Source organism: Alteromonas naphthalenivorans, from assembly GCF_000213655.1.
GTDB classification, from domain to species: domain Bacteria; phylum Pseudomonadota; class Gammaproteobacteria; order Enterobacterales; family Alteromonadaceae; genus Alteromonas; species Alteromonas naphthalenivorans.
In genome coordinates this window covers 519045-634387 of record NC_015554.1, presented here as the reverse complement: position 1 = coordinate 634387, position 115343 = coordinate 519045, and the positions used below count along the sequence as shown (strand labels likewise).

Genomic DNA, 115343 nt, shown 5'->3' with positions numbered 1-115343 from the left:
GTCGTAACACTAGGCGGATCGCCTTTAATTGGAATACCATTAATACCTAAACCGATACTGCCAACGGTGGGAATATAATACGCTTCAGAGCGAAATTCTGGGGTGACGGGTATTAAATAGGTTACTGTTAAACTTGAATCGAAAGCCATAGACAAACAGTAACTGAAGTCGCCACCGCCACCGGAGCGAATATTCCCATCTTCATCAACAATATCGTAGCCGTCTGCGTCCATTCCTTGCGCCGCATCAACGAGCGACTGAAAGCCAGGATTGGTTTCACCGTCGTAAACTCCTAAACCGGCTTCAATTCTAGGGGTAGAAATGGAATCGGGGCAATAAGGCCCAACGGTCCCCTCGCCTTCGGTATCACCCACGGTATTGGCTGCAAAGGTTAGTTCATAACAGGTGGTTTCGCTGCCGTTTTCAAGAGTACAGCTCACTTCGTTCTCGGTAAGTGGTAATACGGTAAATAAATCAACGTTGTAGTACGTAGTGACCGCGTCATCCACTGGGTCGTCTGCAGAATCATCTTGAGTATCATCGTCAGCACTGACCTCATCCACAACACTTGTATCATCACTTGACCCACCACAACCCACTAAGGTTACAGAGAATATGAACGCCATTAGAAACCATTTAATACTATGCATATTGGCAAACCTTTTTACTCCCAAAATGAGATGTTATGCCTAATTTTTTTGTTTTGGGAGTATGAAAGGAAAACTTCACAGTAATTGCACATTTCGTCAGTGCTGTAATGCACATAAATGAGTGGTGCCTTAGTAAGATATGATGACTGCAACGTCGGATAAATACCTCCACCATAGCGACATTCTGGCGTGAGCACTTATCGGTAGCGAGAGCACTTATAGGTAAGGGTTTTCGCCCATAGCAACGGCAACGCAAAACAATCGCAAATCTAATTCTAACTGATGGTATTGCGGCTCCATATAACAGCAAAGTTGATAGAAACTTTTGTTATGGTCTTTTTCTTTAAAGTGAGCGAGTTCATGTACCACTAGCGCTTTTAATAAAGGCTCGGGGGCGTGCAATAAGTCGCTGTTAATGGCTAAGTCATGCTTACGTGTTTTGCCCTGCATTCGATAGGTATGTGTACCCAACGCATTCGTGACCATATCACCTTGCTTTTTAAACGCCGCCCGCCCAAAAGGTGGCGCGTTTTTTATGTAACGGTTTTTTAGGTCGGTTGCATAATTATAAAGTAACTTGTCGGTCGTTATAGTATGCACATTGGGGTACTTTTTAACGAGGTAATGGCTTAACTTATTTTCGGCTATTAGTTGCAGTGCTTGCTCAACAACGGTCTGTGGGTAGCCATTAAAATATCGTGCGTATTCACTCACTTTACTTTCTCCTTAGTACGCACAATTATAAAGGAATTCAAAAGTAGGGTTTAAGCCTTTTTTGGAATTAGGGTCGGAATGAGGGTCAGAGTACTTTAATTCTGCTAACCGTATGTAAATCTGGAGACTATAACGCAAAGGTTTACACGCCGGAGTCAGGTACGTTGACTCTTAGGTGATAATGTACTCTGCCCCCTTTATGTCCCGCTATTTAAAGTACTGCTCCTCTTGGGTCGGTAAACGAAGAATATGAAGTTCTTCTTTCTGGAAGCTCTGGTTGATGTAGCCCTTATCCGCAAAGTCCTGCAATATTTCTGGGCATGGGTATTCACCCCACTTTTGTTTATAGCGCCCTGCATTAGAAACAAAGTCGATTAGATGATTTACGGGGCATCGATAATTTTCGCGCTCTTTAATAAAGGTGATCAGATCTATACGTTCAATATCAAGATTCGCATTTATACATGTTTGAAAGAAGTCTTCATCATTCAGGCCATATCCTCGATATCCCTCATCGAAACCGCCAATACGCTTTAAATCGTCGGTTCCAATGCAAAAAAGTGTACTATTTTGTCGAATACTAAAAGCGCAGTCAGAGCCATTCTCCTTTGTTTCGGGATTATTGTTAGTGTGCTCAATTAAATCGGAATAATCGGTAAGGCTTATATCTTCTGAAACACATGATATTTTGCTGGTTATAACACGAGATTGAGACCATGAGTTTTGCAAGCACTTAAATAGCTGAGGTGAAAATATGCTCTCAACGTTCATAAACAAACACAGAGAAGATGTAGCTGCTGCTAACCCTCTATTTCGCGCCCCCGCAATATCTAATTCTTCACAGTTATCAAACCGATGAACAATGTTAAATACCTCACTTTTGTAAAGCGAGTGTTCTGAAGGCCTTCCCATCCAGACCACGATTAATTCGCGGGGTGGTAGCTCCGCCTTTTCAAGTCGATTTACGAATGCGGTAAATGCCTCTATGCGGGATTTCACTGTGATGATGACACTAATTGAAGAATGTTGATTCATGAGAAGTCTCTGATAGGCCAGAACAAATATATAAACGAGCAAAGGGCATACCCATATTAATTCACTACTAATCAAGGTGTTGCAAAAAAGACAGCGATAGCATATGAAATTTTTGTAATGTTAGGGGAAAGTTTTACGTACTCACTCTTACTAGCGACGTTTTCGCTTCCTATTTTCCACATATGATATTTTGGCGTCATTAAGATAATTTGAGCGGTTGGTAAATTGAACAATATTTGCGTTCTACCACTATATAATCATAACTCGGTTTCTAGAGCAGGCTCATAGCTCTGCATCGGTCTACATGATTCGCCTTTCTCTGAATTAGTACACTGATACTCTACGCAATACGGGGCTTTAAATAGAAAGGAAAAATGACAAGGAGGGGTAACACTTGAACCAGTTAAATCTTGCCTTAATAACTATTGGCGCGGTTGTCTTAACGTTAGGCATGCTTACGCGAGTGATAAATCGTTCTTACCTTTCCATGCCACTTCTCGCGTTTATTGTAGGTGTTGTCCTCGGCCCAATAGGCACTAGCATACTAACCCCTGATTTATGGGGCGATAGTAATAAACTCCTTGAAGAATGCGCTCGCGTTACAATCGGCATCAGTCTAATGGCAATAGCGCTGCGGATTCCTAGAAACTACTTATTCGACCATAAAAAATCGTTCTTTCTGTTGCTAGGTGCAGGAATGCCTGCAATGTTTTTTCTCAGCAGCTTAATGGCACACTGGATATTAGGGGTACCTCTACTTATTGCGCTTCTAATTGGCGCGGCTATCTGCCCTACCGATCCCGTGGTCGCAAGTTCAATCGTTACCGGCGGATTAGCGCGAAAACACCTGCCAGATCGATTCCGCTATGGCCTGTCTACTGAATCAGCCATAAATGACGGTTTGGCTTACCCCCTAGTGCTATTACCAATTCTGTTGTTGACGCCAGCAGAACATAGCCCTTGGCTAACTTGGGGGCTGCGAGTAGTGTTGTGGGAGATTGGTGGCGCTATTGTACTAGGGGCGTTATTAGGCTGGATTGTCGGCAAGTCGCTGTTATTAGCTGAACACAAAAAAACCCTCGACCATTCAGCTTTTTTGGCTACCACCTTGGCATTGACGCTGCTGACATTAGGCGTCGCTAAATTCCTATCCACCGATAGTGTCTTAGCGGTATTCGTTGCAGGTATGGTTTTCAGTCAGCTGGTAGGCGGTTCAGATAGAGCGAAAGAAGACAAAGTACAAGAAACCGTTAATCTTTTTTTCACCCTTCCTATTTTCATATTTTTAGGCTTAATGTTACCTATAGATAGTTGGTTTGAGCTTGGGTGGGACGGCGTGTGGTTTGCGCTGGCCATTCTACTTGTTAGGCGCATACCGGTTATTATTGCGCTCTCTACTTTTCTTCCTATATGGAACAATTGGAAGTTAGCCCTATTAGCTGGGCATTTCGGCCCTATAGGGATCTCTGCGCTATTCTACGGTATGGTAATCTTAGATAAGAGTGGACATGATATCGCGTGGACGGCGGGTAGTTTGGTTATTACCGCTTCACTAATTGTTCACGGAGTAACAGCGGCACCTTTGGCTAAACTCTGGGCAGTTAAGAAAGAAGATAAGGAATAATGGCTATAAAAAGGAGAGTACTACTCAGTTCTCCTTGAGTAAGCTCTCCTTGAAGTATATCTTTTTTGCTAGATTACACCGGATCGACTAATGATAATGTTTACAGCAATCCACTATAGATTTCGCCGTATCGCTACTCTCACACTTACTGGCGATATCACCTACCGATACTACCCCAACTAATTGCTTATTTTCTTCACTATCTAATACTACAAGACGTTGAACCTCATTTTTGCTCATATTCCCTAATACAGTATCGGTGTCGTCGTCTTTGAAACAATAGAGGACAGGCTCACTTAAAATAGAGGAAATGCTGTCATCTAAGCTGACTCCCTTTGCCACTGCATTTACAACTAAATCTCTGTCAGTCACGATACCAACCAGTTTATCGTTGTTGTAGACAGGCATAAGGCCAGCCTTCATTTCGGCCATTTTTTTTGCTGTTTCCATCACTGTGGTATTAGAAGGTAGTATTTCGGTATTGTTAGTCATAACTTCATGTATATACATTCATCTTGCTCCTTTTGGTTGAAGCTTGGCGAACGCCAAGCTCTCTTTTACTATGCAAGTGTTCTACCAGTATCAAAGCCAGTTTGATAAGGGGTTCGGCGCCTTAAAAAACCAAAGTTATGTAGAAAATACATTTTTTACGTAAAGATTATAGTTATGGACGACAACTCGCTTCAAAAATTTGGTTCCATTACTGACTTCAAAAACCGGCGCCCATAAAAGCAGCTCGCCATAGCCCGTTCATGAACTTGCAAAATCGCTTTTTCCAATAACGTATCGTAAAAACAGTAAGCACTGGCATGAATCCCGCAATTCTCTCCGTGTATCCTTAAGCTTGCTATTGGCGTGCAGAAGTCTCACTTCATATAGCGACAATAAGTTTAGGGAACTGAAATTCTATTTATGAACTTTGAAAATTAGGAGAATATTATGTTACCTGAGGAATACCGCGAATGTGTTGATGCTTGTAATCGCTGTGCAGATGCTTGCGACCACTGCTCTACTGCCTGTTTGGAAGAAGACAATATAGCCGAAATGGCGGAGTGTATACGTTTAGATATGGACTGTGCTGCCCTATGCCGATTCGCTGCCGCTGCAATGGCGCGTGGCAGTAAGTTCGCCCCACAAATATGTAAGCTCTGCGCAGAAATATGCGATGCGTGTGCGAAAGAATGTGGTAAACATGAAGCACCACATTGCCAAGCTTGCGCTAAAGCGTGTAGCGAATGTGCTGAAAGCTGCCGTGCAATGGCTGCCTAAACCCAAAAATGGTGGCAGAGTACCTTTTCACTTACGTCTTCACCTACGTCGAAATCTAGATTCTTCGGCAGACGGAAACTCGGTAGACGGAAACAGCGTACTCCGCCCCTATTTCTCTACAAGCTGCTGGTTACTGAAACGGCTGTTTTGCCTAGTAGGTTATATGCTTGTTCAGTTTTTTCATGGGAAGGACTATTGACTACTACTACCCACTTACCTTCTCGGGTGGCGTTTCTAGCCTGATCCACCACCCCATCCTGATCTGGCCTAAGGGATATAAAGCCGGCAATCATTAACCCACCAAATAAACCCAATATTGAAAGCGCTAGTGTGGTCATCATGGGGCTGTCTTGTGTATAGCTTGGCCCAACAAAAGATAAAATTGCAGCGATGACAACACCGACAACAACGCCGACTATGCCCATCGCGATATGAGCTTTGAGCATAAAAAAGCCGACCTGGCTGTCCTTATTCTCTATCTTCTGGTCAAACTGAGTGTCGTGAGGATTTAAAATGTTGACCTCATCAGGCTTCAACGCAGCTTTTTCTCGTACCGACTCGGCGGCAGTTTTGGCGCTAGTTTCATCGGTATAGATGGCGCAGACTTTTCCTCTGATCTCATTACTCATAATGTTTCCTTTTTGTAACGCTCAGCATTAGGTTAACGAACTCGGACTAACTTCAGTTATAGAAATAAGAATTGCAAAACTCATTCCCTTAAAAAGAATTATCGATAGAAGCAGCTGTGAAGCTGTTAGGAATACTCACCACGCCCCCTTAACTAAGCGAATTTGAGTAAACTCGAAAAGGCACCGTTATACATATAGTGCTGACAAATTTACCGTGAAATTGCAAAAATTACTTATTTCCTACTCCCTACCTTACGAATTCAAAATGGTGTGGATGGCACTTAAACAAGTAGAAAATTTAAACACAGCGGGCAAAGTTCGTGGCTTTCAGACAAGCCCTCGTTTTTATTTATCTATAGATGCTGTGTTGGCGCGTTTTACGCTTAATGATGGGTTCATATTACAACTCTACTGAGAGCTCAAATGCCACAGCATAATCCCCCTCCTATGGGTTTAAGCAAGTTAGATAAAGGCTACAAAGTTTGTGTTTGGGCGCCGCATGCGGCTAGCGTATCCATACATGGAGAATTTGACGACTGGAGTGACGACGGACTTGCGCTATCTAAAGAAGACGGTGGGGTATGGGCTGCAAACGTACCAGAGCTAAAAAACAATCAGCAATACCAATTTCTTATTACTACCGAATCTGGCGACGTATTAAAGCGCAACGATCCTAGGGCTCGATTGCTTACCAACAGTGTCGGAGCCTCAATTGTTTATGATGATGACTATCATTGGCCTGATGCTCCCTTCTCTATGCCCGACAAAAAGTCGCTGGTTATTTATGAACTGCACATAGGCACATTTAACTGCAAAGAAAGAGACGAAAATGGAACGCCGAATAAGCCTGGCACATTTGATAGTGCTATCGAAAAATTAGATTACCTTGCAGAACTCGGTATTAACTGTATTGAATTGATGCCCGTTAATGAATTTGCAGGTGACTTCAGCTGGGGTTACAACCCTGCCTACCCGTTTGCGGTTGAAGAAGCTTACGGTGGACCAAATGGCTTGAAAGACTTTGTTCGCGAAGCTCATGCACGAGGTATCGCCGTAGTATTAGATGTGGTTTACAACCACTTTGGACCAAGTGATCTTCACCTTTGGCAATTCGATGGCTGGTCTGAAAACAATAAAGGCGGTATTTACTTTTACAATGACTGGCGTAGTGACACCCCGTGGGGCGATACAAGACCAGATTATGGCCGACCAGAAGTGCGCCAATACATTTTTGATAATGCAATGATGTGGCTAGATGAATACAGACTAGATGGCTTGCGTATGGACATGATCCCCTATATGCGTTCTGTATCTGGTTCAGAAACCCCAGAAGACTCCATTGAAGAGGCTTATGATTTAATTCGCTGGATAAACAGCGAAATACAGCAACGTCACCCAGAAAAAATTGTCGTTGCCGAAGACCTTCACGGAAATGACTTCGTCACCAATTCCACAGAAGACGGTGGGCTTGGCTACACGGCACAATGGGATGCACACTTTGTCCATCCAATACGTGATGTTTTAACCCAGCCAGACGACGAGAATAGAGATATTGTTACCGTCCAAGAAGCACTTACGCAGCAATACTCCGAAGACCCTTTTCGCCGCGTGATTTACGTGGAATCCCATGATGAAGTGGCAAACGGCAGCGCACGTTTAGCAGAAGAAATAGCACCTGGTAACGTGGACAAAGACTACTTCGCTCGTCAACGTTCTGTAATAGCTGCAGCACTTACCCTCACAGCGCCCGGTATACCCATGTTATTCCAAGGCCAAGAGTTGCTAGAAGATCTCTGGTTTGATGATATGGACCCTCTAGATTGGTCGAGAGAACAGAATTTTCCGCAGTTACACAAAGCTTACAAAGCCTTAATCGCGTTACGCAAGGGTAGCCCAAGCTTACATAGTAATGAAGTAACAGTGACGCACTTCGATAAAGACAATGGGGTACTGGCCTACATCCGAGGCGATAACGGCGATGATGATACAAACCAAGCCGGAAACGACAAGGTAATGATTGTCATAAACTTTAAGAATCAAGCACACGATAGTTACGAAATACCCAACCTAAACAAAGGTCAATGGCGTTGTATTTTTAATTGGTACGGGGGTTATCACGAGCCAAGCGACTTTTCGTTTTTAGATGATACCGCTGGTGAAGAACATAATGATCATGAAAAAGATGATGATCATGAGGAAAATAGTGATCGTGAAGGAAATAGTAACGCCACGCTTTACCTGGAAGCCTATCAGGTCTTAATTTTTCAGCTTAATCATTAACAATAGCTAACGCACTACAAGAAAATTAAAAATGGGGTCAGAGTACTTTTTAGACAAAGCAATAATGTACTCTGTCCCCATTAATTTAGTTTCGCGCTAGCCACAGCATTTCTTATATTTTTTACCGCTACCGCAGATACACGGGTCGTTACGTGCAGGGACTTTTTCTACGGTTACAGTGCCCTTTTTGTTCAGCAGCACTGTTAATTCTTGTATAGATTCTACCGCGCCTTCCTTTGTATCAACGGTAATATCTGCATACAAACCAGCTTCAGCCACTAATGCGTCTACTTCTTGCTTTCGAGCTTCATTGGTTACCACTAGTTTTAGCGGGTATTTTTTACTGCCTGCAATGCGGCTAGCGTTTCTTTCATAACCGTATGTTAGGGTCGTTTGACGGGCGTCTTTACGACCTTTAAAAAAAAATTTATCTGACATTTGGTGTTCCAAATATTAAAAATAGAAGGTAGGTATTATCTTTAAACCGTCACAAAAATTAGCTAATCAACCTGAGTCTTGGATAAGAGATATAAAAACAGGGGGGAAAGCTTTACTTACAGGCGTTGCCTATCAGAGATTTAGGTTGAATCAGAAACCGTAAATAACAAAGATTAGTGTGATGGTCTGCTTATGCCTATTCTACTACAAGTGCAAAGCACACACACAATCTACTTGAGATTAACGTAGCCTTTATAATGAAAAAAAGGTCAGAGTACTTTTCCCAACAAAGCTTACAAGTATGATTACTTCGTTTAAAAGGCCCTGGCTAATGTACTCATCTTACGTATTCGGTTAATGTGCTCAGTTAATATATTTTGCCCCATTAATTCTAGAAATGAGATTACATAATGCAACCACACGACCACTCGCCACTAGATGACTTTATTGAATACCCAGAAAATGAAATGATGTCGCGCAGCGCTGACTTTCTGCAAACTATGCAACGCAGGCACAGTATTCGCCAATTTAGCGACAGGCCTGTAGACAAAAAGGTTATTGAAAACTGCCTTTTAACGGCGGGCACTGCGCCGAGTGGCGCCAACCACCAGCCTTGGCATTTCGCAGCAATTAACTCTAGCACGGTAAAGCAAAAAGTAAGGGAACAAGCCGAAGCCCATGAGCGTGGATTTTATGAAGGACGCGCTGGGGAACAATGGCTACAAGATCTTAAACCGTTAGGCACCGATTCAAGTAAACCTTATTTAGAATTAGCGCCATGGCTTATTGCCGTATTTAGCCAGAAGTCAGGCGAAACAGAAAGCGGAGACAAGCGCCAGAATTACTACGTTCATGAGTCGGTAGGTATTGCTGTTGGAATGCTGATTACCGCCTTGCACAATGCGGGTTTGGCCACGCTAACGCACACACCAAAGCCAATGAACTTTTTAACGCAAGTGTGCAACCGTCCAGAAAACGAACGGGCTTATATGCTTATTATTGCTGGCTATCCCGCAGATGAAGCCACTATTCCAGCTCATGCCAAGCAGAAAAAGCCACTTGAAAGCATCGCCAGCTTTCTTTGATGAAATAAAAAAATGGGGTCAGAGTACTTTTACGATCAATTGACTCCGCCCCCCATTATTTCGCCCTTTTTACTTACTTATTGGGAACGATTAAGTACTTTTCACCGGTTTTCTTAGCATTGTATAAGGCTACATTTTCAGGCTGTAGTGCTTCTTCAAGGCTTAATTCTTTGGTGTAAGAAGACGCAAAAGTAGTGTTAATTTCAGAGGCTACTTTCTGATAAAGTGCGCCTACACGCTTTTTATCTAGTTTGCCTAGGAAGCGCATAAGCAACCAGCCGCCAATTCCCCATGTCATACCGAAAGCTCGATTTAGTATAGTTGGAGAGAAATCTAGGCCGCCGTATATATACACTTGCTTGTTGCTGTCTGAACCATAGGTGTTGAAGCCTTTGGCATCTTTACTGCCAGACGCTTCCATCATGGTAAGAATGTCGCTTACTAACTCGCCGCCGCCAATAGCATCAAACGCTAACGTCGCGCCTGTTTTATCAATAGCTTGGAAAAGCTCTGTTTTGAAATTCTCGCTAGTAGAATCAAGCACAATTTTAGCGCCTAAGTCTTTAAGAATATCTACCTGTTGCTGACTACGCACAATGTTAACCAAATCAACGCCTTCTTCTAAGCAGATTTTGTTTAGCATTTGGCCCAAGTTAGATGCAGCTGCGGTATGTACTAAGGCTTTGTGGCCTTCCATACGCATGGTTTCTACCATACCCAATGCAGTCAACGGGTTTACAAACGAAGACGCGGCTTGCTGCGCCGTTGTGCTTTCCATGTGCGGCAAACACGCTTGAGCTGGAACACATGCATATTCGGTGTAAGCTGCGCCAGTTAGAATAGAAACGGTTTTACCCATTAGTGCCTGAGCTTCAGGGCTGTCGCCTGCCCCAACAACCGTTCCAGCGCCTTCATTCCCAATAGGTAAAGTTTGATCAAGGCGCGACTTAATACGCATCAACATCGATTTATGTACCGGCGCAACTAAAGCACTTTTGCTGGCATCAAAGGTGGCTTTATCAAGGCTGGCTGGGCCGAACATGGGCCACATATCAGAAGGATTAATAGGTGAAGCTTCCATACGAACTATCACTTCATGTGGCTTAGGCTCTGGAACATCTACCTCTTTGATAGATACCTCTAGTTCGCCTTCTGATTTGATAAGCGTAAAAAGCTGTTTGGATTTATTCATTTTGGTTGTCTCGCTATGTTAATCAAGATCTACGTGTGAGCTAAGCTAACATGACGTTAACATCAGTAATATTTATATTGGTAATATATATAGGTGCAGATGAGTTATAGAAAAGGGGTCAAAGTATATTTTACCCGAGTAGTACTCTAACCCTATTAGTTTTGACTAGCTAGACACTTTGCTTACGCTACTTGATGGCCATAGTAACTCGACATTAGCTCCACAAGTGGGTGTGTTTGATAGTTTCAATTTACCGCCATGCTTACTCAGCACCGATTCCACGAAGGTTAGACCAATACCTGCACCATTGGTTTTGGTGGTAAACAGTGGGGTAATGGCATTCTCTATGTTCGAAAAGCCAGTGCCATTATCAGACACAATAAGGTGTTGCTGGGTATCTTTTATATAAAATTGGATCTCTATATTGATACCTTTTCCATCAACGGATTCAACGGCATTTTTAACTAAATTAATAAGTACTTGAGCCAGTAACTGAGGATCGCCGTAGCCGCTTTTTTGCCCCACAAAATTCAGCGTGTCATTGCTGCCTAACAATACTTTGGTTTGCTCAATCAGGAGTGCTAAATCGAAGTATTCATAATTTGGCTCGGGTATTTTTGCTACTTCAGAAAACCGCTCAACAAAGCTAAGCAAACCGTCAGAGCGCGTTTTAACCCTTGATAGTACTTTACGTACCTGCTCGGTGTCCCATTGCTGCATAGAAAGAATGGTCTCAGCCATCGACGACATGGGCGTAAGGGTATTTCGCAACTCGTGGCTAAGCACTCTGACGAGATTTTTCTGAACGGCCTGCTCGCTTTGCTTAAGTTCGGAGTCGATATTCACAGCAGTAAACAAATGTGCCGCTTGCTGCATGTAATTAAGTGCACTAGACTGGGACCGCCAACTTTTTGAAAGTATTGGGTGTTGAATTTGTTCGTTATTAACAACAAAACCTAACTGAGATGCATTCATGCCTTGCAGCAAACTTATCTCATTGATGGTATAGGCTTCTCTGTTTGCATAAATTAACGTGAAGTTATCGTCGAACACAACGATGGCAATGGGAATGTCTTCAAACAACTGCGCTAATAGAACAGTGAGCATCTGTGTAGAGGCAGTGTTTGCTGTGTACGAAGTTTGTAGTATTTTAATTTCACGGATTAAGTCATCAATAAGCACCGACTTACTGCGCTGCGTTAAACTTACACCTGATTCCCCCATGTTGATGCTTTGCACGTAGGCGCTTACCCGCATAATGGATGAGCGCCAAAAATCCCACGCTTGCCACGCCGCCCAACATAGTGGATAAGACAAGAAAAAAAGAAGGGTGACGATAGCCAGCAAGGACCAGTTTAGTGTATGTCCAACAACTGCCGCTAATACCAGAAAAACAATAACGAAGCCCGCCAGTCCGGCTTTAACTTTGAACTCTACCGAATAACTTCCATTATTCAATCTCAAAGTCCTCCTTGTTTAGCTGATATTTTTCCAACCTTCGGTACAAGGCGTTACGAGAGATCCCCAATGCAGAGGCAGCCTTACTTACGTGGCCCTGATATTTTTTTAACGCGTGAGTGATCATATCAAACTCAACATCATCTAATGAACGCAAAACGCCTTCATCCATCTCATCTTCAGGCGCTTTTTTGTCAGACAACATGATATGTGATGGCGCTATGATATTTTCCCGACATAGAATGACAGCACGCTCAATGACGTGACTAAGTTCACGCACATTTCCCGGCCACCTATAATCATTTAAAAGTTCCACCACCTCATCATCCAGTTTTAAATTGTTTTTCTTATACTTAACGGAAAATTTATCAATGAGACTTTTTGCCAATAGAACAATATCTTCTTTTCTTTCCCGTAAAGGCGGTAGCGACAGTACAAAGGTATTTAGGCGGAACATAAGGTCACGTCGAAACGCACCACTTTCCACCATGTCATTTAGGTTTGCGTTTGTTGCACTTATTATTCTGACATCTGCATTGTGGGTTATACTTGAGCCCACTGGCTCAAATTCGTTACTTTCCAGCACTCGAAGTAGCTTTGGCTGAACTGCGCTGGGCAGCGCTCCGATCTCATCAAAAAACAATGTACCATTTTGAGCAAGTTCAAATCGCCCTTTACGCGCCTCTTTTGCATCCGTAAAAGCCCCTTTCACATGGCCAAACAGCTCACTTTCAAACAGGTTTTCAGGTATAGCCCCCATATTTACCGATACTAAAGGAGCGGAATGTCGACTTGATAAATGGTGCAGTCGCTCGGCAAGCAATGACTTGCCTGTGCCATTTTCTCCTAAAATAAGCACACTAGCTTGTGTATCGGCAACTTGCTCAATCATCGATTCCAATACTTGCATGGCGGGTGATTGCGCTACCCATGAACTCATCTTTGTAGCTGCCTTTACAGCCGAATTACGTGCTCGTTGTTTGGTCGCTTGAGGATACGAAAGAACGTGCTTGTCGACCAACTCAATCAGCTTTTGGTTATTCCATGGCTTTTCAACAAAATCAGCCGCTCCTAACTGCATACCTTTCACGGCAAGCTCAATATTGCCCCATGCCGTCATTAGTACAGTAGTTATATTTTGCTGTGTTAGAAGCTCAAGTACTTCAAGCCCTTCTCCACCACTGGTGGTATCTCTGCTGAAGTTCATATCAAGCAGCACGAGATTTGGAGTCTGCTGCGCAACAATGCGAGCCAACTGTTTTGGATCGTTAGCCTCTAAAACTTGATATCCTTCGTTCGATAGCAGCATTGACAGCGCGAAGCGAATATCTTCGTCGTCATCAACAACAACCACTATTCCTTTTGTACTTGGCATTTGACACCTTTGATGAGCGCCCCAGACTTTTTTAGCCGTGGGGCGTTATAGCTTTAATCGCGTTGAAACAGATTTACAACTCTCTGAGCGTACGCATCGGATCTTTTCGAATCACTCTCCAACCAGGAATAGCAACAGATACCAACATGGCTAGTGCCAATGCAAAATTTATTATGGCTGTGGCAGTCCAGTCAAGTGAAGGCGCACTTTCAAACATACCTAAAATATATTGGTACACTACCACACCGGCTATTGCACCAACGCTTAGACCAACAATCAGTATCCACAACGACTCTTTCATGAGTAACTGAAGAAGTTGAATTTGTTTCGCTCCGGTTGCCATTCTCACTGCAAGTTCATAGCTTCTTTGGCCAGCTGTCATTTGACTTAAGCCCGACACACCAATAATCGCCAACACCAGTGTTAACACAGCTAAACCTGCAATCACAATCATATTCAAGCGTGTAGCTTGAGTAATATTTTCCCAGCGTTCATCCATCGATACTACGCTTAATTCACCTAAACGGTCGTCCATCCCCACTAGCAAATTAACCACGTCGTCTCGGGTTAACACCTCCCCTTCGGGCATAATGACTACTGCTGATAGTGTATTGAAGCTCATTCTTGTAGGGCTACTGAAATACACTTCAGGGGCATCTACATTTAGTGTACCTGATGGCATAGGCTCGATATCGATTATAATACCTACAACCTTGTAGATATCTTCAGCGTCTTCTCCCATTTTAATCTCTTGCCCCACCATCGACATCCACTCAGTTTCGCCTGCACGCTCGATAGCAAAAGACTGGGATATTAAAACATTTGGCAGGTCGATATCATCAACAGTTAGATCACGCCCTGCGAGTAATTGAATATCAAACGCTGACAACATTTCTGGTGCCCACATTAACGGACGGATCATGACTGATTCACCTGTATCTGGGTCTGGGTAAGCACTCATAGATACATTAGCCGTTAACGGTAGTGCGTTAATATCGAAAACCTCGCCACCAAGAGCAGATAGGCGTTCTGTCAAATCGCGCCTCAGCAGTTGCCATTCACTGCCTTGATAGGCGTCAAATTCTTCAAGTGACGCTTGCCAAGTGTCATCACTCACTTGCAAGCTAACCTCATAGGCATTCGGCATACTGTAACCTAGGCTTTTATATGCATTATTGTAGCTATCTATAACCGATACACTGGCGGCCGTAAGTAATACACAAGCTAAGGAAAGTTGAATCACCATCAGCGCTTTACTAATGATTTGATTTTGCTGCGCAGGTGTACCTTTACCGCTTGAATTTAGGCTGTCGGTCAATGCCATTTTATCAACGTATAACAACGCAATGGTGGCAAAAATAACGTTTATCAGCACAATAAAAATAAGCGCGAGTAATACACTGCTCATATCGATAGAAATTTGATCTAATAAAGGTAAGTTATCCCCTGCCAATATGGGCAAAACCTTAATTAACCATCCCGCAGATATCAACCCGAGTAGTGTCGCCATAAAGAACATAGGCAAGTTCTCTACAAAAATAAGACGGCGGAGTTTACCAACAGATGCCCCCATACAAATTTGGATAGCAAACTCTTTATTACGACTTTGATAGTGCGCAATAAACAGGTTTAACAAGTTAAGGCACGCCATAATAAGCAAACAGACCATGGCAATGATAAGTACAAAAACTAATTGCTCACTGTCACCAATAAAGGCGTCTCGATAGCTAGATACTTCCCCCACTATCTTCTTGCTGAGTAAAAAATCCCGAGCACGTTCTTCAGTGATGTCGTTATTGACATAATCAACAAACCAACTTTCTAGGTCGCTGGTCTGAGGCAGGGCACTCTTGGGGCCTCTTACCACCGTAATAGGACCTAAATTCAGCGTAATGGTGTCTGGCGATGTCAAACTAGCGTCCAACGCTTCAAAGCGCCACACTTGACCTAGCGCATCATCGCCCACGCTTACTGTGTTAATACTGGTGTAGTTATTAATGACACCAAATACAGGGTAGTCATTCCCTTCAACACGAAGCATCATGTGCGTTATATCCGATGCACTACCATAAACCGACTGCCATAAGCTTTTTGAAATCCATATTCCTTCTTCAGCGTTTTCAATGGTACTACTTTGGCCGCTGAGTAATTCAAGCCCTAGTAATTCGGGTGTGCCTGTTGAAGCATTTAGCATTGTGACGTTTATGTCGTTATTCGCAATGTTAACGTTGGTATTGCTGGGCGAGATATACCCCCAGTCCAACTGTTTACCCCAATATTGTTTTGCCGAAGCAACTCGCCGTATATCGCTGAAAAAAGGAACCACAAGACCTTCATTAAACTCTAGATTCAACTCAACGTGGTGAAGATCGGTTTCATTTATGTCGGGCAAGGGTTTAAACAGCAAAGTGTTCGCCACAGCAACCACCGTAAGTACCGCAGCAAGGGTTAAACCCAGTGTCGATATCAGCGGTAAGCTTAAGCGAGGTAATATAAAGACTCTTGCTATACCTTGCTTGAATGCATTGATGTACAGCTTCATACCACCACCTGCTCACGCTCAATGCGCATTTGTTTCTCACCCACAACTTTACCATCTAACAGTTGAATCTGACGGTTTGCTAAGCCGCTATAACGGCTGTCATGCGTTACCATCACTATGGTGGCACCTTGCTGATTTAGCTCCATTAATAGCTTCATGACCGCGTCACCGTTTTTAGTATCAAGATTTCCAGTTGGCTCATCAACGAGTATTAAATCTGGCTTACCGACTAGAGCTCGGGCGATGGCCACACGCTGTTGCTGACCACCTGAAAGCTGATTAGGCTTAAAGTTAATTTTATGCTGCATACCTACTTTATCTAACGCCTCAAATACGGCAGCTTTTATTGCTTCTGTTTTCTCGCCCCTATGCGCTAAGGGAAGAGCTACGTTTTCAAAAATGCTCATGCTATCGATAAGATTAAAAGACTGAAACACGTAGCCTATGTGCTGATTTCGCACTTGGGTTCTCTGATCTACCGACAGGCCCTTTGTATCAATACCACTAATTTCATATTCCCCTTCACTTGCACTGTCTAGCAGGCCCATAATGGTAAGTAATGTCGATTTCCCACAGCCAGAAGGACCGGTAATAGCAACAAACTCACCACTGTGTATATCAAGTGAAATACCTTGTAACGCAAGGGTCTCTATTTCAGAGCCGGTATATTTCTTATGTATGTTTTGCATGCTTACTACAGTTTCATTTCCCATCTCTTATCCCTCTTCTCTGATTGTTATTGTGTCGTGAGCGGACCATTCGTCCTGCATTTGCGATATAAAGTGTTCATCTGCGTCTACACCAGACTGAATAATTAGCTTGCCTTTGGTCAGCCCTCCTAGCTGTATGCGTCGTTTCTCAGCGTGCATCTCATCTGTTACCATCACGAACCGATCAAGTTGAGACATTGGACGTAATCCAGCGAGCTGGGTGACATACAAGGCATCAATTTGTGTTCTCATAAATATTTGCCCAGTAACAGGCGCAAAAGGACGGGCATCTGAGGGAAGTTCACCGGTTAGTTTAACTTCAGCGATAACCACGCCGTTACTAACAACTGAGCCAATTAGGTTAACCTCACCACTTATCTGTCCTTTTCGAGTGGTAAGTTCAACGGGTGCCCCTACGGTAATTTGATCGGCCTGATGCTGTGGCACACGCAAACGAGCAAGGAGTTTATCTACCGATCCCACTTTTCCAAGCACAGTGCCTTGTGGTAGCGTTTCGCCTATTTCTACATCTAAGCTTTGCAGCGTACCGTAAATGCCAGCCTTAACCTGCATGTCGTCTAATTGACTTAAAAGTAATGCTACTTGCTGATTAAGTTGCTCAAGCTCTATTTGACGTTGTTTCAGTTGGAAAGCCTGTACTTTAAGAAAGTGTTGGTATTTTTGGCGCTCGAACTCGAGTTTTTTAGCTTCTTGTTTAACGGTAAGTTCAGCGCGCTGAATTTCAAGTTTTGCTGACACACCTCGCGCGGAAAGCTGCTTATTGACGCTGAGTTCCAGCTGCCCGCGCTCTAGTGCTGCTTCAATATCGGCCATTCGACTCTGGTAGTCTAAACGTTCATTCTGCTGCTCTAACTCAAAGGATTCCAGCTGAACTTTTTGCGCATTATAGTCACCCACTGCAGATTGGTAAGTACGGTTCAACTCAGGATTGGCCAGCGACAATATAACCGTGCTAGGTTCAACGTGCGCGCCTGGTCGCAGGTAAATCTCTGCCACTTTCCCCGCTGCTTGTGATGTTAATAAACGCTCTTGTTCTGAAAACAGCTCGCCAAATGCCTGACTGAATAAATCAATATTACCTTGCTCCACTTTTAGCACGTCTACGTCGCCGCTAGATACCACTAGCACGTCTTCAGTGTTTAGCATTATAGTAGCGCTTAGCGCTGCCAAAACTAACGCCCCCATTACATACCAATGTTTAAGATTTTTTTTCCGAGATAATTCTATTTTCATGGTGATCTGCCTTTTCCCTTTTCAACTGATAATGAAAAAGTCATGCCAAACATAAAAACAGTTACATTTCAAACGCTTAAGAAAACCCGTTCTATACAGCTTTCCATATCAAGTTCGATATCGAACAATAATGTTCGAATATTTGTAGGTAGTAAAAAAAAGGAAGAGCAGGATAGTTTTAGTCAAAAAGTGCCACGACTTCACTGCTCTTAGTTTTCAACACTGGTATACTGATTGAGCAATTAAAAAAATATACAGAGTACTTTTACTAAAGATGATGAAAATACAACTCAATTTAGCAGGCAATGAGTGAAGATACCTAAACGCCTACAACCCCTCGTCGATGATGGTTTAATTGATGAAGTACTAAGCCGCTTAATGAGCGGCAAAGAAGCCGATGTTTTTGTTGTTCGCTGTGGTGAACATGTTCGTTGTGCAAAAGTTTATAAAGATGCGGTTAAACGCAGCTTCAAAAAAGCAGCACAGTATCAAGAAGGCCGAAAAGTACGAGGCGGACGCCAAGCACGTGCCATGGGTAAACGTTCTAGTTACGGACGTCAAATAGAAGAAGAGATTTGGCAAACCGCTGAGGTTGATGCTTTGTCACGCTTAAATGAAGCTGGCGTACGTGTACCAGACACATATTGCTGTATTGACGGCGTACTGCTTATGGAGCTTGTGTCGGACGAACACGGCGATGTAGCGCCGCAGTTGGGGCATGTTAGCTTTAGCAAAGAAGAAGCAATAGCCCAGCATAAACTCATGATGCACAATATTATGCTTATGCTTTGCGCCGGTATTATTCACGGCGACTTGTCGGAGTTTAACGTTCTTGTTGACGACAAAGGCCCTGTGATTATCGATTTGCCACAGGCAGTTAATGCGTCAGCCAACAACAACGCCGAGGCCATGTTCGCCCGCGACGTTAATAATATTCGCCGTTATTACAGCGAGTTTGCTCCCGACCTTTTGAAAACTAACTACGCCAAGGAAATGTGGGCACTGTTTGAAGAAGCCAACCTAACGCCAAACTCTGTTCTTACTGGTGAATTTGAAGATGACAGTGAAGATGCTGATGTAGACGCAATTCTTGAAGAAATACAAGCAGCCGCAGATGAAGAGCAAGAACGATTAGCCCGTATTAATTTTTCTGATGATGATAATTGATAGATATATAAAGAAATAAAAATGGGGTCGGAGTACTTTTCGCCCGAGATTAGTTCATATCATGTACTCTAATCCCATTAATTCAGTGACCCCACTAATTCATAGATTTCGATGTTCTGCACTACATCAAACCCAAATTGATTAAATTTAATACAATCAGGCACTTACACCGTCAGCTTTACTTACACATTCTCATCATCTATATCGAAATAAAAAAATAATTCATATATATCAGCCAGTTAATCTATGGCATGAATTTCGCTAACTCCCCCCGCTACGCTATAAATAAAAATAAGAAACTATCTATAAGGATATAATTTTTAATGAAATTCAAGAACACACTCCTTGCTGCGTCTCTCTCTTTTGCCGCGTTCTCTTTGCAAACTCATGCTGACGTTATCATCTCAGGTATGGGCGGCCAAGCTGACTATGGCTCAGAACAAACATATACGGAGTTCGCGCCACTGTTCAATCTTCCCTTTAATGTCAATATTGATGGAGTCAACTTTGACACCTTTAGAGCATTTAAAAATGGGAATATCGATTTATTTAGCAGTGAACTTTCAAATTTAGAGCCTGTCTTAGCCACACTAAGCCCTTTTGTGGCAAGAGGAAACTACGACTGCGGAAGCTGTGGTGATACCTATATCGGCTCACCGTCAGAAGATGTTGTTGCCGTTACGTGGGTAGACATGAGTTTAGATGCATTTGCTAACGGCGATGATGAAACCAATCGTCAGAATACCTTTCAAGCACTAATCATCGACCGCTCTGACGATACAGGTCAAATTGGCGATATAGATATCGAGTTTCGCTACGATGAACTTTCTTATCGCGACGAAGGGTTCGAATTAAATCTAGATGGTACTTCTCTTGTTTTCGGTCAATCAGAGGCCGGAGTATATCTACCTAACGAAGAGTTTATTGCGTTACCTGGCAGCGGTACGGTAGACATTCTAGAACTCGTTAACAACTCAAATGTTGGCGAGGACGGTATATGGTCATATTCTGTTCGTAACGGTGAAGTGACCTTAGCGGGCTCTCAATCTGGAAGCGACGGTACGGGTACTGAGCTTGACCCTTTCATGCCTTCAGATGACGTAGATGGCAGTTGGGAATTCGAGTTTAGTATTACAGATGATGAAGTTATATTTATCGACCCTGACGTAGCGATTGGTTACGACTATGTAGTGGAGTCTGGTCCAGAGATTGCGTCAGTTATTTTACCAAGTGGCTTCGATGCTGATTACGAATTATGGTTGATGGGTACTTCTGGTTGGGAGTTCGCTGACAACCTTACAGCCGAAGAAGAGTACTTCTTTGGTCCTGACGGCGTGACTGAGTTTCGTATTTTGGGTATAGACACTACGAACATGATTGACCCAGACGATGCATTGGCATTTATTACTGGTTTGTCGTTCGTCGATACTGGCGGTGTAGTTATGACACAAACTCCCATTACTGAATTTGTTGCTAGCCCAACATCAGTAAGTGAGCCTAGAATGTTTTTCGTACTACTTTCTGCTTTTGGTTTGTTCGCCATCCGCGCTCGCAAAAGAACTAAATAAATCCGCTAGCGGTTAATGTTAATTACGTATTTGGGGCTTCGCAGCCCCTTCTTTGTTTACACTGGAAATTGACCATGAGTTTCATATTATCGCAGACCAGATTTGCGACATTTGCCGCCTTTTATCTCATATTCTCACTCAATCCTGGGGCACAAACATCCTCGAGTTCAACATCTACATCAACTACGCCTTCAATGTCTTCAAAAAGCAGCGTCTCAGAAAGGTGGAGCTATCAATGTAAAAATAAACATTGTTTCATTAGCCAAGTTTTAATTTCTCGCAACAAGGAAAAGGCGGGTATTGTAGGTGCTATAAATATTGCGATTTCTTCGCAAAAACTACCTATTGTTACCCTCAGGTTTAGCAATACTGCGGCGAAAGAATATGGTCTAGGGATAAAAATAGATGAAAGTAAGCCAATTCGCGTTAGTATTCAGCAATGTGACACTAAAGTGTGCGAAACCAATATGGTTGCAGACGATACCATGCTAGCAGAGCTTAAAAATGGCAAACGCTTTATGGTTGCTTTTATGAATACAGAAAAAGAACAAACAACACTCCCCTTTTCTCTTAGTGGCTTCACGCAAGCCTACGAAAAATTGCTAACCCACAGTAATTAATAGCAAGTAAGAAACAGGCTAAAACGGTAGATGTAGAATTTATGGGCCTAAATGCCCGCTACGCATTTTGACCGATTGGTAGGTAAAAAGCCCGATTTACTCGGGCTTTTTTGTGCTCTTTTAATTTAACCTAATACGCTTTTAGCCTGCTAATTATTGGGCCGAAGTTTTATTAAGCGGCCACCTTCTTTGTCTTCAAGTACATATATGTTGCCCTTGTTATCTTGTTCAACTTCACGAATCCGTTTACCCCATTCGTAACGTTCCGCCTCTTCAACATTCCACTTTTGACCATCTTGACTAAACGTAACCCGCACTAGCGCTTCTGAAGACAAGCCGCCAATGAAACCATTCCCTTTCCAACCTTTATGTAAATCACCTTTATAAATAATAAAACCCGCTGGGCTTATAGCAGGTACCCACGCATTTTCGGGTGCTTTATAAATAGGATAATCTTCGTGGTTCGGTATTTTTACACCTGAATAATGGTCGCCCTGCGAAACGATGGGGTAACCATAGTTGCGCGCTTTTTCAATAATATTAAGCTCATCACCATGACGGGGCCCCATTTCATGGGACCATAAATTCCCCTGTTCGTCGAAATCAATACCCAATGGGTTACGGTGCCCTAGCGTCCATATTTGCTCTGTCACGCTACCGTTGCCATAAAATGGATTATCCTGTGGCACGCTTCCATCTGCATTTAAGCGCAAAATTTTTCCCAAGTTCATCGCCATGTTTTGCGCTGGCGTAAATTTCTGCCTGTCTCCTGACGTAATAAACAAGTAGCCGTCCGGCGAAAACGCCATACGATGTGAATAGTGCCCATTTCCGGTTACTTTCGGTGATTGATGCCAAATAACTTCTCTGTCAGACAAATTTGCACCGCTATCAGAAATATTTAGTGTTGCGCGCTCAATCACTGCCCCGCTGTAGGCATCGTCTTTAGGATCGCGCTCTATGTAGGAAATGTAGATGGTGCTATTCGTTTTAAATTCAGGGTGAACAATTACATCGCCCAAGCCACCTTGCCCTCGCGGTGTAACGTTTGGAGTACCCGTTACTGCAAAGCGCTTCTGCTGGTTTTTATCAAGCAACCATAGTGTGCCAGCCTTTTCTGTTACTAAACTATGCCCATCAGGTAAAAATGCCATTGCCCAAGGGTTTTCGAATGATGTTATGGCTTCTCCGACAAGCGTAGTGCCCTTGCTGCCTTTCAACTCGACCTTTGCAGGAGAGCCAGACTGAGCCGACGCAACGAAGGAGGTTGCTAGCATAGTAAAAAGCAAAGCTACTTTTTGTCGCGTGATACGTTTTCGCATAGTGATAGTTAACCTTATAAAGGTTCGCGTAGTACTTGTCACACCTAAATGTGGCACGCAAATGATGAATGAGTAACGATGTTTACGGGTGTTTAATCGGTACGGCTCACTTGCGCTAACATCGACTAATTTTGATTAGTTTCGCTGCCCCGTTATTCTGATCGATAGGATGAAGGCGGGCTGCTGTGGTACCTGGCCCAAAGACGCCTAAACTGCCTTGGGTCTTCAAACCCACACCGCTGGGCGATTTCTTCTACTTGCAACGGCGAGTGCTGCAAAAGCTGCTGGGCCAAACTTAATCGTAACTTGTAAATATACTCTTTACTGGTAATGCCGGTGCTGTCTTTAAATATGCGTGCAAAGTGGCGTTTACTGCAATGCCCTAAGTCAGCCAGTTCGTCTACACTCCAACTTTTAGCCGGATCTTGCTGAATCTTATCTTGAATTCTATGAATTCTTTGCTGCAAATGGTTTCTGTGCTCCAGATACGGTGACAAACTAGGATCTTGCATACCTCGGCGAATAAAAAGCACCATTTGTCTGGCTATCTTTGCCGATACTTGGGGGCCAATTTGCTGTTGTACTAAGTGAAGCGCTAAATCAATTCCAGCTGATACGCCAGCACTGGTATATACATTGTCATCTTGCACAAACAAGCGGTTTTCAAGTACTTGCTTAGAGGTAAGTAAAGCAGATAACTCGTTGCAGTGCATAAAGTGTGTGGTGCATTTTTTATTCTTCAGTAACCCCGATTTTGCCAATACCAACGCACCCGCACAAACACTGATCACTTTGGCAAATTGCTGTTCTGCTAACCACACACACACCTTTTGCAGCGACGGCGTATCAAGCTTAATTTCGTTACCCACCATGCCCGTAACTAGTAGCCAAGCGTTTGGTTCAACCGTTTTTGGTAGAGGGTCAACCGACAACTTCATACCTAGGGAGTTTTTAAGCGTGGTCTGCGGCCCAACAAAATGCAGTTTAAAATGGGGTTTTCCGTAGCGATTTGCATAAGCAAAAACCTCTGCAGGGCCTACCACGTCTAACATTAAAAGCTCTGGAAGCAATACTATGTAGATAGGAATAATGTCGGTATCGGCATTTGTATTCACGCCAGCATCGAAAGCGTCTGCTTCAAAAGTGCTATCAAATTCAGCCATCACACACTCACTGCCACTTTACGGCGAAAGCGACCACCAAAGGTATTAAGTAGCAGGCCAAACAAAACCAAAATAATACCCAGCCACTGCATAGGCGTAATACTCTCACCAAGCATGAGCGCAGCAGAGCTTAACCCTACAACGGGGACGCCTAACGACAACGGCGCAATTTGGCCAGCTGGGTAGCGAGTTAATAAATAGCTCCAAAGCCCATATCCCGTAATAGTGGCGCCAACCGCCAGATACAGTAACGCGCCAAACGACACCCAACTAAACCCACTTAAACTAGTAATAATTTGCTCGGGCCCTTCAATTAAATAACTGCCGATGAAAAATGGAATAGGCGGTACCCATGCGCTCCAAACCACTAAATTAACGTTCGAATTAAAGCCTCGATTGCTAATGCTTCTCGCGCTAATATTACCCAAAGCCCAGCTAGCCGCACCTGCCATGGTTAAACCGAACCCTAGGGCTGTGATGCTATGGTCGTCTTTACTTAGTGCAATAAAAGTTAAGCCAAACGCGGCAATAAAAAAGGCCCACACTTGATAATTCTTTATTGATTCTTTTAGAAAAAACATAGCAAAAATCATGGTAAACAACGCCTGTGCTTGCAACGCAAGCGACGCTAACCCAGCGGGCATCCCATAGGCCATAGCTGAAAATAAAAATGCAAATTGCAGAAAGCTAATAGGCACAGCATAGGCCACCCACCATATAAATGGGGTATTGGGTCGTTTAAAAAATAAAGCCCCCACCGAAGCCACTAATAGAAAGCGCAAACCGCCCATAAGTAAAGGAGGCATACCTTCTAACCCCCAAGCAATTGCAACGAAATTCACGCCCCATATCACCACAATAAATATAGCGATCAACAAATCTTTACCTAACATACCCTACCCTTTTCGTTGCCGTTTATTGATTAGCGCTGATGCGCCGGAATATGCTTTATAGTGTCTACAAATGTAGTGATTTCTTGCTCACTGAGTTGCCCGACAACCTTCTTTTTACTTGCACTATGATGCCGTAAACCCAAACCCGGACGATACGCTTTTACAGGGCGTATAGGCCTTTGTTGCAAGTCCCCCCCGCAGTTAGGGCAAACGCCTTGCAATATTCCCTTCAAACAATCTTCGCAAAATGTACATTCGTAAGTGCAAATGTAAGCCTTTGATGAGTTGGCAGGTAAAGATGCATTACAACATTCGCAATTAGGTTTAAGTATCAACATAGAGGTATGCCCAGATGGTTGTTGATAACGATATTATGCCTGTTTGTACATGGATGGTAGGGCAAAAACTTAATCTTAGCGGGTCAAAAAGGACATAAGTAAGAAATAGTGTGTTTTAAGGTAGGCAGTGTACTCTACTCTTATTTTCAAATATCATGACGCCAAATTTAATGCGTTGTGGGTTCCCCTTTTATGTCATTTAGCGCGCTAGGCCTGTGTACTGAACTTTTAAATACCGTTGCTGAAAAGGGCTATACCACCCCATCTCCAATTCAGCAGGAAGCCATTCCAGCAATATTAAGTAAACAAGACCTTATTGCGATTGCACAAACAGGAACGGGGAAAACAGCGAGTTTTTCACTGCCTATTTTGCAGCTATTGGCAGACAAGCCTCGCTCTGAGCCTAACTGTGTACGCGCGCTAATCATAGCTCCTACTAGAGAGCTTGCCGCACAGGTTGCCCAGAACGTGGAACAATATAGCCAGAATCTAAAAGTCCGCTCAACCGCCGTGTTTGGTGGCGTGCGAATTGAACCTCAAAAATATGCGTTAGCCCAAGGTGTAGACATTCTCATCGCAACACCAGGGCGCTTGCTAGATTTGTATGAACAAGGTGATATTAACTTCGAGCACCTTGAAATATTGGTGCTAGATGAAGCCGACCGCATGCTGGACTTAGGGTTTATTGACCATATTCATCACATACAAAAGCTTCTGCCAGAGAAACGTCAAACGCTACTCTTTTCAGCCACGTTTTCAAAAGAAATTAAAACATTAGCAACCACGATGCTGAACACCCCTAAAACTATCGAGTTAGCTAGGGCTAAAGATCACATTGAAAAGATTACGCAAATATTGCATCCGGTAGATAAAGAGCGAAAAAACGAGCTTCTTATTCACCTTATTGAAAATAATGACTGGTCTCAAATATTGGTATTTACGCGTACCAAACGCGGCGCAGATGAGTTAAGGAATGAACTTGAAGCGAAAGGTATTGTTGCAGAGTCTATTCATGCCAATAGAACGCAGCAAGCACGCACATTAGCGTTAAATGGTTTTAGAGATGGCAGCATTAAAGTACTGATTGGAACAGACCTAGCCGCTAGAGGCATTGATATTCAGCAATTGCCATGCGTGATTAATGTCGACCTGCCCTATGTAGCTGAGGACTATATTCATAGAATTGGCCGTACAGGCAGAGCGTCGTCAGAGGGCTTGGCTATTTCGCTATTCAGCGACGACGAAGCAAAGCAGCTAAAAACCATCGAACGTCTTCTTGGCAGGCAATTTAAAAAGACCTTCATTGCCGAATTTGCGCCGAAGCCAAAACCGAAGCCACCCGCTGCTAAGATTGAAGAAGACTTATACGGGAATTTTGAGGCTGACGACAAGCCGAAAGGTAAAGGTAGATCGAAAGGGCGTAGAAAGCGTCGCTAGTTTAGCGCTTCATCGCTCAAAAAACACATCAACTAAATCGGCAAGGGTTTCTTCCAACTCTTCTTCGAAAACATCAATATCAATATCGAAGCTGTTCATATACTTGTCAGCATTTTCACGCGATACCGTAATGTTCTTCATCTGAAACTCTAGCTCAGGAAGTGATTTGTCATATCGAGGTTTAACAACCCAACGCAAACAGTGGCCACGGTTGTCTTTCAGTTTTTGTTTAGCAAAAACACAGAACTCCTCGACATAGTCTGCTCCCTGCGGCCCAAGGCAGCCAGGTTCAATACGACACATCACCAACAACTTTTTGTACAGAGGGAGTCGAGTTTCCATTTTATCTTTCAATAGTTTAAAGATTTGATTATCGGCAAATTTTGTTTATTTTTCCAGTATGGAATAGAGCCCGCGCACTTTTGGTAAGTATTGAGTCAGTGAGATGAGTTTTGGCAAATACTAAGAGAAGGTTGAATGAAGGCACATCACTTTAAATCTCACCTCAGCACCTTAAGACTAAGGTATAAGAAGTTCTATCTCACTCTGTCAACTTTCTTTACAATTGACGTTAAAATTAAAAACAAACTCTTTTAATTCATGAGGTTAAATGATGGCCCAATCCATGCTTAAGTGAAACTTAACGTATTATGGAGCTTAACTTAAATGTTGTCGTTAAAGCAGTTGGTTTGTGTTGTTTTATGTGTGTCGTCAGCAAATGTGCTGGCTACAGTTAGAGTCGTCGATTTTGATTTGGATGCAAATCTAAATAAAATTCAAAATGGACAGGTTATCGATGACGAATACGCTGACTGGGGCATATTAATTTCAAGCTGTAATACGAACGGTGCCGCCGCTGCTGGTACAAATAGAGTTACGGGCGTGTGTAATGACGATTCAAATGCTACTAACCCAGATTATAGCAGTAGACAGGCAGCTTTTAATACGCAGGCTAACAACACTCAAGATCCTGACCTTGAATTTGACAAGGTTAACGGTAGCTGGTTAGGCGCTATCTCGGGCGATGAGTACGATCAGCTCACCGACTACAAAAGCTACTATGCAGACATCAAAGCTCAAGCGGGAACCGGAGGCGGCTTATGGTCTCGCCCTGGGAATGCGTTAATTTTAAATGAGCATGCTTGCGATGCAATAACGTGCACAAACCCAGATGATGAAGCGACGCGTCCCGGTGGTTTCTTTGTATTTGATTTTACCAATGGCCCAGTAGATGTTCTTAATTTAGACTTTTTCGACGTTGAAGGGGTTGAACGTACAGATACAACGTCGCCTCAAAACCTCATCTACTTTTTTTATGCCGACGGCACATCAGGCAGCACCCAAGTGCTAGCGCCAGGCAACAATGAATACGCACGAAAAGACTTTGTTTCTACGGAATTGGCATCGCTGTACACTAACGTAACTAAACTGGTAGTTAACCTTCCAGGCTCAGGCGCCATCAATAACCTTATTGTAAAAGCCACAGAAGTTCCTGAACCCGCAGGCATAGCGTTGTTTTTAAGTGCTGGTTTAATATTGCTAAGACGTAAAAAGTCGAAATAGCTTTGCTACAAATGAGACACTACGGCGCTGTAAAGCGTCGTTTTTGTTTATCCACTTTACATTCTTACGTAAACTGAAATTCCTATCTAGGCCAAATGGTTGCTTCATGTATTACAATCGTCTTGTCATCATCACTTTAATTTTTCTGCTGTTTTCTGTATCGAGCAAAGCTATTGAGGTTGAAGAGCAGTATTTTGAGTCTGCTTTAGAGTCCATGTCACAAAAAGACACGGAAAGCGCATATATTCATTTGAAGAATGCTCTTGCGGCCAATCCAAGCCACGTGCCCTCGAAGATATTAATGGGAAAAATACTCTACACAAAAGGTTTTTTTGATGCTGCTTTACAAGAGCTATATGATGCGGAACAACTAGGGGCTGATAAAAACCTCACCGCAGTGACAATCGCGCGAGCATTACTTGTGTTGAAAAGTTACTCACGTATTTTGGGTATTGATACTTCTAGTTTGAAGCAAGATATAGCTTTCGAATTACTGCTGATTAAAAGCAGCGCGCAGCATCAAACGGCAAAGCCTGAAGAAGCCATACAATATTTAAACCAAGCAAATGAACTACAACCCAATAGCTTACGCGTTTTACAAACTTATGCATCCCACTACCTCTACATAGGCAATTTTGAGAAAGCCAAATCTTATATCCAAATAGCATCAAGAGAGTATGGAGAAAACCCTCAAACACTTCATTTACGCGGTCAGTTAGCCTATCAACAAGGTAATACACAAGAGGCGGTGAGTTTCTTGGAAAACGCCCACTCTTTGTCTGCTGAAAACCCCATTATCATGCGTTCTTTGGCGAGTGCCTATATGGCTATAGACAGTAATGATGCCGCACTAAAAATTGTCCAAACAATAGTAGATCAAACCCCCGGGGACCCTTACGTTAAATTACTTTTAGGGCAGCTTCGCGCTAAGAACAATCAAACCGAGATAGCCAAGCAAGTATTCGACGAACTTTTAGCAGCACTAACTTTATTGCCTGAAGATATTATGCAAAGTAGCCAAGAGCTGCAATTTATCAATGCATTTGCGTCGTACTTAAATGAAGATTATGAAAGCGCCGCGAAGGCATTTTCTACTTACCTTGCGAATAATGATGGCAGTGTAAAAGCACTAGCCTTACTGGCTGATACATTCATCAAACTGGATACGCCGACAGATGCCCTAATGCTATTAGATAGACGGCAAAGCTTGGTTACTCGCAATATACCGCTGACAGTGACCTTGTGTAATTTATATATTCAAAACAATCGTAGCTTTAAATGTGACAGGCTTCTTGAACAAGCAGAATTTATTCATGGGTCACAAGCAACGTTTAGTTATGTGCGTATGAACTCGTTAATAGAGCGCGGCCGTTTTGACGATGCCCTAACTGTATTCAATGAAACCTTTAGCGAAGCACAAGACGAGCAGCTGAAGCTGTTGGGCATTCAATTAAAAATGCAGACGTCCTTGTATCAAGCAGCTTTAGATGACATTAAAGACCTTTATGCCACAACTGAAGATATGAGTAGGCTTAAATTACTCGAGGCAAAAGTTCAGGATAATTGGGGTAATTTAGAAGCGGCTAGCGCCATTACACAAGAGGTTGTAAAGCTCAAACCTAACACTCCGGGGGCTTTAATTTTACATGCGGAAGTTTTGCTCAAATTGAATGAAGTTGATGAGGCGCTAGTCATTGCTGAACAGCTATTCCAACGCGATCCCAGCCTAGCACATACGCTACTTTTAGGGGAGTCGTTGGCGAAGTCTGATGATATCGAGGCCGCATTGTCACTCTTACTAGCCGCTAAAAGGGATATAGCGCAAAGCACTGCCATTTCAGGCTTGCTATTAGAAATCTACACCAATGCTCAACAGCACGAAAATGCACTGATAGAAGTAGGTGAACTGCTGAAGCAAAACAGACTAGATCAAACTGCATTAATTGCTAAAGCGTCGCTTTTAACGGAAGTAGGACAATATGAAAAAGCCAAATTAGCGCTTAATATTTTATATGGCCTTTGGAACGACAACCCTAGACTCCTCGTTAAGCTCAGTAAGTTACAGGTGAGCGCAAATGATTTAACTGGCGCACGTACCTCGCTAAACGATGCTAAAGCGATTGCACCAAACAGCGTAACCATCGCATTAGAAGAAGCTAAACTTAACTTAAGAGCCAATCAGCTTGATGGTTTGGAAAAAGAGATTAAGGCCATTCAGGCCAAAGCGCCTAACAGCCCTGAAGTTTATCTGCTAGCCGGCAATTTTTATAATGTGACCAAAGATAAACAAAAAGCGTTCAGCGCATTTTCACGCGCGTTTAAACTTGACCCTCATACTTCAATACACGCAGCTTCACTATTTCAAAGCGCTAGTAGTGAAAGCATGTTTATCGCTTTTGAAGCACTTATGCATCCTTACGTTGAGAAATATCCAAACGCCTATTTCCATAAAAGACTATTAGCAGATTTCTATCTAACCCAAGATGAACATGATAAGGCAAAGACGCACTATGAATTTTTATCAAAGATAGATGCGCTTTTTGACAAAGCTACTGTCTTAAATAATCTCGCTTACATAGAGATGAAAAACGACTTACCAAAAGCACTAGAGTACGCTGAAGAAGCGTTATCGCTTTCGCCAAATACACCGCAAATTTTAGATACTTATGGATGGATTTTGGCACGTCAGGGCAACTACACTGAAGCGTTGCCTAATTTAAGAAAGGCCTATTCTTTCGACGCCGTCGATCCTAGTATTATGTACCACCTAGGCTTCGTGCTATTAAAGCAAGGAAAACATCAGCAGGCTAAAGTAGAACTTGCCAATGCACTTGCTTCAGATTTACCTTTTACAGAGCAAGACCAAGCCAGAGTTTTATTCAACTCTCTTTAACGCATATATGCTTTACATCCTTTATTGCCAGCATATTGCTTCAATCTGCTGGTTTTTCCCAGTAATAGCCCACACCAGATTCGCCAAAGGTAACGATTAGTGTTTCTTGACGTTGAGGGAGAGGAATTTGATCAGTACATCCTTCAATCATCCAATAGCCCTGTTTGGTTTTTGTTGAAATGTTCGCTAAACAAACAACGAAGGGGCCTTCGGGAGTAGCCGTGTTGAAGACTCCTCGAGAATCGAGAGATGTCATTATCCACCCCTGCTGCGCTAACTGAACGGAAGACTCAAGCTGTTGTATTTTGGCTATATCGAACGACGAGTTCTGGTTTTTTCCATAATCTCCCCAAAATGTAGTCAGTGTTTTTGGTTCGTTTATAACCAATATATCCGCGTTAGAATAAAACTGATTAGCCATGGAAGAGACATCGCTGACATACTCAACTTTGCCTGAAAGTATAGAGGGGGGAGCAGAAAGAGCGGCTTGCTCTGGGTGTATATTTGTCTCTTCACTACATGAGAAGATGACAAAGATACCAATGAGAAAACCGCCCTTCAACTTCATTAACATGTCGGCCAACGCGTTACCACCTTAGCCGCACCTTACTAATTGACTGCACAAGCTGGACGAGTACAAGCGAGAGTACAGAAGCGTAAGTCAAGTGCATTGATAACACCGTCATCGTTCATGTCACATTTCGCACCACAACTACTGCCATCAGTCGGCTTACCGAGATCTTGTCTTAGCAACAGGATGTCATTGCGATCTACATCACCATCGTTATCCGCATCACCTTTAATTTGTTGCTGGATCAGGCTTACGGAAATGGAAATTGTATCTTGTGCAGACAAGCCACCGCCATCAGTACAGTTCATAGTGATGATATGTGTACCTTCGCGAAGACGACGAATACCAGACGCATTTATTCCAGTTCCCAATTCAGTTTGGATGGTTTCTCCGTTACCCAGGTTGCCATCTAAGTTACTGCTCCATTGAATATTACTCACTGTACCCTCTTCAGTATCGTGAGTAAATACGCTTAGGTTGATAGGCTGCACTCCTACAAACGACGCGCCATTTACAGGAGAAGTTATCTGGCAAGATGGCGGTGTATTGGGCGTAGTGAATATGTTATCAGACTCATCACTACCAGACAGAAAACCGTCAGAAGCAATTACGCGTACTAGCCCCTGTGTTGTCTGAGCAAGATCAAAAAGAGATACATTAAGCGTATTTCCTGGAAAGTCTGTTACCAGTGTTTCCCATGTTGTTCCCGAATCTGGACTGAACTGCACGGTGTGTGTTAATACGTCAGAAGAATCATCATCACTGCTAGCCCAAACGATATCTACGTCAGGTGGATTTAATATTTCACCACCATTCGGGAAAGTCACTTCAACTTCAGGCGCATTATCACTTGCCGTTTGCGTTCCAACAATATCATTGTTGGCGGTGCGTCTGACTGTAATCATTGATATATCTGAAGAACTCATTATTGGTACTAACATCAGCGCAGTACCATTGTCGGGCTGGCCTGCTCCCCCGCCAGTCTCACCATCGCCTTCCAGCATGGCAGGTGTAAATAGCACTGAGTCTATAATATTACCCGATGAATTTTTAACTTCGAGAATATAGCTAGTACCATCTTGGTTAGGTGGGATCACCCCCGTAGGTAGCTCAAATGGCAACGCTGGCAAGAACTGAACAGAGTGATTGTTCAAATCGATAATACCGCGGATTAATTTCCACTGAGTGTAACTTGCAGCCTGTGTTGAAAAGCTTTCAACTGCAAGTGGAGATGGCCCAATAAGGCTTGCCGTTGAAAAATTAGTGTTAATGTACGAGCGGATACCTTCGTAGTTAAAATCTGAAGGCCAGCGGAAACCGCTACAATAACTCATCATGGCAAAAGTTGTATTGGGGTCAACAACTGAATTACGTTGGCTATCCCAGCCATAAACTACCTTATTATCGCCTGAGCTCATCGGGCCGAGAGTTGCGCGCAGGGTTCCCGATACGTTAAAGATATTCGGGAAATTCGGTGCGCTTTCTTCCGCAAATGAGCCACAAGCTCCTTTTTCATAGGTTTCTGTACCGAACACTTGCGTACCAACTAATGCCGCATTCGAGGCATGATGGCGCCCCATTGTATGCGCAATCTCGTGTCCGTGACGGTTACGCCCGTAGCTGTTTCCATCTTGAATCACCCCAGCGGAAACTGAGCCAGGAATACCGTTAGCTTTGCCACCAGTGCCACCGCCGCTAGACGTTAGTAGACGACCCGTTTGATCCACTGCTCCGTAATAAAGACGTTCACATCCAAACAAATCCCAGCAAAAGTCTAAGAAACGCATAGACTCAAGGCGACTAAGCACATCATCGACCTTCGGATCGCCACTGGCACCCATATCTAACGTACCAGTAGTACGATCAATTTTAGATGTTGGGAAAGTAGCTAGTAAACGTTGCTCTAACTCGTTTAAATCAGCATTACTTGGTTGGATTGTGGAGCCCGATTTTTCGTATTTAACTTTGACGAATTTTACTTCAAGCTCAGAGCCTTGGTTAAAGGTAACCGTAGACATACAATCGTTTGCAGTTGGGCCTGCACTTTCCATGCAATCAAGAGTGCCACCAACCGCTTCAAGCTCAAGCTCTACACTACCAGAAAGCCAAGAGTCAGGCAGTTGGAAATTTAGGCTGTCGCTTAAGGTGTCACGACGAGATAGCGCATCGGGTTTAGCCACAATTGAGCCACCAGAATTACTGGCAGTTAATGGTGAACCTGGAAGGTCAACCCCGCCACGCGATCCTTTCAAGCGCGCGGTTGCTTTTACAGGATCAGTGCCGTCTTTGGGTTCGATATAAGTTCTGACTAAGGTTTTCTTTTTCTCAACAAGCTGCACTTTGTTATCCAAGTCCTGCACAACCTGTGTAACTTCCATACCCACCAGTTTCAAAGGTTCACCCATACAAAGTGAACCAACGAAACCGGCAAATTCGGTAAAACTTGTAACCACAAACACGGCCCCACCGCCGAATACGTGAGGGTCATAACTGTTCGCAGCATCGGTCGCATCGAAATAAGGTGGATCTTCAATTGCGATCACACTAAAACGATCAAGAATGAAATTAGCACTTTGTGCTGTGCTAATTGCGTTTTGAACAGTATCCCCTGTATTGCGATTACCGTCGGTAGACAGACAGTAACTTTGGAAATCGTCCTCCAGCGCGCCAATAGAGATAAGATGACTTGTTGCGGTGTTTATTCCGTTACCTGGGCCTGTTGAGCCCCTGAATTGGCTCATTGACTGAACAGCCGAAATGGCAGCTTGCGCGTCTGCTTCAGAGTCAATTAAACGATGGGGAAATTCTATCCGCGTTGAGCCAGCAAACTGGATGACAGCAATTGAAATACTTCCGTCACGTGGCACAACGAGAGTGTCTTGAATGGCAGCAACAATACCTTGTCGCTGAATATTCCAGTCACTACTGTTAATACTGCCGGAGCCATCGACAATAAAGACGAGGTCGGTTTTGGCGTTAGCAACTGTTGCCGCGCACAAAGCAAGCGCGATAAGCAGCGATTGGCCATACCGTTTAAATACATTCATGGTGATATCCTTATTTCTCTTTTGTCGGCACAATAGCCCCCAATACACACGAATCCATAATGTGTGTGTGGGTTGCTCACACTTTTAGAACGGCTAAGACAAAGAAGACTGCGAGAATAGTGCCTGGTAAACGTTATTTATTGATGTTCTACGACGGTATTGCCGTTAGCATCGACATAAGTAATCTTCCAACTTAGTGTAGGTGGTTCGTCTGCCGCCCATTGAAGGTTGACATATCTACCTTCCTGGGAACCGGCTGATAGGTCACCGTAATTAAGTTGTGAGATTTCTTCAAAGCTAGGTTCAATAATGACGTTATAGATGGGTTGGGTACCGATATTCTCGGCAAGTAAGTTGAATTCCACTTGGCTACTAGACTTAGCTATCACATCAAAGCTAAGGCCAATAGAGTCGGCAGAGGCTACCAGGGTAACGCCGGACAATATCACTCCAGCAACGGCTTTTGTTACGAGATGTTTCATGATCATATTCCTTCATGAAAAAGAATCGCGTATGCCCCTAAGACACACGACGACGGCGATTGGCGGCTAAAATTCCTGCAACCAAAGTGAGAAACAATACACCAGTAGCTGGCTCAGAAACGGTAGACACCTCGTTAGTAATGCTGACGCTAGTGGTATTTATTGCGGTAATGTCAATCAATCCCGTACTGTCTGAGTTCGAGAAACTAGACATAAATGTGTCGATGGTGAACCCCCCAGTACCTACGTTTAATGCTTGAAATATCATAGAAAACATTGTGAAACTTGCTGGTTGGTTAGTATCTAAAAATGCGGCCGATTCGAATGTAGAATCAAACACACCTACAATACCAGGTAGTATGAGAGGGGGTATGTTCTCTACAGGGCTATTGAGTGAAGCCCCCAAATCTGTACCGTAACTAAAGACACTGACGAAGTTAAACAAAGCATTATTAAACAATACATCAACAACGTAGGCCGAGAGGCTAGGTGCAGCGCCAGCTACTAAATCACTGATAACAAAATCGATGGTTACAATATCACCAACGTTCAAGGCTGAAGAGCTTGGCGTAAGTGTAATAATGGCTGCATTCGCAGTTGTACTGAAACCTAATAGCAATACCATAGAAAGTATTGCTAGGCGTAGCTTAGACGTACTTTTTGAGATAGACATAGTTATTCCTTTTTTAACTAGTTATTCAGAGTTGCGTGGAGCAGCAATTGAAAGAGCAGGCGGAGATTTGACCAAACTACAGTAGCATTCCGTTGCTAAGTCCATTCAATGGCTTGTTTTATATGTGCGCAATCCGCGAATGACTATGCATTACGCAGGCCAAATCGGTGAATATTTGTGCAGACAACATCGTTAATTTGTGGAATTAGGTTTTCAGAAAGGGGTTTATACATTTGAAATTAAATAGAATTTCCAGCCATGTTAATGAAATTTAATTTTTAAGTTAAAAATAATTTCAATGAATGGGCAACATAATTGGCGCTTTGAATTAGCACTTTACCAGGTATATTCGAGGATAATTGTCAGCCTTTTTTACGTACAACGGTTAAAAGCAAGAAAACACGTTAATCTACTGTTTTCTGTAGCAGTTGTAAGTATGCACACTAGTCGGCGCTGTCACTCTAATGTCGTAGTTCTTTACAATGGTGATTCAACCCGCGGGCTTTGATCTTGTCCATACGTGAAGCAAAAAATGAGTCAGCGCTCTTTAAGGTGATAATGTAATCTGCTAGCAAAAAACTATGTTCGGGCCCAGCTAAACTCACTCAAGCTATTGGTTTAACACCTTTACTTAATGGTACATCAGTAATCAATCGAAACGTGGTATAGGTGAAGGTGAAGGTGAAGGCGATTTACACTGAAAAGAAAGGCGCTATTGTAGGCGGACTAGATCGTTTCTTTCACCACCGCATGACGGTTATGTTGGGCAAGAGTATTAAAAGATTAAGTACCCTGCCCCCATAATTTATTCGCCTGTTTGCGAAGCGTAATGGTTCTGCATTAACCATGCATAAGCGGAAGTAAAAGCTGGTTCTTGAAACTGTTTTAAACCCGTTTCGGCAAAAGGCACTGAAATTGGGTTTCTGCGTAAAGATTCTTTAATATCAGTTGGGCTATATACAATTACATTCAACCCTTCAATTAATTCAATAGCCGCTTCTAATTTGAAGCCAATAGCGCTTCCAGCAAATTTACCTTTGCTTTGACGCTGGCGAATTATCACAGCATCAATTTTGTAGTCGGCAACAAGTTTAGCGAAAGTACTTTGAAAGCTTTTGAGCCCTTTAGCACTGGTATCGGCTAATGTTAACCGGCGTGTACGGCAGTCGGGAACATGAAACAAACCATCTATTAGCGACAATAGACACACATTTGCTTCGTTACCTTTTAAATCTACACCACAGACTTTCATATCAATTCCTATTCACATTTATAAGCCATTATAACGTGTTTCGCTGATGATATTTACCAACACGCAGTTTTTCTTTATCTACTCAATTTTATCTGTTCCGAGAAATGGGACCAGAGTACTTTTTAGGCAATAAAGTACACTGACCCCATTATTGCTACCCCCACCATTTATATTTTCAAAAATCGAAAAAGTGTTTTGTTATTAGTGCTGTTTTTCACAAACAAATTTATCGTCACACTGTGTGCACTTAAATAACAGCTCTTTTGAGCCATCTTTGTGAGGATTAACAATGCCTATTGCATTATTTGCGTTAACGTTAAGTGCGTTTGCTATTGGTACTACCGAATTTGTGATTGTGGGGTTAGTGCCCACGATAGCGTCAGATCTTGGCGTAACCCTACCCAGCGCGGGATTACTCGTTAGCCTTTACGCTGTGGGCGTAGCCATTGGCGCGCCCGTATTAACTGCGTTAACCGGTAAATGGAACAGAAAACACGTACTGTTAAGCCTTATGGCTTTGTTTGTTGCCGGTAATATTCTTGCCTGGCAAGCACCTAGTTACGAAAGCCTAATACTGGCGCGTATCTTAACTGGCCTTGCCCATGGTGTGTTCTTTTCAATTGGCTCTACTATCGCCACCAGCTTGGTTGCTAAAGAAAAAGAAGCCAGCGCCATTGCCATTATGTTTACTGGCCTTACCGTTGCCTTGGTAACAGGTGTACCGCTTGGCACATGGATTGGACAAAGCTATGGATGGAGAGCCACATTCTTAGTGGTATCTGCTTTAGGCACTATTGCGCTTATTGGCAGCGCGTTACTTGTGCCAAATAACTTAAAACAAAGTAAGCCTGCTACGTTAAGCGAGCAGATGAAAGTATTGGTTCAGCCCCGTTTAGTTTTGGTATACCTAATGACCATTTTAGGTTACGGCGGCACCTTTACCGCGTTCACTTACCTTGCGCCTATTTTGCAACAAGAATCAGGGTTTGCGCCTTCTGCGATTAGCTTGATCATGCTGGTTTACGGTGCCTCAGTTGCTGTTGGAAATATTTATGGCGGTAAATTAGCTGATAAAAAAGGCCCTATTCGCGCGCTCACTATTATCTTCAGCGCTCTAGCCATTATTTTGTTCGCCCTCACCTTCACCATGGGTCACAAAATTGCTGCAGTAATTACTATTCTAGTGTGGGGGGCGTTTGCATTTGGAAACGTACCAGGCCTGCAAGTATATGTTGTGCAGCTTGCTGAAAAATTCACACCAAATGCAGTAGATGTAGCTTCAGGGCTAAACATTGCAGCGTTCAACATTGGTATTGCGTTAGGTTCAATTGTTGGCGGTGCCATTGTAGACGGCATGGAGCTGTCTGACACCGCATGGATAGGCGCTGCTATTTCTGTGTCTGCGTTAGTGGTAACAAGGTACAGCGGTTACTTAGATAAGCGATCACATTAAACGCGTAGCTTTATGGCGGGAAGTTGCGGGAAATAAACCTTACGTTAGCTTTATTCACCTTAATTTGGTTGAAGACGACGAAGCGCCGATAAAACGCCACCGATTCGGGGTTGAAACTGGCGTAAACGGGCTTATCAAAGAGCTTAAGGCAATGAAAAGCGCGGGCGTTAACCATATTGGCCTTCACTTCAGGCGAAATACGCTGCAGGTTGAAGACGCAATGCAGCGAATTGCTGAGCACGTGCTACCGCATTTTCATCAGTAACGGAAATTAACAAGGAGGCATCATGCCTAACGTAAATCAGTCACAGTCTAAAATTCCTTCACTGGGTGTAGGCACATTTCGTTTAAAAGACGAAGAAGCATATAACAGCGTGACGATGGCCCTAGAAGTAGGTTTCCGCCACATTGATACCGCACAAATTTATGGCAATGAAGAAGCCGTGGGCCGGGCTATTAAAGACAGTGCCGTAGCACGTGAAGATTTATACGTTACCACCAAAGTATGGAACGATAAGCTAAACAAAGCCAGCTTTGTTGACAGTGTAAAAGAAAGCTTGTCAAAACTTCAGCTAGATTACGTAGACCTACTGCTTATTCACTGGCCGTCACCAGAAAACGGTGAAAGCATGGAAGAATACTTAGGTGAGTTACTAAAAGTGAAAGCGTTAGGCCTTACCAAAGAAATCGGCATTTCTAACTTTACGGTGGCTCAAGTTGAACAAGCCGTAGGTATTTTAGGTGAAGGTGTTATTGCCACTAACCAAGTTGAAGTTCATCCTTATCTGACCAACACTAAGGTGCGAGCTGCGTGTGAAAAACATGGCATTGTTGTTACCGGCTACATGCCATTTGCCGTAGGCAAAGTGTTAAAAGACGACACCATTGTTGCCATTGCAGAGAAGCATGGGGTGAGCGCAGCCGAAGTGGTTGTGGCCTGGGAGCTTGCCAACGGCCTTGTGACTATTCCATCATCCACCAAGCGTAAGAACTTGGAAACCAATATCAAAGCACTTGAGCTGACGCTTGATGCAGAAGACATTGCAAAAATTGACGCACTAGACTGCGGCGATCGTCAGGCCACACCAGACTTTGCCCCAGAGTGGGATTAGAGAGGTATTAGATAGGTATTATGCAAGCGAAGGTTTGGCAGAAATACCCCAAGTGTTTGCTTTTGAAAACCTCAACGATGCGCTTCGTTATTCTAAAGAAGCCAAACAAAAAGCAGTGGTGACTGTTAGCTAAAAGAAATGGGGGCAGAGTACTTTTCTGAAAAAAATATACTCTGCCCCTTTGATTTGGCGCTTTATTTAGTGCCTAAATGCTCGGCCAAACCAGGAATGAATTCAGCTCCATGAACAACCTTTATGCTAGAGCCACTGAAATCATCACCTATCGGTTCTATTCGCCCCCCTAAACACGTGCCTAGAAAAGCTTCAGCAACGGCAAAAAATGAAAGGTTATTTTCAGGCTTGCTAAAACCATGTCCTTCATCGGGGTAAAGCACATACGTTACAGGAATATTGCGCTTTTTCATCGCTTCCACGATTTGGTCAGACTCCGCTTGTTTTACTCTAGGATCATTCGCTCCTTGTCCAATGAGTAAAGGCTTTTCTATCTGGTCCACATGAGTGATAGGCGAACGCGCTTTAAGCAGAGCTAACCCTTCTTCAGTATTTGGGTCGCCTATCGCATGATAAAACACCTGACGAAAGCTTTCCCAGTAAGGAGGAATAGAGTCGAGCAAGGTGATTAAGTTTGATGGCCCAACAATATCAACGCCACATTGGAATGCTTCTGGGGTAACAGTGAGCCCGGTTAGCGTAGCATAGCCGCCGTAACTTCCTCCCATAATGGCGACTTGGTCATTCGATGTAATACCTTGCTCTATCGCCCATTCTTTCGCATCAATTAGGTCGTTGTGCATGGCACCCGCCCACTCTTTATCTCCTGCGTTTACAAACGCTTTACCAAAACCTGTTGAAGCGCGAAAGTTAACTTGTAACACGCTGTACCCTCGATTTGTTAGCCATTGCGCTAAAGGGTTAAAGCCAAATTCGTCCCTCCCCCAAGGGCCGCCATGTACCAATAAAACCAATGGGGAAGCGTGCTCTGCTTTGCCGTCTTGGTTAGGATCTGCCTCCAAGGGTATAGACAAATAACTCACTAAATCTAGATTATCTCGTGATGGAATAACCACACCATGCATAACAGAAAGAGATAGGTCATTAATTTCTGGCTGAGTAATAAATAAGTTCGATAGTTCACCGGTTGTAGTATCAAATACTTTATAAATAGGTGATTGATTACTTTGGTCAGTAAATACAGTCCAAAGAGAATTATCAATTGTTTGCGCTAAAACTTGTGAGCCGCCACTTAATTGGCTGTTCAGCTGTTTAATGGGGTCAATGAGAGCATCATCTATGGCGTGCCATACAGGCCTAATATAGTTTAGTGCGTAAGCTAGTGGCTTATGGGTGCGGGGATGAAACAGTACATTTGTTACATCTACTTTATCACTACTAGCAATGGAAGTAGGCGTTGTGTCTCCTAATGGTAGATATACGAGAGCCGCAGTATTTCGCTCCCGCGTATCTATCATGTATATTCCTTCATTCTGTTGATCGAAACCGAGAATATTGAAAGATGATGAATCTGCGAAGGAAACTTCAAACCAAGGATTCCATTCATCAAAGGATTTAATAAAAACATGGCTTGCCCCATCTTCTGCGGTCTTTACCGCGACACGCGCGTTTAACTTATTATCAAGCACGAAATAAGAAAAACCGTCGTTTTGAATAATTAAGCTGCGCTGCCCAGTGGCGACGTCTACCTTATATACGTCGTGCCATTTTGCATCGCGGTCATTCATACCAACAACAACTATGCCTGGAAATGCCGCGTTCTGATCCATCTGGCTAGCTTGCACACCTGCATAAGGAGTTAAGTCCTTTATGTCACCGCTGTCTAAATCTATTCGATACAAATGCCAATTTTCATCCCCATTTTTATCTTGGGTGAAAAATACATATCGACTGTCTAATGACCAAAAGTGAAGAGGAATACCGCGTCCTGAATCTTGCGTAACGGGGGTCGCACTGTCGAAATCACCAATTTTGCCAACCCAAATATTCATGACACCATCTACTGGCGCTCTAAAACTCATGCTGTTGCCATCTGGGCTGACACGCCCTTGATAGCGGCTTGGATTGCCGAATAAAACTTCTCTGGGGATAAGCGTTGACGGCAATGTTTGTGGGTTAGATAAATCGGAAGCTTTTTGGGATGTTTGCTTTGTTTGGGTAACGCAACCGGGTAAGTTAAAAAGCACGCCCAATATGAACGCACAAAAAATGATCTTTTTCATTTTCTTTCCTTGTAGATAGCCTTGTATATGGGCCAATACTACTTGGCTTAACCTTTGTCCCTGTGTAGTAGCTTTTTAATATAGTCACAGATAAACAAATACTACAACATACTTCGCGAATTAACGTATTTCGCTATAAACGCTACATCCCCTTAAGACATCCGTTTGTAATAATTTGAGAGAGTATGCAAACCATTTGATATTAGGTGACAGAAAGCAAGACAGTAGTTACCTAAGGAAATCGGACACTTTATTCGAGAAATATTTACAGTTTTATTCGGTAAATTAGTCATCCTCTCTAGTCGTTACATATATTACGGCGCAAAAAACGCACTTCTTTTTCTCGATAAAATCAGGCTACAAGCCGCATTCTGACGCTATTTTGAACATCAACTTAAAACAGTCTGGCAAAGTAGGCCTGTGGTTTGCAACTCCATTAATAACTCACAAACTGAAGGGATACATTATGTTACGTTGGGCTTTAATATTTCTAGTAGTCGCATTAATTGCAGCAGTTTTAGGATTTGGCGGAATTGCTGGTTCAGCGGCTGGTATTGCCAAAATTATATTTGGTATTTTTGTCATCCTACTGATCATTTCAATTGTTATGAATATGGTCAGAGGCAAAAGATAACCGATTTAATTGTTGGTTTAAGACTTCAAGCAAGTCTGAATTAAACAGCTATTAGTCATTTGATTAATGGCTGTTTTTTTTTAATTTACGCTTCATCAATGGAGATCATTATGAGCAACAAACAACGCATTACGAACGTAGGTATCGGGCTTGCCGCTGCATCTGCAGGAATTCTAGCGAGAAAAACGCTTCAAAAGTCGTGGGAAAAAGTGACTAACGACCCCGCACCGAAAGACAAAGAAAGTGAAAATACAGACCTTAAAGAGGCCGTAACCTGGGCTGTAGTGTCAGGCATTGGAGCAGGCGTTGCCAGAATGGCCGTTCAATATGTACTGGACAAACGCCAGTCGAAATAACACTGCCAAATTGATACCTCTTAAAAGTATAAGTACTTATAAGAGGTATCGAAACGTTGGTTAATTTTTGCGACCTGTTCCCATAGCACACCTGTTAAATAAATCTGCAAGATTGAACACAAGCCAATTCATGATTTAAGCCTGTTTATCTCTCTTCTGGTATAAAAGAAAGCAATGATGGCACTTAAAATAACGACAGTAACAATGGTGTAGAACATAGACACCATAGGGTAGCCCCACACCACAATCAGTACATAGTTTATTGAGGCGGGCACAACAAGTTGACGGGCAATACCTAAATACATGGGAAACATAGGCTTTTGCATTGCCTGCAATATAGCCACACTTTGAAACAAAACCACGTACGCATAAAAAGCTAATGTATCAATTCTAAGGTACGTTATTCCCGTATTTTTAATAGCACTGTCGTTAGTAAAAAGGCTCATTGCCAGCGGCGATAAAAAATACATAACGGGAATAGACACTACCGCCATAAAGAAACCAATTAGTAACCCTTTGCGGTACGTTTCAGCTACCCGGTCGTATTTTTTTACGCCCATATTCTGACCCGCTATGGCCATTACCGCGCTATTTAATCCTAACGCTGGAAGCAACAACACCTGCTCTAGACGCAGCCCAACGGTATACCCTGCCACATGCTCACTACCAAATTGACCGATAAGTGCCACAGTAATAAAACCACCTAAAATAATGGTGAGCATATTGAAGCTAGCGGGCACAATTTGTTTAAGTAGCTTTTGCCAACGCTCTTTATCAAAAGTGGGCATTACCGATATGTTTAAACGCTTCATCAGTACGCGGAACAGGTAAAACGCGGTGGCAAACTTAATCACCACGGTAGCTAGCGCTATACCACTTACCCCTAAATCGAGTACGAAAGTAAAGAAAGGGTTCAGCCCAAAATTAGCAAAAAAGCCAATCATGAGCGCATTTCGGTTAGATTTGGTATCGCCTAGTGCCATTAACGCGCCCGCCGCCCCGAAAGATAAGGTGAAGCCTACCGAACCTGCCAATGTTACCCATAAATATTCCATGGCAAGCGGCTCGATATGAGGTTCAGCGCCAAGTAAAACCACCAACGGACGCGCCGCAAAAAATCCTATTACACACGACACCGCACTAAAGGCAATGGCAAGGCCGCTTACGTTATCTAGCCAACCTTTCACTTCGTGGGTTTCTCCCCTACCCGCCCCCGGCGCAATCATTGCAGAAGCCCCAGTTTGAATGCCAATGCCAATACCAATAGACAGCAGTAGAAAGAAAACGCTAGACGCGATAGATAAACCGGCAAGTGCATTATCTGACAAATAGCCCGCAAACCAAATGTCGGTCAGGTTATACAGTGTATTGAAGATCATGCCTGTTGATGCTGGAATAGCAAGCCGCACCATATGGCCGACAATCGCGCCTTCTGTCAACGATGGTTCAGATTTGGTGGCTTCTTGCATTTAGCTTCCTTAGCTATAACGAATACCCGCAATAACATACCGATTTTTAAGCCCACTGGAAAAGTTTTGTTTTAATAATGAGGCAAGAGAATGAGATCAGGGGTATTAAACAAGACAGTCATCTTTAGAAATAGTAAAAATAGTAGAAATGCAAAAATGACATGCGTAACGATTCTGCACTAGGTTATTGATGCAGATAAATTTACCTGTTTTGGAGATTGTCTTTAAAAGTAGATGTGTGCGTAAGTCTAATTTTTACTTAACAGTATTTATTATTTCACTCGAGTGAAGTGGCATTAAATCTATCTATTCAGGCGTAACGCTATCCCAGTAACCGCCTAGCAACCTGTCTCCCCTGAATCCGTTGTTGATGTTGATTATGGGCATAAATAGCAAACACTTCACTTAGGGTATGAATGCGGTCTTCCACCCATTGGCGACGATGCTCAAAGCTTTTGCCGCCTTGTTCACCACATAAGAATGCGCGGCGTACACAGCGAGAAACGCAGTGATAATATGATGTATCCAATAAACTAATTAAAGAAAGTGTACTGCGGTACAGTTTTGATACCACGTGTTATGCCTGTCTTAGTTAGCTACTAAGCAGATTGGGGTTTGAAAGCAAACGGTCAGCACGTTTAATTCGATGCTTCTCAAATACTCTAGTGTTAATACCTCGGCTGATGCTTGTGACAGTCGCAGCGCTTCCATTGAGTAAAATCTTAACACAAGGAATAACCGCTTTTTACCGGGTTTTATGCGTTTTAAAACTCATAATCGATACGACTTTGTTCGCTATAGATAGGGCATTCATGGTTGCTTGGTCTCAGTGATGTTTGTGATTGATTTGAGCACCAAACGACATTAGTGTTCCCGTCTTTTTCATTTCGTTAATTTCAAGCTACTATTCGTAGGTCTCCCTCAGATTCTGCCCCATTATTTAATGCCTGCTATGCTAACTAATTCTAGAAGGTGGTGAGTAATAGGATCACCACCTCGAATCGCACCATTCAAGTCAATATGCACAAAATTCGTGCGCTTAAAGCGAGTTAAATAAAAAAAATCCAAATCGAGAAAGCCAAATTTAAATAAAATACAAACACTTAATCTGAAAATCTAATTTGGCACATTTCTAGCTGTTTTTCTTCGCCTGCCGTATATCGGAAGTTTAAGGATTTAGGCATCAATCAAAAAAAGACAAGGAAAAAAAATGTTTATAAAAAAACTGTTATTAGTAATTATTCTTACTAATATTTCAATAAAGAATTTTTCATCGTCAGATGAAAATAACTCTTTCTACCTCCTAAGTTTTATCTCTCTAAACTCAGCACAAGCAGATGGCTGCTACTCATCATGTAATTATGGTAGTATTGAAATAGTTAATGTCACCAGGGCAACCGCATGAGTGCTCACTAATTAATCATGCCACTAAAACCCGCAGTTAGCACAGCTTCCAGATAGCTGGCTTTCATCCAAGCCCGTTTTTGCTTGGCGGGTATGCTGCCTTTTGATGACTCTGCCCGCAACATGTTTAGCGCTAAATGGCGTAGCATCGACCAGTTTTCGGCACCGTGATTCTGGTGTATCTGGCAGTCGTCTTCACCCATGCTGACATCCAGTACCCAATGCAAGCTGTTCTCTACAGCCCAGTGAGAACGTACTGCTTCGGCTAGTTGCTTCTCACTTAATGGTGCGGAGCTGATATGGTAGCGATATGTCAGTTCAGGTGCTTTGCCTTGTTGTTGGCGGAAGCTCATGCTCATGCCAAGCGTCTTTAACTCAGGCCATTGCGGGAACGCTTTGCTCACGTCATCAGCACTTAACACATGGTATGTCCGGGCTTCTATGCGACCCCGCTTTTGCTCGAAGGTTAAGCCACCAAGTGGTGCTTCCCGTGTCTCAGTAAACGCATCCTCGACTGCTTTACAGAGCTTGCCCTGATTGCTTTTGAGTGTGAACAGGTAATCACCACCTTGCTCGACTATTTGCTCTGCGATGCTGGTCTGGCAGCCCATAGCATCAATTGATACCAAGGTGTCCTGAACATCAAGTAACTGAATAAGCTCAGGGATCGCTGTAATTTCGTTCGACTTCTCTGAGGTTTTAACCTGACCTAAAACGACTTTATTGGTGCAGGCAAACGCGTTGACCATGTGTATCGTTGATTGGCGGTCACCGCGCTGGTAGGAGCTTCGCAGCGTTTTACCGTCAATCGCAATCAATTGTCCTTCGGTGCTTTCATGTACAGCCTGCATCCAGTTGATAAAGCAAACTCTAAACTGCTCTGGGTCGATACGCGAAATGGTACGGGCAATAGTGTCATCAACGGGGACGCCATCGCGCAAGTAACCATGTTGTTGGAACCAGCCAATATGACCGTCGGCATAGTCCCGGATATCGCTCCACCCTTCGGCTCCAGCGACGACACCACACAAGGTGATAAACAAAATATCCTCAAGTGGATAGGTCACTTTTGCTGATTGACGCGTGTCAGATAATTCCCCAAAGTGGGTGGTGAAGGCTTCGATATACATGGTTTTACTCCCCAAAAAGAGAGTATAAGATCACGACTAAACCGGATCGTCAAACTGATCGTTTAGTTTCCGCCAACTGGTCAATAAATATTCACGATCTCACCCTGTTAATGTCACAGGTCAAAGCTACCAGTCATTTTGGACTGATATTAGCCAAACTAGCAGTGTAAATAATGGTACGACGACTAATTATGCGATTTATGACGTAGCTGAGTCTATAAGGCATGAGTCAGATGAAGAAGCTGAAGATTTGGCAGAAGATGAAATTGATGTAGAAACAGTTGAAGACTTTGTTGCAGGCGCTTTAATTATAAAAGCGGAAATAAATAAAGTTATAAACAATAGTTCGTTATATGGTTTATCTTCAACTGATGTGCAAAAGCTTCAATCATTTGTAAACAAAATTGATACGGCATTAAGTGCTGGGCAAAGATACATATCTTATGCTCAATTGGGGTTGGGAGTCTCTCAACATGTTGCCGGAGGGGAATTATATAAGGCAGTTTCTGAGATGACGGCATTTCTTGCGGGCTTTGCTGCAGAAAAATACGTCAAAATCCCCTTTGTTGCTCAACTCTTGGGTATGGCTACCTCATACGTAGTTGAAACAACACTTGATTTTGTGATTGATGTGTGGATGGATGAGATTGATTACATGGAGTTAGAAAAAGAAAGAGAGCTCCTAGAAGTTTATCCAAGAAGTCGGTATATCTACGAAGAATTTGATAGGCCTCTCTGTCCCAATTGCAGTATTCCTTAGAAACCAGACTTGAGTTTCAACATTTTGTGATGTTTTTAGTGTCTTAATGCGTTTGATGATTTTCAGACGCATTTTTAATAATGCGGAGAGTTTATGAAATTTTTCTTTGTTGCACTTTTATTTTTTACTGTATTGCTGCTTTTTTCTATATCTGCTTTTAATCAAAAAGAGTACGAATTAGATCATAATGATAACACGGTTCAAACTAACTCTAATTTCGAAAGCGTGAATTTAAATGATGAAAATCATCCAAGCCAGAGAAAAGAGATAGATGATATTAGTGAAGAATCAATATCAAATTTAGTTGCAAAACCCTTCCCCTCGTCAGATAGAGAAATTTCATTAGAAGTGCGAAAGTATCTAGATATCGGCGATGTTGAGGGTGTAATTCACTCGATAAAGTCGGGGACAATTAACTATTTTCAAGCATCTAGGAAAACGCAAATTGAACTATCTAAACTTTTAACAAAACAATCTAATGAAGTGCAATTTGAGGAACTAATAGTTTTGGGAATTATAAATTTAGATACGCCGGAAATGTATCAAGATGAGATTATCGATACTTATTCAGAGCCCAGCAAAGATGATGAGCTAACGGCCTTAAATAAGTTTCGTGTCCTAGAAAAGTATGGAGCAGACATTTCTCAACTCCATAGGACAGTTCAAGTGAATGGAGCTGTAGAAAGTTTTGGCCCTCTAGAACGAGCTATCTCAACAGGAATGTTGAGTTTGGTTGATTATTTTTTAGATAGATCTGTAGATTTGCGTTCATCTGAGATGGCTTGGGGAGGTCTAATTGTTACTAAAAAAGGTGATTATGTTGAAACAGCTAAAATAATGATTGATTATGGGCACGGTCCAGACTTAAAATTTGCTGAAAAGGTTTTGAAGGCAGATATTGTAGCTAACGATGAAAGCTTAAAAGCTGTTTTCGAAAATTATATAGAAGCTAATCAGTAGCTTTAGTGAGATAATTGTGGTTTTTTTTGAAAAAAAGCTCAATTGGAAGTATTTTTTCATATTGTCTTTTTCTACATTAGTGTTTTTTGCGAGCATTTCTTTAGGTCATGTTTATGAAAACAAAAATTTTGGTAAAATATTTTATTTTTTGGCGTTTTACCCCTTAATTCTAGTAGTGTGCCTAAGTCACTTTTTTTCTTTTTTTAACTCGCCCAAATCTCTTGGCTTAGATTTTTTAAACTATTTTCTTTACATAGAAAACGATAAGATTACCTTAGGAGAATACACAAATTTATTTATTAGTAAGAATGGTGCTTTTTATAAATTTCGAATTGACTCTGATTATTTCAAGATGAACACCTCTTTCTTTTATTTAAGTGAAAAAAACTTAGACTTGAAAAAATTACTCATAAACTCTCCGCACATTCATCTATTGTAATATTTATGGCTTTTATTAATTTAGTTGTATTCATCCTGGCTTTGACATTATCACTCACAATTTCAGAGAAAAAAATTTACGCTCCAGCTGAAAATATATTATTTTTTGTTTTATTTATGTTTTTTTTCGTACCTTTTCTTACTTCTTATTTAAAAGGCTACTTTCCAGCAATAGATAGAAAGATACAAAAAAAAGAATCTCCTTTTCTTTTCGGGCTTTACCAAGCATCGAGTGGTTTTATCACCTTTTTTCTATTTGGTAGTTTTATTAAATCGATTATGTATTGATAAAGTACAACGCTAGATTATACTTCCATATCGTAAAAGTGCTCTACTCCTTAGAGAGCCCCACAAATTTAATTTCATGTGCCTCTGTCCCTAGCCTACTAAGGAGAAATGCTACTTTAGTATTAAACAAGACAGTCATCTTTAGAAATAGCAAATACTTCACTTAACATATGAATACGGTCTTCCCCCCATTGGCGACGATGCTCAAAGCTTTTGCCGTCTTGTTCACCACATAAGAATGCGCGGCGTACACAGCGAGAAACGCAGTGATAATATGAAGTATCCAATAAACTAACTTGCGACTTTCTGGGTTTAGGCATCAGGGTTTTCTAACGTTGGTTTACTCCTTTAACAGTGTGAATAGCTAACCAAATTAAAGAAAGTGTACTGCTGTCAGTTTCGGTACCACGTGTTATGCCTGTCTTATTAGCTTGATAAATATAAATAAGTATGCGGCGTTACTATGCATGCATAGTAACAACACTAAATTTCCTAGAAATAATCATTAGAAACAGGGTAAGCTATTAAAAAGAATTAACTATGAGGCGTTTGAGAAATGGCAAAAGACCGTTGTTTCAATGAAGTCTTCATAATAAGTTTTTATATTTCAAGGAGTATTCATGCTTGGCCTGATCTACGATATTGTTGGTTATAATGACGCAGGGCAGAAGTGTCACCCTTTCAAGGGTAAACAAGGAACCAAAAAAGGCTTCTACAGTTACACACTCCTTAACGACAACAAAACTTTCAAACCAATTACAGAAACAGAACTCCGTAAAAAATTGAAGACGGTAACTTTACCGGAGTTGGCCGTATCCGCATGATACCTGAAGGTACTACAAAGACTTCAGGGCCGGTGCTTTATCGGTACATTCGTATTTAGGAAAAAGGTTAGTCTGAAATATAACAATCACATTAAGCCGCTCGCAGGCTCGCTGGACAGTAACACGTGGGCGGTCGCTTCGCTCGGATTTTAGCCCACGTGTTACTGCCCCTTATGTGGGTGTTAATGTTCGCTTTAGAGTAAATAGTTCAATCAAAACTAAATATCGGCTACGTCTGGTTATCGCTAATTGCCGTCGTTAGAATCTTAATGCTTCAACAACTGCTTCACGAACGGAGCCGCCCAACTGAGTCAGAGACATCTTGAGACAATGTGCGGACGTTAGAGGAGGGATTTCTTACCTCTGGTCTTGGTCAATAGCGGATTGTTAAACGCCATTGCACTTGGTTTTGAATTGGGACTATGTAATTTCGGAAATGCTTAAATCAACTATCTTTTCGAAAAAGGAACTCGCTTCGGTTTTTCGGTGAATTCCTTTTTTCGCTCTAAAAACTGCTGATACACGTCAAAGTCAAAGCGCGCCACTGACTCAATAAGCTCTTGCCGTAGCGTGACTTTTATCTCAACTTTCGTATCGATGCTTTCATATTGTGTTGTGAAGTTTACTGTGAGGTTATCTTTATCCCTATAACCTGATATGTGGGGGAGTATTGATATTTCTTGATCCATTCCTTCTGACTCATTTGGCTCCCCCAACGAAACGACCTGCCCGACATACACTTTGCGATTTGATAATGAGATGAGGACCGACTGGTCGTTGATGTACGAATACAAAAGTTCGCTATCTAATGGACTATCAGAGAGTACGTCTGACATTAGCTTTATCTTAGGATCGACGCCCTCTTTTTGCTGAAATTGATTCATAGCCCAATTAGTAACCCAGACACGAATAAATGCTACGCCGTGCATTGTAACTGCTATCAAAAATAACCACGTCAATTCACTGGCATTCGAGTGTTTGGGAACAATTCCTTTAACAAGAGTTAATACGAAGAAGTATAAGTCAATCGGAACACAAAACATCGTTGGAGGAACGAAGGCATTTAGTATTGCTACTATTAAAAGTGCGTAAAAAAGACATTGAACACCGAGCCAAGCACTTTTCAAATAGAGTTGCTGACCTTCATATCGGTGAAGTTTATAAAAATGGGGAAGACTGTAGTAACAAATAAAAAAACCGCACGTAAGTACGGGTAATAACAAAAATGCGAGCATTTATTATCCTTTGGATTTGCTCAGCCTTACAATATCGGCTGCCTTCCTTGCATCATCCTTAAATTTAGTTGAGCGTCGAACTTCATCGGTATCGACCACTAACGTTCCGCGTCCCACAACCTTGCGAGACTTGTTGGCTGAGGATTTTAGGCTCTGGACGACATCATTGTCAGCATCGAAACCTACAATCCAATTGATGATAGCACCCATAAAAGGACCCCATTGCTTCGACAGATATGCTGTATATATTAGCACTCTTTTCAGAAATTGCTAGGTATTCAGACGGACTCCCTTGAAGAGGATATATCGTTAAATGACTTACTTAACTACTTTGTAAAATTGGGTGTCACAGACCGCTAATCGCTCATTGCAGCCTATCGAACAGGATGACACCGAGGGGCTGTTTTACGTACACAGCAATCGATTAAACACTAGCACTCAAAGGTATAAACTGGCACAAAAAAGCGAGCCAAATGGCTCGCCTTTCAAATAACTCAGCACTAGCAGCAACGCTGCTAGCTCAAAAACAACCTACTCCCCTACCCCTCAATATAACTCTCAATACTAGGGCAAGAACAAATCAAATTACGGTCCCCAAATACGTCATCAATGCGGTTTACCGACGGCCAGAATTTGTTTCTGTGTACTTCTGGTACTGGGTACGCCGCTAGGTTGCGGTCGTAGCTGCGGTTCCAGTCGCTGTCACAAATATCGGCTAGCGTATGTGGTGCATTGTGTAACGGGTTGTCGGTGGCATCCCACTCGCCACTTTCTACTTTCGCCACTTCTTGGCGAATGCTTATCATGGCGTTCACGAAGCGGTCTAGCTCGTATTTCGCTTCCGACTCAGTCGGCTCAATCATGAGTGTACCCGTTACTGGGAAGCTCATGGTTGGCGCGTGGAAACCGTAGTCGTTTAAGCGTTTTGCTATGTCTACTTCGGTTACACCGCTGGCTTCTTTTAATGGGCGCAAGTCAATAATACATTCATGCGCTACGCGGCCGTTTTGGCCTTTGTACAATACGTTGTAATGCCCTTCTAATGCCTTGGCTACGTAGTTAGCGTTAAGTATGGCTACTTCGGTTGCTTTACGTAGGCCAGCCGAGCCCATCATTTTAATGTACATGTAGCTTATTGGCAGAATAGACGCACTGCCCCACGGGGCTGCTGAAACCGCACCACAGTCTTTACCTGTTGTTTCAATATTCACTACCGTGTGGTTTGGTAAGAAAGGCGCAAGGTGCGACTTAACACCAATTGGCCCCATACCTGGGCCGCCGCCACCGTGAGGAATACAGAAGGTTTTGTGTAGGTTTAAGTGCGATACGTCTGAGCCTATATAACCAGGTGACGTAATGCCCACCTGCGCGTTCATGTTCGCGCCATCCATGTACACTTGGCCGCCGTACTGGTGCACAATTTCACACATTTCACGAATAGTTTCTTCGTACACGCCGTGGGTAGATGGGTAAGTGATCATAGCGCACGATAAGTTATCGCCCACTTCTTCGGCTTTCTTGCGAAGGTCGTCTAAATCTACGTTACCGTTGTTGTCACACTTCACTACCACTACATTTAGGCTAACCATTTGTGCCGAAGCTGGGTTAGTACCGTGTGCTGAACTTGGTATTAAGCATACGTTTCTGTGCCCTTCACCGCGGCTTTCATGGTAACGCTGAATGGCCAACAAGCCTGCGTATTCACCCTGTGCGCCTGAGTTAGGTTGCATAGAAAGGTTGTCGTACCCGGTTACGTTAATTAACCACTCGGCTAGCTCGGCAATCATTTCTTGATAGCCTTCTGCTTGGTTTAGTGGTGCAAACGGGTGAATTTGGCCAAACTCTGCCCACGTTACGGGTATCATTTCCGCGGTAGCGTTTAGCTTCATGGTGCATGAACCCAATGAGATCATTGAGTGGTTCAAAGCTAAATCTTTACTCTCTAAGCTTTTAATATAACGCAGCATTTCAGTTTCTGAATGGTACTGGTTAAACACTTCGTGAGTAAGGATATCGCTGATGCGTAGTAGGTTTTCTGGAATGGCGCTAGCAGGCTGCGTGGTTACATCGGCATCTAATGCTTCTACGCTTAAGCCGTGGTCGCTGCCTAGAATAACGTTAAACAAGGTAGCAATGTCTTCACGGGTAGTGGTTTCATCAATTGAAACCCCTACTGCGCCTTCTAGGTCGGCACGTAGGTTTAGCCCGTGCTCGTAGCCTTTGTTTAGTACGGCGTCTTTGTTATCTACCAATACTGTTAGGGTATCGAAGTAGGTGCTGTGCTTAAGGGCTGCGCCTTTTTTCGTTAGCCCTGTCGCTAAAATACTGGTTAAGCGGTGTATGCGCTGAGCAATGGTTTTTAAGCCTTTAGGGCCGTGGTATACAGCGTAAAAGCTGGCCATGTTGGCTAGCAATACTTGCGCGGTACAAATGTTCGAGTTAGCTTTTTCGCGGCGAATATGTTGCTCGCGAGTTTGCAATGCCATACGCAGTGCTGGGCGGCCGCGGGTGTCTTTACTTACGCCAATAATACGGCCAGGCAATGAACGCTTGTAGCTGTCGCGTGTTGCGAAGAAGGCAGCATGTGGGCCGCCGTACCCCATTGGTACACCGAAGCGTTGTGCGCTGCCTAAGGCAACGTCTGCGCCTAGTTCACCGGGCGATTTTAATAACACCAAGCTCATTAGGTCGGCGGCTACTGCCACTATGCCTTTTTTGGCTTGTACCGCGGCAATAATGTCTGAAATATCGCTAACTTCACCGGTAGTGCTTGGGTATTGCAGTAACGCACCAAATACATCGTGATCGGCAGCTTCGCTAGCCGGGCCGGTAATAATACCAAAACCAAACATTTCAGCGCGTGTGGCTACTACGTCGTGAGTTTGTGGGTGTACGTCGTCAGCAATAAAGTAACTGCTGGCTTTTTTGTTTTTTGATACACGCTTTGCCAATGTCATGGCTTCAGCGGCGGCGGTGCCTTCATCAAGTAATGAAGCAGACGCTAGCTCTAAACCGGTTAAATCAATGGTTAACTGTTGGAAGTTAAGAATAGCTTCTAAACGGCCTTGGGCAATTTCTGGCTGATACGGGGTGTAGGCGGTGTACCAACCTGGGTTTTCCAATACATTGCGCAAAATAACGTTAGGCACGTGGGTGTCGTAATAGCCCATACCAATGAAAGATCGGTTCACTACGTTTTTGCCAGCAACTGTTTTTAATGCGGCTAGTGCATCTACTTCGGTTGCCCCTTCGCCTACTTTTAGCGGCTCTGGTAGCGCTATGCCAGCCGGTACGGTTTGCGCAATTAAATCGTCTAACGATGTTGCGTCAATGGCCGACAGCATTTGTTGAATTTCTTCTTCGCCTGGGCCTACGTGGCGGCGAATGAATGCGTCTTTTTGCTCTAGTTGAGCTAATGTAGGGGAAGTATTCGACATAACGTTGTTAAGCACTCGCAATGTATTGCCCCGAAAGGCAGGATAAAACACAAATAAAAACGTAAAGATAAAAAGGGGCCAATTAGAAGCCCCTTTTTAATTATTACTGGTTACTACGCTCCGGTTTAGAAGCAACTAACGAATTATTCTTCGTCAATGCTGTTTTCATAACCTTCAGCGTCTAACAAGCCTTCAACTTCTTCGGCATCATCTGCTTTAATTTTGAATAACCAGCCATCGCCGTAAGGGTCTGAGTTTACAAGCTCTGGTGAATCTTCTAGGTCTTCATTAACGCCAACGACTTCGCCGCTAATAGGCGCGTAAACGTCTGAAGCCGCTTTTACCGATTCAGCAACAGCGATATCGTCGCCAGTACTTACGGTGTCGCCAACGTCTGGCAGTTCTACAAATACCATATCGCCAAGCAAGCCTTGAGCGTGCTCAGAAATACCTACTGTGAATACCCCGTCACCTTCTGGGCGAACCCATTCGTGGGTAGATGCGTAACGTAAATCTGTTGGAATGTTGCTCATAATCGTTCCTGTTATTCTCTGTTAACTTATAAAACACTTTTTCCGTTGCGAACAAAGGAGGGCTTAACCACTTTTACTGTAACCCACTTTTTGCGCATTTCCACCTCAACAGTTTCGCCAACATCTGAAGGTACTCGTGCTAACGCAACAGAGTGGCCTAATGTAGGTGAAAATGTGCCCGAGGTAATAATGCCTTCGCCGCTTTCGGTTCTAATTTTTTGACCGTGGCGCAACACGCCTTTATCTGTCATCACTAAGCCAACTAACTTGTCGGTACCGGCTTCACGCTGTGCTTCTAGTGCGCTGCGGCCAACAAAGTTACGGTCGCTTGGTTCCCACGTAATAGTCCAGCCCATGTTAGCGGCTAGTGGCGATACGGTTTCATCCATATCTTGGCCGTACAAGTTCATGCCTGCTTCTAAACGAAGGGTGTCACGTGCACCTAAACCGCAAGGCTTAACGCCTGCGTCTAGCAAGTTTTGCCAGAAGCCAGCGGCTTCACTAGTAGGCACCATAATTTCGTAGCCTGCTTCACCGGTGTAACCCGTAGTAGCAATAAATAAATCTTCAGCTTGCACACCGAAAAATGGCTTCATGCCTGCAACCGCTTCTTTTTGCGCGGCGCTGAAAAGCGTTGCGGCTTTTTCTTTGGCGTTAGGGCCTTGCACGGCAATCATGGCGAATTCTGGGCGTTCGGTAATAGATACGTCGAAACCTTCGGCGTTGCTATTAAGCCAGTTCATGTCTTTTTCGCGTGTGGCTGAATTTACTACTAGGCGATAGTTAGTTTCATCGAAGTAATAAACAATTAAATCATCTACCACGCCGCCTTCTTCATTAAGCATGCCGCTGTATAGCGCTTTGCCTTTTATTTGAAGTTTAGCAACGTCGTTGGCAAGAAGGTGTTGAAGGTATGCTTTGGCTTGTGTGCCTTTTACATCAACAATGGTCATGTGCGACACGTCAAACATGCCTGCATCTTGGCGAACAGCGTGATGCTCTTCTATTTGCGAACCATAGTTAATTGGCATATCCCAGCCAAAGAAATCAACCATTTTGGCACCAGATTCTAGGTGCTTTGCATGTAGGGCGGTGGTGTTAGACATTCCACATTCTCTTAGGTAAGGGTAGAAAACACCATCGAGTATAGTGAGTGAAATAAAGCACAACAAATTGAAAATTCTTATCAATACATTTATAAAGGTAATGTTTACGATTTACTACATCAGGAATTCAAATCTTAATGAAGCAGCTATCGCTAGATAATTTGCGCACTTTTGTGAGTGTTATAGAGCTTGGCGGCTATGCCAAAGCGGGGGAATTTGTGGGCCGTTCTCAGCCTGCTATTAGTTTGCAAATAAAAAAACTAGAATCCCAGTTAGAGCGAAAGCTGTTTACTAAAGTAGGCCAACGGCACTTGCCTAGCGCCGATGGCAATTGGCTTTACCCTAAAGCCAAGGAATTACTAGAGCTTAACGACAACATATTTAAAAGCCTAATTCCTGCGCCGTTAAGTGGCCGGTTGCGTTTGGGTATTCCTAACGAATTTGCATCTACCTTACTGCCTGGGCTTATTGGTGAATTTTCGAAGCGCTACCCTGATGTGTCGCTAGAGGTAACATCGTCACTTAGCCGAGATTTACTGCACCCTAGCCAGCGCGATCATTTTGATTTAATTTTAGCGCTGGTAAACCCTAGTGAAGATACCAAAGGGGAAGTGGTACTTGAAGATGAAGTAGTATGGGTAGGTGATGCCACCCGCCCTTTTGTAGGCGACAGCATTCCGTTAGTACTTGCCCCCGATGGCTGCATGTACCGAAGCCGGGTGATAGAAGAACTAAAACAGCAAACCTTTGCGTGGAAAATTACCTATACCAACGCCGATTTAGGCGGTTTGGTGGCGGCTATTCAACAAGGCTTAGGCATTACCGCCCTTGCCCGCTCTAGTTTGCCGCCAAACTTATCGCCCCTTAACCACCCTAAACTCCCTAAACTAGGCAGAGTAAATATTTGCCTATTTAACCAAGACACCCAACACCCGGTTATTAGTAAAACGTTGGCGGAGTTTATAACCAGTAGATTACGTGGGTAGTGCAGCTTACCAACCGGCTACTTAAACTCAGTGTGCTAGCTATGAAAAAGCACGTTACACAATAAAACTAAGCCGCAATCTTTATGCACGATTGCGGCTTATTTGTTGGCATCAAACTCGCGTTTTTTGTGTAAAGAAATTTACACCGACGTTACTAATAGATATTTAAATAAAACAAAGACTGCAGCGTCATCGTTTCGTCCTGAAGGTAACTTGGGTTTCTTTCGCACGTATTTTCGGTGCCATCAATAATACCCGCTAATACTTGCCCGCCATCTTCTCTACATACGGTGCGCTCATGGGGTCGTTCGCTTCTAAGGTTAGGGTTCGTAGAGCCTGGGAAAACGTCGTCGAACCCCACTAAACCAAGGGTTTGCGCTACAGGCGACCACGTTTCGCCTGGCCCACGAGGATCCTTCCAGTAATAGCAATAACCACCCGTTAAAAACGTCCAGCTATCGGCACTAGCCCGTGATCTTTGGTCATGATAGTTACCATGGGAATATTTACCAACATAAACAATAGGATGCTCACCATCTTTTTCTATTGTGTCAGCAGATTTGGTGTAGCGCCCATTGTGCTGCCAATAAGTCACGTGCTCAAGTTCGTGGTTTACTACATGTACCGTAATAGCCTCCCAATCGTCTGCGTGCCCACTATCCCACGTGGTACATCCGTTTTGGTCACCATAGTAGTTCCAGTAGGTAATCAACTTGTGTGTTTTACCGTTTACATTTTCTTCGTAGGTTTCCCAGAAAACGGGAACATTTGTGGCTTGATACTCACTTCGAGTAACGCACTCTCCGCTATTTGCGCCATTAGCCGGGCTGGTTGGCCAACATTCATTATCAGTTCTTAATTTGTACACAGGTTTGAAATCATTCACGTCATCTGCATAGGTGTTTTCAATCTGCCCTGCCAGTCCAGCAACAACGCACATTACGCTTACATAGAAATGTAGTTTCATTTCGTGCCCTTTTCTATTTAGGTTATTTGTTGGTTGTACATGCTTATCTCAAATAGCTCATTGAGATACCAAGAAGAGCGTTTGCTTGCGCATAATGGGGACAACAAACAGCATGAAACTTATGTGACAGCCCAACTACCTTTTACAACAGTGGGAAAGAAGCCTGAAGGGGTGTGAGAAAAGACTAGCACTCGCTACACAAAGAATGGTAGCGAGTTTTTATCGCATTGCGCGAACGGATTAAACGACTAGTGGCACCAATTTACCCAACGGTTTTTCAATACTCTCTGGTGGTTCTGTAAAGTAAACCGGCGCTTTGTCGGTCATGTATAAACAGTCTTCTAGGCGCACGCCGAATTTACCTGGTATGTATAAGCCGGGTTCGTTTGAAAAGCACATGCCTTTGTTAAGTGGCGTGGTTTCGCCGCGCACAAAGTTCACGCTTTCGTGGCCTTCCATACCAATACCATGGCCGGTACGGTGGCTTAAGCCTGGCAACGCGTAGTCTTTATCGTAGCCTTGGGTAACATAATACTTGCGAACCGCATCATCTACTTTGCCAGCAGCCGTACCTATTTTAGCCGCAGCAAACGCCACGTTTTGGCCTTCACGCACGGTATTCCAAACATCTACCACCTGCTGTGATGCTTTACCAAATACCAATGTACGGCTAATGTCCGACTGATACCCATGTACGCTACAGCCGCTGTCTAACAATATTACCGAGCCTTCACTAATGGTTTGTTTGGCATTGGTGCCATGCGGGTACGCACTGGCGTCGTTGAACAACGCTAAGCACCATGCGCCACTGCCGCCCAATTGTTGCTGTGCGCTATTCATCAAGCTTTTCACTTGGGCTTGGCTCATGCCAATTTCAAGTTTGCTGAATACATACTCGTAAGCGCGAAGGGTGACTTCGTTGGCTTTATGCATAAGGGTAAGTTCAGCCGCCGTTTTATACATTCTACAGCCGCGGGTAACCGGCTCGGCTGCTACAATATTCATATTAGGCAGTGCCTTGGTTACGCCTGTTACTACAAAATAGCGAACGCTGCTTTCAAAGCCAATATTGCCTCTTTCGATACTGCGAGATTTTAATATGTTAGCGACCACATCGAACGGGCTTTCGTGTTCTTGCCATACTCGAACGTCGTCGCCCACTTTTAAACTTTCTAACACACTGGGTTGTTCAAAGAAGGGAGTAACCACGGCTACCTCACCTTTTTGCGGAATAACTAATGCGGTTAAGCGCTCGCTGCGCCACCACTGAATACCCGAGAAATAATCCATGGCCGCGCCCGGCTCTATGATCATGGCAGCCATATTATGCTGCGCCATTAACGACTGCGCTTTTTTAATACGCGCTTCACGCTCGGCATTGGTAATGGGCGAAACACCAGAAGTAATAGATTGTAACGATGACGAACTGCTATTTGCACTAGCACTCCCAGCGTCATTGGCATCAGCGAAAGCTGCGGTGGATGCTAAGGTAAGAGGGGCCAATGTTGCTGCGCCAGAAAGCTTTAGAAAATCGCGTTTGTTCATCATCATTCCTTTTTATAGATTTTTATCTGCCGAAAGACTATTTTTGAGGGTTAAGCCCACACTAGGCCCACATAACTAGCACCGCCGCTAGGGCAATGAGTAACAAGCCCACTATTTCTTGCAAGGTGACTTTATTTTTAAGCCAATAGTGCGCTAGCAGCAAGGTTAATAATACTTCTAATTGCCCTAAAGTTTTTACTAACGCCACATGTTGCAGCGCCATGGCAGTAAACCAGCATATAGAGCCGAAGCAACTCACCGCACTAATAGTAATGCAGTGGGGTAAACGCCCAACAATCTGTTTAAACACTTGAGGTTTGGTAACCAAAATATAACTGCTTAAACCAACGGCCTGAATACATAACACCCACAACAACACCCAAGCAGCACTGTGCACAAAAGGCATGGCTAGCATATGGCTGGCTTCGCGAACAAATAACGAGGTAAGTGCAAAGCAGGTTCCACACGCTATGCCTATCAACAAGGTTTTTAAACTTAAGCCCTGCGCTTTGTTGCCACTACTTAAGACAAATACGGCTAGCCCACCTATTCCAATGCCTATCCATCCGAGTAACGTTAAATAGCTGCCAAAAAACAGCATACCTAGCACGCCCGCCACCAGCGCTTCACTTTTGGCAAGCCCTGCTCCAATGGCAAAGTTCTTTTGTTTGAATAACACCACCATAAACGCGGTGGCTGCAATTTGAAGTACCGAGGCTAACAGTACAACGACTATAAATGAGAGGCTAAACGAAGCGCTTGATGCTTCTACTAAAGAGCTTCCAAAAGAAGGAAGAGGCTGAGGTGAAACTGTATGCAGAATAATTAAATAAATTAGGGCTATGGGTGGTGCGAATAAAAACCGAGAAAGGGTAACGCCCACGGTATCGACGTGAGCGCTAAGTTTGCTTTGCAGGGCATTTCGCACGGTTTGCATTACTACCGCACCAAGGGTGAAAAATACCCAGCTCATAGATGTTAATTCGCTTATTGTTTAGATGTTTTAAACCGCCGCTTTAGAACGGCCATTAAATATCAGCCGTACTACTGTTTTGGTGCTTCAGACTCTGCTGTTTCAGCCGCTGTTTCAACTAAGCCGGCGGCCGGTGCCTCTGGTCTGTCTATCAAGCGTTTTTTCTTAAAGTCTGAATCGCGTTTCCACACCGGCCATTGCTGGCCGTTTGCTAAATTAGACATCATGGTGCCAATTAAAGCTAAGTCTTGTTGTACACCGCCCAATGTCCAGCTTGGTAGGTAATCGTCGTCGGCTTTGTGGTAGCGGTTGGCTATAAAATTAGGGTCGGTATCGCCTAAGCTCATAAACAATAATGAAGGCACGCCTTGGCGAGCAAGCGCGAAATGATCAGAGCGAAAGAACAACCCATTTTGTGGGCGCGGATCGAGCTTCACCGAGCGCCCTTGCGCTGCGGCAGTAGCACTTAAATCATCTTCAAGTGAAGAGTACCCTTCGCCATACTGCAAAATATAATCTACCGCGTTATTTACGTTCATGCCGTCTATATTTAAAAACGCCACCATATTAGCGGTTGGAATAGGCGGATTTTTGGCAAAGTGATCGGCGCCCAGTAAGCCGGTTTCTTCGGCAGTAAATGCACTGAACATTAGGGTACGTTCAAACGGTGTTTGCTCGCTTTGTGCTACCAAGTTATTGGCTAGGGTTAGCACTCCGGCCACGCCCGAGGCATTATCTACCGCGCCATTATAAATCACGGTTTTACCGTTTTTCTCACTTTTCCCTAAGTGATCCCAATGGGCATGCAACATTACCCACTCGTCTGCGGCCGATGCGCCCGGCAATACGCCAGCTACGTTCAGCGACTGAGCATGGGTGATGGTATTTGAAAAGGTCAACGAGGCTTTCACTTTCATAGGAATAGGTTTGAACCCTGGCGTTGTTGCTTGTTCTTTAAGTGCGGCGTAATCTAGCCCAGCTTGTTCGAACACCGTACGTGCCGTATTAAGATGTAACCACCCCATTACGCCAACTTGAGATAAGTTTTTATTGTTATCTACTAAGGTGAATTTGGTATTTGAGTTAGAGTTTTCAACCACGCCCCAGCCATAACCAGCAGGCATGGTTTCGTGAACAATAAATACGGCTTCAGCGCCTTGGCGGGCGGCTTCTTCGTACTTGTAAGTCCAGCGGCCATAGTAGGTCATGGCATTGCCTTGGAATAAGTCAGGGTCTTTTGACGCAAAGCCAGGGTCGTTCACCAGCATAACCACTGTTTTGCCTTTCACATCTAACCCGGCGTAGTCATTCCAATTATATTCAGGCGCATTAATGCCGTAGCCCACAAAAATGACATCACTATTTTTTAATGTAATGTCTTTCACAATTCGTTGGGTTCTAGCGGTGAATGCACTGCCACCAGCAAAGGTGTGCTGGCCCAAGGTTAAGGCCATATCACCTGAAGGGGTAATTTTTGCCAAGGGCACAGGCTGGGTGTAGCTATCGCCAAAAGCCGGTTTTAAACCAAGGGCTTTGTAGGCTTCCACCAAGTAATTGACGGTAAGGGTTTCCCCTGCTGACAAGGGCCCGCGGCCTTCAAACTTGTCGCTTGCTAACGTACTAACGTGAGTACGGTATAAGTCTAAGTCGCTGTCGCTGATGGTAACCGTTGATGGCGTATCTGCCTGCGCTAACGCGGGTAGCGCTACACTGGCTGATCCTATACTGGCTAGCGCCAATAAGGCAAAAGCCATTAGCCCAGACTTACTGGTAGTAAGTGAAGAGGTGCGAACAGTAAACGAAGAAGTAAAACAAACTTTCTGGATAAATTGACGAATTATCATTAATTTAGGCGCTTGTATAAAACAGATACCTTAAGAGTATCGTTATACAGCGCCTAGCTCAATCGTTGGTATGCATTTGGGCGTATTTGGCTGCTTTTGTATGCGGCTTGAATGTGGCTGATAACGTGACTGAAAATGTGATCGGTTGTGCCTGAATGTGTTTAAAGCCCCATTGCGTGGTTGACAAAAGCCTGTTTAACCGCGCTAAGTTTATCGGTAGCGGCTAAGCCTACACCTCTAATTAGCTTCTTAAGCGGGTCGTTGCCATCGAATAAAAATTTAAACCCGTCCATCGCGGCAATCATCTTCATTGCCTCGGTTTTACGCGCTCGCTCGTAAGGGCGCAGGTAACGAAGCTGGCCTATGTCTTTTTGTTCCTCTAACAAGGTGCCGAGTAATGCAGCCAAGGCTAATGCGTCTTGCATACCTAAGTTGGCCCCCTGCCCCGCCAATGGATGAATAGTGTGGGCAGCATCGCCCACCAGCACTATGCCGTCTTTTGCCCATTCTCGGGCATAACGCATCGTTAGCGGAAATGCGGTTCTAGAGGTTTCAAGCGATACTGGGCCTAATGCATTGTTGCTTGCCGCTACTAGCGCATTACAAAATTCGCTATCGGAATACCCTTGTAAGGTTTTAGCAGCATCTGGGGTTTGCGACCATACAATAGAGCATACATTGGGGTCGCGCATAGGCAATAACGCTAATGGCCCTGTTGGCGTGAATGCTTGGCGCGCTACGTTTTCATGAGGTTGTTGGGTACGAATGTTTGCAACAATGGCGGTGTGTTCGTAATCGCGAAACGTAATAGGAAAATTAGCTTGTTTGCGCACGAAGGAATTAGCACCGTCGGCGCCCACTAATAATCTGCACGACAGCGCATCGCCGTTTTCTAGCATTAGCATGTTTTGCTGAGAGCTACTTAATACACGCTCTATGGTGGTATCAATTACCACAACGTTATCTTGCTTTAGTACCGAATGGGCTAGGCCATTAACTAAAGCAAGATTTTCGATAATAACGCCCAAGGTATCGCTTTCTAGTTCACCCCCAGTATCGTTACCTGCAAAGTGAATATCACCAAAGCTGTCTTTATCCCACACGTGCATGGCATTGTACGGGTTAGCTCTGCTTGCATCGATATGCTGCCAAACATCGGCTTTTTTCAACGCGCTAATATTAGCCTGATTAATTGCGCTAACCCGTGCCCCTGGCTTGTCGCCTAGTGGCTGGTCTATCAAGCCTTTATTTATAATAGCGATACGGCACGGCGCGTCTTTTAGCGCTGCGGCTAGGGTTAACCCTACTATTCCACCGCCTACAATGGCGATATCGGCATGTTGCATATCGGCTCTCTTTTTTTCTGTTTTTTTGGGTTCTAGATCTTGGTTTTAGCTTCTTGGTTTTAGCTTCTTGGTGCTAGGCTTTTGATACTAACTTTTTCCTGCCAGCCCTATAGCTTAAACACTGCGCCCATATCCTGTGGTTTGCTGCACAAACGCACGCTTCGCACTTGGTATCACATTTAATGCAGTTAGTGCCATATTTCTTGCTGCCACTAAGGGGAAATGACTATTCGAAAACGTACGTACTAACGTGTCGGTTAACGTAATAGTGGCGGTTCTGTCTTTACTGCGCTTGGCGGCGTAATCATTAAGTACGTTAAATTCCCCCGGATCGGTCACGCCTTTAAGCGTGTTCACCAAGGTAATAATATCGCGAAGTCCAAGGTTAAACCCTTGCCCTGCAATTGGGTGCAACGCTTGGGCCGCATTACCTACCACTACCGCACGATGGCTGGTAAGTGCATCGGTGTAACTTAATGCTAGTGGGTAGCTAGCCAATTCACTGATGGCTGTAATTTGCCCCTGCCGGTAACCAAATTCTTGCTGTAACCGCCGAATAAACGCTTCAGGGCTAAGCTGAATAAGTGATTCCGCGTGCTCACGAGCAACCGTCCATACTACGGAAAACCCCTTTCCTTTCGCCACATGCCCATTAATTTCACTGTCGAAAGGTAAAAATGCAACGGGCCCGTTTTTGGTAAAACGCTCGTAAGCTTTGTTGTGATGAGGCTCGCTAGTATGGGCATTGAAAATAATAGCCACTTGCTGGTAATCGTCAGTGTGGCGGGTTAGCCCTACTTGCTGAGCAAGTGAAGAGCGACCACCATCGGCAATCACCAAAAGTTTTGCATTAATGGTGCTGCCGTTATTAAGCGTGACTAGCGTACTGTCGGTTTCACGGGCTAAATGAGTGACCGTGGCGGGTGCAATGTGCTGATACTGCTTGCTTTGCGACATCACATTATGGGTAAGCGCACTTAGCGACACTACTTGCCCAAAGGTATTAATACCAAATTCACTGCTCGATAAATTCGTTAAGCCAATACCACCTTTATCGCTTACTTCAATATGTTCAATTTTGCCTTGATTTTGTTTTGCTAGCTCAGCTAGCCCTACGCCCATGGCATTTAACTCATTGACTGTTCGCCTAGCAAGGGCGATTACCCGCGTATCGGTTAACGGGTTAAAGACGTTGCTTTCATTAGAGGAGCTGCTTGCATTGGAAGAGCTAGCTGCATTTGAGGGGCTGGCGGCATCTACCAAAGTCACCGAAAGGCCCGCTTGTTCAGATAGGCCTTTAGCCAACACGCAGCCTACTATGCCGCCACCTACAATCACTACGTCTTGCTGGCTCACGCTTTAGAACCTTCTTTTGTATTTTCTTTTTTACTTTCTTTATTAGCTGGCTGTATCAGGGCTTCGATGTCTTTCACCGTTTTAGGTACATCGGCGGTTAGGATGTCTACGCCTGTTGCAGTCACCACAACATCATCTTCAATACGCACCCCAATACCTTTGTATTGTTCAGGCACATCGCTGTCGCTAGCAATATAAATACCCGGTTCTACGGTAAGCACCATGCCGGGTTTTAATAAGCGGTCTTGGCCGTTCAATTTGTAGTTACCTACATCATGCACATCTAAGCCTAAAAAGTGCCCTAGCCCGTGCATGTAAAACTGCCGCCATGCTTTTTGGTCAAGGTTTTCACCTACCGAGCCTTTTAACACGCCAAGGGCAACCAAGCCTTCGGTGATGACTTCAGCGCTGTGGGTCATAGCATCGGTTAAGGTAATACCTGGCCCAAGCATGGCCAATACACTCTCTTGTGCTTTTAACACCAACTCATATATCTCGCGCTGTGGCTTAGTAAATTTACCATTTACGGGGAAAGTACGGGTAATGTCTGCGGCATAACCCTGAAATTCAGCGCCTGCGTCTATTAGTACTAAATCGCCGTCTTGGATTTGCGATGAATTTTCGGTGTAATGCAAAATACAGGCATTTTCACCGCTACCCACAATTGTGCTGTAAGCCGGCGCGCGAGCACCTGCCATAGCGAACTCATGATGTAATTCCGCTTCCAGTTGATATTCGAAGCAGCCAGGTTTGGCATATTGCATAGCCCGCTTGTGCGCGCGGGCGGTAATTTCTGCGGCGGCTTTCATCATGGCCACTTCACAGGCCGATTTAAACACCCGCATTTCATGCAAAATAGGGCGAACGTCGGTAATAGTTTTGGGCGCTAAGGCTTCTTTTGGTGCATTGCGCAAAGTAGCAACAGCGCTATTCACCTGTGCATCGGCTTCTTCATTTTCACCTAAGGCGAAATAAAGATGGTCTTGGCCTTGAAGTGATTCAAGCAAAGCATCGCCTAGTTCAGATAGCTCAAAGGCTTCATCTAGGCTGAAGCGTGATAGTGCCGCTTCTGCGCCTAAACGTCTGCCTTGCCAAATTTCAGCGTCTTTATCTTTTGGTAAACACACCATGGCACGATAACTTTCACCATAGCGTGGATGATTCGATAAAATTAACCAAGCGTCGGCTTCTTCAAACCCGGTTAAATACCAAAAGTCGCTGTTTTGTCTGAACAAGTATTCAGTATCTCGGCTTCGGGTCACTAAACCTGCTGCCGGAATAACACAGACACTATTAGGCAAACATTGCGCTAACAGTCTATCTTGACGAGCGATAAATTCTTGCGCACTAATCATCTCATTCGCCTTTCTTCATCAATATTATAAAACTCATGCATCTAATGACGATCATGCTATTCGAAAGATTACCCTTACTTGTCACTTCACTCATGCCTTATGGAACAACGTTTTATTGCTTACGCGTTCCAACAAGCTTGAGATTATTTATTTAATGAACAGATGGCTTATCTTGCTGATCATCAAGCAAAGACTGCCCTAATTCGCTAAAGCACAAAATAGCGGATATCTTCACATATTCCATCACTTCAAATAAGGCGCGTTCCGACTCTTCATCGGCATCCATAGGTTCTTCCATACGGGCGATGTCAGCAAAATCTTCTAATGCTTCTTTTACATCGGCAGAACATTGCATTAAATCTTGCTGGTGTAAGCCAAATCCTAACATAAAGCCGTGCACCCAATTAATTAACGCTTCGCCTCTGTCATTGATAGGGGCTTGATCGTCAGGCAGCATTAACTGTAAGGCGAACTCAGGTTCAAGTAACTGCTGACACGTTTGATTAAACAATGTGTTTAACAGATAAGTGGTCGCATCGTTGAAGTTTTCACCTTGATTAATAGTGTCACTTAATGCAGAAAGCCACTTCTGATCGGTTAGCGACATTCCGCCACACAACATGCCACATAAAATACCGTGAACTTCGGCGCCATCTACCACTATGCCGTGTTGCGATAACTTGTTGCTAACGCTGTCGTAATCGAGCTGTTTTTCCACAAATAGGTTTCCTTTTTCGTTGAAACTTAATATTAGCAAAATAGCGCTATAAAACACACCATTGGTGATTTGGTCAGATGTTATTCAAGTAGTACTGGTCTTATGGGTTTTAACTGGCAACCTAGGATCAATTGCTCTATGATCGTCGTTACTGGATATGGAACTTCCTTTGCAGCAGATTAAGGTAAATGAGTAAAACAGACCTCACTTAAGCGAAGCAAATTTGAGCTTAAGTGAATAGCGTGTATAATTGCTGACCAACTGGTCAAGATTGGATTTATCGAATCTCATCAGTAATGGTTAAATTAGCTACGCAAATAATTCATTGGCGCTTTGGTGATCTACTTCACCCCACACCGCGTTTGATATACCCTGTTGCGTTATACAATAACAATGTTTCCTGGAATGTTCGCCAGTTCACTCTTGTCCCTGGCCGATGCTATTAAACTAGGAAGTTGAAACCATGGCTACTGTGCAAGCTCGGCTCGTATCGAGAAGCCTACGGCCATAGTGATGCTTCCGCCCTGAACTTTCGGTTCACGGGCGAACGATGAACAGCGGCATTTCGGGAGACGCCCTCTTTCGACGGAAGAAGAAATGGCAATAATAAATTTTGGCTCTATTAATATCGATCATGTTTATCAGGTAGATCACTTCGTTCAACCTGGTGAAACTCTTGCGTCTACTCACTACCAACAATTACTTGGTGGTAAAGGTGCGAACCAGTCAATTGCCCTAGCGCAAGCCGGTGCAGATGTTCGTCACGTAGGCAGCATTCATGAAAATGACGCAACGTTCAAACAAACGCTAATTAAAAAAGGCGTAGATTGTCGTGGTGTTAAATGCTCTGAAACCCCTTCAGGTCATGCCATTATTCAAGTAACGCCCAGTGGCGAAAATGCTATTGTGTTATTTGGTGGCGCAAACCAAACCATTACTGCCGATACCGTAAACAAAGCGTTGTTAGATACGTCGTCTTCTGATTGGGTACTTACCCAAAACGAAACCAGCAGTATTGCTGACGTACTTCGCTTGGCAAAAGAAAGTCAGCTTAAAGTTGCCTTTAACCCTGCACCTATGAGTGAGTCGGTTAAAGCCCTTCCTTTAGATTGTATCGATTTACTGATTGTAAACGAGACGGAAGCAGCAGCATTAACGGATAAAGAAGAATTAGACGATATTCTTACGGTATTTAAAGAGCAGTGGTCTCATTGCGAAGTTATTATTACACTAGGTAAAGCGGGTGTAATGATGTTAAGAGGAAACGATACCATAGAAGTGGAAGCGTTTTCTGTTGATGCAGTAGATACCACAGCCGCTGGCGATACTTTTATAGGTTACTTTTTATCTGCTTACAGTACTCACACTGATGCGAAACGTGCATTAATTAGAGGTTGTGCAGCTTCTGCTATTGCGGTTACCCGAGAGGGCGCTGCGCAGAGTATTCCTACGCAGAAAGAAGTAGACCGTTTCTTGGCAAAGCACACTAAATAAAAAACGCACTAGAGTATTATTAATGGCACATAAGATAATTTTAGATACGGATCCTGGCATCGATGATGCAATGGCAATATTTTTTGCGTTTCAGTCTCCAGATATTGAAGTACTTGGTTTAACCACAGTTTACGGCAACGTACCTGTCACCATGGCGGCACAAAATGCCCTTACCCTTTGCGAAATTGCAGGTAAAGACATTCCAGTAACCAAAGGTGTTGGTATGCCTTGGGTGGGCCCTGAATCAACGTACGCGCATTTTGTACATGGTGATTATGGTTTTGGTCACATTAAACCAGAAGCGCCTAAAACCGAACTAGACCCTCGTAGTTCTGCTCAGTTTATTGTGGATATGGCCCGTAAATACCCTGGCGAAGTGACGCTTGTGGCTATTGGCCCATTAGGTAACTTAGCGCTAGCACTACGTTTAGAGCCAGAACTGCCCAAGTTAGTCAAGGGCGTTACCATTATGGGCGGCGCAGCCTTTGTACGTGGTAACGTAACACCACTTGCCGAAGCAAATATTTGGAACGATGCCTACGCTGCTGAAATTGTATTTGGTGCAGATTGGGACTTAACCATGTTCGGCTTAGACGTAACTAACGACACGCCGTTTTCTCCTTCTTTTGTTGAAACATTAGAAGAAAAGAATGCGAAGCTTGGTGGTTTTGTAAAAGACACTGCCCAGTTCTATATGGATTTCTATTCAGCCAATCGTGAGGATCGTGTTTGTTTCTTCCACGATGCATTCCCGCTTGCACATTTACGCCATCCTGAGTTATTCGAACTCACCGAAGGTCATGTGCGTGTTGGTACTGGCGAGCTAGATCGTGGTCAAACAGCAGTGGCCCCTAAGGGTACAACCCCTAGCCCACTGTGGAACAATGCGAACACCATTAAAGTGGCTACAAAAGTAGATCACGCTAAATTGGAACAATTGTTCATAGACACCTACGCTTTATAGATGTGAAAGGAGGCTCTTCTATGGTAGTCGGCCTCCTGTTTTCACATTTTAGTTGAGTTGAGGTAATGTGAAAGAATGATCCCTGCCAAGGTTCCAGCAAACGAAGAACAGCGTCTTAGAGAGCTATTAAGCTACGATGTACTTGATACGGACGCCGAACAACTCTTCGACGACTTAACTCAACTTGCTTCACAAATTTGTGACGCGCCCATTGCATTAATTAGCCTAGTTGACCCCGACAGACAATGGTTCAAATCTCGTGTAGGGATTGAAGCCACCGAAACCTCTCGTAATATCGCTTTTTGCTCACATGCTATTTTACAGCGTGAAGTGTTCGAAGTATCTAACGCAAAAGAAGATCCGCGCTTTCATGATAACCCGTTAGTGACGGGCGAGCCCAATATTCGATTCTACGCCGGCGCACCGCTATTAACGCCATCAGGACATGCCATTGGCACGTTATGCGCAATAGACGATAAACCCAAAACCCTAACTAGTCTTCAACGCAATGCACTTAAGACATTAAGTGAATCAGTGGTTGCGCATTTGGAATTGAAACGTAAGAACAGAGAACTTGAGCGAACCAGCCAGTTTAAATCTGACTTTCTTTCCTACATTAGCCATGAAATTAGAACGCCCCTAAATGCGATAAACACGTTCAGCAATTTGCTTGAAGGCGAAGCCAAGCAACTTTCACTGCCCACTAACTTTACAGACTCGCTTGGGCATATAAGCAAAAGCGGTGAGCGCTTGCTTGAAATAGTGAACTCTGTGTTGGATATGAAGCAAATAGAAGCGGGTAAAATGCGCGTCATGCCCCGCCCTGTAGGTACAGCTGACTTTTTCACTCATTTATTCTCGTTAACCCGAATTCGCGCTGAAGACGGGAATGTTATTTTTAATTCTGTTATTGATGACAATGTTCCCTACTCTCTTAATTTCGACGACACTAAGTTTGGACAAGTAGCCTTAAACCTATTATCGAATGCCATTAAGTACACTCATGCCAATAAGCACGTATCCATTCGAGTGAAGTACAAGCAAGGGAATTTGTTGCTGGCGATTAAAGACGAAGGCATCGGTATTAGTGAAGAGGAACAAAAAAAGCTCTTCGCACCATTCGAGCGAATGGAGAACGCGCATCAATTTGATGGTACAGGCTTAGGCCTAAATATTACCAAGAAGCTGGTTGAGTTGATGGGAGGGTCTATAAAACTTAGCAGTAAGCTAAACGAAGGTACTCACGTAAGCGTAGCCATTCCTGCAGAAAAAGTTAGCGCCGATACTATCGAGCACGATCCCGCGCTTTTACAGCCCCAAGAGCTAAATATTCCTACAGACTCTCACGTACTAGTAGTGGAAGATCATTATATTAATCAGATAGTGATTAAAACCATATTTGATAAACTTGGTTTGCCATTATCGGTTGTAGATAGCGGTGAAGAAGGCGTAGAGTATGTAAAATCGAACCCTGTAGATTTGGTGCTGATGGACATTAACTTACCGGGAATTGACGGAACAGAAGCCACTCGGCAAATTAAGAAAGTGCGCGCCACACTACCTGTTATAGCCTTAACCGCAGATGTTATCACGCAACGAGATTTGTTATTAAAAAATGGCTTAGACGACCTACTCACCAAGCCCGTTGAAAACGCAGAGCTTATTAGGGTACTTAATCACTATTTAGGAAAGTAAGACAACGTGGAGCCACTGGAAGCCTGCTGTATGAAACGGAACACGTCACAAATTATGTCAAAAAAAACATCACGAGTAACACTGCGAAAGGCATTAAGAGCATTGCGCAATGAATTACCTGAATCTGAGCAGCAGCACGCTGCTTTCGCAGTACGCGACAACCTCTTGTCATTACCCGATATTACCAACGCATCATCTATTGCTTGTTACCTGCCTAACGACGGTGAAGTAGACTTACGCCCCTTTATGCACGCATGCTGGAAGCTGAACAACGCATCTGCCCTTCATACTTCTTTGCCTGTGTTGCATCCAGTTTGCAAAGGCCACCTGCTTTTTCTTCGGTATACAGAAAAAACGCCAATGCGCGTGAACAAATACAACATTGAAGAGCCAATACTAGCCTGCTCAGATGTAATTCCGACCTTCCATCATCAGGTGATACTTATGCCATTGGTAGGGTTTGATGCGAGTGGAAATCGTTTGGGCATGGGCGGTGGCTATTACGACCGCACGTTAGCTAGCATTCAAGCACAAATCATAAAGCCAAAGCTCATAGGTATTGCCCACGATTGCCAGCAAGTAGACCAACTTCCGGTTCAGCATTGGGACATTCCTGTAAACGCTATTGTCACCCCAACACAGCAGTTGAGCTTTAATCGTACATAACGCACCGTAAATTCCCCTATCACGGTGGGTTAGCTAGCGGTTTTCCGGTAAACTGATGAAAATTTAGTTAGGAGAGTCACTATGGATCAGAATGCAAAGAAGCAAGCAGTAGCGAAAGCAGCCATCGAATATGTTGAAAACGGCAGTATTGTTGGTGTAGGTACTGGCTCCACGGTTAATTTTTTCATTGAAGAACTCGGCAAAATTAAAAATAACATTGAAGGGGCAGTATCCAGTTCTGATGCCTCTACCAAGTTGCTAGAAGCCCTAGGCATTGAAGTATTCGCACTAAACGATGTTAGCAATATTTCAGTGTATATCGACGGTGCTGATGAAGTTACCGAACACAAACACATGATTAAAGGCGGCGGTGCAGCCCTTACCCGGGAAAAAATTGTGGCGGGTGCATCAACTACATTCGTGTGTATTGTAGATGATAGCAAGCGCGTTCCCGTGCTTGGCAAATTCCCTCTTCCTGTTGAAGTTATTCCAATGGCGCGATCTTTTGTGGCTCGCGAGTTGGTAAAACTAGGCGGCGATCCTGAATACCGTCAAGGCGTAGTAACCGATAACGGCAACGTTATTTTAGACGTACATAACCTTGAAATCTTAAACCCAAGAGAGCTTGAACAGTCGATTAATAATATTCCTGGTGTGGTCACCAACGGCATATTCGCCCTACGTGGCGCAGACATCGTACTATCGGCCACCGAAACCGGTGTTGATACCTTTAAATAATAGCTTTCAAGTTAAACTGATTTCTGTTAGATTTCCGTTTAGACGTCTAGATGGCCTTTCGAGAGTTTGAGGTTAGTACTAGTCGGGGTAGGTAAGACTTCCGCAAACACGCTGTGAACCCATCCATGGGAGCTCCGCCGCCGCATCCATGCGGCGGAGGGTTTGCTCCAGTCTTACCTACCCCGCCTGCACCAGCCTCGAGCTCTGTAAATACTAATACTTTTTAAGAGATAGCAAATCCATGAGCAAAGTTTCACTAGAGAAGGATAAGATCCGGATATTGTTGTTAGAGGGTGTGCATCAAAGTGCACTAGAAACCTTTAAGAATAATGGATACACCAATATTGAGTATCTCAAAACGTCCCTTCCTGAAGAAGAGCTTGTTGAGAAAGTGAAAGATGCACATTTTATTGGCCTTCGTTCGCGCACTCAAATTACTGAGAAGGTGGTAGACGCCGCTCAGAAATTGGTAGCTATTGGTTGTTTCTGTATTGGTACTAACCAAGTTAATTTAGAAGCAACACAGCGCCGTGGTATTCCGGTATTTAATGCCCCATTTTCTAATACTCGTTCAGTAGCAGAGCTTGTGCTTGGTCAGCTTATTCTTTTGCTTCGCCAAGTGCCTAGCAAAAGTGCTAAAGCGCACCGCGGTGAGTGGGAAAAAACAGCAAATGGTTCATACGAAGCCCGTGGAAAAACACTGGGTATTATTGGTTATGGACACATTGGTACTCAACTAAGTATTCTTGCTGAACACCTTGGTATGCGTGTACAGTTTTTCGATATTGAAGATAAGTTGGTATTAGGTAACTCTACGCAGATAAAGTCGTTAGAGAAGCTATTAAACACTTCTGATGTGGTATCGCTTCACGTGCCTGAAACTCAGCAAACGCAAAACATGTTTGCAGCTGAGCAATTTGCGCAAATGAAAAAAGGCAGCATTTTTATTAATGCTTCACGCGGAACGGTTGTAGATATTGACGCTCTTGCCGATGCACTTGAAAGCGGGCAGTTAAATGGCGCTGCTATTGACGTATTCCCCGTTGAGCCTAAGTCGAATAACGAAGAATTCCAATCACCTCTACGTAAGTTTGATAACGTGATTCTTACGCCGCATGTAGGTGGTAGCACTCAAGAAGCCCAAGAAAACATTGGCATAGAAGTAGCCGGTAAATTGGCGAAGTACAGTGATAATGGTTCTACCTTATCTGCAGTTAACTTCCCTGAAGTATCATTACCAGAGCACATTAGCCGCTCTCGTCTGCTTCACGTGCACAAAAACCAGCCGGGTATTCTTACACAGATTAACCAAGCATTTGCAGAGAAAGGCATTAACATTGAAGCCCAGTACCTTCAAACTAACGCAGAAATTGGTTATGTAGTGGTAGATGTTCAGCAAGACAGAGCTTATGACGCGCTTGCACAACTACAACAGATTGACGGTACGATTAAGACCCGTATTCTTCACTAATGCTAGGGGTGGCGGTCGTTAGTTACCGTCATACTCTTTTGAAGACATAAAAAAACGCTGCCAATTGACAGCGTTTTTTGTTTCTACAACCGTTAATACGGTTTTAGAAGAAGTTGTAAACTAGTGTTACTGCAGTTTCAGTATCAAGCTTTTCAACGTCGTCAGATACGTTTGAGTTATGGTCTAACTTAAACGACAGCTTCATAGAAAGGTTACCGCTAATAGTAGCCGTAAGCGCCGACTCAGCACGAGATTTCGTGTTATCAGAACCCACTTCCGTACTCACTGTTTGAGTAAATTTAGCTGTGTCTGAAATTTTCCAAGAGTAAGCACTTGAAGCACGAACAATCATACTGTTCTGCTCTTCGCCTTCTTGTGTTTCAGCAAACGAGTAACCAGGACCGATTGAGTACTCTAAAGTGTGACGTTTATTTTCAAGTACTTTTTGGTTCCAACCCACAGCAAGTGTTGATTGATAGTCGAAGTTACTTAAACGGTCATCTTCATACGATGCGAAACCAAACAAACGATAATCAGGGTTATCTAACTTGTAGTTACCCTGTGCAGAACCGTAAAACTTTTGTGCCGATGTGTATTCTTCTTCAGTACCGTCGTCGTTTTCTACCGTTTCTTTCTTGTAAAGACCTTCAAGAATGTAGTCGTTGCTCCACTGCTGCAATTCTTGGTGAGCAGTAATACCAGCACTGATTGATGACGTTTCAGTGTTACCTGTTGTTGCGATAATACCTAGCTCACCTTCCATCGTGAAAGGTTTAACATCGTCTTGAGCAAAAGTAACAGAAGAGAAAGACAAGGCCAAAAGTGAAGCGAGAAGCTGTTTTTTCATTAGCAATCCTAGTAGTGTTTTATCCTTTGCCATGCTGTAAATACCCTGCGTAAGCGCTAGCCAGCATAGCCTGAAAAATCTGCGCCAATAGTACCTACCTAATAGAGCGAGTCAATGAGGGTCGAATAAAAATTAGACTATAAGACGCAAAATTTACACTTATTGATAAGCTTTGAGCCTGATTATTAGAAGAATTGATAAACCAAAGCAACCGAAGTCTCTGTACTTAACCCATCTACATCTTCGGTAGTATCGGTTTCGTGATTTAAAATAAACGACAGCTTCATGGCTAAAGAGCCGAAAACGTTGGCTGACAAAGACGTCTCAGAACGAGATTTAGTATTTTCATCACCCGCTTCAGTGCTAACAAATTGTCGAAGGTTAGCACCCGATGCCCAATGGTATTTGTATTCAGCAGATGCCCTTACAATTACACCGTCGTTGATATCTTCATCTAACGGCTCTTCAAGCTCGACAAAAGAATAACCAGGCCCAACACTGTAACGAAACTCACTGACTTCGTCTCGCCACACACGCTGTGACCAACCAGCAGCCAGTGAAGCACGATGATCATACCCGCTAAAAGAATCATCTTCATAATCGCCGTACATGAATAAACGTCTACCAGGCTGGTTTAATTTGTAATCGAACTGAGCGCTGCCATAGAAGCGTTTGGCCGATACTTCGCGACCAGTGCCATCGGTATTACTTTCTTGATAAAGCATTTCTGCAAAGTACAGACTGCTCCAATTTTCAGTTTCATGATCGGCGTTAATACCCGCTTTGATGCTCGCTGCAGATGTATTTCCAGTATTTGACAGAATACCTAACTCACCGTTCAGCGAAAATCTAGGTACTTCGTCGTCGGTGTCTGGCGTAAAATCGGCGTGATAAAGCGTTTGAATTAAATCGCGATCTGCCGCAAAGACGGCAGTGCTTATACTGAGTAGACAGCATGCTGCACAAAATAATTTGGTTAGATTAAGCATAATTTTTAGTAATTTTTTATAGGTTCGGTGCTGTTATGGCATAGCCATTTAACACCCTATTATGCCCTTCCGTGGGTATTACGTAAGCTATGTGTTTTTTACCGCTTAGTTTTTTACCGCTTAGTTGTACAATCGAGCGCTTGTAGAACGGTTTCTAAATTCATATTCAACAACCATCAAGCTGCTTTGCGCCACATAAAGCCCAAAGCTACTTACCATTGTTTTACCTCACTGCCGGTAAATCAATGTATAAGCATAGAAATTTTTGCTGTTTCTCTATCGGCGAACTCTATGGCATTTGCCACGTCATCTAGATTCACACCACTATTATTGGCTATGTCTTCTAAAAAAAGTTCAATGTCAGCATCAGTTTTTTTATTTTGCTGCATGGAAGTGACCCTTGACGCCAATGCCAGTAGCGCAATATCGCTATCTGCAGCCTGCCTAGACATATCATTAGCGTGCATAACCGGATAATAGAGCACAAGAGGAAGCTTCCAACTTTCTAATATGGTACCGCTACAGTTAGAAAAGGTAAAACCAAAATGGTGAATTTGTCTTGCCCCTAGCAGCATATCGTTATCTTGCTCAATGTAGTTTTTGTAAAGCTCGGGCGAGCGTTTAGCAATCACCAACTCACTGAGATTTTGCAATATCCCCATCACGAAGAAACGCTCGCTACCACGAATATTACTGGCCTTGGCCAATTGCTTCGCCACCATTCCACAATACACCGAATCGAACCAATGTTTATCAAGATCAATAAGCTTGGTATCAAAGTATTTAAACGCGGTGTTTGCGGTTTCTGCCACTACCAAATTATACAATGCTTCACCACCAATAATGTTAATGGCTTTTGAAACAGACTCTACCTGTGATGGAAATCGGAACAGTGAACTATTTGCCAATCGCAGCACCTTGGCTGTTAATGACGAATCTAAACTGATCAAATCGCCAAGGTCGTTTGCACTTGAACGCGGGTTATCTAATACCGAGCGGATACGTATACATATATCTGGCAAGGTAAATGACTTTGTAGCAAACGACACATATTTATCTAAAGACATGCAAAGGTTCCACTTTTAACTATTACATAGCGGTGTATAAAGAAAAAAACTACACCACTTATGCTTTATCAATTTTCTCGGGAGGCGTATCAAACATAGAAATTTGACTCGGCTCTCGGACTTCTTGTATTGCTTCGTTTTGACGACGGTCTCTGCTTAAGGCCGCTTTTTTACGGCGCTGACATGCCACTATAACTTTTCGGCGAGTTCCGTCGTCAATCTTGAGCCAATACAATCGCTCTTCTCGGCTGCGGTAGCATCCTTTGCAATACCCTCGCGGTCCAGACTCACAAACACCAATACAGGGGCTTGGAATTTCAAAGAACTCCAGTTGCTGTGCTGGTGGCTTTTGGTCTGTCATGTTTACCTGTATGCGCTTGCTAAAACGCGTTGCGTTAAATTAAAAACACCTTCTTAATGCCACTAATATATTGTTACTGGCCACGTAAACCAAGATAGTTATTACATTACTCCAGTATATTTTGGGCAAACTCACCAAAATAGCAACTCTGTAATAATACATGAGTATTAATCTACCAGTGTATAGTCAATAGTCGAAACTACCCGTACCTGCTTAATATGGGGGTGATGATGGTCTCTACTCGAGATAGAAAACCGTCCCTGATTAGCCCGCTTTATTTTCCCTAAGGTACTTTTTGAGTCTTGCGCGAATTTTTCAGCAACCTCTCTGGCGTTAACAGTGGCTTCCTCAATCATTGCTGGCTTCACTTCATTTAAACGCGTAAATACATACTCGGGCTGTGCTTGATAGTGTTGATTGGTTAGCACAACACCAGACTTTAATAAGCTACCTATCTGGCTCATGACTAAGCGCACATTTTCTACATCGTTTGAAAACACGGTAATGGTTTGCACTGCGCTATAACGAAACGGCGCTTTTTCTGTTCCTCCATATTGCTGGGCTAGCTTGTCGGTAATGTCTGGCTTACCGATGGAAATTCCCTCTTTGGCAATACCGTTATTCTGTAAGAAGGTAGATACTTTCATGCTGTTAGCTTCAATGTGGTTGTATAGCGCGGGTAAATCATTGCCCGCATCAACAAATTGAATAGGCCAAATCACGCGATCAGCCACGTATTCTCGTTCTGATAATCCTTTAACGGTAACTACCCTGTCCCACGTTTGCATCTCGTTTAAGGCCGAAGACACCTGTTGACCCAATACGCCAAGCGCACTCACCATCCCTATTGCCACTACCAATGCTGCACCTATTTTCATCGCTCTCGTTTCCATTTTTATTGTTGGTAGTACTAGCGTAAGTTCTATAAGGGGCGATATTAGGTACTGAAATGGCTGAAAAGATTGAGACTTAACGATACATAATGACCAATTGTGGCCGCAAAGAGGCTGGAGAAATGAATTAGCGTTTATTCCCATCAACTATCATTTTGCGCGCTCTCGCATCCGAATTTCGAATCATATCGTCAATCAAAGCTGTTTCGGGCATATTCTTCCAGTACTTTTTGGGCATTGAGCTCAACATTGCGCTCTTTTTGATGCGGGCGGGATTAAAAATATTAGCGTAATAAGTGAGCCAATATTTTTCGATACGGTCGTCATTAGGAAACACACTCGGATCGGGGTTATCTTCTAAAACTAGCTTTTCAGTATCCCAATGGGCAGCCCGATAAGGCGTTAATATTGACCACCGCATATTTTTAAAACGAGTTTGGAAGAAGTCGAGCTTAATCTCTAAGCTAAAATGTTCCGGCTCATACCAAGCGATAAAGTGCTCTTGTCCGTCATGATTAACTTCTCGAAACCTCAAAAAAGCACTTATTTTATATGCATCGCGTTTTACCGCTTTGGCTAACGTAATAAGTTGCATGATATCTTCATCAGTTTTTAACTGAATAAGGTTTTTGTTTTCGAAAATAACACGCCATAACACCCGATAACACAATGCGAAGCGGCTAGCATCTTGGTGACACAACGCATATTTGATAAGCGTTAAGACTGACTTGGGAATGCTGTGTTTCGCTTTTGGCTTACTGGCTGCTATAAGGTGTTCCCCACCGCCAAACAGGTCGTCTTGTATAGACTCTGAAGTTTGCCAAATAATATTTTCGGGGGGGATAGCTTGCGCCAAACATTCTCTTGCTGCAATGCGCCACTCATCGTACCCAGGCACCGAAGTGATTGTAATTGTTTTTATCTTGATCTTACTGCTAATCCTACTTCAGTTAGGCGCCGAATAACTCAAACTGCTTCGGCTGTTTGAACTGCAACTCAAAATTATTACTATCGAGTAAGTGAATAGCAGGTGAGTAATCACTTACGCTAATGAAAGGTTTCAGCTTTTGTAATGGCAGACGCAATTTCGTGAGATCCATCCAGCTAAGCTTTGTATAACGACGAATCGCCAGAATTTTTTGTACGGTGCGTGCACCAAGACCTGGCACTCTTAACAACATGAGTTTGTCTGCTTTATTTAAATCAATGGGAAACACATGACGATTGCGCAATGCCCACGCAAGTTTAGGATCGTGGTCCATATCAAGCATGTCATCGTGCACGATTTCGTCAAGCGTAAATCCATAGAAACGCAGTAGCCAATCAGCTTGATAAAGACGATGCTCTCGCACCAAAGGCGCAGGTTTCAAAGGCAAAACTTCTGATGCATCAGGTATTGGCGAGAACGCAGAATAATAAACTCGGCGCAGCTTTTGTTGGCTATAAAGTTGAACACTCGCTCCCAAGATGGTTTTATCATTTGAGCCATCGGCTCCTATAATCATTTGAGTGGACTGCCCGCCAGGGGCAAAACGAGGAGGACGTTTGCCTGTATGCGTTTTATCTACTTTATGCTCAGTAATTTTGTCTTTCAGGGTATTCATCGCGCTATGAATAGCGCCGAGATCTTTTTCGGGCGCGTATTGATTTAATGAAGGCTGGGTAGGCATTTCTACATTAATACTAAGCCTGTCAGCGTATAAACCTGCTTCGGCCTGAAGTTCAGGCGATGCATTGGGAATGGTTTTAAGATGAATATACCCCTTAAATCCGTGATCGATACGTAAGGATTTGGCAATACGCACCATGCTTTCCATTGTAAGGTCTGGCGAACCGACAATGCCTGAACTAAGAAATAAACCTTCGATATAGTTACGCTTATAAAAATTCAGTGTTAGCTCAACCGTTTCTTTGACCGTGAAACGGGCACGTTGAACACTACTCGATACTCTATTGATGCAATAGTGACAATCGTAAATACAGTAGTTTGTCATGAGTATCTTCAGTAAAGAAACACACCGTCCATCAGGAGTAAAACTGTGGCATATACCCATTCCGCCAGTAAGAGAACCAATACCAGTTTTATCAGTTTTACCTGCCTTTCGTTTACCTGCCGAACCGCTTGCACAGGAAGCGTCATACTTGGCTGCATCTGAGAGAATTTCGAGTTTTTGAATCAGTTTGTCATGCATTGCAAATTGTCACTTTCTCTAAGCAAATACACAAAATCAGCGGGTTCGGTAATAAAATACGAAAATAGAAGTGTGTATTTATAGGTGGTTTTTAGATTACAAAGCCGTTATATCATGTATAAATATACAGTACAAATACATTCTGCTATCACAAAATAAAGGGGTGTAGCGTTGAGCCATTGTGGCCCATCCCCTATGCCTACCATAAAAAAAGGCCACTTAAATTAAGTGGCCTGAAGTGCCTCCAAAGTACGAGGAGGAGGCAACGCTTGGGTAAACGGGAGAGTTAACCATTACGTTTCAACAAATAGTAAAATACAGGGGTAAGAATTAAGCCGAACACGGTAACCCCTATCATGCCTGAGAATACCGCTACGCCCATGGCTTGACGCATTTCTGCACCCGCACCAGTGGAAAGCACCATAGGTAACACACCCATAATGAAAGCAATCGATGTCATCAGGATGGGGCGAAGACGCAACTTGCTGGCCTCTTTAATGGCTGATAGTGCGTCCATACCCTTGTCTTGTAGTTCTTTGGCAAATTCCACAATCAGAATGGCATTTTTAGTAGCAAGCCCCACCAACACAATTAAGCCAATTTGGGTAAATATGTTGTTGTCGCCGCCATAAATCACCACACCAATTAATGCGCTTAGCAAGGTCATGGGAACAATTAATATAATAGCCAGTGGTAAGCGTAAGCTTTCATACTGTGCCGCCAACACTAAGAACACCAACAGTACGACTAACGGGAAAATAAAGGCCGACGCATTACCTGCCAATATTTGCTGATAGGTTAGCTCGGTCCACTCGTAGGTCATGCCTAGCGGAAGCGTTTCATCAAGAATTTGCTCAATCGCGGCTTTGGCTTGATCTGAACTGTAGCCCGGCGCTGGTGAGCCATTCACTTCAGCGGTGACATAGCCGTTGTAATGCATCACCCTGTCTGGCTCTGCACTGTGCTGAATATCTAGGAATGAACCTAGCGGGATCATATCCCCTTTATCGTTTCGCACCTTAAATTGAGTGATGTTTTCAACGTCTTGGCGGTACTGTGCATCGGCCTGAACATTCACCTGATAGGTTCTACCGAACAAGTTGAAATCGTTCACATACACCGAGCCTAAATACGCCTGCATGGTGTCAAACAAGGTGCCAATATTTACCCCTTGGCTAACGGCTTTCTCGCGATCTACATCCACATTTAACTGAGGTACATTAACCGTAAAGCTAGTGAAGTTACCGGTTAATGCAGGGTGCGCCCACGCTTTGCCAATCACCTCTTGAGTTACTTTTTCAAGTTCAGCAAAACCCAAATTTCCTCTGTCTTGAACTTGCAGCCTAAACCCACCAATGGTGCCAAGCCCCATTACCGGTGGTGGCGGGAATATAGCCACATACGCCCCTTTAATAGAACCAAATTGCTGGTTTAATTGCATCGCAATTGCACCGGCTGAAAGCTCTGGACTTTGGCGCTCACTAAAAGGCTTTAGCGGCGTAAACAGCACACCGGAACTTGGGCTATTGGTGAAGCCATTAATATTCAAACCTGGAAACGCTACTGCATCAGAAACCCCAGGGTGCTCCATCGCAATTCGTGACATTTCACGTACCACTTCCTCGGTTCTATCTAGCGACGATGCATTAGGAAGTTGAGCAAATGCAATAAGGTACTGCTTATCTTGCGGTGGTACATAGCCAGTAGGCGTGTTAGCAAACTGGAAATAGGTTAGGCCTAATAAACCGGCATAAAGCACCACTACCACACCGCTTTTGCGAATAAGCCCACCTACAGCGCCTGTGTATTTTTTGGCTCCGCGATCGAACATTTTATTAAATGGCGTAAATACAAAACGGCCAAATAGTTTATCCATACCACGGCTTAACCAATCTTTCGATTGCCCATGAGGCTTTAATAATAACGCCGACAGCGCTGGGCTTAGGGTTAGTGAATTGATCGCCGAAATAAAGGTAGAAATGGTAATCGTTAACGCAAACTGCTTATAAAATTGACCCGTTAAGCCACTCATAAAAGCAGTAGGGATAAACACCGCAGCCAGTACCAAGGTGGTGGCTATAATAGGGCCTGTAACTTCTTTCATGGCTTGCACAGTGGCATCGAACGGCGCTTTGCCATCGGCAATATTCCGCTCTACGTTTTCCACCACCACAATGGCATCATCAACCACAATCCCGATAGCCAGTACCAAGCCAAACAACGATAGCGCGTTTAACGAAAAGCCCATCAATTGCATAAACGCAAAAGTACCAACCAATGAAATAGGAACGGCCACTAAAGGAATAATAGAGGCGCGCCAGGTTTGTAAAAACAGTACAACAACCAAAACAACCAGTAACACAGCTTCAAATAACGTATTTACCACCGCTTCAATTGAGCCGCGCACGAATACCGTGGGGTCGTAAACGATGTCGTACTCCAACCCTTCTGGAAACATTTTTTCTAGCTCGGCCATGCGCGCACGCACGTCATCAGAAATTTGAATGGCGTTAGAACCTGGTGCCTGAAATATAGGTAATGCTGCCGCAGGGTTATTGTTTAACAGAGAACGCAAAGTGTAGTAATCGGCACCTAACTCAATGCGTGCTACGTCTTTCAAGCGGGTAATTTGGCCATTATCCCCCGTCTTAACGATGATATTTTCAAACTCACTTTCGTCTTCTAGACGACCGCGTACATTAATTAGTAACTGAAACTCACTGGTGCCCGTAGGCTGTGCGCCTAGACTTCCTGCCGCCGCTTGTTGGTTTTGCTCGGAAATAGCCGTAACCACATCGCCAGGGTTCATTTGAAGTGAAGCCAACTTGTTTGGATCTAGCCATACACGCATGCTGTATTCACCAGCACCAAATAAACGAACTTGCCCTACCCCTTCAACACGTGCGAGTTCATCTTTCACAAACTGGTCGGCATAGTTAGACAAATAAAGCATGTCGTAACGTTTATCAGGCGACGTTAAATGCACCACCATCGTTAAATCTGGTGACGATTTTTCGGTAACAATACCTAAGCGCTGTACTTCCTGTGGCAATCGCGGAGTGGCGCGGTTAACACGGTTTTGTACTAGCGTAGTGGCATCATCAGGGTCGGTACCAATGGCAAACGTAATGGTAAGGGTCATACGCCCATCAGATGTGGCCTGCGAAGACATATAAATCATATCTTCTACGCCATTAATCTCTTGCTCTAGGGGCGTAGCCACAGTTTCAGCTATCACCTTAGGATTTGCGCCAGGATAGTTAGCCGTTACCACAACCGTAGGTGGCACCACTTCTGGGTATTCTGTGATAGGTAGTTGCCAAACAGCAATGGCGCCGCCAATGAAAATGAGCAGGCTTAGTACACCTGCAAAGATAGGGCGGCGAATGAAAAATTGCGAAAAATTCATTAGTTAATTCCAGTACCGGCAACGCTACCAGTTAGCGCATCAACGTTAGCCAAATTTGTTACGTTATCTACACGTGCCTGCCAATTTTGTAGGCTTGCTAGTGCTTCTTTATCACCCATATCAACCTGGTTTGGCGCAACAACAGCTCCTGGACGTACGCGCTGAAGGCCATCAACTACAATGGTGTCGCCAGCTACTAGGCCACTTTGAATAATGCGCATGCTACCTACTTTGTCACCCAAGGTAACAGCGCGGTATTCCACTTTATTGTCGGTGTTTACCACCAATACAAATTTGTTGTTAAGGTCGGTACCTATCGCTTTTTCTTTAATTAAAATGCCCTGCTCGTTGGTATCACCCGCTAGTTTCAAGTGGGTAAATAAACCCGGCATTAAACGGCCATTTTCGTTGTTGAAAACCGCGCGAACACGAAGGGTACCCGTATTGCCATTCACTTGATTATCGACAAAATCGATTTGTCCCCAGTGACCATAGTCTTGCTCATTGGCAAGACGCATAGCCACCGCTTGGTCGTTTACCGCAGAATCTGCTTTACCATCGCTACTTACGTAATTTAGGTAGGTTTGCTCATCAATATCGAAGTAAGCGTAAAGCTGATGAGTAGATACGATGCTGGTAAGCTCAGACTGTCCTGCCGTTACATAGTTACCTTCGGTGATGTTTGCCCGAGACACACGGCCAGAGATTGGCGCTTCAACACGGGCAAAACCGCGATTTAAACGAGCAACGTCTAATGCCGCTTTCGTTTGATTGATGCTAGCAAAAGCTTGATTCTTACCCGCTAAACGCTCATCTAGCACCTCTTGTGAAACCGCTTGGGTTTTACGAAGTTTTACGACTCTGTCGTAACTTTGCACAGATAAGTCGTAACGGCTTTTTGCTTCTTCAAGTTGCGCGGTTAAACGCTCAACTTCTGCTTTAAAAGCGCGGTTATCAATAAGGAATAAGGTTTCGCCCTGCTCTACATATTCGCCTTCTTCAAACGCTACAAATTCAATGTAGCCTGAAACACGTGGGCGAAGCGATACCGTTTGCGGCGCTTCTAAACGGCCAGTAAAACTGTCCCACTCAGTTAAACGCTGCGAGACCACTGGCGCAACATCTACAGGAATGCCCGCATTCGCATGCATTTGCTGGCCAGGATCCGTATCGTCGCTACCACATGCGGCGACAAGTGCTGTAAGGCTTAGAATTGCCAAAAATCGAGTTAAAGTCGTCATTGCAAGCGTCTCTAAAAGTGTGAAGGCGTGCATTATGCACATCGCAATACAATAAAAATAATTATATTTTCGTATGCAACACATCATAAAATGATATATATTGAGAAGTATGAAATTTAGGCTATTTTGCTCAAGGTGTTACATAAAAGTTGGCACCACAGTCTGAAGCGAAAAAGTGTTGTGATAATAGTTAGACACGCCGTGTAGAGAAGAGCTGAAGCGATAAAAAGCGATGGGTTCACCGCGTGTTTACGGAGTATTTCCTTACCGCGGCCTAATATACTGGTACAGAACTATTTTACGAATAACCGGAGAGACTGATGCGTCCACATGATTTAAATTTATTAATGATATTTGATGCCATCATGACAGAAGGCGCGATTACCCGTGCTGCTGATAGATTGTCGATGACCCAACCAGCTGTATCGAACGCCCTTTCTCGCATGCGTACTGCATGGAAAGACGAGTTATTCGTAAAGGATGGCCGTGGTATTCAACCCACCTCTTATGCCAAAAACCTGTGGAGCCAAATTCAAGGCCCGTTGGTGCAACTTGAATTTGCCGTCAGCCCCGCGGAATTTGACCCTGCTACGGCCAAGCGTACCTTTCGTATATCGGCCACCGACAGCATAGTTGCTATGGTATGGGGGCCGCTTCGTAAGGTTATTGAAAATGAAGCGCCAGGCATTAATATTCATGCGATCCCCAGTTACGATTTGGGCACTGATAAGGTATTAAAAGACGCCGAGGCCGAACTAACCTTTTCTAAATACCTTCAACCTGATGCGGTAATACGTACCGAGCACGTGTTAGATCCTAGTTGGGTAGTAGTGATGCGCCCCGATCACCCGCTAGCGAAAGCCCAGCTCACGCTAGAAGACTTTATTGCTGCCGATCACCTGTTGGTGTCGGTAACGGGTGATGTCACCGGCCCTACCGATCAGGTCTTGGCTAACATGGGATTAAAACGCCGTATTGCCATGTCGGTCAATCAATTCTACAACGCTACGCCGCTGCTAAAAGAAAGCAACTTAATATGTGTTGCACCGTCACTGGTTGTCGAGAAGGAAATCTTCTCTGGTGAGCTCGCAGTATTTGAAACACCTGTTGAAATTAAAGGCCTGCCAATGTCTGTTATGTGGCACAAACGCCAAGACTTAGATGCAGGGTTACAGTGGTTACGTAAATTAGTGGTGAAGTTCATTCACGAGCGCGTAGAGCGCCACGAAATGCTGCTATCTCAGTGCTGCCGTAAAGCCTATTGCGCCGAAACCGTTAAGCGCTTCTTGGCTCAACGTAATATAGACAGCAGCGACTTTACGCCATCGCATATTAAGCATGGTGAAGAGATAGACGCAGCCGAGACGGCCGACATTTTAAATTTAGATAACGCTGTGAATGACCCAAAGGGGAAAGTAATTGCGTAGTTTTTTAAATAAACCTTGTTGGGGTCTGCTTGCAATAAGCCTTGAAGATAAGCTGCTATTACCGCCCCTCTGATAGACAGCTTTCACCTGCTTAGGCTTACTTGTACTTGCATTCTTTACTGGCAAGCCACGCTAAACCTTCCTTTTCATCAACACAAAAGAAATAATCGATATCTGCTGCCAAGTACACCCGCTCGAACTGACTCTGAACCAGCGCTGGAATGTCAGCGTTGGCAACCACTAAAGCACAGGCTGACATACCGTATATTTTACGAAGTTTGATTGAGTCTATTAAGGTAGATTCTGCTGCCGGTGTTAAAATCCCAGTACCTTGAACAAATCCTAAAAAGCCCCATTTTTGGCCTTTAAGACTAATGACAATATCTTTAACGTCCTCGTGGTATTGCTTCAAAATCTCTTCGTTTACCACGCCTCGCCCGTCTACTCTGAGCACATTACCTATTAACTCAATATCATATTCGGCGTGTTTAGTTTCTGCATGAGAGGTGTTCTTTCCAATAGTATGAATGTTGCTCGGGACCATTTTGTCTCGTTTAAATCTAACTGCTAATAACCTGCATTAATAATAGGTGCTACATGTAGATTGCGCCAAGTTAGCTGCACCAAAAATAAAAAAACCCGCCCTGTGGCGGGTTTCTGCGTTAACTAATTAGCTAACTTACTTCTTTTTCTTTGCCTTAGCGTTAGGCAAATCGGTAATGCTACCTTCAAAGATTTCAGACGCTAAACCAATTGATTCGTTTAACGTTGGGTGAGCGTGAATTGTTAAAGCAACATCTTCCGCATCTGCGCCCATTTCAACAGCAAGACCAATCTCGCCAAGCATTTCGCCCGCGTTAGTACCTACCATTGCGCCACCAAGTACACGACCGGTGTCTTTTTCGAAAATCATTTTAGTCATACCGTTAGTCGCATCAGAGGCAATAGCACGACCTGAAGCAGCCCATGGGAATACGGCTGTTTCGTAGCTTAAACCTTGCTCTTTCGCTTCTTTCTCGGTAACACCAACCCAGGCAACTTCCGGCTCAGTGTACGCTACTGAAGGAATACCACGTGGGTCGAAGTAATGTTTCTGCCCAGCAATAACTTCAGCAGCAACATGACCTTCGTGAACCGCTTTATGTGCAAGCATAGGTTGGCCTACTAAATCACCGATAGCAAAGATATGCTCAACGTTAGTACGCATTTGCTTATCAACGTTAATAAAGCCACGGTCGTCAACGTTAACACCAGCGGTGTCTGCGCCAACCATTTTACCGTTTGGACGACGCCCAACAGCCACTAATACTTTGTCGTAGCGTACTTGTTCTGAAGGTGCATTTTTACCTTCAAACGTTACGTATAAGCCGTCATCTTTTGCTTCAACCGCAGTAACCTTGGTTTCAAGCATGATGTTGAATTTTTCTTTATAGTCTTTCATAAAGACTTTCATGATGTCTTTATCAGCAGCTGGAATAAGCTGATCTAAAAATTCAACAACATCAATTTTTGAACCTAGCGCTTCGTATACTGTACCCATTTCTAGGCCAATGATACCGCCACCAAGTACTAGCATTTTCTCTGGAATATCTTTCATTTCCAAAGCGCCAGTTGAGTCGATAATACGATCGTCTTCTGGAATAAACGGCAAGCTTACTGGCTCAGAACCCGCAGCAATAATCGCTTTTTCAAAAGTAATAGTAGTAACGTCGTCACCATTTTTTACTTCAAGGGTATTAGCACCGGTAAATTTACCGTAACCTTTAACGTGCTTGGTTTTACGCATTTTAGACATGCCGCCAAGACCGTTAGTCAGCTGTTTTACAACGCTGTCTTTATATTCGCGAATTTTGTCTAAGTCGATTTCTGGTTCGCCAAACGTTACGCCGTGGCTAGCCATGTGCTTCGCTTCTTTCATCACTTTCGCTACATGAAGCAATGCTTTTGAAGGAATACAGCCAACGTTAAGACATACGCCGCCTAACACTTCGCGTGAATCAACAATAACGGTTTCTATACCTAAGTCGGCAGCACGGAATGCTGCAGAGTAACCGCCAGGGCCGCCGCCCAGTACCACTAATTGCGTTTTAATTTCGCTCATTGTGAACCTCAATCCTATTTTTTGTTAGCTATCACCTTGTGCGTAATAGCATAACCTAAATACTGCCCCAAGGGCTTATAAAATCATCGAGAATGTTCATGATATAACAAACATTCTCGTATTTTTATTTAAAGTATAATTCTGCGCAAGTCAGTTAAGTTTGCTGCCACTTCAGCAGAGAACCTTGCACCTACTGCGCCATCGATAACACGGTGGTCGTAAGATAAACTTAATGGAACCATTAGACGAGGTTCAAACTCGCTACCATTCCACTTCGGTTTCATATCAGACTTAGACACACCTAAGATAGCAACTTCAGGGGCATTCACAATTGGTGTGAACGCTGTTCCGCCAATTCCGCCTAAACTTGAAATGGTGAAGGTACCGCCTTGCATATCTGAAGACTTCAGCTTGCCGTCGCGTGCTTTCTTCGACGTTTCAATAAGCTCTTGAGACAACTGCTCAATACCTTTCTTGTTCACGTCTTTGATTACCGGCACTACCAAGCCACCTGGCGTTTCTACCGCAATACCAATGTTGATGAACTTCTTGATAATCAAGCTTTCACCATCATCAGAAAGCGAAGAGTTAAATACTTCGTATTTCTCTAGTGCTTTTGCGACCGCTTTCATGATGAAAACAAGTGGCGTGATCTTCAAGCCAGACTTAATTTTCGCATGATACGCATTTTGTTCTTTACGGAACGCTTCTACGTCGGTGATATCAGCCTCATCAAACTGTGTTACATGAGGGATAGTCGCCCAGTTACGGTGTAAGAACGGACCAGAAATCTTTTGAATACGCGACAGCTTAACTTCTTCAACTTCGCCAAACTTGCTGTGATCAACAGGTTTAACCGGCACAATTTGAAGTACGTTATCGCCTGCTGGTGCAGCGGCACTTGCAGCACTGCCTTTCGGCTTAGCAAGTTCAGCTTTCACGTAAGCCTGAACGTCTTCTTTAAGAATACGATTCTTAGGGCCTGTTCCATTAACAAGGGTAAGGTCTACACCAAACTCTCTTGCTACGCGGCGCACTGAAGGTGAAGCATGTGCTTTACCATTGCCTTTAGGCTCAGGTGATTCCTGTGGTGGAACAGGTGACTTATTCTGTGCTGCTGGTTTGTCAGCCGCTTTGGGCTTCTCAGGCGCAGATTCCGCTTTCTTCGGTGCAGGTGCTTCGCTACTTGCTGAACCGCCACTTCCGGCAGTTTCCAGCTTAATAACTAGCGTACCTTGCTTAACTTTGTCACCGGCCTTAATGAAGACTTCTTTTACTGTACCTGCATGGGTAGAAGGCACATCCATTGTCGCTTTATCAGTTTCAAGGGTAATAAGACCATCTTCTTTCTCAATGATGTCGCCCACAGAAACTAATACATCGATAACGTCTACTTCACCGTCTTCGCCAATATCAGGTACTTCAACTTCTACTACGCCACCGGCAGATTCTGATGACGGGGCAGATGAAGCCGCGTCGTCAGAAGATGATTCAGCCGAAGGTGCCGCTTTTTCAGAACTTGACTGAGCAGGCGCATCACTGCTAGCTGCTTCACCACTTCCAGCGGTTTCTAGTTTAATAACTAGCGTACCTTCTTTTACTTTATCGCCAGTACTGATGAATACTTCTTTCACAGTACCTGCGTGAGTAGAAGGCACATCCATAGTGGCTTTGTCGGTTTCTAGCGTAATAAGCCCATCTTCTTTTTCGATGGTATCGCCTACAGAAACCAATACATCAATAACATCTACTTCGCCGTCGTCACCAATATCAGGAACCGCAACTTCTATCACTTCACCACCTGATGATGCTGGTGCCGCTTCTGATTTACTTTCTTCTTTAGGTTCTTCTTTCGGCTCTTCTGGTGCAGGCGCTGCTTCAGCTGGCTCTTCTTTCTCTTCAGAAGAGGCTTCTTCGCCACCTGCTTTTTTCATTTCGCCGATAACATCGCCTTCTTTAATCTTGTCGCCAACGGCAACAGATAAGCTAACGATTTCACCTTCAAATGGTGCAGGAATATCCATAGAGGCTTTGTCACTTTCTACAGTAACAACGCCTTCATCTGCATCAATGGTGTCGCCTACGGCAACACATAGCTCGATAACTTCAACTTCGTCACCGCCTACATCCGGTACGATAATCTTTTGAATATCTGACATATGTAAAATACCTTATCTGCCTGTGACTACGCGTAAAGTGGGTTTAGTTTTTCAACGTTAATATCAAAACGTTTAATCGCTTCAGCAACATCTTTCTTATCGAAATCACCGCGCTGCGCTAACTCGTACAATGAAGCCACTACAATGTATGCAGCGTTAACTTCAAAGTGAGTACGCAAGTTTTCTCGGCTGTCACTTCTACCAAAACCATCAGTACCTAGGCAGCGATAATCTGTATCGATAAATGCGCGAACCTGATCAGAGTAGTTTTTAACGTAATCAGTTGCAGAAATAGCAGGACCTGCATCTTTCGTAATAACTTGACCGATGTAAGCTGTTTTCTGATCTGCTTCTGGATTTAACATGTTCCAGCGCGCCACTTCTTGACCTTCACGAGCCAATTCGTTGAACGAGGTTACCGAGTAAACGTCTGAAGAAACGTTGTAATCGTCACAAAGAATTTGTGCCGCTTTACGTACTTCATTCAAGATAGTACCCGAGCCCATTAACTGTACATTGGTCTTGGTCTTCTTGTTTTCAACTCGTTCAAGCTTATAAATACCTTTAATGATTTGATCAGCTACGTCATCACCTTCAGGCATAGCTGGGTGTTGGTAGTTCTCGTTCATCAATGTTAGGTAATAGAATACGTTTTCGTTGTTGCCATACATGCGACGTAAACCGTCTTGTACAATAACAGCCACTTCGTATCCGTAAGTTGGATCGTAAGTTACACAGTTCGGGATAAGGTTCGCTTGAACATGTGAATGACCATCTTGGTGCTGTAGACCTTCACCGTTCAATGTGGTTCTACCTGCGGTAGCACCTAACAAGAAGCCTCTTGCTTGGCTATCGCCAGCTGCCCACGCCAAGTCGCCAACACGTTGGAAACCAAACATTGAGTAGTAAATGTAGAACGGAATAGTCGTGGCGTTACAGGTTGAGTAAGACGTACCTGCCGCAACCCATGATGCCATTGCACCTAATTCGTTAATACCTTCCTGCAATACCTGGCCTTTTTTATCTTCACGATAGTAAGCCACTTGGTCGGCATCTTGTGGAACGTACTTTTGGCCTTCGTTAGCATAAATGCCCACTTGGCGGAACAGCCCTTCCATACCGAATGTACGCGCTTCATCAGGAATAATTGGCACAATACGCTTACCAATCTTCTTGTCTTTCAATAATGCGTTAAGTACACGCACGAAAGTCATAGTAGAGGAAACTGAACGATCGCCAGAGCCTTTTAAAATTGCATCAAATGCTTTTAGCTCAGGTACCTCAAGTTGCTCGTCAGCTTGTTCTCTACGAGAAGGTAAGTAACCGCCTAAAGACTCACGACGCTCGCGCAAGTACTTCATTTCTTCACTGTCTTCAGGGAACTTGAAGTATGGAAGTTCTTCAATTTTTTCGTCAGCAATTGGAATATTGAAACGATCGCGGAATACTTTAAGTGAATCTACGTCCATCTTCTTCACGTTATGCGCAATGTTTAAGGCTTCACCAGAAGCACCTAAACCAAAGCCTTTAACGGTTTTAGCAAGAATAACCGTTGGACGACCTTTGGTCTCTTTCGCTTTTTGATAAGCAGCAAAGACTTTTACTGGATCGTGTCCACCACGGTTCAAGCGCCAGATGTCATCGTCAGACATGTTCGCTACAAGTGCAGCCGTTTCTGGGTACTTGTTGAAGAAGTTTTCGCGAGTGTATTTACCACCCTTCGCTTTACAGTTCTGGTACTCACCGTCTACGGTTTCGCCCATTAACTGAATAAGTTTGCCTGATTTATCACGGGCAAGAAGCTCATCCCAGTAACTGCCCCAAATAACTTTAACCACTTCCCAGCCTGCGCCGCGGAATGTGCCTTCAAGTTCTTGGATAATTTTGCCGTTACCACGAACCGGGCCGTCTAGGCGCTGTAGGTTACAGTTGATAACGAAAGTTAGGTTATCTAGGCCTTCACGTGAAGCAAGACCAATAGCACCCAATGATTCTGGCTCATCACACTCGCCGTCTCCCATGTAGCAGTATACGCGCTGTTCAGAACAGTCTTTGATACCACGGTTAGTAAGGTACTTAAGGAAACGTGCAGTATAAATGGCTTGAAGTGGACCTAAGCCCATCGATACTGTTGGGAACTGCCAGTAATCTTTCATCAAATGAGGGTGCGGGTATGAAGATAGACCTTCACCAGCGCATTCTTGACGGAAGTTATTTAGCTGTTCTTCAGAAAGGTTACCTTCAATGAAAGAACGGGCATAAATACCTGGAGAGATATGGCCTTGGGCAAAAATAAAGTCGCCACCAGCGTTTTCTGTCGGCGCTTTAAAGAAGTGGTTAAAACCAACATCATATAGCATGGCAGATGACGCAAAACTACCAATGTGACCACCAAGCTCTAAGTCTTTCTTAGAAGCACGTAATACAATCATCAATGCATTCCAACGAATGGCGGCACGAATGCGTGCTTCAATCGTTAGGTCGCCAGGCATTTTTGGCTCTTGCGCTGAAGGAATTGTATTGATGTACGCTGTGGTGGCGTCGTACGGTAAGTGCGCTCCGCTACGACGAGCCTTATCAATAAGTTTCTCGAGTAGATAATGGGCGCGTTCTACACCTTCCTCTTCCAAAACAGATTCAAGAGCATCAATCCACTCTTTAGTTTCTTGAGGATCCACATCTTGGTGCATCATATCAGTCATGGTGCCATCCTATTTTTGCTTTATATATAGAGAATTCTTCCTTCGACCTAATTATCGAAAGAAGAATGACCAAATTACGTTGTACTCGCTGTGAACCTTAATGGCTCACCTGTGCTTTTTGCATATCACAGTAGCTAAAATTCTCTTTAAGCCTCTGCTTATATAATCACGCCTTATAAAACTGGGTAAACAAGAAGGCATGTTAAATTTCTAATCGTCGTAACGCGCGTTGTACACGGGTGTCACGCTGATTAATGGTTAATAATGTCTTTTCAATGAACGCAAGGTGCGTATTACAAGCCTGACGTGCCGCTTCTGGATCCTGTGCAGCGATAGCTTCAACAATTTCTTGTCTTTGACGAGCAATATCTGCCACTGCATCAGGGTGAGTCGCTAACATATCAAAGTTACGTTCTATGTTTTCCACCAGCATACTTTGCATGGTGCTCATTACATGTAAAAGCACCATGTTATGGGATGCTCTTGCCATAATGATGTAGAACTTACCTAGCGCTTCAGCTTGTTCCCGCTTACTTTCTTCGGGTGCTGGCGTGGGCAGTTCATTAAGCGCATTTTTTAGTGCTTCATAATCTTCAGGTTGCCCGCGAAGCGCTGCGTAATACGCCGCCATTCCTTCTAGGGCATGACGGAACTCAAGTAAATCGAACTGAGTTTCAGGCCGTTTACTGACAAGTGCCATCAATGGGTCTTTCATGGCAGAGTTAAGGTTGCGGTTTACAAACGTGCCGCCGCCCTGCTTGCGCTCAACCAACCCACGAGCCTGGAGATTACCTATGGCTTCTCGTAAGGAAGGCCGCGATACCTCAAACTGAATCGCAAGTTCACGCTCTGGTGGCAATTTCTGACCTGCCAATAAGCTCCCATCCAAAATCATGGATTCAAGCTGCTCGGTGATAACATCGGCAAGTTTTTTTCGCTGCTGACGCATGCGTGACTGTTTTCCTTCATCTACTTGAGTATGCGACTATTTTGTAAACAAGTAAGGTCTACAGCCACAATTGGTAATACCATTTTACCTATATAGTTTAAGATAGATCGAAAGTGAGGTAAATACTCTCAAGCATAGCAAACTTGTAAGGAGTTGCTTATTGTTAAGCTTTATTGTTGAATTTGTTGCAAAAATTTAGCAAACACTCACTGGTCTGATGAGGTGAAGTGGCGAGGGTATGAGACGTGAAATACCTGATCTATAAATGAAAAATTCATAGACCAGGATAGAATGGTAATACGTTTGTTAACTGAAATAGTTAAGCAAGGGTGCCAACAACGGTTAGCGCAGAGGTAATAACAAGCAGAAAAATAACATTACGTTTTGCTAACTTGACCAGCACTTTAGGCTCTACCGCTGCATTTTCTGTCTGAGCTTGACGTTCTTCAGCCGTTAACATCTCGGCTTTTGACGATACTCGGGTAAGCAAATCGTACGCGGGAACATTAAGTGAAAGTCCGTCTTTCAACCATTGAGGAAGTGCACGGGAAAAATGCCCCATCATCAACATGCCAAACGCCGTAATGCGTACCGGTATAAAATCAAGTGCGTACATTAACTTGCCTGCCGCCATAGCTAATGGATGTTGAGATGCACAGAAACGCTCAGTGGCACTTCTACTGAAACAGTAGAACACGGCACCCGGTGCACCAAATGCTATGAACCACAACATCACCGCAGCGTAGTGCTGATAGTTCAGCCAAGTAAGGTGCTGGCCGAAGCTTTTTCCCTCAGCCATGGCAGTACCGTCGCTATCACGCTTGCTACCGCAATGCCCTAGTTGGTCGGTGTACATACTACAAGCTTGTAAATCGCCTCGGTCTGCGGCGTTCAAAAATTGCTTATACGTGGCACGCAATACCGGGCAGCCTATACAAATAAATAAAATGATACTTTGTTCAATAAAGGTAAGAAAAGCGCCGAACAGCCAATGCTCAATTAGCCCAATGATTAGTGCTGGCAGCAACATATATAAATAAAAAGCAATCGATGACGTGTCTTCTTCTAGCCATTTTCGCTCGTAAAGCCAACTTTGATAGGCAACTGCATAACGTTCTATGTGCCATACCGGCGTTTTAGTAATGAGCCTTTCAAGACTTAATACCAGCAGTAAACTCATTAGTATCATGTTTATTTCCTACCGTAGAATTATAGGTAATAGGCAGACGCATAATCGCCTTGCTTACCGATTTAAATAATCGTGTTGCTTGAGATGTTAGTTGCATCAAGTGACTGTCTGTAGCGTGGCCAATCGAACGCTACACCTGGGTCGGTCTTTCGCCCTGGCGCAATATCATTATGACCCACAATTCGACCCAACGTAATTCGCGGGTACCGTTGCAATATAAACTTACTCAATATCGATAGTTGCTCATATTGAGCATCCGTGTAAGGCAGAGTATCCGTGCCTTCTAATTCAATACCAATGGTAAAGTCGTTACAACGAGAGCGACCTTGAAATGTCGATAACCCTGCATGCCACGCCCGCTTGTTAAAGGGAACAAACTGCTCTATTTCACCGTTGCGGTAAATTACACAATGGGCAGATACCCTAATTCCTGCTATTTCTTTGTAAAACGGGTGCTCATCAGGATTTAACGTACCGGTAAACAACTCACGGATACCTGATGTACCAAATTGCGACGGTGGCAGCGATATATTATGAATAACCAACACGCTCACATCGCTTTCGTCGGGCCGTTCATCATAATGGGGGCAATCAATTTGCGTCGCGGGCTTGTATAACACCATATAATTTGAAGATTCGTTACGTGGTTTTCATTAATAACAGTGTGACACCAGCTGCCCAAGGGCACAAGCTAAACGCCGTTTCTGGTGAAAGGTGAGTTTGAGGGTAAAGCACGCCGTGAATCCATCCATGGAGGCTCGGCTGCAGCATCCATGCTGCAGACGGCTTTACCCTCAAATTCACCTTGCACTTAAATAGACAAGTTACATATTGAAAAAAGAGAAGAATGCAGCCCCCTGCTGCATAAGATTTTAAATGGATGTTGCCTTACTGCTTTGACGAATGACCACTTGATTTGAACGTTAATAATGTTTCAAGAAAAATTGCGCAGATGACTTTACTCTCAAATTTCACCTTGCACTTAAATAGGCAAGTTACATATTGAAAAAAGAGAAGAATGCAGCTCGCTGCTGCATAAGGTTTTAAATGGATGTTGCCTTACTGTTTTGACGAATGACTATTTGATTGGAACTCATATCAACGTTTTGAGTGAAAAGAGAGTTTGGGGAAAAGCACGCCGTGAATCCATCCATGGAGGCTCGGCTGCTGCATCCATGCTGCAGACGGCTTTACTCTCAAACTCACCTTGCACTTAATAATCGCTAGCGTTTTTTGAAAAAGAAAAAAGTGCTCCCCCTTACTGCATAAAGTTTCACTGGGTACGAACTCCTTTAGTTAGGCCGATACGTTTATATTTACGTAGAAAGGCGGTATAAATAGAACGATAAAAAGAAGTGAGATGTTTTATATGAGTGAAGATGATTCTGTGGGCGAGAATTCTGCGGCAAAGTATATGGTGGTGCTGGCGTGGATTTGTGGGTTTGGCCTGCTGGTCTATGTCTTTTCTGGCTTGCTCGATAAGCAAGTTAACCCTAATAGCGAACCCCAGTCACAGCGTATTGGGTCACAAACCGAAGTACGCTTAAAGCAAAACCGTGCAGGACATTACGTGACCTCAGGCTTTATTAATGGCGAAGAAGTGGTGTTTTTGGTAGATACCGGCGCTACCGATGTGTCTATTCCCGCCCATCTAGCCCAGAGACTTCAATTACAAGCGGGTCGTAAAGGCTTAGCCAATACGGCGAATGGAACCGTTACCGTTGCTGAATCACGTATTGATACTCTTCGAATTGGCGACATTGTGCTAAACAATGTTAGCGCAAACCTAAACCCCGGTATGCAAAGTGAGCATATCTTGCTTGGAATGAGCGTTTTACGGCAATTAGAGTTTACTCAGCGCGGAGATTCGTTAATATTGCGTACCCTTTAATTCTAAACAGCAGCCATCATGATTTCACCCGACATTAACGCCATCCGCGAACAAGTTTCTCTCGCACTTATCGAAGATTTAGGGGGCGAGCTTAACGCGCATAACGACATTACTGCGAACTTAATAGACGAAAGCGAAAACGCGACTGCTACTATTATTACCCGTGAGCAATGCGTTATTTGCGGCGTAGCTTGGGTTGAACAAGCGTTTGCGTTAATTGATGAGCGCTTGGAATTAGTATGGCAAGTAAAAGACGGCGATACCGTTGCAGCAGATACTACCCTACTGACTTTAACAGGCTCGGCTCGCGCTATTCTTACTGCCGAGCGGGTAGCACTTAATTTTCTGCAAACCCTTTCAGCAACGGCAACCGTCACAGCCAGCTACGCGAAGTTGCTTGCCGGAAGCAACACCAAAATTCTTGATACACGCAAAACCCTACCAGGCCTTCGTATGGCACAGAAGTACGCTGTGCATTGTGGCGGCGGACAAAATCATCGTATTGGTTTGTTTGATGCGTTCTTAATTAAAGAAAACCACATTTTTTCCTGCGGCTCTATAGAGAAAGCAATAAGCCGTGCTAAAGAAATGAAACCTGGGAAGCCTGTTGAAGTAGAAGTAGAAAGCTTAGAAGAATTACAACAAGCACTTCTTGCAGGGGCTGACATCGTTATGTTGGATAACTTTACCAACGAACAGATCCAAAAGGCAGTAGCGCTAACCCAAGGGCAATGTAAACTGGAAGTGTCAGGTAACATTACCGATGAACGGTTATCGTCGCTAGCAACACTAGGTGTAGACTATATTTCATCTGGTGCATTAACTAAGAATGTGAAGGCAATTGATTTGTCGCTAAGGGTTAACTTAGCGTAAAAAAGGTTGCGAATAGCGTACGTTAATCTCATATGTAACAGTTCACATGACGTGCTTAGGTATAAAGCTACTTTACTACTTTATAAGCACGTTTCATCGGTTTCGTTCTAGCTAGTATAGTTATCTATACGTACAAAAGTTGTAAATTGATACCAAAGTTCAACAACATAGGGCTGCAAAGCACTAATTGAACATGTCATACTTGAAAAGTCAGACATAGGTATTTTTCTGCATACTTGTCACTGACCAATTAATTTATATACTTAGATTCAAGTACCAGGGGCGTTTAAGGACGACTCGGGTATAAACGTCAATTTGAATTACATTTAAACTTAACGTGCTATACACGTCCCGGAGAAAACCATGATGAACATGAAAACTAAAAACCAAAAGGGTTTCACCCTAATCGAATTAATGATCGTTGTTGCCATTATCGGTATTTTGGCGGCAATCGCTTTACCTGCTTATCAAACTTATACTAAAAAGTCTAAGTTCACAGAAGTAGTAATGGCTACCACTGCATTTAAAACGGCTTTTGAAGTTTCTGCTCAAACGGGTGAATTTTCCGCTATTGGTGACGCAGATGCTGGAACTAACGGCCTTCCACCAAATATCACGACTTCAACAGGCCGCGTTTTAGAAGTTAAGATTGAAAATGGTGTTATTACAGCTAAGGGCACAACTGAAGTTGATAGCTATACCTACATTCTTACCCCTAGCGGAATTGTTGCGCCAATCACATGGGCAAAAACAGGTACTTGTGTAGCTGCTGGAGTGTGCTAACGAGCGATCGTTTCATCTAAGGGAAGTGCAGGTGCACTTCCCTTTTTTATATGAGGAAGGGTATCTGTGAAGGCTGCAATAGTTTACGAATGGCAAGGTAAAGATGGGCGAGGTAACAGCCGCAAAGGTGAGATATCGGCTGCCAACCTTAAAGAAGCCAAAATGCAACTTCGTAAACAAGGCGTCTCAGTTAGAAAAGTAAAAAAACAGCAGAAATCCCTATTTAGTCGTGGCGGCCAAAAAATTACCGCTGCAGACATTTCAGTATTTTCACGCCAAATTGCCACTATGCTGGCTGCTGGTGTTACCCTTATCCAATCTTTAGACATGATATCTCAAGGTCATGCAAAAGCATCAATGCGTAAATTGCTCGGCGATATCACTAATGAAGTTCGCTCGGGTAACCCGTTATCAAGCTCACTGCGTAAACATCCTGAATATTTTGACGATTTATATTGCGACTTGGTTTACACCGGAGAACAATCAGGTGCGCTTGAAACCATTTACGACCGAATAGCCACCTATAAAGAAAAAGCGGAAGCACTTAAATCAAAAATTAAAAAAGCGATGTTTTACCCTGTAGCTGTGGTGGTAGTCGCGCTTATTGTAACCACCATATTGTTGGTGTTTGTGGTACCTCAATTTGAAGAAATTTTTAGTAGTTTCGGGGCTGAGCTTCCTGCCTTTACACTCTTTGTACTCGCCATCTCGAATTTTGTGCAAAGTTACGGGATATTTATAGGCATCGGAATTGGTATAGCTGGCTACATGTTTATGCGCGCTCATAAGAAAAGCCAAAGCTTTCGCGATAGAGTTGATAGAGCGGTTCTTAAAATTCCCGTTATTGGGGAAATACTCAAAAAAGCCAGTATCGCACGGTTTACTCGCACTCTCGCAACCACCTTTGCTGCCGGTGTACCTTTAATTGGCGCACTTGAATCGGCTGCTGGCGCGTCGGGTAATGCGGTCTTTAGAGACGCCATCATGTTTATGCGAAAAGAAGTGGCAGGCGGCATGCCAATGCATACATCAATGCGCGCTACCAATGTATTTCCTGATATGGTGACGCAGATGGTGGCCATCGGTGAAGAGTCTGGCTCAGTTGACTCTATGTTAAGCAAAATTGCTACCATCTATGAAGCCGAAGTGGATGATATGGTCGATGGCTTAACCAGCTTATTAGAGCCAATGATTATGGCTGTGCTAGGCGTAGTGATTGGCGGCCTTATCGTCGCGATGTACCTTCCCATATTTGAAATGGGTAATGTGGTATAACCTTTTCGCCATACGGTACCTGCTGTGTTTGTACACTACACATGATTAGGCTTGCCCAGCGCAGGCCTTTTTTGCATTATTAACTAAAATAAAAAAGAGAACGCTATTTTATGGAAGCGATATTGCTTACCAGCCAATTATACCCGTGGTTATTCTACCTCTTTGTTTTCGTGGTTAGCTTAATGGTAGGAAGCTTCTTAAATGTAGTTATTCATCGCTTGCCCATTATGATGGAAAACAGTTGGAAGCAGGAATACGCCAGTTACTTTAGTGAAACAAATAGCGAAAATGAAGATATTCAAGCTGCTGGTGAGCAAACTCTTCCTGAAACGTTTAATTTAGCCAAGCCAGACAGCACCTGCCCTAGTTGCGGTCATAAAATTCGGGCTTGGGAAAATATTCCTATTATTAGCTATCTTTTCCTGCGCGGAAAATGCGCCAACTGTAAAACTCCTATTTCTATTCGCTATCCATTAGTAGAGTTATTTACAGCGCTAACTTGTACGTTCGCCGCCTACTATTTTGGCCCTACACCTCAAGCAATATGGGCGGTGATATTTACTTATATTCTTATCGCCTTAATTTTTATCGATTTAGATAAAATGCTGCTTCCAGACCAACTTACTCTACCCTTACTTTGGCTTGGTTTAATACTTAGCACCCAATCCATTTTTGTTGGGCCAGTTGACGCCATTATTGGTGCCGCCGCCGGATATTTGAGTTTATGGTCTGTATTCTGGTTGTTTAAAATAGTCACCGGAAAGGAAGGCATGGGATATGGCGACTTTAAAATATTAGCAGCTCTTGGTGCCTTTACTGGCTGGCAAGGTTTACCCATCATTATTTTATTGTCTTCAATAGTCGGTGCAATCGCCGGCATTGCCATTATGATGTTCCAAAACAAAGGAAAATCACTGGCTATCCCCTTCGGGCCCTATTTGGCCGTTGCTGGTTGGATAACCTTATTTTATAAAGACTCGATTATTACCCACTATTTAAAATGGGCACTGCAGTAATGGTAGCAACGAAAACAGCACAAGCAGAACCAAAGAGGCCTTCGAATAAAAGCGATAAAGTCGTGATTGGCCTTACCGGCGGAATTGGTAGTGGAAAGTCTGCCGCTACGAATAAATTCGCAGCGTTAGGTATTGATATTATTGACGCCGATGAAGTGGCTAGAGAGGTTGTTACGCTTGGCAGTGAAGGGTTAACTAAAATAACCGAGCATTTTGGCCACGCTATTTTGTTAGAAGATGGCACCCTAAATAGGGCAGCGTTACGAGAGTGTGTTTTTAATAATAGCGAAGAAAAGCAATGGCTCAATCAATTGTTACATCCGCTTATTCGCAAAACTATGCTGCAACAAATAGCTGACTCGACTAGCCATTATTGTATTTTATCGGTTCCTTTACTGGTTGAGGGCAACCTTAGTGAATTATGCGATCGGGTCATTGTAGTAGATTGCCCCGAATCCATGCAGCTTGAACGAGCCATGCAACGCGATGGCAGTACCAAGCAACTAATTGAAAGTATTATGGCATCGCAAGCGACCAGAAAAGAACGATTATCCGCGGCTGATGATGTCATCGATAATAGTAAAACTATTGAGTTTCTCAACAAGCAAGTAATCGCGCTACATAACGAATACTCCCGTAAATACAGTGCAAATAACGAAAATTCTTCGTAAATTCGGTTTTACTGCAACTTTTTTCCTTAAAACTCGTCAAATACTTAATTGATTATGAAAGTAGGCTTGGCTTAGGGCAGTTCATGCATTAGGCTTTAGGGTTAAGTCTATGTGTTTTAAGGATATCCATGAGCGAAGCTGTATTCGAATTCCCCCTAAAGGAAAAAGTGCGTAACTATCTGCGCGTAGAGCAGCTTCTTGGGCAGTTAAAAAGCACCGCGAAATCTGACAGTGTGCCACTGCAAATGGTTTTCTTTGAGCAGTTATTTGAGTTACTCGATTTGATTGAGCGACTGGATTTACGCTCAGACATGAGCAAAGATTTAGATGCCCACGAAAAAAATCTCGTTTATTGGTCACAGCACCCTAAGATAGATAGTGCCGCGCTAGATCAGGCACTTAAAACCATAGTGAACCTTAAGCAAAAGCTTAAAACCGACCGTCGCTTTGGCAGCGCGCTTAAAGAAGATAAGCTGCTTAGTGCGATTAGGCAGCGCTTCGCTATTCCAGGTGGTTCTTGTAGCTTTGACCTACCCAACCTTCACTTTTGGCTTCAACAACCTTCCGAGGTTCGCCAACAAGAAATTGGCCAATGGCTTGAAACCTTGAGTTCATTAGACGACACCATAGCCGTTAGTTTGTCGTTTATTCGTGAACGCGGACAATTCAAAACGGTTACTGCAGACAATGGATTTTACCAAGGTGCGGCTGAAGATAAAAACGAGCTTATCCGCATAAAATGCCGTGTAGATGAAGGTTACTACCCTACCCTTAGCGGCAATAAATACCGCTATGCCTTGCGCTTTTTATGGTTTTCTCCCGCTGAAGGCCAAAACGCGGCTGTTGAATCTAATATTCAGTTTAAACTGGCAGCCTGTTAAACTACGCCTATCGAAAACCTAATCTGCTACTGGAGTGATTCATGGTTGTAAATTGCCCAACTTGTGCGAAGTCCGTTACTTGGAATAGTGAAAGCGAATTTCGTCCTTTTTGTAGTAAAAAATGTCAACTTATTGATTTAGGCGAATGGGCTTCTGAAGAACATAAAATTGCTGCAAAACCATCTGAACAGCCTTCCGCTAAAGAAGTCGACATTGAAGAAATAGAAGCAATGCTTGCTAAGCAATCTGACGACTTTTTCAAACACTAATAGGAAGTATATGATTAATAAAATTGCGCTTGTTGGTGGAACACATGGTAATGAAACCAGTGGTATTCAACTTATTCATAACTGGCAATCTGAAGGGTTCTCTGATGCGCTATCATCGCGCTATTCATCACTGGACGTGTCGCTTACCATTGCTAACCCAGACGCCCTAAGCGCTAATGTGCGATTTGTTGAAGAAGATTTGAATCGTCAGTTCACCCTAGAAGCCTTAAGCAACGCCAGCGATGCTAAAGAGGCGAAGCTAGCTAAAAAGCTTAACCAGCAATTTGGCCCTAAAGGCAATTCTACAACTGACTTGGTAATTGATATTCACAACACCACCAGTAACATGGGTGCAACGCTAATCATTTTAGAAGCTGATGATTTCCATATTCAGCTCGCGCGATTTGTGAAGCATCATATGCCTGAAGCGAACATTCTTTTAGAAGATGAAAAACCGTATTTAGAGCACGGTTATTTGTGTACCACGGGCAAACGTGGCGTAATGATTGAGGTAGGCGCACAACCTCAAGGTGTGTTGCGAGAAGACGTTTATTTGCTTACCCAAACCATGGCTGAAGTTATTCTGGATTTTTGCCAAGCGTATAACACAGATAGCCTTGAACAATACGCTGAGTGCGAGGTGTTTAGACTAGGGGAAAATATTAAATTCCCACTTAGTGCCGAGGGTAAACGTACTGCGATGATCCACCACTCATTGCAAGATAACGACTTCGCCCCGCTTATTCCAGGTGCACCGGTATTTCGCACCTTTGATGGTAAAGACATTGAATGGCAAGAAGCACAGGAAACCTATCCTCACTTCATCAACGAAGCGGCTTATCACAAGCTAGATGTGGCTTTTGCCACTGCAACACGGCTTATGCTGTAAGCCGTTAAAGCCCGCATTTCAAACGGGACACAGATACAAAAAAGGGCGGTCTATTAAGACCGCCCTTTTTGTTTTGAAGTATGTGTTTTAGGCTAAAAGCCGTCAGCTACTTCGAATATTTCTGTTGAAGCGCATCTATTATAGCCACATTAGCTGCCGGAAATTCACCAGCTTCCAATGCACTTACTTCAACCCAGCGCGTTTGTTGGTTTTCCTTACCTTCAGGTTCACCGTTAAACGCACTCACAGCATGTACATCAAGCTTAACAAGCTTATCGCCATAATCATGTTCAATGATAAGCAAAGGCTCGCTAGACTGCACTAGAATGCCAATCTCTTCTTGCAACTCTCGGCGCAATGCATCAAGTACAGTTTCATTATCTTCAACTTTACCGCCAGGAAATTCCCACTTGCCGCCTTGATGGGCGTTATCAGCCCGCAGGCTGATAAACACTTGTGTGCCGCGACGTACTACCCCAACGGCAACATGTACAACTTTCATTAGCTTAATTTACCGTGGCACTGCTTGTATTTTTTGCCTGAACCACAAGGGCAAGGATCGTTGCGACCTACTTTAGGGCCGTCACGTACCTCTGTACGTACTTTATCGCTAGCTGCTTCTGGCGGTGCTTCAGTAGCTGACGCGTTTTCGTGCTCAAATTGCTTAGGCACGTTATCCGCTTGACGACGCTGCTCTTCAACTTTCTCAACGTCTTCTTCAGCTTGTACTTTCACACGTGAAAGAATCGTAATCACTTCAACTTTCAACGCTTCTAGCATTTGTGAAAACAAAGCAAACGACTCGCGCTTGTATTCTTGCTTCGGATTTTTCTGCGCGTAGCTGCGAAGTCCAATACCTTGACGAAGGTGATCCATGGCCGCCAAATGTTCTTTCCAATGGCTGTCTAGGTTTTGTAGCATCACGGCTTTTTCAAACTGACGAAGTACTTGTTCGCCCACTACCGCTTCTTTCTCTTTATAGCTAGCGACTACTTCACCATGAATACGCTCACGAAGCTTTTCTTCATAAAGTTTGTCGTCGCTTTCTAACCAGTTTTGAATAGGCAAGTCTACGGCGAAGTCAGCGCGTAAACGCTCTTCTAACCCTTTCACATCCCACATTTCTTCTAGAGACTGTGGTGGAATATATTCATCAACCACACCGCTTACCACGTCTTCGCGGATTACTGCGATGGTTTCGCTAATGTCGCCTTCATCAAGCAACTCATTGCGCTGCTCATAAATCACTTTACGTTGGTCGTTTGCCACATCATCGTATTCAAGTAGTTGCTTACGAATATCGAAGTTACGACCTTCTACTTTACGTTGGGCGTTTTCGATAGCGCGGGTTACCCATGGGTGTTCAATGGCTTCGCCTTTTTCCATCCCTAAGCGCTTCATCATGTTGCCCATTTTTTCAGAGGCAAAAATACGCATTAGGGCATCATCTAGAGACAAGTAAAAACGGCTTGAACCTGGATCACCCTGACGACCTGAACGACCGCGCAGCTGATTATCGATACGGCGAGATTCATGGCGCTCTGTACCAATGATATGCAAACCGCCTGATGCTAGAACGGCGTCATGGCGTACTTTCCACTCAGCCTTAATCTTATCGATTTGTGCTTGAGTAGGGTTTTCGATTTTTTCGATTTCTGCTTGCCAGTTACCGCCAAGCACAATATCCGTTCCACGACCTGCCATGTTAGTCGCTATAGTTACCGCACCTGGCTTACCGGCTTGAGCAACAATATCGGCTTCGTGTTCGTGGAACTTAGCGTTAAGTACTTTATGGGGAATTTTGCTTTTCTTAAGTACCCGAGACAACAACTCAGAGTTTTCAATCGATACTGTCCCTACCAAGGTAGGCTGACCGCGCTCAACACATGCTTTAATATCTTCTACAATAGCATCGTATTTTTCTTCTGCCGTTAAATAGATAAGGTCGGCCTTATCTTTACGCTGCATAGGTTTGTTGGTCGGCAATACAACCGTTTCTAGGCTGTATATATGCTGGAATTCGAACGCTTCCGTATCGGCAGTACCTGTCATACCCGCAAGTTTGTTGTACAAGCGGAAGTAGTTTTGGAAAGTAATAGACGCTAAGGTTTGGTTCTCATTTTGAATCTTCACACCTTCTTTTGCTTCAACAGCTTGGTGTAAACCTTCAGACCAACGACGACCTTCCATTGTACGACCAGTATGCTCATCAACAATAACGATTTGGTCTTCTTTAACGATGTAATCTACATCTTTTGAAAACAATTTGTGTGCACGAAGGGCTGCGTTAATGTGGTGAAGTAATGAGATATTACCCGCAGCAAATAACGATTCGCCTTCTGGCAATACGCCTGCACGATGCAAAATTTCTTCTACATGGCCCTGGCCACGTTCAGTTAAATGAATTTGTTTCGCTTTAAGGTCGATAGTGTAATCACCGTCGCCTTCTTTGCCTTCTTCGTCTTCTTCTTCTTGCTGAATCAATTCAGGTATAACTAAATTAATACGGCGGTAAAGTTCAGAACTGTCTTCTGCTTGGCCTGAAATAATAAGCGGAGTACGGGCTTCATCAATTAGGATTGAATCTACTTCATCCACTACAGCAAAGTTAAGTGGGCGCTGAACGCGGTCTTGCGGGCTAAACGCCATGTTGTCACGCAAGTAATCAAAGCCGAACTCGTTGTTTGTACCATAGGTAACGTCAGCTTGGTAAGCGTCACGCTTTTGCTCGTGCGCCATACCGGGTACGTTACAACCTACACGCATACCCAAGAAAGTGAACAGCTGGTTAGCCCATTCAGCATCACGCTTAGCGAGGTAATCGTTCACGGTAATAACGTGAACACCTTTACCTGATAAGGCATTTAAATAAGTTGGCAAGGTAGCGGTAAGGGTTTTACCTTCACCGGTACGCATTTCTGAAATTTTGCCTTCGTGTAATACTTGGCCGCCAAGCATTTGTACGTCGAAGTGGCGCATGCCGTACACACGTTTACTTGCTTCACGTACGGTAGCAAAAGCTTCGTACATAAGATCTTCAAGGCTTTCGCCTTTTTCGATTCGCTGTTTAAACTCAGCCGTTTTTGCTTTTAACGCCTCATCAGAAAGCTGTTCATACTCTGCTTCCAGTGCATTGATGGCATCTACATTTTTTTGTAATTTTTTTAATAGACGGTCGTTTCGGCTACCGAACACTTTTCTAAGGATGCTTGAAAACATTAGCTTGTTATTTCCACTACTTGTCGAGACGCCGCACGGTAAGAGCACAGCTGCGATTAAACGTAAAAGACACTACCTCTAAAGATAATGCCAAGCGATAACTAATTGTTGCGTAAGCTGAACGCTTACTTACCTGGCTGCTGCCGTGTTTATTTTTTATAAACGTATGGCAGAGGATCGATTTGCTTACCGTTTCTTATTACTTCGTAGTGAACATGAACGCCTGTAGAGCGCCCCGTATTACCCATTTTAGCGATAGCTTGACCCTTGGTCACCACGTCGCCTATTGAGACAGTTAACGTTTCATTATGCCCATAACGGGTAATAAAACCATCACCATGTTCTATTTCTACTAGATGCCCGTAACCGCTACGTTCGCCCGCCCAGGTAACAATACCTGCTGCAGTAGCTAAAACGTCATCACCCGCTTTACCCGCGAAATCTAAGCCTTTATGCATGGCTGTTTCACCAGTGAAGGGGTCGGCGCGCATACCATAATAAGATGACAACCATCCCGATGCTATCGGTCGACCAGATAATTGACTCTGCTCATGGATATGGTGACCCCTCACCAAACTTTCAAGCATAGAAAGCTGCTGAGATTTTACGTCGAGAGATTGCTGAAGCTTATTAATCTCGTTGAGTAAGGGATCATCTTGGAGGTTGTCCGGTATCGATACCGGTACGAAAGCGTCCAGGTCAGCCGCTGTCATACCTAATTCTGTTGCTATCTGCTTTCCTTTATCATCGAGCATAGACGCTTGTGCTGAAAGCTCGGCAATATGGGAAATCAAAGTTTGTAATTTAATGGTGGTCTGTTGTTTAAGTGCTTCAACGTCTTGTTGCGTTTCATTCACTTCAGATTGTGCTAGACGAACCCTAGCTACATCTTCAGACACAGATTCTGTGGAACGACTAGACACTAACATAAATATCGACGACAACACGGTCGCGCTCACCAGCGTACGTACACTGATGCTATGACGATAGCGTTTGTTCTTGCCTGATAGCGTTATTGTTAGCTTCATACCACAAATAGGAAATTTCTGTCGTGCTCAGTGAGCTTCTAATACCTGTTTGCTAACAAACAAAGACACGGCTGAAGCCGAGCTGGGAAGTAAAGAAGTTATGGCACATTAATTATAATTATATAGATTGCTTACTTTATCATTGTTTAGTCTAAAAGCTAAACGAAAAAAAGCCGCCATGTAGGCGGCTTCTTGTATACCGGTTTACGCTAATACTGGTTGAGCGTAATGGATAGGTGCTTCGTCTTGAGAATCGTACGTTATAAATTCCCAGCAGTCTTTCTGCGCAAGCACGGCGTTCAATAGTTTGTTGTTTAACCCGTGGCCTGTTTTGTAAGCGCGCAATTCGCCAATAAGGCTATGCCCACCTAAGTACAAATCACCAATAGCATCTAAAATTTTATGCTTTAAAAATTCGTCGTCGTAACGTAAACCTTCGGGGTTCAAAACGCGAAATTCATCAAGAGCAACCGCATTTTCCATGCTGCCGCCTAACGCTAAGTTGTTAGCATTCATGTATTCAAGGTCGCGCATAAAACCGAAGGTACGTGCACGGCTTACTTCGTTCACATAAGAACATGAATCGAAATCCATGGTCATATGCTGACGAGTTTGGCTGATAACTGGGTGATCGAAGTCAATTTGGAAGTCGACACGGAAACCATCATAAGGCACTAGTTCGGCCCACTTATCGCCATCTTCAACGCGAACGGTTTTCTTAATACGGATAAAGCGCTTAAGGGCATTCAACTCTTCTATTCCTGCTGATTGGAGCAAGAATACGAAGGGGCTAGCACTACCATCCATAATAGGCAGCTCGTTGCTATCAACTTCAACAATGATGTTGTCGATACCAAGCCCTGCAAGCGCAGATGCCAAATGTTCAACGGTTTGAATTGTCACGCCGTCTTCATTATTCAAACAGGTACACAGCATGGTATTACCCACTGCGTTTGCACGCGATGGAATATCAACATGAGGTTCAAGGTCAACACGCCTAAACACAATTCCCGTGTTTGCAGGCGCAGGCCGGAGAGTCATTGTGACCTTTTCCCCTTTATGAAGCCCAATTCCGGTTTCTTGCACCGGGTGCTTGATTGTACGTTGTCTAATCATCTGCTTATGCTTTTACCTATAAAAAAAGCGGTCGCGAATTATAGTGACTTACCACTTATTTGTCAAAAAATACGCAATTTGAACCATTCGCGAATCCAAAATTTTACGCGCAAGTAGTCACTCTGGTCACTAACCTGGAAAAATTCCAGTTTAAAACCTACCAGACATATAGTGCCCTTAATACCGTTCTGACAACGGTATTTCAGAAAAATTCACTTCAATTTCAGCGAGGTGAATTAGTCTGCTTGCTTACGCAAAAACGCTGGAATGTCTAGATACTCTAAATCATTACCAGGTTGCGCTTCATCTTCAGCTTTAAGTGCTTGATTGCCTTCAGTACTACCAACTGATGCTGAACGAGGTTCAGACGCTGTTGTGCTACCGTACTCTTTAGCTGGCGTAGTTAAACGCGAACCTTCTGAGCTTACTAGCGAAATATCAGGCTTGCGCTCTGCGCCAATACCGGTTGCAACAACCGTTACGCGAAGCTCATCTGTCATTTCCATGTCGATAACGGTACCTACAACCACTGTCGCATTTTCAGAAGCAAACGCTTTAACAGCATTACCAACAGTTTCGAACTCGTCGATAGCGAAATCTGGGCCGGCTGTGATATTCACAAGAATACCGCGCGCACCTGATAAATCGATATCTTCAAGTAGCGGACTAGCAATGGCTGATTCAGAGGCTTCTTCAGCACGGTCTGGACCACTTGCTGAACCACTGCCCATCATGGCTTTACCCATCTCAGACATTACTGTACGTACGTCGGCGAAATCCACGTTGATCAATCCAGGGCGAGTAATTAGCTCTGCAATCCCCTGAACAGCACCACGTAATACGTCGTTCGCTGCGCTGAACGCTTGAAGTAAAGGCGTACCTGGCCCCATCACTTTTAACAATTTCTCGTTAGGAATAGTGATAAGTGAATCTACGTTGTTAGCCAGTTCAACAATGCCCTGCTCTGCAAACGTAGTACGCTTTTTACCTTCAAATGGGAATGGCTTGGTAACAACAGCCACAGTAAGAATTCCCATTTCGCGAGCAATTTTTGCCACTTCAGGTGCTGCACCAGTACCTGTACCACCACCCATACCAGCGGTGATGAAAACCATATCTGCGCCATCTAATGCTTGGCGAATGGTTTCTCTGTCTTCGTGTGCAGCGTCGCGTCCAATGTTAGGATCGGCGCCTGCGCCTAAACCTTTAGTAACACTTGAACCAATTTGTAAGGTAACGTCAGCATTTGAGCTGCGTAGTACCTGCGCGTCGGTGTTTATCGCAATAAACTCTACGCCTTCAATGCTTTGAGACACCATGTGCTCAACTGCATTTCCGCCGCCGCCACCAACACCGATGACTTTGATTACGGCTTCTTCGCCGTGACTATCCATTAATTCGAACATACTTACTCTCCGGTTGTACGTCTTCTATGCTTCGCTACGACACATAGTCGATTATCTGCATCCTGCCAATCGTGATGCCGTAGCTATAGCGACCCCAAAAAATTAAAATTCACCTTTAAACCAGCTTTGCACGCGATGAAATAAACTCTCACCCGGTTTTTGCTTACTGGACTTCTTATTATCTGCTTGCACTTTGCCGTATTGCAGAAGCCCTACGACGGTTGCAAATCCTGCATCATCAACGTATTCAGATAAGCCTTTAACGTTGATTGGGTTGCCCACTCTCACAGGCATCTGGAAAATTTCCTCGGCAAACTCAACCGCACCTTCCATTTTGGCGGTACCACCAGTTAGCACTAAGCCGGCGGCAATTTGCTCTTCCAGACCACTGGCACGAATTTCATCATGTACCAGTTCAAAAAGTTCTTGGTATCGAGGCTCAATCACTTCAGCTAGCGTATGTCGCGACATGACTCGCGCGGCACGCCCGCCTACACTGGGCACCTCAATACTTTCTTCCATACTGACCATGTCTTTCAGCGCGCAGGCATAATTAACTTTAATCTCTTCTGCGTTGCTAATTGGCGTACGGAAAATCTTAGCGATGTCGCTGGTAATCTGATTACCGGCAACAGGGATAACAGCGGTATGCCTAATGGCACCATCTGTGTAAATAACGATATCCATGGTGCCACCACCAATATCGACTACACACACGCCTAATTCACGTTCATCGTCCGTTAGCACAGCATAACTTGATGCCAATGCTGAAAATATCAATTGGTCGGCGTTTAGTTCGCAGCGCTCAACACACTTCACTAAATTTTTCGCCATATCGTCTGCACAGGTAATAATGTGTGCATCAGCTTCCATTCGTACGCCTGACATGCCAATTGGGTTCTTAATTCCTTCTTGCACATCAATAGTAAATTCTTGTGGTAAAACATGAAGTAACCTGCGTTCAGCTGCAATAGGAACACTACGTGCTGCGTGAATAACGTTATCTACATCTTCTTGGGTTACTTCTTGGTTGTTAATCGGCACCATACCGTTTTCGTTTTGGCATTTTACGTGACGGCCTGAAATAGACATAAACACTGAAGAAACACGACAATCTGCCATGAGCTCCATTTCATTTACCGCACGTTGCACCGACTTAACCACAAGGTTTAAGTCATTTACGCCGCCTTTATCCATGCCTTTCGCAGCATGCGTACCGACACCGACAATACTGATTTGATCGTCGTCTAACAGCTCGCCCACCACAGCCTTTACCTGGCTAGTGCCTATATCTAAGCCTACAATCAAATTACGTTCAGCAGGTTTTGACATGGTTTCCTTAACTCTCTTTGTTTGTTGTATCGCTGTTGCTGTTTTCCCAGCCAACCGCGACACCCGTATCGTAACGAAGATCGATATATTTTACCGTCTTCTCTTGCTGCGCAAGTAAGGGATATACATCGATAAAGCGTTGTAACCTATCGATAAATTCCTTGCGCCCTAAATTCAATTCAATACCATTTTCAAGCTGAACTTGCCATGCGAAGCGCTCGCTCAACGATAATTCTTCAATATTCATAGCAGTAGTGGCCAATAGCGCATGCATGGAGTTATATCCTTCAAGCGCGGTCTTCTCGCTACCACCTGGGCCGTACAACCTTGGTAAGGCTAAATCATGCCCATCGGCGTTAAACGTATCGCCGTAGGGGTTTAGCAACAAATCTTCGTTCCATTTGGCAACGGGTTGCTGCTCAACCAAATATATCTTTAACGTGTTTGGCCATTTTTTGCGTACCGACGCGCGATACACCCATGGCTGCGCTTCTACCAGTTCAAACACTTCATTCACATCTAGAGCAAAAAAACTGCCCGGTTGTGACTTTCTTATTAGGCGTTCTAGCCTAGTAATATTCACATGTTGGTAATCGCCTGAAAAATCGATTACCTGAACAGGCATTTGCTGTTCATCTTGCATATAGCCGTTGGCCTTAATAGCGCCAAACACTAATGCCGCGATAACAAACAATAAGAAGACTACACCGCCCCACAAAGACGCTCTGTCTTTAGATGGCTTATTGCTTACGGTGCTCGTCTTACTTGTCATTGCGCTTTATGCTCTGCTGTCAGGGTCAAAACTGGTGGCCAATATTGCTAAAACCAGTTCATCAAAACTTAACCCCGCCACTTTGGCCGCTTTAGGCACCAAGCTCTTTTCTGTCATTCCAGGCACCGTATTCGCTTCAAGCAAATAAAAATGCCCATCACCATCTTGCATCACGTCAATGCGACCCCAGCCAGAGCCAGAAATAGAATCGAATGCCTGCGTCGATAGCTGAGCAAGATGTGCTTCTTGCTCGTCAGACAAACCACTTGGACAAAAATACTCTGTGGTATCGTCTTGGTACTTGGCAGCGTAATCATAAAACGTATGTGGAGTAGACATGCGAATAGACGGCAATGCCTGCCCCTGAATTACTGAAACTGTAAACTCAGGGCCTTTAATGTATTGCTCTAACAGGACCTGGTTGTCATAGTTAAAGGCGTCCTGTATGGCATTTTCGAGTTGTTCAGCGCTTGTCACTCTCGCCATGCCAATGCTCGACCCTTCTCGGGCCGGTTTTACCATGACTTCATTCCCCAACTTTTCCATTATAGCGCTGCACTTACCAGCTTCAAAGCGCCTTTTATCAGCAATTTCATATTTAGCAGTAGGTAAGCCAAGGCTTTGCCATACTTGCTTGGTGTGAATTTTGTCCATCGCCAATGCAGAACCTAAAACCGGCGTTCCCGTGTAGGGAATTTTAAGCAGTTGTAGTGCCCCTTGCATTGAACCATCTTCACCACCTCGACCGTGTAACATGATAAGTACTCGGTCGACTTTTTCGCTGATTAAATCAGTAAGTGGTCGCTCTGCCGGATCGAAAGCTATGGCGTTTACATTTTCTCGTAAAAGCGCTGCAAGCACCGCGTTTCCTGAGTTTAGCGACACGTCACGTTCGGCAGAGTCGCCGCCAAACATGACCGCCACTTTTCCAAATTCGGCAGCATCATATTTTTTTACGTTGCTAAAAAGACTCATGCATCGCTCTCCTGATGCAGCACTTTTGGCTCCATCTCACGGCTGGCGAGCAACTTAGCAATTTGACCAATGTTTCCAGCGCCTTGGGTCATCACGATATCGCCCTCTACCAAAATATTGGCAAGAATGGCGGGAAGCGCTTCTTTACCGCCTACGTAAACGGGCTCAATTTGGCCACGTTGACGGATAGAACGACACAAAGATTTACTATCAGCACCTTCAATAGGTTGTTCACTGGCCGGATAAACGTCTAACAATAGCAATACATCTACCGTAGAAAGCACGTTAACAAAGTCTTCGTACAAATCACGAGTACGAGTAAACCGGTGTGGTTGATACACCATCACTAAACGACTCTCGGGCCAATTAGCCCTCGCTGCCGCTATCGTGGCTTTCACTTCTGTAGGGTGATGACCATAATCGTCAACCAAGGTAACATTGCCAACACTGGTTTTAAAATCGCCAAGCACTTCAAACCGACGTCCGATACCACCAAAGCTCGCCAATGCAGTCACTATGGCGTCATCATCAATACCTTCATCCGTTGCCACAGCAATGGCTGCCAACGCATTTAGCACATTGTGGTTACCGGTAAGGTTTAATGTCACCTTCAAAGGCTCACGCTCTGGCCGTATAACGGTGAAATTAGCTTGCCCGAATGACAA

98 protein-coding genes, 1 other RNA gene and 2 pseudogenes (2 of these 101 cut by a window edge) are annotated in these 115343 nt (G+C 43.8%); 36 read left to right on the top strand and 65 right to left on the bottom strand.

What is annotated here, in order from left to right; genetic code table 11:
- From AMBT_RS02695 to AMBT_RS02685, 3 genes are all read right to left on the bottom strand, one after another.
- A protein-coding gene (locus tag AMBT_RS02695; RefSeq protein WP_013783042.1) for a YHYH protein crosses the window boundary here: on the bottom strand, positions 1 to 650 show its 5' portion. 445 nt of this gene lie to the left of the window's left edge; the window shows 650 of its 1095 coding nt (coding positions 1-650); its start codon is at positions 648 to 650; its stop codon lies off the left edge, out of view.
- 216 nt (positions 651 to 866) lie between these two features.
- Positions 867 to 1364, bottom strand: coding sequence for a M48 metallopeptidase family protein (locus AMBT_RS02690; RefSeq protein WP_013783041.1), 498 nt, complete (start codon positions 1362 to 1364; stop codon positions 867 to 869).
- 207 nt (positions 1365 to 1571) lie between these two features.
- Positions 1572 to 2399 (bottom strand): glycosyltransferase family 2 protein, encoded by an 828-nt coding sequence (locus tag AMBT_RS02685; protein WP_013783040.1) that lies wholly within the window; start codon positions 2397 to 2399, stop codon positions 1572 to 1574.
- Positions 2400 to 2793: 394 nt separating this feature from the next.
- Here AMBT_RS02685 and AMBT_RS02680 point away from each other — a divergent pair, with 394 nt between their 5' ends.
- Positions 2794 to 4023, top strand: a complete 1230-nt coding sequence (locus AMBT_RS02680; RefSeq protein ID WP_013783039.1) for a cation:proton antiporter — start codon at positions 2794 to 2796, stop codon at positions 4021 to 4023.
- Positions 4024 to 4110: 87 nt separating this feature from the next.
- Here the strand turns inward: AMBT_RS02680 and AMBT_RS02675 are convergent, their stop codons facing one another.
- Positions 4111 to 4533, bottom strand: a complete 423-nt coding sequence (locus AMBT_RS02675) for a CBS domain-containing protein (protein ID WP_013783038.1) — start codon at positions 4531 to 4533, stop codon at positions 4111 to 4113.
- Between the two features lie 429 nt (positions 4534 to 4962).
- Here AMBT_RS02675 and AMBT_RS02670 point away from each other — a divergent pair, with 429 nt between their 5' ends.
- Positions 4963 to 5292, top strand: coding sequence for a four-helix bundle copper-binding protein (locus tag AMBT_RS02670; protein ID WP_013783037.1), 330 nt, complete (start codon positions 4963 to 4965; stop codon positions 5290 to 5292).
- Between the two features lie 116 nt (positions 5293 to 5408).
- Here AMBT_RS02670 and AMBT_RS02665 read toward each other — a convergent pair whose 3' ends face one another.
- The gene (locus AMBT_RS02665) at positions 5409 to 5921 is read right to left on the bottom strand and encodes a hypothetical protein (RefSeq protein ID WP_013783035.1); all 513 of its coding nucleotides are present in this window, start codon (positions 5919 to 5921) and stop codon (positions 5409 to 5411) included.
- A gap of 423 nt (positions 5922 to 6344) precedes the next feature.
- Here AMBT_RS02665 and AMBT_RS02655 point away from each other — a divergent pair, with 423 nt between their 5' ends.
- Positions 6345 to 8201: an alpha-amylase family glycosyl hydrolase gene (locus AMBT_RS02655; protein WP_083820126.1), complete on the top strand. Its 1857-nt coding sequence runs from the start codon at positions 6345 to 6347 to the stop codon at positions 8199 to 8201.
- A gap of 96 nt (positions 8202 to 8297) precedes the next feature.
- Here the strand turns inward: AMBT_RS02655 and AMBT_RS02650 are convergent, their stop codons facing one another.
- Complete coding sequence (locus AMBT_RS02650; RefSeq protein ID WP_013783032.1) at positions 8298 to 8639, bottom strand: PBPRA1643 family SWIM/SEC-C metal-binding motif protein; 342 nt, start codon at positions 8637 to 8639, stop codon at positions 8298 to 8300.
- Positions 8640 to 9049: 410 nt separating this feature from the next.
- Here AMBT_RS02650 and AMBT_RS02645 point away from each other — a divergent pair, with 410 nt between their 5' ends.
- Positions 9050 to 9724, top strand: a complete 675-nt coding sequence (locus AMBT_RS02645) for a nitroreductase family protein (protein WP_013783031.1) — start codon at positions 9050 to 9052, stop codon at positions 9722 to 9724.
- A 73-nt stretch (positions 9725 to 9797) separates the two neighbouring features.
- Here AMBT_RS02645 and AMBT_RS02640 read toward each other — a convergent pair whose 3' ends face one another.
- The 6 genes from AMBT_RS02640 to AMBT_RS02615 all read right to left on the bottom strand — a co-directional run bounded on the left by AMBT_RS02640 (position 9798) and on the right by AMBT_RS02615 (position 18255).
- Complete coding sequence (locus AMBT_RS02640) at positions 9798 to 10916, bottom strand: zinc-binding dehydrogenase (RefSeq protein WP_013783030.1); 1119 nt, start codon at positions 10914 to 10916, stop codon at positions 9798 to 9800.
- 165 nt (positions 10917 to 11081) lie between these two features.
- Positions 11082 to 12374, bottom strand: a complete 1293-nt coding sequence (locus tag AMBT_RS02635) for a sensor histidine kinase (RefSeq protein ID WP_013783029.1) — start codon at positions 12372 to 12374, stop codon at positions 11082 to 11084.
- Positions 12367 to 13749, bottom strand: a complete 1383-nt coding sequence (locus AMBT_RS02630; protein ID WP_041452477.1) for a sigma-54-dependent transcriptional regulator — start codon at positions 13747 to 13749, stop codon at positions 12367 to 12369. Before AMBT_RS02630 ends, AMBT_RS02635 begins: the two co-directional genes overlap by 8 nt.
- Before the next feature lie 73 nt (positions 13750 to 13822).
- Complete coding sequence (locus tag AMBT_RS02625) at positions 13823 to 16291, bottom strand: FtsX-like permease family protein (RefSeq protein ID WP_013783027.1); 2469 nt, start codon at positions 16289 to 16291, stop codon at positions 13823 to 13825.
- Positions 16288 to 17004, bottom strand: coding sequence for an ABC transporter ATP-binding protein (locus AMBT_RS02620; protein ID WP_013783026.1), 717 nt, complete (start codon positions 17002 to 17004; stop codon positions 16288 to 16290). Before AMBT_RS02620 ends, AMBT_RS02625 begins: the two co-directional genes overlap by 4 nt.
- 3 nt (positions 17005 to 17007) lie before the next feature.
- Entirely contained in the window at positions 17008 to 18255 is a 1248-nt protein-coding gene (locus AMBT_RS02615) for an efflux RND transporter periplasmic adaptor subunit (protein ID WP_013783025.1), read from the bottom strand.
- A 309-nt stretch (positions 18256 to 18564) separates the two neighbouring features.
- Between AMBT_RS02615 and AMBT_RS02610 the strand changes: the two genes are divergently transcribed.
- The 3 genes from AMBT_RS02610 (at position 18565) to AMBT_RS02600 (ending at position 21610) form a co-directional block, all read left to right on the top strand.
- Positions 18565 to 19422 (top strand): PA4780 family RIO1-like protein kinase, encoded by an 858-nt coding sequence (locus AMBT_RS02610; RefSeq protein WP_013783024.1) that lies wholly within the window; start codon positions 18565 to 18567, stop codon positions 19420 to 19422.
- Between the two features lie 323 nt (positions 19423 to 19745).
- A complete protein-coding gene (locus tag AMBT_RS02605) occupies positions 19746 to 20990 on the top strand; it encodes a nidogen-like domain-containing protein (RefSeq protein ID WP_013783023.1) in 1245 nt (414 codons plus the stop codon).
- A gap of 74 nt (positions 20991 to 21064) precedes the next feature.
- On the top strand, positions 21065 to 21610 hold the full coding sequence (locus tag AMBT_RS02600) for an invasion associated locus B family protein (RefSeq protein WP_013783022.1): 546 nt from the start codon (positions 21065 to 21067) through the stop codon (positions 21608 to 21610).
- 149 nt (positions 21611 to 21759) lie between these two features.
- Here the strand turns inward: AMBT_RS02600 and AMBT_RS02595 are convergent, their stop codons facing one another.
- The 4 genes from AMBT_RS02595 to AMBT_RS22100 all read right to left on the bottom strand — a co-directional run bounded on the left by AMBT_RS02595 (position 21760) and on the right by AMBT_RS22100 (position 25326).
- Positions 21760 to 22932 (bottom strand): PQQ-dependent sugar dehydrogenase, encoded by a 1173-nt coding sequence (locus AMBT_RS02595; RefSeq protein WP_013783021.1) that lies wholly within the window; start codon positions 22930 to 22932, stop codon positions 21760 to 21762.
- A 152-nt stretch (positions 22933 to 23084) separates the two neighbouring features.
- The gene (locus AMBT_RS02590; protein ID WP_013783020.1) at positions 23085 to 24095 is read right to left on the bottom strand and encodes a GlxA family transcriptional regulator; all 1011 of its coding nucleotides are present in this window, start codon (positions 24093 to 24095) and stop codon (positions 23085 to 23087) included.
- Positions 24095 to 24988 (bottom strand): O-acetylserine/cysteine exporter, encoded by an 894-nt coding sequence (locus AMBT_RS02585; RefSeq protein ID WP_013783019.1) that lies wholly within the window; start codon positions 24986 to 24988, stop codon positions 24095 to 24097. Before AMBT_RS02585 ends, AMBT_RS02590 begins: the two co-directional genes overlap by 1 nt.
- A gap of 29 nt (positions 24989 to 25017) precedes the next feature.
- Complete coding sequence (locus AMBT_RS22100) at positions 25018 to 25326, bottom strand: DUF1272 domain-containing protein (RefSeq protein WP_013783018.1); 309 nt, start codon at positions 25324 to 25326, stop codon at positions 25018 to 25020.
- A gap of 192 nt (positions 25327 to 25518) precedes the next feature.
- Here AMBT_RS22100 and AMBT_RS02580 point away from each other — a divergent pair, with 192 nt between their 5' ends.
- The gene (locus tag AMBT_RS02580; protein WP_013783017.1) at positions 25519 to 26763 is read left to right on the top strand and encodes a DEAD/DEAH box helicase; all 1245 of its coding nucleotides are present in this window, start codon (positions 25519 to 25521) and stop codon (positions 26761 to 26763) included.
- 9 nt (positions 26764 to 26772) lie between these two features.
- Here AMBT_RS02580 and AMBT_RS02575 read toward each other — a convergent pair whose 3' ends face one another.
- Positions 26773 to 27066, bottom strand: coding sequence for a hypothetical protein (locus tag AMBT_RS02575; RefSeq protein ID WP_232363178.1), 294 nt, complete (start codon positions 27064 to 27066; stop codon positions 26773 to 26775).
- Positions 27067 to 27429: 363 nt separating this feature from the next.
- Here AMBT_RS02575 and AMBT_RS02570 point away from each other — a divergent pair, with 363 nt between their 5' ends.
- Both AMBT_RS02570 and prsT read left to right on the top strand, forming a co-directional pair.
- Positions 27430 to 28326 carry a PEP-CTERM sorting domain-containing protein gene (locus tag AMBT_RS02570; protein WP_013783015.1) on the top strand — a complete coding sequence of 299 codons (897 nt, stop codon included), beginning with the start codon at positions 27430 to 27432 and terminating at the stop codon, positions 28324 to 28326.
- A 106-nt stretch (positions 28327 to 28432) separates the two neighbouring features.
- Complete coding sequence (gene prsT, locus AMBT_RS02565) at positions 28433 to 31219, top strand: XrtA/PEP-CTERM system TPR-repeat protein PrsT (RefSeq protein WP_013783014.1); 2787 nt, start codon at positions 28433 to 28435, stop codon at positions 31217 to 31219.
- A 40-nt stretch (positions 31220 to 31259) separates the two neighbouring features.
- Here the strand turns inward: prsT and AMBT_RS02560 are convergent, their stop codons facing one another.
- The 5 genes from AMBT_RS02560 to AMBT_RS02540 all read right to left on the bottom strand — a co-directional run bounded on the left by AMBT_RS02560 (position 31260) and on the right by AMBT_RS02540 (position 37244).
- A complete protein-coding gene (locus AMBT_RS02560) occupies positions 31260 to 31802 on the bottom strand; it encodes a hypothetical protein (RefSeq protein ID WP_013783013.1) in 543 nt (180 codons plus the stop codon).
- Positions 31803 to 31828: 26 nt separating this feature from the next.
- Positions 31829 to 34837 (bottom strand): DUF1194 domain-containing protein, encoded by a 3009-nt coding sequence (locus tag AMBT_RS02555; protein ID WP_013783012.1) that lies wholly within the window; start codon positions 34835 to 34837, stop codon positions 31829 to 31831.
- Positions 34838 to 34974: 137 nt separating this feature from the next.
- Positions 34975 to 35319, bottom strand: coding sequence for a hypothetical protein (locus tag AMBT_RS02550; protein ID WP_013783011.1), 345 nt, complete (start codon positions 35317 to 35319; stop codon positions 34975 to 34977).
- Between the two features lie 37 nt (positions 35320 to 35356).
- Positions 35357 to 35992, bottom strand: a complete 636-nt coding sequence (locus tag AMBT_RS02545) for a PEP-CTERM sorting domain-containing protein (RefSeq protein ID WP_013783010.1) — start codon at positions 35990 to 35992, stop codon at positions 35357 to 35359.
- An 805-nt stretch (positions 35993 to 36797) separates the two neighbouring features.
- Complete coding sequence (locus tag AMBT_RS02540) at positions 36798 to 37244, bottom strand: DUF3010 family protein (RefSeq protein WP_013783009.1); 447 nt, start codon at positions 37242 to 37244, stop codon at positions 36798 to 36800.
- 289 nt (positions 37245 to 37533) lie between these two features.
- On the opposite strand from AMBT_RS02540, the gene AMBT_RS02535 reads away from it, so the two are divergent.
- From AMBT_RS02535 to dkgB, 3 genes are all read left to right on the top strand, one after another.
- On the top strand, positions 37534 to 38697 hold the full coding sequence (locus AMBT_RS02535; RefSeq protein ID WP_013783008.1) for an MFS transporter: 1164 nt from the start codon (positions 37534 to 37536) through the stop codon (positions 38695 to 38697).
- A gap of 64 nt (positions 38698 to 38761) precedes the next feature.
- A complete protein-coding gene (locus tag AMBT_RS02530) occupies positions 38762 to 38962 on the top strand; it encodes an LLM class oxidoreductase (protein ID WP_013783007.1) in 201 nt (66 codons plus the stop codon).
- Between the two features lie 22 nt (positions 38963 to 38984).
- A complete protein-coding gene (gene dkgB / locus AMBT_RS02525; protein ID WP_013783006.1) occupies positions 38985 to 39809 on the top strand; it encodes a 2,5-didehydrogluconate reductase DkgB in 825 nt (274 codons plus the stop codon).
- Positions 39810 to 40003: 194 nt separating this feature from the next.
- Here the strand turns inward: dkgB and AMBT_RS02520 are convergent, their stop codons facing one another.
- Positions 40004 to 42064: a S9 family peptidase gene (locus AMBT_RS02520; protein WP_013783005.1), complete on the bottom strand. Its 2061-nt coding sequence runs from the start codon at positions 42062 to 42064 to the stop codon at positions 40004 to 40006.
- Positions 42065 to 42530: 466 nt separating this feature from the next.
- Between AMBT_RS02520 and AMBT_RS22095 the strand changes: the two genes are divergently transcribed.
- Both AMBT_RS22095 and AMBT_RS02510 read left to right on the top strand, forming a co-directional pair.
- Positions 42531 to 42698, top strand: a complete 168-nt coding sequence (locus AMBT_RS22095; RefSeq protein WP_013783004.1) for a DUF1328 domain-containing protein — start codon at positions 42531 to 42533, stop codon at positions 42696 to 42698.
- Positions 42699 to 42808: 110 nt separating this feature from the next.
- Positions 42809 to 43054 carry a DUF4235 domain-containing protein gene (locus AMBT_RS02510; RefSeq protein WP_013783003.1) on the top strand — a complete coding sequence of 82 codons (246 nt, stop codon included), beginning with the start codon at positions 42809 to 42811 and terminating at the stop codon, positions 43052 to 43054.
- Between the two features lie 128 nt (positions 43055 to 43182).
- On the opposite strand, the gene AMBT_RS02505 is transcribed toward AMBT_RS02510, so the two are convergent.
- From AMBT_RS02505 to AMBT_RS02495, 3 genes and pseudogenes are all read right to left on the bottom strand, one after another.
- Positions 43183 to 44523, bottom strand: a complete 1341-nt coding sequence (locus AMBT_RS02505) for an MATE family efflux transporter (RefSeq protein WP_013783002.1) — start codon at positions 44521 to 44523, stop codon at positions 43183 to 43185.
- Between the two features lie 388 nt (positions 44524 to 44911).
- Positions 44912 to 45085: pseudogene (locus AMBT_RS22090) on the bottom strand (transposase); the annotation flags it as partial.
- An 850-nt stretch (positions 45086 to 45935) separates the two neighbouring features.
- A complete protein-coding gene (locus tag AMBT_RS02495; protein ID WP_013782999.1) occupies positions 45936 to 47057 on the bottom strand; it encodes an ISAs1 family transposase in 1122 nt (373 codons plus the stop codon).
- A 250-nt stretch (positions 47058 to 47307) separates the two neighbouring features.
- On the opposite strand from AMBT_RS02495, the gene AMBT_RS02490 reads away from it, so the two are divergent.
- Both AMBT_RS02490 and AMBT_RS02485 read left to right on the top strand, forming a co-directional pair.
- On the top strand, positions 47308 to 47817 hold the full coding sequence (locus AMBT_RS02490) for a hypothetical protein (RefSeq protein WP_013782998.1): 510 nt from the start codon (positions 47308 to 47310) through the stop codon (positions 47815 to 47817).
- 93 nt (positions 47818 to 47910) lie between these two features.
- Positions 47911 to 48777, top strand: a complete 867-nt coding sequence (locus AMBT_RS02485; RefSeq protein WP_013782997.1) for a hypothetical protein — start codon at positions 47911 to 47913, stop codon at positions 48775 to 48777.
- Between the two features lie 872 nt (positions 48778 to 49649).
- Here AMBT_RS02485 and AMBT_RS02470 read toward each other — a convergent pair.
- Positions 49650 to 49823: pseudogene (locus AMBT_RS02470) on the bottom strand (Type I secretion system protein TolC); the annotation flags it as partial.
- 300 nt (positions 49824 to 50123) lie between these two features.
- Here AMBT_RS02470 and AMBT_RS02465 point away from each other — a divergent pair.
- On the top strand, positions 50124 to 50327 hold the full coding sequence (locus AMBT_RS02465; protein WP_013782993.1) for a hypothetical protein: 204 nt from the start codon (positions 50124 to 50126) through the stop codon (positions 50325 to 50327).
- Between the two features lie 449 nt (positions 50328 to 50776).
- Here AMBT_RS02465 and AMBT_RS02460 read toward each other — a convergent pair whose 3' ends face one another.
- The 5 genes from AMBT_RS02460 to gcvT form a co-directional block, all read right to left on the bottom strand.
- Positions 50777 to 51562: a hypothetical protein gene (locus AMBT_RS02460; protein WP_013782992.1), complete on the bottom strand. Its 786-nt coding sequence runs from the start codon at positions 51560 to 51562 to the stop codon at positions 50777 to 50779.
- Between the two features lie 3 nt (positions 51563 to 51565).
- Positions 51566 to 51772, bottom strand: coding sequence for a hypothetical protein (locus AMBT_RS02455; RefSeq protein ID WP_013782991.1), 207 nt, complete (start codon positions 51770 to 51772; stop codon positions 51566 to 51568).
- 329 nt (positions 51773 to 52101) lie between these two features.
- On the bottom strand, positions 52102 to 54999 hold the full coding sequence (gene gcvP, locus AMBT_RS02450) for an aminomethyl-transferring glycine dehydrogenase (RefSeq protein ID WP_013782990.1): 2898 nt from the start codon (positions 54997 to 54999) through the stop codon (positions 52102 to 52104).
- A gap of 143 nt (positions 55000 to 55142) precedes the next feature.
- Positions 55143 to 55532 (bottom strand): glycine cleavage system protein GcvH, encoded by a 390-nt coding sequence (gene gcvH, locus AMBT_RS02445; protein ID WP_013782989.1) that lies wholly within the window; start codon positions 55530 to 55532, stop codon positions 55143 to 55145.
- A 26-nt stretch (positions 55533 to 55558) separates the two neighbouring features.
- Positions 55559 to 56638, bottom strand: a complete 1080-nt coding sequence (gcvT, locus tag AMBT_RS02440) for a glycine cleavage system aminomethyltransferase GcvT (RefSeq protein WP_013782988.1) — start codon at positions 56636 to 56638, stop codon at positions 55559 to 55561.
- Between the two features lie 137 nt (positions 56639 to 56775).
- Here gcvT and AMBT_RS02435 point away from each other — a divergent pair, with 137 nt between their 5' ends.
- On the top strand, positions 56776 to 57624 hold the full coding sequence (locus AMBT_RS02435; protein WP_013782987.1) for a LysR substrate-binding domain-containing protein: 849 nt from the start codon (positions 56776 to 56778) through the stop codon (positions 57622 to 57624).
- Positions 57625 to 57778: 154 nt separating this feature from the next.
- On the opposite strand, the gene AMBT_RS02430 is transcribed toward AMBT_RS02435, so the two are convergent.
- From AMBT_RS02430 to AMBT_RS02395, 8 genes are all read right to left on the bottom strand, one after another.
- Positions 57779 to 58591, bottom strand: a complete 813-nt coding sequence (locus tag AMBT_RS02430) for a hypothetical protein (RefSeq protein ID WP_013782986.1) — start codon at positions 58589 to 58591, stop codon at positions 57779 to 57781.
- A gap of 240 nt (positions 58592 to 58831) precedes the next feature.
- The gene (locus AMBT_RS02425; RefSeq protein WP_013782985.1) at positions 58832 to 60136 is read right to left on the bottom strand and encodes a M24 family metallopeptidase; all 1305 of its coding nucleotides are present in this window, start codon (positions 60134 to 60136) and stop codon (positions 58832 to 58834) included.
- Between the two features lie 61 nt (positions 60137 to 60197).
- Complete coding sequence (locus AMBT_RS02420) at positions 60198 to 61109, bottom strand: EamA family transporter (protein ID WP_013782984.1); 912 nt, start codon at positions 61107 to 61109, stop codon at positions 60198 to 60200.
- 71 nt (positions 61110 to 61180) lie between these two features.
- The gene (locus AMBT_RS02415; RefSeq protein WP_148259151.1) at positions 61181 to 62863 is read right to left on the bottom strand and encodes a M28 family metallopeptidase; all 1683 of its coding nucleotides are present in this window, start codon (positions 62861 to 62863) and stop codon (positions 61181 to 61183) included.
- A 251-nt stretch (positions 62864 to 63114) separates the two neighbouring features.
- Positions 63115 to 64299, bottom strand: a complete 1185-nt coding sequence (locus AMBT_RS02410; RefSeq protein ID WP_013782982.1) for an FAD-dependent 2-octaprenylphenol hydroxylase — start codon at positions 64297 to 64299, stop codon at positions 63115 to 63117.
- Positions 64300 to 64413: 114 nt separating this feature from the next.
- Complete coding sequence (locus AMBT_RS02405) at positions 64414 to 65655, bottom strand: FAD-dependent oxidoreductase (RefSeq protein ID WP_013782981.1); 1242 nt, start codon at positions 65653 to 65655, stop codon at positions 64414 to 64416.
- Positions 65652 to 67010, bottom strand: a complete 1359-nt coding sequence (gene pepP, locus AMBT_RS02400) for a Xaa-Pro aminopeptidase (protein ID WP_013782980.1) — start codon at positions 67008 to 67010, stop codon at positions 65652 to 65654. The genes AMBT_RS02405 and pepP overlap by 4 nt, the downstream gene beginning before the upstream one ends.
- A 151-nt stretch (positions 67011 to 67161) precedes the next feature.
- On the bottom strand, positions 67162 to 67728 hold the full coding sequence (locus AMBT_RS02395) for a UPF0149 family protein (RefSeq protein ID WP_013782979.1): 567 nt from the start codon (positions 67726 to 67728) through the stop codon (positions 67162 to 67164).
- A gap of 394 nt (positions 67729 to 68122) precedes the next feature.
- On the opposite strand from AMBT_RS02395, the gene ssrS reads away from it, so the two are divergent.
- The 7 genes from ssrS to serA all read left to right on the top strand — a co-directional run bounded on the left by ssrS (position 68123) and on the right by serA (position 74756).
- Positions 68123 to 68304, top strand: a non-coding RNA gene (ssrS, locus tag AMBT_RS22085) — 6S RNA.
- 21 nt (positions 68305 to 68325) lie between these two features.
- Positions 68326 to 69222 (top strand): ribokinase, encoded by an 897-nt coding sequence (locus tag AMBT_RS02390; RefSeq protein WP_013782978.1) that lies wholly within the window; start codon positions 68326 to 68328, stop codon positions 69220 to 69222.
- A gap of 22 nt (positions 69223 to 69244) precedes the next feature.
- Positions 69245 to 70186, top strand: a complete 942-nt coding sequence (locus AMBT_RS02385; protein WP_013782977.1) for a nucleoside hydrolase — start codon at positions 69245 to 69247, stop codon at positions 70184 to 70186.
- A 75-nt stretch (positions 70187 to 70261) separates the two neighbouring features.
- Positions 70262 to 71881 carry a GAF domain-containing hybrid sensor histidine kinase/response regulator gene (locus AMBT_RS02380; RefSeq protein WP_013782976.1) on the top strand — a complete coding sequence of 540 codons (1620 nt, stop codon included), beginning with the start codon at positions 70262 to 70264 and terminating at the stop codon, positions 71879 to 71881.
- 54 nt (positions 71882 to 71935) lie between these two features.
- Complete coding sequence (locus tag AMBT_RS02375; RefSeq protein ID WP_232363177.1) at positions 71936 to 72547, top strand: 5-formyltetrahydrofolate cyclo-ligase; 612 nt, start codon at positions 71936 to 71938, stop codon at positions 72545 to 72547.
- 81 nt (positions 72548 to 72628) lie between these two features.
- On the top strand, positions 72629 to 73285 hold the full coding sequence (gene rpiA / locus AMBT_RS02370) for a ribose-5-phosphate isomerase RpiA (RefSeq protein WP_013782974.1): 657 nt from the start codon (positions 72629 to 72631) through the stop codon (positions 73283 to 73285).
- Between the two features lie 241 nt (positions 73286 to 73526).
- The gene (gene serA, locus AMBT_RS02365) at positions 73527 to 74756 is read left to right on the top strand and encodes a phosphoglycerate dehydrogenase (protein WP_013782973.1); all 1230 of its coding nucleotides are present in this window, start codon (positions 73527 to 73529) and stop codon (positions 74754 to 74756) included.
- A gap of 103 nt (positions 74757 to 74859) precedes the next feature.
- Here the strand turns inward: serA and AMBT_RS02360 are convergent, their stop codons facing one another.
- The 9 genes from AMBT_RS02360 to AMBT_RS02320 form a co-directional block, all read right to left on the bottom strand.
- Positions 74860 to 75603, bottom strand: a complete 744-nt coding sequence (locus tag AMBT_RS02360; protein ID WP_041452474.1) for a DUF481 domain-containing protein — start codon at positions 75601 to 75603, stop codon at positions 74860 to 74862.
- A 185-nt stretch (positions 75604 to 75788) separates the two neighbouring features.
- Entirely contained in the window at positions 75789 to 76592 is an 804-nt protein-coding gene (locus AMBT_RS02355) for a DUF481 domain-containing protein (protein WP_013782971.1), read from the bottom strand.
- Between the two features lie 242 nt (positions 76593 to 76834).
- Positions 76835 to 77659 (bottom strand): HDOD domain-containing protein, encoded by an 825-nt coding sequence (locus AMBT_RS02350; protein ID WP_013782970.1) that lies wholly within the window; start codon positions 77657 to 77659, stop codon positions 76835 to 76837.
- A gap of 58 nt (positions 77660 to 77717) precedes the next feature.
- Entirely contained in the window at positions 77718 to 78020 is a 303-nt protein-coding gene (locus tag AMBT_RS02345; protein WP_013782969.1) for a DUF1289 domain-containing protein, read from the bottom strand.
- A 167-nt stretch (positions 78021 to 78187) separates the two neighbouring features.
- On the bottom strand, positions 78188 to 78898 hold the full coding sequence (locus AMBT_RS02340; protein WP_013782968.1) for an SIMPL domain-containing protein: 711 nt from the start codon (positions 78896 to 78898) through the stop codon (positions 78188 to 78190).
- A 142-nt stretch (positions 78899 to 79040) separates the two neighbouring features.
- Positions 79041 to 79835 carry a TIGR03915 family putative DNA repair protein gene (locus tag AMBT_RS02335; RefSeq protein WP_041452472.1) on the bottom strand — a complete coding sequence of 265 codons (795 nt, stop codon included), beginning with the start codon at positions 79833 to 79835 and terminating at the stop codon, positions 79041 to 79043.
- Positions 79836 to 79863: 28 nt separating this feature from the next.
- Entirely contained in the window at positions 79864 to 81105 is a 1242-nt protein-coding gene (locus AMBT_RS02330) for a putative DNA modification/repair radical SAM protein (RefSeq protein WP_013782966.1), read from the bottom strand.
- A 286-nt stretch (positions 81106 to 81391) separates the two neighbouring features.
- Entirely contained in the window at positions 81392 to 84514 is a 3123-nt protein-coding gene (locus tag AMBT_RS02325; protein ID WP_013782965.1) for an efflux RND transporter permease subunit, read from the bottom strand.
- Complete coding sequence (locus tag AMBT_RS02320; RefSeq protein ID WP_041452471.1) at positions 84514 to 85755, bottom strand: efflux RND transporter periplasmic adaptor subunit; 1242 nt, start codon at positions 85753 to 85755, stop codon at positions 84514 to 84516. The genes AMBT_RS02325 and AMBT_RS02320 overlap by 1 nt, the downstream gene beginning before the upstream one ends.
- A 320-nt stretch (positions 85756 to 86075) precedes the next feature.
- Here AMBT_RS02320 and AMBT_RS02315 point away from each other — a divergent pair, with 320 nt between their 5' ends.
- Positions 86076 to 87182, top strand: a complete 1107-nt coding sequence (locus AMBT_RS02315; RefSeq protein ID WP_013782963.1) for a LysR family transcriptional regulator — start codon at positions 86076 to 86078, stop codon at positions 87180 to 87182.
- A gap of 97 nt (positions 87183 to 87279) precedes the next feature.
- Here the strand turns inward: AMBT_RS02315 and AMBT_RS22800 are convergent, their stop codons facing one another.
- The 7 genes from AMBT_RS22800 to ampD all read right to left on the bottom strand — a co-directional run bounded on the left by AMBT_RS22800 (position 87280) and on the right by ampD (position 96905).
- On the bottom strand, positions 87280 to 87726 hold the full coding sequence (locus AMBT_RS22800) for a hypothetical protein (protein ID WP_013782962.1): 447 nt from the start codon (positions 87724 to 87726) through the stop codon (positions 87280 to 87282).
- Positions 87727 to 87861: 135 nt separating this feature from the next.
- Positions 87862 to 89283: a dihydrolipoyl dehydrogenase gene (lpdA, locus tag AMBT_RS02305; RefSeq protein WP_013782961.1), complete on the bottom strand. Its 1422-nt coding sequence runs from the start codon at positions 89281 to 89283 to the stop codon at positions 87862 to 87864.
- Positions 89284 to 89411: 128 nt separating this feature from the next.
- Positions 89412 to 91442, bottom strand: a complete 2031-nt coding sequence (aceF, locus tag AMBT_RS02300; protein ID WP_013782960.1) for a pyruvate dehydrogenase complex dihydrolipoyllysine-residue acetyltransferase — start codon at positions 91440 to 91442, stop codon at positions 89412 to 89414.
- Positions 91443 to 91468: 26 nt separating this feature from the next.
- Entirely contained in the window at positions 91469 to 94144 is a 2676-nt protein-coding gene (gene aceE / locus AMBT_RS02295) for a pyruvate dehydrogenase (acetyl-transferring), homodimeric type (RefSeq protein WP_013782959.1), read from the bottom strand.
- A 202-nt stretch (positions 94145 to 94346) separates the two neighbouring features.
- The gene (locus AMBT_RS02290) at positions 94347 to 95093 is read right to left on the bottom strand and encodes a GntR family transcriptional regulator (RefSeq protein ID WP_013782958.1); all 747 of its coding nucleotides are present in this window, start codon (positions 95091 to 95093) and stop codon (positions 94347 to 94349) included.
- Between the two features lie 319 nt (positions 95094 to 95412).
- Positions 95413 to 96282 carry a beta-lactamase regulator AmpE gene (gene ampE, locus AMBT_RS02285; protein ID WP_013782957.1) on the bottom strand — a complete coding sequence of 290 codons (870 nt, stop codon included), beginning with the start codon at positions 96280 to 96282 and terminating at the stop codon, positions 95413 to 95415.
- Positions 96283 to 96344: 62 nt separating this feature from the next.
- Positions 96345 to 96905, bottom strand: a complete 561-nt coding sequence (gene ampD / locus AMBT_RS02280) for a 1,6-anhydro-N-acetylmuramyl-L-alanine amidase AmpD (RefSeq protein ID WP_013782956.1) — start codon at positions 96903 to 96905, stop codon at positions 96345 to 96347.
- Between the two features lie 737 nt (positions 96906 to 97642).
- Here ampD and AMBT_RS02275 point away from each other — a divergent pair.
- The 9 genes from AMBT_RS02275 to AMBT_RS02235 all read left to right on the top strand — a co-directional run bounded on the left by AMBT_RS02275 (position 97643) and on the right by AMBT_RS02235 (position 104830).
- Positions 97643 to 98173: a retropepsin-like aspartic protease family protein gene (locus tag AMBT_RS02275; RefSeq protein ID WP_013782955.1), complete on the top strand. Its 531-nt coding sequence runs from the start codon at positions 97643 to 97645 to the stop codon at positions 98171 to 98173.
- A gap of 18 nt (positions 98174 to 98191) precedes the next feature.
- Entirely contained in the window at positions 98192 to 99046 is an 855-nt protein-coding gene (nadC, locus tag AMBT_RS02270) for a carboxylating nicotinate-nucleotide diphosphorylase (protein WP_013782954.1), read from the top strand.
- 363 nt (positions 99047 to 99409) lie between these two features.
- Positions 99410 to 99829: a pilin gene (locus tag AMBT_RS02265; RefSeq protein WP_013782953.1), complete on the top strand. Its 420-nt coding sequence runs from the start codon at positions 99410 to 99412 to the stop codon at positions 99827 to 99829.
- A 66-nt stretch (positions 99830 to 99895) separates the two neighbouring features.
- Positions 99896 to 101104, top strand: coding sequence for a type II secretion system F family protein (locus AMBT_RS02260; protein ID WP_013782952.1), 1209 nt, complete (start codon positions 99896 to 99898; stop codon positions 101102 to 101104).
- A 110-nt stretch (positions 101105 to 101214) separates the two neighbouring features.
- Complete coding sequence (locus tag AMBT_RS02255) at positions 101215 to 102120, top strand: prepilin peptidase (protein WP_013782951.1); 906 nt, start codon at positions 101215 to 101217, stop codon at positions 102118 to 102120.
- On the top strand, positions 102120 to 102791 hold the full coding sequence (gene coaE, locus AMBT_RS02250) for a dephospho-CoA kinase (RefSeq protein WP_013782950.1): 672 nt from the start codon (positions 102120 to 102122) through the stop codon (positions 102789 to 102791). The genes AMBT_RS02255 and coaE overlap by 1 nt, the downstream gene beginning before the upstream one ends.
- Before the next feature lie 128 nt (positions 102792 to 102919).
- Positions 102920 to 103672 (top strand): cell division protein ZapD, encoded by a 753-nt coding sequence (gene zapD, locus AMBT_RS02245; RefSeq protein WP_013782949.1) that lies wholly within the window; start codon positions 102920 to 102922, stop codon positions 103670 to 103672.
- Between the two features lie 41 nt (positions 103673 to 103713).
- On the top strand, positions 103714 to 103941 hold the full coding sequence (gene yacG / locus AMBT_RS02240) for a DNA gyrase inhibitor YacG (RefSeq protein ID WP_013782948.1): 228 nt from the start codon (positions 103714 to 103716) through the stop codon (positions 103939 to 103941).
- 10 nt (positions 103942 to 103951) lie between these two features.
- Positions 103952 to 104830 carry an aspartoacylase gene (locus tag AMBT_RS02235; RefSeq protein ID WP_013782947.1) on the top strand — a complete coding sequence of 293 codons (879 nt, stop codon included), beginning with the start codon at positions 103952 to 103954 and terminating at the stop codon, positions 104828 to 104830.
- 106 nt (positions 104831 to 104936) lie between these two features.
- Here the strand turns inward: AMBT_RS02235 and mutT are convergent, their stop codons facing one another.
- The 9 genes from mutT to murC form a co-directional block, all read right to left on the bottom strand.
- The gene (gene mutT / locus AMBT_RS02230; RefSeq protein WP_013782946.1) at positions 104937 to 105332 is read right to left on the bottom strand and encodes an 8-oxo-dGTP diphosphatase MutT; all 396 of its coding nucleotides are present in this window, start codon (positions 105330 to 105332) and stop codon (positions 104937 to 104939) included.
- Entirely contained in the window at positions 105332 to 108049 is a 2718-nt protein-coding gene (gene secA, locus AMBT_RS02225) for a preprotein translocase subunit SecA (protein ID WP_013782945.1), read from the bottom strand. The genes mutT and secA overlap by 1 nt, the downstream gene beginning before the upstream one ends.
- A gap of 149 nt (positions 108050 to 108198) precedes the next feature.
- Entirely contained in the window at positions 108199 to 109077 is an 879-nt protein-coding gene (locus AMBT_RS02220; RefSeq protein WP_013782944.1) for a M23 family metallopeptidase, read from the bottom strand.
- Positions 109078 to 109281: 204 nt separating this feature from the next.
- Positions 109282 to 110193: a UDP-3-O-acyl-N-acetylglucosamine deacetylase gene (gene lpxC / locus AMBT_RS02215; protein ID WP_013782943.1), complete on the bottom strand. Its 912-nt coding sequence runs from the start codon at positions 110191 to 110193 to the stop codon at positions 109282 to 109284.
- A gap of 236 nt (positions 110194 to 110429) precedes the next feature.
- Entirely contained in the window at positions 110430 to 111599 is a 1170-nt protein-coding gene (gene ftsZ, locus AMBT_RS02210; protein ID WP_013782942.1) for a cell division protein FtsZ, read from the bottom strand.
- Between the two features lie 102 nt (positions 111600 to 111701).
- Positions 111702 to 112931 (bottom strand): cell division protein FtsA, encoded by a 1230-nt coding sequence (ftsA, locus tag AMBT_RS02205; RefSeq protein WP_013782941.1) that lies wholly within the window; start codon positions 112929 to 112931, stop codon positions 111702 to 111704.
- A 7-nt stretch (positions 112932 to 112938) separates the two neighbouring features.
- Positions 112939 to 113703: a cell division protein FtsQ/DivIB gene (locus AMBT_RS02200; protein ID WP_013782940.1), complete on the bottom strand. Its 765-nt coding sequence runs from the start codon at positions 113701 to 113703 to the stop codon at positions 112939 to 112941.
- A gap of 6 nt (positions 113704 to 113709) precedes the next feature.
- The gene (locus tag AMBT_RS02195) at positions 113710 to 114678 is read right to left on the bottom strand and encodes a D-alanine--D-alanine ligase (RefSeq protein ID WP_013782939.1); all 969 of its coding nucleotides are present in this window, start codon (positions 114676 to 114678) and stop codon (positions 113710 to 113712) included.
- A protein-coding gene (gene murC, locus AMBT_RS02190) for a UDP-N-acetylmuramate--L-alanine ligase (RefSeq protein WP_013782938.1) crosses the window boundary here: on the bottom strand, positions 114675 to 115343 show its end. The gene runs 780 nt beyond the window's last position; only the last 669 of its 1449 coding nucleotides appear in the window; the start codon falls outside the window, past its right edge — the gene reads right to left on this strand; its stop codon occupies positions 114675 to 114677. The genes AMBT_RS02195 and murC overlap by 4 nt, the downstream gene beginning before the upstream one ends.

What these genes read in the sequence shown, in the direction of transcription:
- AMBT_RS02265 (WP_013782953.1), top strand. Translation starts at nt 99,410, where the DNA reads ATGATGAACATGAAAACTAAAAACCAAAAGGGTTTCACCCTAATCGAA.
- AMBT_RS02200 (WP_013782940.1), bottom strand. Translation starts at nt 113,703, where the DNA reads ATGACAAGTAAGACGAGCACCGTAAGCAATAAGCCATCTAAAGACAGA.
- nadC (WP_013782954.1), top strand. Translation starts at nt 98,192, where the DNA reads ATGATTTCACCCGACATTAACGCCATCCGCGAACAAGTTTCTCTCGCA.
- AMBT_RS02375 (WP_232363177.1), top strand. Translation starts at nt 71,936, where the DNA reads ATGTCAAAAAAAACATCACGAGTAACACTGCGAAAGGCATTAAGAGCA.
- AMBT_RS02615 (WP_013783025.1), bottom strand. Translation starts at nt 18,255, where the DNA reads ATGAAAATAGAATTATCTCGGAAAAAAAATCTTAAACATTGGTATGTA.
- pepP (WP_013782980.1), bottom strand. Translation starts at nt 67,010, where the DNA reads ATGATTAGTGCGCAAGAATTTATCGCTCGTCAAGATAGACTGTTAGCG.
- AMBT_RS02290 (WP_013782958.1), bottom strand. Translation starts at nt 95,093, where the DNA reads ATGCGTCAGCAGCGAAAAAAACTTGCCGATGTTATCACCGAGCAGCTT.
- lpdA (WP_013782961.1), bottom strand. Translation starts at nt 89,283, where the DNA reads ATGAGCGAAATTAAAACGCAATTAGTGGTACTGGGCGGCGGCCCTGGC.
- gcvH (WP_013782989.1), bottom strand. Translation starts at nt 55,532, where the DNA reads ATGAGCAACATTCCAACAGATTTACGTTACGCATCTACCCACGAATGG.
- gcvP (WP_013782990.1), bottom strand. Translation starts at nt 54,999, where the DNA reads ATGTCGAATACTTCCCCTACATTAGCTCAACTAGAGCAAAAAGACGCA.
- AMBT_RS02460 (WP_013782992.1), bottom strand. Translation starts at nt 51,562, where the DNA reads ATGCTCGCATTTTTGTTATTACCCGTACTTACGTGCGGTTTTTTTATT.
- AMBT_RS22100 (WP_013783018.1), bottom strand. Translation starts at nt 25,326, where the DNA reads ATGTTGATACTTAAACCTAATTGCGAATGTTGTAATGCATCTTTACCT.
- ftsA (WP_013782941.1), bottom strand. Translation starts at nt 112,931, where the DNA reads ATGTCAAAACCTGCTGAACGTAATTTGATTGTAGGCTTAGATATAGGC.
- AMBT_RS02620 (WP_013783026.1), bottom strand. Translation starts at nt 17,004, where the DNA reads ATGGGAAATGAAACTGTAGTAAGCATGCAAAACATACATAAGAAATAT.
- AMBT_RS02315 (WP_013782963.1), top strand. Translation starts at nt 86,076, where the DNA reads ATGCGTCCACATGATTTAAATTTATTAATGATATTTGATGCCATCATG.
- secA (WP_013782945.1), bottom strand. Translation starts at nt 108,049, where the DNA reads ATGTTTTCAAGCATCCTTAGAAAAGTGTTCGGTAGCCGAAACGACCGT.
- AMBT_RS02600 (WP_013783022.1), top strand. Translation starts at nt 21,065, where the DNA reads ATGAGTTTCATATTATCGCAGACCAGATTTGCGACATTTGCCGCCTTT.
- gcvT (WP_013782988.1), bottom strand. Translation starts at nt 56,638, where the DNA reads ATGTCTAACACCACCGCCCTACATGCAAAGCACCTAGAATCTGGTGCC.
- AMBT_RS02605 (WP_013783023.1), top strand. Translation starts at nt 19,746, where the DNA reads ATGAAATTCAAGAACACACTCCTTGCTGCGTCTCTCTCTTTTGCCGCG.
- AMBT_RS02495 (WP_013782999.1), bottom strand. Translation starts at nt 47,057, where the DNA reads ATGTATATCGAAGCCTTCACCACCCACTTTGGGGAATTATCTGACACG.
- AMBT_RS02330 (WP_013782966.1), bottom strand. Translation starts at nt 81,105, where the DNA reads ATGCATGACAAACTGATTCAAAAACTCGAAATTCTCTCAGATGCAGCC.
- AMBT_RS02465 (WP_013782993.1), top strand. Translation starts at nt 50,124, where the DNA reads ATGCTTGGCCTGATCTACGATATTGTTGGTTATAATGACGCAGGGCAG.
- zapD (WP_013782949.1), top strand. Translation starts at nt 102,920, where the DNA reads ATGAGCGAAGCTGTATTCGAATTCCCCCTAAAGGAAAAAGTGCGTAAC.
- prsT (WP_013783014.1), top strand. Translation starts at nt 28,433, where the DNA reads ATGTATTACAATCGTCTTGTCATCATCACTTTAATTTTTCTGCTGTTT.
- AMBT_RS02410 (WP_013782982.1), bottom strand. Translation starts at nt 64,299, where the DNA reads ATGCAACATGCCGATATCGCCATTGTAGGCGGTGGAATAGTAGGGTTA.
- AMBT_RS02505 (WP_013783002.1), bottom strand. Translation starts at nt 44,523, where the DNA reads ATGCAAGAAGCCACCAAATCTGAACCATCGTTGACAGAAGGCGCGATT.
- AMBT_RS22095 (WP_013783004.1), top strand. Translation starts at nt 42,531, where the DNA reads ATGTTACGTTGGGCTTTAATATTTCTAGTAGTCGCATTAATTGCAGCA.
- AMBT_RS02640 (WP_013783030.1), bottom strand. Translation starts at nt 10,916, where the DNA reads ATGAATAAATCCAAACAGCTTTTTACGCTTATCAAATCAGAAGGCGAA.
- ftsZ (WP_013782942.1), bottom strand. Translation starts at nt 111,599, where the DNA reads ATGTTCGAATTAATGGATAGTCACGGCGAAGAAGCCGTAATCAAAGTC.
- AMBT_RS02430 (WP_013782986.1), bottom strand. Translation starts at nt 58,591, where the DNA reads ATGAAACTACATTTCTATGTAAGCGTAATGTGCGTTGTTGCTGGACTG.
- aceE (WP_013782959.1), bottom strand. Translation starts at nt 94,144, where the DNA reads ATGACTGATATGATGCACCAAGATGTGGATCCTCAAGAAACTAAAGAG.
- dkgB (WP_013783006.1), top strand. Translation starts at nt 38,985, where the DNA reads ATGCCTAACGTAAATCAGTCACAGTCTAAAATTCCTTCACTGGGTGTA.
- AMBT_RS02435 (WP_013782987.1), top strand. Translation starts at nt 56,776, where the DNA reads ATGAAGCAGCTATCGCTAGATAATTTGCGCACTTTTGTGAGTGTTATA.
- AMBT_RS02325 (WP_013782965.1), bottom strand. Translation starts at nt 84,514, where the DNA reads ATGAATTTTTCGCAATTTTTCATTCGCCGCCCTATCTTTGCAGGTGTA.
- rpiA (WP_013782974.1), top strand. Translation starts at nt 72,629, where the DNA reads ATGGATCAGAATGCAAAGAAGCAAGCAGTAGCGAAAGCAGCCATCGAA.
- AMBT_RS02455 (WP_013782991.1), bottom strand. Translation starts at nt 51,772, where the DNA reads ATGGGTGCTATCATCAATTGGATTGTAGGTTTCGATGCTGACAATGAT.
- AMBT_RS02415 (WP_148259151.1), bottom strand. Translation starts at nt 62,863, where the DNA reads ATGGCTTTTGCCTTATTGGCGCTAGCCAGTATAGGATCAGCCAGTGTA.
- AMBT_RS02580 (WP_013783017.1), top strand. Translation starts at nt 25,519, where the DNA reads ATGTCATTTAGCGCGCTAGGCCTGTGTACTGAACTTTTAAATACCGTT.
- mutT (WP_013782946.1), bottom strand. Translation starts at nt 105,332, where the DNA reads ATGAAAGTTGTACATGTTGCCGTTGGGGTAGTACGTCGCGGCACACAA.
- AMBT_RS02345 (WP_013782969.1), bottom strand. Translation starts at nt 78,020, where the DNA reads ATGACAGACCAAAAGCCACCAGCACAGCAACTGGAGTTCTTTGAAATT.
- AMBT_RS02675 (WP_013783038.1), bottom strand. Translation starts at nt 4,533, where the DNA reads ATGTATATACATGAAGTTATGACTAACAATACCGAAATACTACCTTCT.
- AMBT_RS02420 (WP_013782984.1), bottom strand. Translation starts at nt 61,109, where the DNA reads ATGAGCTGGGTATTTTTCACCCTTGGTGCGGTAGTAATGCAAACCGTG.
- AMBT_RS02485 (WP_013782997.1), top strand. Translation starts at nt 47,911, where the DNA reads ATGAAATTTTTCTTTGTTGCACTTTTATTTTTTACTGTATTGCTGCTT.
- aceF (WP_013782960.1), bottom strand. Translation starts at nt 91,442, where the DNA reads ATGTCAGATATTCAAAAGATTATCGTACCGGATGTAGGCGGTGACGAA.
- AMBT_RS22800 (WP_013782962.1), bottom strand. Translation starts at nt 87,726, where the DNA reads ATGGTCCCGAGCAACATTCATACTATTGGAAAGAACACCTCTCATGCA.
- AMBT_RS02665 (WP_013783035.1), bottom strand. Translation starts at nt 5,921, where the DNA reads ATGAGTAATGAGATCAGAGGAAAAGTCTGCGCCATCTATACCGATGAA.
- AMBT_RS02520 (WP_013783005.1), bottom strand. Translation starts at nt 42,064, where the DNA reads ATGAAAAAGATCATTTTTTGTGCGTTCATATTGGGCGTGCTTTTTAAC.
- AMBT_RS02340 (WP_013782968.1), bottom strand. Translation starts at nt 78,898, where the DNA reads ATGAAAATAGGTGCAGCATTGGTAGTGGCAATAGGGATGGTGAGTGCG.
- AMBT_RS02540 (WP_013783009.1), bottom strand. Translation starts at nt 37,244, where the DNA reads ATGAAAGTCTGTGGTGTAGATTTAAAAGGTAACGAAGCAAATGTGTGT.
- AMBT_RS02360 (WP_041452474.1), bottom strand. Translation starts at nt 75,603, where the DNA reads ATGAAAAAACAGCTTCTCGCTTCACTTTTGGCCTTGTCTTTCTCTTCT.
- AMBT_RS02355 (WP_013782971.1), bottom strand. Translation starts at nt 76,592, where the DNA reads ATGCTTAATCTAACCAAATTATTTTGTGCAGCATGCTGTCTACTCAGT.
- AMBT_RS02275 (WP_013782955.1), top strand. Translation starts at nt 97,643, where the DNA reads ATGTTTTATATGAGTGAAGATGATTCTGTGGGCGAGAATTCTGCGGCA.
- ampD (WP_013782956.1), bottom strand. Translation starts at nt 96,905, where the DNA reads ATGGTGTTATACAAGCCCGCGACGCAAATTGATTGCCCCCATTATGAT.
- AMBT_RS02570 (WP_013783015.1), top strand. Translation starts at nt 27,430, where the DNA reads ATGTTGTCGTTAAAGCAGTTGGTTTGTGTTGTTTTATGTGTGTCGTCA.
- AMBT_RS02555 (WP_013783012.1), bottom strand. Translation starts at nt 34,837, where the DNA reads ATGAATGTATTTAAACGGTATGGCCAATCGCTGCTTATCGCGCTTGCT.
- AMBT_RS02575 (WP_232363178.1), bottom strand. Translation starts at nt 27,066, where the DNA reads ATGTGTCGTATTGAACCTGGCTGCCTTGGGCCGCAGGGAGCAGACTAT.
- coaE (WP_013782950.1), top strand. Translation starts at nt 102,120, where the DNA reads ATGGTAGCAACGAAAACAGCACAAGCAGAACCAAAGAGGCCTTCGAAT.
- AMBT_RS02350 (WP_013782970.1), bottom strand. Translation starts at nt 77,659, where the DNA reads ATGTCTTTAGATAAATATGTGTCGTTTGCTACAAAGTCATTTACCTTG.
- AMBT_RS02535 (WP_013783008.1), top strand. Translation starts at nt 37,534, where the DNA reads ATGCCTATTGCATTATTTGCGTTAACGTTAAGTGCGTTTGCTATTGGT.
- AMBT_RS02320 (WP_041452471.1), bottom strand. Translation starts at nt 85,755, where the DNA reads ATGACGACTTTAACTCGATTTTTGGCAATTCTAAGCCTTACAGCACTT.
- AMBT_RS02595 (WP_013783021.1), bottom strand. Translation starts at nt 22,932, where the DNA reads ATGCGAAAACGTATCACGCGACAAAAAGTAGCTTTGCTTTTTACTATG.
- AMBT_RS02195 (WP_013782939.1), bottom strand. Translation starts at nt 114,678, where the DNA reads ATGAGTCTTTTTAGCAACGTAAAAAAATATGATGCTGCCGAATTTGGA.
- AMBT_RS02550 (WP_013783011.1), bottom strand. Translation starts at nt 35,319, where the DNA reads ATGAAACATCTCGTAACAAAAGCCGTTGCTGGAGTGATATTGTCCGGC.
- AMBT_RS02590 (WP_013783020.1), bottom strand. Translation starts at nt 24,095, where the DNA reads ATGGCTGAATTTGATAGCACTTTTGAAGCAGACGCTTTCGATGCTGGC.
- ampE (WP_013782957.1), bottom strand. Translation starts at nt 96,282, where the DNA reads ATGATACTAATGAGTTTACTGCTGGTATTAAGTCTTGAAAGGCTCATT.
- AMBT_RS02390 (WP_013782978.1), top strand. Translation starts at nt 68,326, where the DNA reads ATGGCAATAATAAATTTTGGCTCTATTAATATCGATCATGTTTATCAG.
- AMBT_RS02220 (WP_013782944.1), bottom strand. Translation starts at nt 109,077, where the DNA reads ATGAAGCTAACAATAACGCTATCAGGCAAGAACAAACGCTATCGTCAT.
- yacG (WP_013782948.1), top strand. Translation starts at nt 103,714, where the DNA reads ATGGTTGTAAATTGCCCAACTTGTGCGAAGTCCGTTACTTGGAATAGT.
- AMBT_RS02650 (WP_013783032.1), bottom strand. Translation starts at nt 8,639, where the DNA reads ATGTCAGATAAATTTTTTTTTAAAGGTCGTAAAGACGCCCGTCAAACG.
- AMBT_RS02235 (WP_013782947.1), top strand. Translation starts at nt 103,952, where the DNA reads ATGATTAATAAAATTGCGCTTGTTGGTGGAACACATGGTAATGAAACC.
- AMBT_RS02385 (WP_013782977.1), top strand. Translation starts at nt 69,245, where the DNA reads ATGGCACATAAGATAATTTTAGATACGGATCCTGGCATCGATGATGCA.
- AMBT_RS02625 (WP_013783027.1), bottom strand. Translation starts at nt 16,291, where the DNA reads ATGAAGCTGTACATCAATGCATTCAAGCAAGGTATAGCAAGAGTCTTT.
- AMBT_RS02380 (WP_013782976.1), top strand. Translation starts at nt 70,262, where the DNA reads ATGATCCCTGCCAAGGTTCCAGCAAACGAAGAACAGCGTCTTAGAGAG.
- AMBT_RS02685 (WP_013783040.1), bottom strand. Translation starts at nt 2,399, where the DNA reads ATGAATCAACATTCTTCAATTAGTGTCATCATCACAGTGAAATCCCGC.
- lpxC (WP_013782943.1), bottom strand. Translation starts at nt 110,193, where the DNA reads ATGATTAGACAACGTACAATCAAGCACCCGGTGCAAGAAACCGGAATT.
- AMBT_RS02545 (WP_013783010.1), bottom strand. Translation starts at nt 35,992, where the DNA reads ATGTCTATCTCAAAAAGTACGTCTAAGCTACGCCTAGCAATACTTTCT.
- AMBT_RS02510 (WP_013783003.1), top strand. Translation starts at nt 42,809, where the DNA reads ATGAGCAACAAACAACGCATTACGAACGTAGGTATCGGGCTTGCCGCT.
- AMBT_RS02425 (WP_013782985.1), bottom strand. Translation starts at nt 60,136, where the DNA reads ATGAACAAACGCGATTTTCTAAAGCTTTCTGGCGCAGCAACATTGGCC.
- AMBT_RS02655 (WP_083820126.1), top strand. Translation starts at nt 6,345, where the DNA reads ATGCCACAGCATAATCCCCCTCCTATGGGTTTAAGCAAGTTAGATAAA.
- AMBT_RS02670 (WP_013783037.1), top strand. Translation starts at nt 4,963, where the DNA reads ATGTTACCTGAGGAATACCGCGAATGTGTTGATGCTTGTAATCGCTGT.
- serA (WP_013782973.1), top strand. Translation starts at nt 73,527, where the DNA reads ATGAGCAAAGTTTCACTAGAGAAGGATAAGATCCGGATATTGTTGTTA.
- AMBT_RS02585 (WP_013783019.1), bottom strand. Translation starts at nt 24,988, where the DNA reads ATGTTAGGTAAAGATTTGTTGATCGCTATATTTATTGTGGTGATATGG.
- AMBT_RS02630 (WP_041452477.1), bottom strand. Translation starts at nt 13,749, where the DNA reads ATGCCAAGTACAAAAGGAATAGTGGTTGTTGTTGATGACGACGAAGAT.
- AMBT_RS02645 (WP_013783031.1), top strand. Translation starts at nt 9,050, where the DNA reads ATGCAACCACACGACCACTCGCCACTAGATGACTTTATTGAATACCCA.
- AMBT_RS02255 (WP_013782951.1), top strand. Translation starts at nt 101,215, where the DNA reads ATGGAAGCGATATTGCTTACCAGCCAATTATACCCGTGGTTATTCTAC.